The organism is Pseudomonas sp. 05N431, from assembly GCF_056397005.1.
In genome coordinates this window covers 1-114037 of the sequence record NZ_JBFTMN010000018.1, presented here as the reverse complement: position 1 = coordinate 114037, position 114037 = coordinate 1, and the positions used below count along the sequence as shown (strand labels likewise).

87 protein-coding genes and 2 pseudogenes are annotated in these 114037 nt (G+C 59.4%); 55 read left to right on the top strand and 34 right to left on the bottom strand.

Features of this window, described 5'->3' with window-relative positions; translation table 11 throughout:
• Window positions 1-436: 436 nt before the first annotated feature.
• The 7 genes from AC1DIG_RS24655 to glnE form a co-directional block, all read right to left on the bottom strand.
• On the bottom strand, window positions 437-1876 hold the full coding sequence (locus tag AC1DIG_RS24655; protein ID WP_477769402.1) for a lipopolysaccharide kinase InaA family protein: 1440 nt from the start codon (window positions 1874-1876) through the stop codon (window positions 437-439).
• Window positions 1876-2628 carry a lipopolysaccharide kinase InaA family protein gene (locus AC1DIG_RS24650; protein WP_477769401.1) on the bottom strand — a complete coding sequence of 251 codons (753 nt, stop codon included), beginning with the start codon at window positions 2626-2628 and terminating at the stop codon, window positions 1876-1878. Before AC1DIG_RS24650 ends, AC1DIG_RS24655 begins: the two co-directional genes overlap by 1 nt.
• 103 nt (window positions 2629-2731) lie before the next feature.
• Window positions 2732-3538: a lipopolysaccharide core heptose(I) kinase RfaP gene (gene rfaP / locus AC1DIG_RS24645; protein WP_477769400.1), complete on the bottom strand. Its 807-nt coding sequence runs from the start codon at window positions 3536-3538 to the stop codon at window positions 2732-2734.
• Window positions 3538-4659, bottom strand: a complete 1122-nt coding sequence (locus AC1DIG_RS24640) for a glycosyltransferase family 4 protein (protein WP_477769399.1) — start codon at window positions 4657-4659, stop codon at window positions 3538-3540. The genes rfaP and AC1DIG_RS24640 overlap by 1 nt, the downstream gene beginning before the upstream one ends.
• The gene (waaC, locus tag AC1DIG_RS24635; RefSeq protein ID WP_477769398.1) at window positions 4659-5732 is read right to left on the bottom strand and encodes a lipopolysaccharide heptosyltransferase I; all 1074 of its coding nucleotides are present in this window, start codon (window positions 5730-5732) and stop codon (window positions 4659-4661) included. The genes AC1DIG_RS24640 and waaC overlap by 1 nt, the downstream gene beginning before the upstream one ends.
• A 1-nt stretch (window position 5733) precedes the next feature.
• Window positions 5734-6768 carry a lipopolysaccharide heptosyltransferase II gene (gene waaF, locus AC1DIG_RS24630; protein ID WP_477769397.1) on the bottom strand — a complete coding sequence of 345 codons (1035 nt, stop codon included), beginning with the start codon at window positions 6766-6768 and terminating at the stop codon, window positions 5734-5736.
• A gap of 173 nt (window positions 6769-6941) precedes the next feature.
• A complete protein-coding gene (gene glnE / locus AC1DIG_RS24625; protein WP_477769396.1) occupies window positions 6942-9881 on the bottom strand; it encodes a bifunctional [glutamate--ammonia ligase]-adenylyl-L-tyrosine phosphorylase/[glutamate--ammonia-ligase] adenylyltransferase in 2940 nt (979 codons plus the stop codon).
• A gap of 382 nt (window positions 9882-10263) precedes the next feature.
• Between glnE and aceE the strand changes: the two genes are divergently transcribed.
• From aceE to msrA, 5 genes are all read left to right on the top strand, one after another.
• Entirely contained in the window at window positions 10264-12909 is a 2646-nt protein-coding gene (gene aceE / locus AC1DIG_RS24620) for a pyruvate dehydrogenase (acetyl-transferring), homodimeric type (RefSeq protein WP_477769395.1), read from the top strand.
• A gap of 11 nt (window positions 12910-12920) precedes the next feature.
• Window positions 12921-14873 (top strand): dihydrolipoyllysine-residue acetyltransferase, encoded by a 1953-nt coding sequence (aceF, locus tag AC1DIG_RS24615; protein ID WP_477769394.1) that lies wholly within the window; start codon window positions 12921-12923, stop codon window positions 14871-14873.
• Between the two features lie 334 nt (window positions 14874-15207).
• Window positions 15208-16611, top strand: a complete 1404-nt coding sequence (locus tag AC1DIG_RS24610) for an alkaline phosphatase D family protein (protein WP_477769393.1) — start codon at window positions 15208-15210, stop codon at window positions 16609-16611.
• A 360-nt stretch (window positions 16612-16971) separates the two neighbouring features.
• On the top strand, window positions 16972-19665 hold the full coding sequence (locus AC1DIG_RS24605; protein WP_477769392.1) for a sensor domain-containing phosphodiesterase: 2694 nt from the start codon (window positions 16972-16974) through the stop codon (window positions 19663-19665).
• A 200-nt stretch (window positions 19666-19865) separates the two neighbouring features.
• The gene (gene msrA / locus AC1DIG_RS24600) at window positions 19866-20513 is read left to right on the top strand and encodes a peptide-methionine (S)-S-oxide reductase MsrA (protein WP_477769391.1); all 648 of its coding nucleotides are present in this window, start codon (window positions 19866-19868) and stop codon (window positions 20511-20513) included.
• A 142-nt stretch (window positions 20514-20655) separates the two neighbouring features.
• On the opposite strand, the gene AC1DIG_RS24595 is transcribed toward msrA, so the two are convergent.
• From AC1DIG_RS24595 to putP, 6 genes are all read right to left on the bottom strand, one after another.
• On the bottom strand, window positions 20656-21495 hold the full coding sequence (locus tag AC1DIG_RS24595) for a 23S rRNA (adenine(2030)-N(6))-methyltransferase RlmJ (RefSeq protein ID WP_123581938.1): 840 nt from the start codon (window positions 21493-21495) through the stop codon (window positions 20656-20658).
• Between the two features lie 246 nt (window positions 21496-21741).
• On the bottom strand, window positions 21742-22101 hold the full coding sequence (locus AC1DIG_RS24590) for a hypothetical protein (RefSeq protein ID WP_477769390.1): 360 nt from the start codon (window positions 22099-22101) through the stop codon (window positions 21742-21744).
• Window positions 22101-26888: an RHS repeat-associated core domain-containing protein gene (locus tag AC1DIG_RS24585; RefSeq protein ID WP_477769389.1), complete on the bottom strand. Its 4788-nt coding sequence runs from the start codon at window positions 26886-26888 to the stop codon at window positions 22101-22103. Before AC1DIG_RS24585 ends, AC1DIG_RS24590 begins: the two co-directional genes overlap by 1 nt.
• A complete protein-coding gene (locus AC1DIG_RS24580) occupies window positions 26888-27625 on the bottom strand; it encodes a DUF4123 domain-containing protein (protein WP_477769388.1) in 738 nt (245 codons plus the stop codon). Before AC1DIG_RS24580 ends, AC1DIG_RS24585 begins: the two co-directional genes overlap by 1 nt.
• Window positions 27615-29624 (bottom strand): type VI secretion system Vgr family protein, encoded by a 2010-nt coding sequence (locus AC1DIG_RS24575; protein ID WP_477769387.1) that lies wholly within the window; start codon window positions 29622-29624, stop codon window positions 27615-27617. The genes AC1DIG_RS24580 and AC1DIG_RS24575 overlap by 11 nt, the downstream gene beginning before the upstream one ends.
• Window positions 29625-30042: 418 nt before the next feature.
• Complete coding sequence (gene putP, locus AC1DIG_RS24570; protein ID WP_477769386.1) at window positions 30043-31527, bottom strand: sodium/proline symporter PutP; 1485 nt, start codon at window positions 31525-31527, stop codon at window positions 30043-30045.
• 460 nt (window positions 31528-31987) lie between these two features.
• On the opposite strand from putP, the gene putA reads away from it, so the two are divergent.
• The 3 genes from putA to AC1DIG_RS24555 all read left to right on the top strand — a co-directional run bounded on the left by putA (window position 31988) and on the right by AC1DIG_RS24555 (window position 38881).
• Window positions 31988-35941 (top strand): trifunctional transcriptional regulator/proline dehydrogenase/L-glutamate gamma-semialdehyde dehydrogenase, encoded by a 3954-nt coding sequence (gene putA / locus AC1DIG_RS24565; protein WP_477769385.1) that lies wholly within the window; start codon window positions 31988-31990, stop codon window positions 35939-35941.
• A gap of 254 nt (window positions 35942-36195) precedes the next feature.
• Window positions 36196-37998 carry an acyl-CoA dehydrogenase gene (locus tag AC1DIG_RS24560; protein WP_477769384.1) on the top strand — a complete coding sequence of 601 codons (1803 nt, stop codon included), beginning with the start codon at window positions 36196-36198 and terminating at the stop codon, window positions 37996-37998.
• Between the two features lie 160 nt (window positions 37999-38158).
• Complete coding sequence (locus tag AC1DIG_RS24555) at window positions 38159-38881, top strand: hypothetical protein (RefSeq protein ID WP_477769383.1); 723 nt, start codon at window positions 38159-38161, stop codon at window positions 38879-38881.
• Between the two features lie 53 nt (window positions 38882-38934).
• Here AC1DIG_RS24555 and AC1DIG_RS24550 read toward each other — a convergent pair whose 3' ends face one another.
• The 4 genes and pseudogenes from AC1DIG_RS24550 to AC1DIG_RS24535 all read right to left on the bottom strand — a co-directional run bounded on the left by AC1DIG_RS24550 (window position 38935) and on the right by AC1DIG_RS24535 (window position 41501).
• On the bottom strand, window positions 38935-39666 hold the full coding sequence (locus AC1DIG_RS24550) for a methyl-accepting chemotaxis protein (protein WP_437128449.1): 732 nt from the start codon (window positions 39664-39666) through the stop codon (window positions 38935-38937).
• A gap of 135 nt (window positions 39667-39801) precedes the next feature.
• Window positions 39802-40827: pseudogene (locus AC1DIG_RS24545) on the bottom strand (HAMP domain-containing protein); the annotation flags it as partial.
• 144 nt (window positions 40828-40971) lie between these two features.
• Window positions 40972-41274 (bottom strand): cell division protein ZapA, encoded by a 303-nt coding sequence (locus AC1DIG_RS24540; RefSeq protein WP_477769382.1) that lies wholly within the window; start codon window positions 41272-41274, stop codon window positions 40972-40974.
• Window positions 41271-41501 carry a hypothetical protein gene (locus AC1DIG_RS24535; protein ID WP_019691434.1) on the bottom strand — a complete coding sequence of 77 codons (231 nt, stop codon included), beginning with the start codon at window positions 41499-41501 and terminating at the stop codon, window positions 41271-41273. Before AC1DIG_RS24535 ends, AC1DIG_RS24540 begins: the two co-directional genes overlap by 4 nt.
• A 274-nt stretch (window positions 41502-41775) precedes the next feature.
• On the opposite strand from AC1DIG_RS24535, the pseudogene AC1DIG_RS24530 reads away from it, so the two are divergent.
• From AC1DIG_RS24530 to trxC, 18 genes and pseudogenes are all read left to right on the top strand, one after another.
• Window positions 41776-42498, top strand: a pseudogene (locus AC1DIG_RS24530) (MCP four helix bundle domain-containing protein); the annotation flags it as partial.
• A gap of 30 nt (window positions 42499-42528) precedes the next feature.
• Window positions 42529-43401 carry a methyl-accepting chemotaxis protein gene (locus AC1DIG_RS24525; RefSeq protein WP_477769406.1) on the top strand — a complete coding sequence of 291 codons (873 nt, stop codon included), beginning with the start codon at window positions 42529-42531 and terminating at the stop codon, window positions 43399-43401.
• A gap of 331 nt (window positions 43402-43732) precedes the next feature.
• Entirely contained in the window at window positions 43733-45475 is a 1743-nt protein-coding gene (locus AC1DIG_RS24520; protein WP_477769381.1) for a potassium/proton antiporter, read from the top strand.
• Window positions 45476-45509: 34 nt separating this feature from the next.
• The gene (gene mscK, locus AC1DIG_RS24515) at window positions 45510-48857 is read left to right on the top strand and encodes a mechanosensitive channel MscK (protein ID WP_477769380.1); all 3348 of its coding nucleotides are present in this window, start codon (window positions 45510-45512) and stop codon (window positions 48855-48857) included.
• Window positions 48858-48915: 58 nt separating this feature from the next.
• On the top strand, window positions 48916-50379 hold the full coding sequence (gene selO, locus AC1DIG_RS24510) for a protein adenylyltransferase SelO (protein ID WP_477769379.1): 1464 nt from the start codon (window positions 48916-48918) through the stop codon (window positions 50377-50379).
• Between the two features lie 351 nt (window positions 50380-50730).
• Window positions 50731-51249 carry an Hcp family type VI secretion system effector gene (locus AC1DIG_RS24505; RefSeq protein WP_477769378.1) on the top strand — a complete coding sequence of 173 codons (519 nt, stop codon included), beginning with the start codon at window positions 50731-50733 and terminating at the stop codon, window positions 51247-51249.
• Between the two features lie 352 nt (window positions 51250-51601).
• The gene (locus tag AC1DIG_RS24500) at window positions 51602-52120 is read left to right on the top strand and encodes an Hcp family type VI secretion system effector (RefSeq protein ID WP_123581954.1); all 519 of its coding nucleotides are present in this window, start codon (window positions 51602-51604) and stop codon (window positions 52118-52120) included.
• A 133-nt stretch (window positions 52121-52253) separates the two neighbouring features.
• Complete coding sequence (locus AC1DIG_RS24495; protein ID WP_477769377.1) at window positions 52254-54296, top strand: type VI secretion system Vgr family protein; 2043 nt, start codon at window positions 52254-52256, stop codon at window positions 54294-54296.
• A complete protein-coding gene (locus AC1DIG_RS24490) occupies window positions 54286-55023 on the top strand; it encodes a DUF4123 domain-containing protein (protein WP_477769376.1) in 738 nt (245 codons plus the stop codon). The genes AC1DIG_RS24495 and AC1DIG_RS24490 overlap by 11 nt, the downstream gene beginning before the upstream one ends.
• On the top strand, window positions 55023-59762 hold the full coding sequence (locus tag AC1DIG_RS24485) for an RHS repeat-associated core domain-containing protein (RefSeq protein ID WP_477769375.1): 4740 nt from the start codon (window positions 55023-55025) through the stop codon (window positions 59760-59762). The genes AC1DIG_RS24490 and AC1DIG_RS24485 overlap by 1 nt, the downstream gene beginning before the upstream one ends.
• Window positions 59731-59961, top strand: coding sequence for a hypothetical protein (locus tag AC1DIG_RS24480; protein ID WP_477769374.1), 231 nt, complete (start codon window positions 59731-59733; stop codon window positions 59959-59961). The genes AC1DIG_RS24485 and AC1DIG_RS24480 overlap by 32 nt, the downstream gene beginning before the upstream one ends.
• 161 nt (window positions 59962-60122) lie before the next feature.
• Entirely contained in the window at window positions 60123-60593 is a 471-nt protein-coding gene (locus AC1DIG_RS24475) for a hypothetical protein (protein WP_477769373.1), read from the top strand.
• Window positions 60594-60712: 119 nt separating this feature from the next.
• Window positions 60713-60934, top strand: coding sequence for a hypothetical protein (locus AC1DIG_RS24470; RefSeq protein WP_477769372.1), 222 nt, complete (start codon window positions 60713-60715; stop codon window positions 60932-60934).
• A gap of 567 nt (window positions 60935-61501) precedes the next feature.
• Window positions 61502-61828: a DUF6124 family protein gene (locus tag AC1DIG_RS24465; RefSeq protein ID WP_477769371.1), complete on the top strand. Its 327-nt coding sequence runs from the start codon at window positions 61502-61504 to the stop codon at window positions 61826-61828.
• Between the two features lie 34 nt (window positions 61829-61862).
• Window positions 61863-62135, top strand: coding sequence for a hypothetical protein (locus AC1DIG_RS24460; RefSeq protein ID WP_477769370.1), 273 nt, complete (start codon window positions 61863-61865; stop codon window positions 62133-62135).
• A gap of 335 nt (window positions 62136-62470) precedes the next feature.
• On the top strand, window positions 62471-62776 hold the full coding sequence (locus AC1DIG_RS24455; protein ID WP_477769369.1) for a helix-turn-helix transcriptional regulator: 306 nt from the start codon (window positions 62471-62473) through the stop codon (window positions 62774-62776).
• Complete coding sequence (locus tag AC1DIG_RS24450) at window positions 62776-63990, top strand: type II toxin-antitoxin system HipA family toxin (RefSeq protein ID WP_477769368.1); 1215 nt, start codon at window positions 62776-62778, stop codon at window positions 63988-63990. The genes AC1DIG_RS24455 and AC1DIG_RS24450 overlap by 1 nt, the downstream gene beginning before the upstream one ends.
• 82 nt (window positions 63991-64072) lie before the next feature.
• The gene (trxC, locus tag AC1DIG_RS24445; RefSeq protein WP_477769367.1) at window positions 64073-64507 is read left to right on the top strand and encodes a thioredoxin TrxC; all 435 of its coding nucleotides are present in this window, start codon (window positions 64073-64075) and stop codon (window positions 64505-64507) included.
• A gap of 143 nt (window positions 64508-64650) precedes the next feature.
• Here the strand turns inward: trxC and AC1DIG_RS24440 are convergent, their stop codons facing one another.
• Window positions 64651-65421 (bottom strand): ParA family protein, encoded by a 771-nt coding sequence (locus tag AC1DIG_RS24440; RefSeq protein WP_477769366.1) that lies wholly within the window; start codon window positions 65419-65421, stop codon window positions 64651-64653.
• 361 nt (window positions 65422-65782) lie between these two features.
• Between AC1DIG_RS24440 and AC1DIG_RS24435 the strand changes: the two genes are divergently transcribed.
• From AC1DIG_RS24435 to AC1DIG_RS24340, 20 genes are all read left to right on the top strand, one after another.
• Window positions 65783-66502, top strand: coding sequence for a beta-ketoacyl synthase chain length factor (locus tag AC1DIG_RS24435; RefSeq protein ID WP_477769365.1), 720 nt, complete (start codon window positions 65783-65785; stop codon window positions 66500-66502).
• Window positions 66478-67287 carry a lysophospholipid acyltransferase family protein gene (locus AC1DIG_RS24430; RefSeq protein WP_477769364.1) on the top strand — a complete coding sequence of 270 codons (810 nt, stop codon included), beginning with the start codon at window positions 66478-66480 and terminating at the stop codon, window positions 67285-67287. The genes AC1DIG_RS24435 and AC1DIG_RS24430 overlap by 25 nt, the downstream gene beginning before the upstream one ends.
• Window positions 67268-67528 (top strand): phosphopantetheine-binding protein, encoded by a 261-nt coding sequence (locus AC1DIG_RS24425; RefSeq protein WP_103317168.1) that lies wholly within the window; start codon window positions 67268-67270, stop codon window positions 67526-67528. The genes AC1DIG_RS24430 and AC1DIG_RS24425 overlap by 20 nt, the downstream gene beginning before the upstream one ends.
• A gap of 9 nt (window positions 67529-67537) precedes the next feature.
• Window positions 67538-67792, top strand: coding sequence for an acyl carrier protein (locus AC1DIG_RS24420; protein ID WP_054595266.1), 255 nt, complete (start codon window positions 67538-67540; stop codon window positions 67790-67792).
• On the top strand, window positions 67789-68334 hold the full coding sequence (locus AC1DIG_RS24415) for a COG4648 family protein (RefSeq protein ID WP_477769363.1): 546 nt from the start codon (window positions 67789-67791) through the stop codon (window positions 68332-68334). Before AC1DIG_RS24420 ends, AC1DIG_RS24415 begins: the two co-directional genes overlap by 4 nt.
• Window positions 68331-70010, top strand: a complete 1680-nt coding sequence (locus tag AC1DIG_RS24410; RefSeq protein WP_477769362.1) for an ApeI family dehydratase — start codon at window positions 68331-68333, stop codon at window positions 70008-70010. The genes AC1DIG_RS24415 and AC1DIG_RS24410 overlap by 4 nt, the downstream gene beginning before the upstream one ends.
• A gap of 149 nt (window positions 70011-70159) precedes the next feature.
• A complete protein-coding gene (locus tag AC1DIG_RS24405) occupies window positions 70160-70894 on the top strand; it encodes a glycosyltransferase family 2 protein (protein WP_477769361.1) in 735 nt (244 codons plus the stop codon).
• Window positions 70891-71838, top strand: a complete 948-nt coding sequence (locus tag AC1DIG_RS24400) for an LpxL/LpxP family acyltransferase (protein WP_477769360.1) — start codon at window positions 70891-70893, stop codon at window positions 71836-71838. Before AC1DIG_RS24405 ends, AC1DIG_RS24400 begins: the two co-directional genes overlap by 4 nt.
• The gene (locus AC1DIG_RS24395; RefSeq protein WP_103317160.1) at window positions 71819-73363 is read left to right on the top strand and encodes an HAL/PAL/TAL family ammonia-lyase; all 1545 of its coding nucleotides are present in this window, start codon (window positions 71819-71821) and stop codon (window positions 73361-73363) included. Before AC1DIG_RS24400 ends, AC1DIG_RS24395 begins: the two co-directional genes overlap by 20 nt.
• On the top strand, window positions 73356-73781 hold the full coding sequence (locus AC1DIG_RS24390; RefSeq protein WP_477769359.1) for an acyl-CoA thioesterase: 426 nt from the start codon (window positions 73356-73358) through the stop codon (window positions 73779-73781). The genes AC1DIG_RS24395 and AC1DIG_RS24390 overlap by 8 nt, the downstream gene beginning before the upstream one ends.
• 176 nt (window positions 73782-73957) lie before the next feature.
• Entirely contained in the window at window positions 73958-74527 is a 570-nt protein-coding gene (locus tag AC1DIG_RS24385; protein WP_477769405.1) for an outer membrane lipoprotein carrier protein LolA, read from the top strand.
• Window positions 74511-76850 (top strand): MMPL family transporter, encoded by a 2340-nt coding sequence (locus AC1DIG_RS24380; protein WP_477769358.1) that lies wholly within the window; start codon window positions 74511-74513, stop codon window positions 76848-76850. The genes AC1DIG_RS24385 and AC1DIG_RS24380 overlap by 17 nt, the downstream gene beginning before the upstream one ends.
• Entirely contained in the window at window positions 76847-78007 is a 1161-nt protein-coding gene (locus tag AC1DIG_RS24375; RefSeq protein ID WP_477769357.1) for a cation:proton antiporter, read from the top strand. Before AC1DIG_RS24380 ends, AC1DIG_RS24375 begins: the two co-directional genes overlap by 4 nt.
• Window positions 77994-79241, top strand: coding sequence for an NAD(P)/FAD-dependent oxidoreductase (locus AC1DIG_RS24370; protein ID WP_477769356.1), 1248 nt, complete (start codon window positions 77994-77996; stop codon window positions 79239-79241). The genes AC1DIG_RS24375 and AC1DIG_RS24370 overlap by 14 nt, the downstream gene beginning before the upstream one ends.
• Window positions 79238-79978, top strand: coding sequence for a class I SAM-dependent methyltransferase (locus AC1DIG_RS24365; protein WP_477769355.1), 741 nt, complete (start codon window positions 79238-79240; stop codon window positions 79976-79978). The genes AC1DIG_RS24370 and AC1DIG_RS24365 overlap by 4 nt, the downstream gene beginning before the upstream one ends.
• Complete coding sequence (locus tag AC1DIG_RS24360; protein ID WP_477769354.1) at window positions 79978-80463, top strand: hypothetical protein; 486 nt, start codon at window positions 79978-79980, stop codon at window positions 80461-80463. Before AC1DIG_RS24365 ends, AC1DIG_RS24360 begins: the two co-directional genes overlap by 1 nt.
• Complete coding sequence (locus AC1DIG_RS24355) at window positions 80460-81656, top strand: beta-ketoacyl-[acyl-carrier-protein] synthase family protein (protein WP_477769353.1); 1197 nt, start codon at window positions 80460-80462, stop codon at window positions 81654-81656. The genes AC1DIG_RS24360 and AC1DIG_RS24355 overlap by 4 nt, the downstream gene beginning before the upstream one ends.
• Window positions 81653-82132 carry a hotdog family protein gene (locus AC1DIG_RS24350; RefSeq protein ID WP_477769352.1) on the top strand — a complete coding sequence of 160 codons (480 nt, stop codon included), beginning with the start codon at window positions 81653-81655 and terminating at the stop codon, window positions 82130-82132. The genes AC1DIG_RS24355 and AC1DIG_RS24350 overlap by 4 nt, the downstream gene beginning before the upstream one ends.
• The gene (fabG, locus tag AC1DIG_RS24345; RefSeq protein WP_054595253.1) at window positions 82129-82857 is read left to right on the top strand and encodes a 3-oxoacyl-ACP reductase FabG; all 729 of its coding nucleotides are present in this window, start codon (window positions 82129-82131) and stop codon (window positions 82855-82857) included. Before AC1DIG_RS24350 ends, fabG begins: the two co-directional genes overlap by 4 nt.
• The gene (locus tag AC1DIG_RS24340) at window positions 82857-84083 is read left to right on the top strand and encodes a beta-ketoacyl-ACP synthase (RefSeq protein WP_477769351.1); all 1227 of its coding nucleotides are present in this window, start codon (window positions 82857-82859) and stop codon (window positions 84081-84083) included. The genes fabG and AC1DIG_RS24340 overlap by 1 nt, the downstream gene beginning before the upstream one ends.
• Window positions 84084-84192: 109 nt before the next feature.
• On the opposite strand, the gene AC1DIG_RS24335 is transcribed toward AC1DIG_RS24340, so the two are convergent.
• Window positions 84193-85116, bottom strand: coding sequence for a LysR family transcriptional regulator (locus tag AC1DIG_RS24335; protein WP_477769350.1), 924 nt, complete (start codon window positions 85114-85116; stop codon window positions 84193-84195).
• 131 nt (window positions 85117-85247) lie between these two features.
• Here AC1DIG_RS24335 and AC1DIG_RS24330 point away from each other — a divergent pair, with 131 nt between their 5' ends.
• The 7 genes from AC1DIG_RS24330 to queC all read left to right on the top strand — a co-directional run bounded on the left by AC1DIG_RS24330 (window position 85248) and on the right by queC (window position 90182).
• The gene (locus tag AC1DIG_RS24330; protein WP_477769349.1) at window positions 85248-86018 is read left to right on the top strand and encodes an iron-containing redox enzyme family protein; all 771 of its coding nucleotides are present in this window, start codon (window positions 85248-85250) and stop codon (window positions 86016-86018) included.
• Window positions 86018-86914: a DMT family transporter gene (locus AC1DIG_RS24325; protein WP_477769348.1), complete on the top strand. Its 897-nt coding sequence runs from the start codon at window positions 86018-86020 to the stop codon at window positions 86912-86914. Before AC1DIG_RS24330 ends, AC1DIG_RS24325 begins: the two co-directional genes overlap by 1 nt.
• A gap of 19 nt (window positions 86915-86933) precedes the next feature.
• Window positions 86934-87245: a (2Fe-2S) ferredoxin domain-containing protein gene (locus tag AC1DIG_RS24320; protein WP_477769347.1), complete on the top strand. Its 312-nt coding sequence runs from the start codon at window positions 86934-86936 to the stop codon at window positions 87243-87245.
• A 28-nt stretch (window positions 87246-87273) separates the two neighbouring features.
• Complete coding sequence (locus AC1DIG_RS24315; protein ID WP_477769346.1) at window positions 87274-87552, top strand: DUF6953 family protein; 279 nt, start codon at window positions 87274-87276, stop codon at window positions 87550-87552.
• A gap of 228 nt (window positions 87553-87780) precedes the next feature.
• Window positions 87781-89136, top strand: a complete 1356-nt coding sequence (locus AC1DIG_RS24310; RefSeq protein ID WP_477769345.1) for an S-type pyocin domain-containing protein — start codon at window positions 87781-87783, stop codon at window positions 89134-89136.
• Window positions 89133-89384, top strand: coding sequence for a bacteriocin immunity protein (locus tag AC1DIG_RS24305; RefSeq protein ID WP_477769344.1), 252 nt, complete (start codon window positions 89133-89135; stop codon window positions 89382-89384). Before AC1DIG_RS24310 ends, AC1DIG_RS24305 begins: the two co-directional genes overlap by 4 nt.
• A gap of 102 nt (window positions 89385-89486) precedes the next feature.
• Window positions 89487-90182, top strand: a complete 696-nt coding sequence (gene queC, locus AC1DIG_RS24300; protein WP_477769343.1) for a 7-cyano-7-deazaguanine synthase QueC — start codon at window positions 89487-89489, stop codon at window positions 90180-90182.
• A gap of 512 nt (window positions 90183-90694) precedes the next feature.
• Here queC and AC1DIG_RS24295 read toward each other — a convergent pair.
• Together AC1DIG_RS24295 and AC1DIG_RS24290 are read right to left on the bottom strand one after the other, a co-directional pair.
• The gene (locus AC1DIG_RS24295) at window positions 90695-91138 is read right to left on the bottom strand and encodes a DUF2846 domain-containing protein (RefSeq protein WP_477769342.1); all 444 of its coding nucleotides are present in this window, start codon (window positions 91136-91138) and stop codon (window positions 90695-90697) included.
• A 117-nt stretch (window positions 91139-91255) separates the two neighbouring features.
• Window positions 91256-92149, bottom strand: a complete 894-nt coding sequence (locus AC1DIG_RS24290) for a LysR family transcriptional regulator (protein WP_477769341.1) — start codon at window positions 92147-92149, stop codon at window positions 91256-91258.
• A 152-nt stretch (window positions 92150-92301) separates the two neighbouring features.
• Between AC1DIG_RS24290 and AC1DIG_RS24285 the strand changes: the two genes are divergently transcribed.
• Window positions 92302-93546 carry an MFS transporter gene (locus AC1DIG_RS24285; protein WP_477769404.1) on the top strand — a complete coding sequence of 415 codons (1245 nt, stop codon included), beginning with the start codon at window positions 92302-92304 and terminating at the stop codon, window positions 93544-93546.
• A gap of 11 nt (window positions 93547-93557) precedes the next feature.
• Here AC1DIG_RS24285 and AC1DIG_RS24280 read toward each other — a convergent pair whose 3' ends face one another.
• From AC1DIG_RS24280 to AC1DIG_RS24225, 12 genes are all read right to left on the bottom strand, one after another.
• Window positions 93558-94076, bottom strand: a complete 519-nt coding sequence (locus tag AC1DIG_RS24280; protein WP_477769340.1) for a cytochrome b — start codon at window positions 94074-94076, stop codon at window positions 93558-93560.
• Between the two features lie 365 nt (window positions 94077-94441).
• A complete protein-coding gene (gene hemE / locus AC1DIG_RS24275) occupies window positions 94442-95509 on the bottom strand; it encodes a uroporphyrinogen decarboxylase (protein WP_123423929.1) in 1068 nt (355 codons plus the stop codon).
• 287 nt (window positions 95510-95796) lie between these two features.
• Window positions 95797-97215 (bottom strand): FAD-dependent oxidoreductase, encoded by a 1419-nt coding sequence (locus AC1DIG_RS24270; protein ID WP_477769339.1) that lies wholly within the window; start codon window positions 97213-97215, stop codon window positions 95797-95799.
• Between the two features lie 33 nt (window positions 97216-97248).
• Window positions 97249-101694 (bottom strand): glutamate synthase large subunit, encoded by a 4446-nt coding sequence (gene gltB / locus AC1DIG_RS24265; RefSeq protein ID WP_477769338.1) that lies wholly within the window; start codon window positions 101692-101694, stop codon window positions 97249-97251.
• A 349-nt stretch (window positions 101695-102043) separates the two neighbouring features.
• Window positions 102044-103645 (bottom strand): AAA family ATPase, encoded by a 1602-nt coding sequence (locus tag AC1DIG_RS24260; RefSeq protein ID WP_477769337.1) that lies wholly within the window; start codon window positions 103643-103645, stop codon window positions 102044-102046.
• A gap of 10 nt (window positions 103646-103655) precedes the next feature.
• A complete protein-coding gene (gene aroB, locus AC1DIG_RS24255) occupies window positions 103656-104756 on the bottom strand; it encodes a 3-dehydroquinate synthase (protein ID WP_054595233.1) in 1101 nt (366 codons plus the stop codon).
• Between the two features lie 147 nt (window positions 104757-104903).
• Window positions 104904-105422 carry a shikimate kinase AroK gene (gene aroK / locus AC1DIG_RS24250; RefSeq protein WP_071552300.1) on the bottom strand — a complete coding sequence of 173 codons (519 nt, stop codon included), beginning with the start codon at window positions 105420-105422 and terminating at the stop codon, window positions 104904-104906.
• Between the two features lie 4 nt (window positions 105423-105426).
• Window positions 105427-107508 carry a type IV pilus secretin PilQ gene (locus AC1DIG_RS24245; protein WP_477769336.1) on the bottom strand — a complete coding sequence of 694 codons (2082 nt, stop codon included), beginning with the start codon at window positions 107506-107508 and terminating at the stop codon, window positions 105427-105429.
• 13 nt (window positions 107509-107521) lie between these two features.
• A complete protein-coding gene (locus AC1DIG_RS24240) occupies window positions 107522-108049 on the bottom strand; it encodes a pilus assembly protein PilP (RefSeq protein WP_477769335.1) in 528 nt (175 codons plus the stop codon).
• Window positions 108046-108669 carry a type 4a pilus biogenesis protein PilO gene (gene pilO, locus AC1DIG_RS24235; RefSeq protein WP_477769334.1) on the bottom strand — a complete coding sequence of 208 codons (624 nt, stop codon included), beginning with the start codon at window positions 108667-108669 and terminating at the stop codon, window positions 108046-108048. The genes AC1DIG_RS24240 and pilO overlap by 4 nt, the downstream gene beginning before the upstream one ends.
• Window positions 108666-109232 carry a PilN domain-containing protein gene (locus AC1DIG_RS24230; RefSeq protein WP_477769333.1) on the bottom strand — a complete coding sequence of 189 codons (567 nt, stop codon included), beginning with the start codon at window positions 109230-109232 and terminating at the stop codon, window positions 108666-108668. The genes pilO and AC1DIG_RS24230 overlap by 4 nt, the downstream gene beginning before the upstream one ends.
• Entirely contained in the window at window positions 109232-110296 is a 1065-nt protein-coding gene (locus AC1DIG_RS24225; protein WP_477769332.1) for a pilus assembly protein PilM, read from the bottom strand. The genes AC1DIG_RS24230 and AC1DIG_RS24225 overlap by 1 nt, the downstream gene beginning before the upstream one ends.
• 216 nt (window positions 110297-110512) lie before the next feature.
• Between AC1DIG_RS24225 and AC1DIG_RS24220 the strand changes: the two genes are divergently transcribed.
• On the top strand, window positions 110513-112951 hold the full coding sequence (locus AC1DIG_RS24220; protein WP_477769403.1) for a penicillin-binding protein 1A: 2439 nt from the start codon (window positions 110513-110515) through the stop codon (window positions 112949-112951).
• 72 nt (window positions 112952-113023) lie between these two features.
• Here the strand turns inward: AC1DIG_RS24220 and AC1DIG_RS24215 are convergent, their stop codons facing one another.
• Window positions 113024-113413 (bottom strand): DUF6124 family protein, encoded by a 390-nt coding sequence (locus AC1DIG_RS24215; protein WP_054593867.1) that lies wholly within the window; start codon window positions 113411-113413, stop codon window positions 113024-113026.
• Window positions 113414-114037: the final 624 nt, after the last annotated feature.

The following is a 114037-nucleotide window of genomic DNA, read 5'->3' as shown; positions in this document are numbered from 1 at the left end:
ATCAGGGGGTGGGCGCGCAGCGCCGTACGGCGCAGCCGGACACATCGAGAGGAGGTCGTCGCGAAGCAGACCGTAGGCGATGCCCCCTGATGAATGCCGGAACGAGGGGACGCCGAGCCTAGGCGAGGTGCCGTACGCTTGGGGCGAAGACCTTTGCTTCCTTTGGGGCGTTTGCCAAAGGGAGTCGCCGTCAGGGCGAAACCCTAAGTAGCCGTTACCGCAGAAATGGATATGTACACCGGCAAGAGATTGGTCGGCTGTCAGGCCGTCATCGCAGGCAAGCCAGCTCCCACAGGTTTGATGGGTGTACATCTGCGGGAGATTGGGCGGCTGTCAGGCCGTCATCGCAGGCAAGCCAGGTCCCACAGGTTTGATGGGTGTACATCTGCAGGAGATTGGGCGGCTGTCAGGCCGCCATTGCAAGCAAGCTCAGCGCCTACACTTCCTTGGGCAAACGCTGATCAATCACCTGATACAGCGCACTGCTCTCAGGCCAGTTACGCATAAACCGCGCCCGATCCCGCGCATACGCCGGAGCGAAGCTACTCAGCGAACCGTGCTGACACATCGAATCCAGATCGATCAACGACCAGCGATCCTTATCCCAAAACAGATTATGCCCCTTGAAATCCCCATGACTGATGCGCTCGCGAATCAACTCGGCAAACAAGTGATCCAGCGCCAGCAACTCAGTTTCAGGCGCATCACCACTCTCAACGAACGGCGCAAAGCGCTCAATGATGTCCGGCCCCGCCAAGTACTCGGTAATCAGATAAGCCCGACTGCGCAACCAGAGAAAACGCTTTTCCAACAGTGCCAGCGGTTTCGGGGTGGCAATGCCGAGGAACGCCAGGCGATGCCCCTCGCGCCACGAGTGCCAGGCGCGGCTCGGGCGCCAGAAGCGTTTGAGCCAATGGGCAACGCCCTTGATGTTGTAGCGCTTGACCAGCAGCGTGCGCCCCGCCACCTCGACCCTGCCAACACTCGCAGCGCCGCCGGTCTTGTACAGATGCCCCTGATCGAGCAACGCATCGGCCTGCGCCAATACCGGCAGCATGGCCGCTTCTTCTTCGCGACGAATCGCGCGCAAACCGAACGCTCCACGCTGCACACTGAACAACGTGCATTCGCGTCCGGCCTTGATCAGAAAGTCTTTCAAGCGCCAGCTGCGGACCTTGTCGACCTGCTTCTGCAAAGCTTCCAGTGGCAAGGCGTGCTCGCCGTTGCTCAACAGGTAATACACCAGCAACTCTTCGGTGAACGGCTCAAGCGACTTGGGCAGTTGAGCGAAAAACACCCCGAGGTTCTCCAGGACTTTCTGTCGGGACAGCGGCTGACCAGCCTGCTCGACACGAATACCCGCACCGTCGATCAAGTACAGCTGGCCGTCGTGGCGCAGCAGGTTGTCCAGGTGCAAGTCTTCCTGCCACAGGCCTTTGCTGTGCAATTGACCGATAGCGCCCAGCGCCTCGGCCAACACAGTGGCTTGCTCGTCCGCCAGCGCCGGCAGTGCTTCGACCTGCTTCCAGGCATCGCCGAGGCTTTCAGCACCTTCGAGGAAATCGAACAGCAGCCAACCGCCCTCGCCATCCTTCAGGCCATCGGCGAGCAGCCTCGGCGTGGTCAAGCCTTGCGCGGCGAGCAGACGGACGCCGTCCAGCTCACGCTGAAAATGCCGCGCCGCCTTGCTGCCCACCAACAGTTTGGCCAGCACCGGACGCCCGCGCCAAACAGCGGCGCCCACGTAACGCTGGCCCGGCAAAACCCGCAACACGTTGAGCAGTTGCAACTGCGCCGGACCTGCGGCATCCGCCAGCTCGATGCTCAATGGCAAGCCCGGCGTACGACCGACGCTTTTCAGTTCAGACAAACGCATCAACGCGTCTCCTTGTGGCTGCGTCGAGCGATCAGGCGCTGCACCCAACGCTCGACCTGCGGGCTATTCGCCGACTGATTCAGATAAGTTGCCAGCAACAGCCGCACCTCCTCGCAGGTCCAGACCGGCGCCCGGCGTATCAACGGCTCCAGATCCTTGATCCGGTCCCGCTGACCAAACAGCAGCGGCCGGGTTTTCTCCAGATCGATCAGTTGCGCCTGATAACCATCGCCAGCAGGACGTAAAAAAATGTGCTTGGGATAAAAACAGCCGTGCACTTGCCCCACATCGTGCAGTCGACGCGCAAGCAGCGCGCAGGCCTGCAGAATCCCCGCCTGCCGCGCATCACTGAGGCCCGGCCACTGTTCCAGCAGCGAATCCAGATCATTCCAGCCGTCCAGTGCACGCGTCAGCAGAATCGCCCGAACTTCACCCTCTACCTTGCGCTCACCAAAAAATACCGCCTGCAACGCTGGAACTCCCAACTGCTGGTAGCGGCTGATGTTACGAAACTCACGGGCAAAACTGGGCTCGCCAAATGGCCGGTACAAGGACCGCGTCAAGTAGTTGCTCTGACGTTTGAGGTAGTAGCCGTTACCGTCCAGATCCAGCCGAAAAACACTACTCCAGCCACCCTGGGACATGTTCGGTTCATCCACTGCGTCGAGTTGTTTGCCCCACAGGGCATCGAACCCGTCGAGGCCATGACGTTCCAGCAGTTCGCGGTCGTCAATGGCCAGAAAATCAGTCATTCGCATCCCTTGAAATTTTCACGCTCTGCCGGTTCTGGCGCGTGTCGAAGGCCTTGAGTCGAGACTCTTGGCGGTACAGCTGTTTCGGGCTCCGTCCCCACCATCAGAGCGCATCTCCATAGCGCTGCTTGCGTTCATAAAGCTTGTTGGCCTTGCCCTCGAGCCACGCCAGCAACGACGCCTCTTCGCGCAGAATCTGGCGCAAGGGTTGCTGGAAGTAACCTTTGAGGAAACGCAACTTGTCGCGACGCGTCAGGCCGATATCCAGCGCCGAGAAATACAACGCCGCCAGATCCTTGTTACGCCAGCGCCGGGTGATCGCCCGGCGGGTCTGGGCACGGTGCAGATCGATCACCGAAAGCTTGAAATCGTCGGCCGTCACCGGTTTATCGGTGTGCAGCAAAAAGTGGCAGATGTAGCAGTCACGGTGGTTGACCCCCGCGCGGTGCATCATGCCGGTCATGCGCGCCACTTCGGCAATCAGCGCACGCTTGAGTTTTGGCTCTGGCGGCTGCTTGACCCAATCGATGCTGAAGTCTTCCAGGCTGATGGTCGGCGCCAGTTCTTCGGTGACGATAAACGAGTGCTGGTCCGCCGGGTTACTGCCGCGCTCGCCGTAAGCGACGGCGGTCATGGTCGGCACGCCGACTTCCTGCAAACGCTGGATAGCCCGCCACTCCTGGCCGGCACCGAGTACCGGCAGTTTGGCAGTGAGCAGATTCTTGAAGATCTCGCCCCAGCCAATGCCCCGGTGAATTTTCACAAAGAAGCCGTTCCCGGCCACTTCGGTGCGCAGGGTCCGACGAGCTTCGAGCTCACGGTAAACCTCGCCCTTCAGGCCTTCGACTTCGGTGAACGCATCGCGCTCGGCCCAAAGGCTCTTGAACGGTTCGGCAAGAATCAACTTCATCAGTGTTGCTCCGCCAGAATCACATCCGCCGCGTGCTGCGGCATGCTGTAGAGATCGGCCGTGTCAGCGAAGGCCAGGCCATTACGGCTCCAGGCCGCACGCGCTGCGTCGTCGCTCAACATGGTCGTCAGGTACTGCGTGAGTTGCGCCTGTTCAAACGGTTCGTCCAGCACCAGGCCGCTGTCGGCCTCGGCAATGTAATGCGCATAACCGCACACCGCACTGACCAGCACCGGCAAGCCGGCCACCAGCGCTTCAAGCAATACCGTCCCGGTATTTTCGTTGTACGCCGGGTGGATCAACAGGTCGGCACCGAGCAGGAAACGCGGGATATCGCTGCGGCCCTTGAGAAACTGCACGTTATCGCCGAGCCCCAACGTGGCACTCTGTAGCTGGAATACTTTGGGGTCGTCCTGGCCAATTACAAATAGCCGGGTACGTTTACGCAGCTCCGATGGCAACGCGGCCAGCGCCTTGAGGCTGCGATCGACACCTTTGGTCTTGAACCCGGACCCGATCTGCACCAGCAACAAATCGTCGTCGCCCAGGGAGAATTCGCGACGGAACTCAGCGCGAATTTCAGCCGCATTGGCCGGCGCACGCCGGTCCAGGGCAATCCCCGGTGGCAGCAGATGGAAGCGCTCAAGCGGCGTGTCGTAATGCTTGATGAACAGCGGCTGCTGGACTTCGGAAATCATCAAGACTTCGGTTTTCGCATCCTTGGCGAACACCGCGCGCTCGTACTCGGCGAAGTGCCGGTAGCGGCCCCAGCGCCGGTAGAGGGCATTGCGCAGGGTCTGCGCCTTGTCCTCGAAACAACCATCCGCAGCGTAGTAGACGTCGAGCCCCGGCATTTTGTTGAAGCCGATCAGCCGGTCCACCGGACGCTTGGCCAGGTCGGCTTCCATCCAGGCAGTCAGCTTCTCGTTACGGCGATGATTGAAGATCGCCTTGACCGGCGCCACCAGCACTTCGAAACCCGGCGGCACATCGCCTTCCCAGATCAGCGTGTAGACACGGATCTGATGCCCGCGCTGCTGACATTCCAGGGCGATGCGCATGAAATCGCGCTGCAATCCGCCAAACGGGAAATATTTGTATAGGACAAAAGCCAATTGCATCAGCGCAGCTCCTCAGCCAGTAGCGGCGGCTGCAAAAGCGTGATTAAACGGCTCGCGACACGCTCGGGGTTCAGGCGAGTGAAGCACAATGGCCACTCGCGCTTGAGATCGAATCGACGCTGATCTTCAGCGGTCGGTTGGTAAGCACATTTCTTTTGCAAGCACGGCGCACACGGGAAGTCACTTGCCAGGTGCACCTGGCTTTTGCCATACGCACCGGTCAGACCCGGATTGGTCGGACCGAACAGTGACACCGTCGGCACGTCCAGCGCAGCGGCCAGATGACCGAGGCCCGTGTCGACTGCCACACAGGCTTGCGCACCGGCCAGCACTTTGGCGACGCCGGCCAGGTTCAATTTGGGCAGCACTTCGGCATTGCGCAGCCCCTTGGCGATGCGCTCGGCGCGGGCCTTTTCGGCCGGGTTGCCCCATGGAAGTTTCACCGCCATGCCAAGGTGGCCCATGCGTTCGGCCAACTCACGCCAGTAAGCTTCTGGCCAGTGCTTGGTGTCCCACGTCGTGCCGTGCAGGAACAACACGTAAGGATTCTTGCGCGGCAGCTCGACCAACCGCTCGACGTTCAGGCCATAGTCGCCCAACCCTTGCGGCAGGTCGTAACCCAGCGCCACGGCGAACAACTGACGCAGTCGTTCCACGGCGTGTTGCCCACGGGCTACCGCCAGACGTCGGGAATAAAACCGCGCGGCGATGGGCTCACGGGCAGAATTCTTGTCCAGCCCGGCTATCGGCGCGCGGACGTAGCGGGTCAGCCAGGCGCTTTTGAGCAGGCCCTGGGCATCGATCACCAGATCGTATTTGGTGGCACGAACGTTTTGCTTGAAGCGTTTCCACTCGCCGCTTTTGACGGTTTGCCAGAGGTTCTTGCGCCAGCGACGGATCGCCACCGGAATCACCTTGCCAACAGCCGGGTGCCAGGTCGGGATCTCGGCGAAGCCTTCTTCCACTACCCAGTCGAACTTGATGCCCGGGATCGCCCGTGCCGCGTCGGTCAACGCCGGCAACGCATGAATCACGTCGCCCAGCGAAGAAGTCTTGATCAACAGTACCCGCAACTTAACGAACCTCTACCGGAGCGCCTTGCAGGCGTTCTAACGCTTCGTTCACCGGTTGCGGCGTGAGCTGGCGCAAGCAGTTGTAATGACCGAAACGGCAGGTGCGATCGAAACACGGGCTGCACTCGATACCCAGGCGAACGATCTCGACCTTCTCGGCCAGCGGTGGAGTGAAGCCCGGCGACGTCGAGCCGTAGACTGCCACCAACGGACGGTTCAGCGCTGCCGCAACGTGCATCAGGCCGGAGTCGTTGGACACCACGGAATCGGCGCAGGACAGCAAGTCGATAGCCTCGGCCAGCGAAGTAGCGCCACTGAGGTTCACCGACTCTTCACGCAGGCCCGGAATCAGTCGCGAGCGAATGTCTTCGCCGACCGCGTGATCGTTCTTCGAACCGAACAACCAGACTTGCCAGCCTTCGCGGATTTTCGCTTCGGCGACCTTGGCATAGTGCTCCGACGGCCAGCGCTTGGACTCGCCGAACTCGGCACCCGGGCACAGCGCCAGCACCGGACGATCAAGGGCCAGATCGAACTTGGCCAGCGCGGCGTCGCGGCTGATCGGGTCGATTTGCAGGCTTGGGCGCGGATACGGCTTGGGCAACTCGGCACCCGGCTCATAGGCGAGCGCCATGAAGCGCTCGATCATCAGCGGGTAACGATCTTTATCGAGGGTGCGTACGTCGTTGAGCAGGCCGTAACGGAACTCGCCACGCCAACCGGTGCGTTTCGGGATGCCGGCAAAGAACGGCACCAGTGCCGACTTCAACGAGTTGGGCAGCAAAATCGCCTGGTCGTACTGGCCGGCCAGGGACTTGCCGATCCGACGCCGCGTTGCCAGCTCCAGCACGCCGTGACCGAGCGGAAAGCTCAAGGCCTGGCGCACTTCGGGCATCCGCTCAAGGATCGGCCGACTCCACTCGGGGGCCAGCACGTCGATTTCGCACTGAGGATGACGCTGTTTCAGACACTGAAAGAGTGTCTGCGCCATCACCATGTCACCGACCCAACTGGGCCCAACGATCAGAATTTTCATAGTTATCCACAAACGAATAAGGGAGGCATAAGCCTCCCCGCCTCGATAATTACTGTGGGAGCGAGCTTGCTCGCGATGGAGTCATCACATTCAACATTCATGTCGACTGTCATTCTGCAATCGCGAGCAAGCTCGCTCCCACATTAAGAGTTGTTTCGTCCATGCCTTCGAGTTCAGCTTAACCCCAGCTCGCGCCAGATCCGCAACACTTCTCGTCGCTCGGCCACAAACTGGTCCCCCGCAATCACCCCGGCCTCATTCTGCAGGGCCTGGCGATGAGCCGCCGAGCGGTAGGTTTTATAGGCCTCGCGCAGCAGGCTGGCGTCTTCGGCGGGCATCAACCCGACCTCCTCCAGACCTTCCAGGATGCGGATATTATCCGTATAGCGGAGCAGCGAAGGGTGCGTGTCAGACCACGCCAACGCGGCGTATTGCACCATAAATTCAATATCGACGATACCACCGGCGTCCTGCTTGAGGTCGAACGGCGCAGTGGCTTCGAAGGCATTGGGCGCGGTCCCGGCAGCGGTGCCCTTGCTCCCCAGGTTGTCGCGCATCTTGGCGCGCATCTCACTGACTTCCTGGCGCAGCTTGGGCAAATCGCGTGCACGGCCCAGAACTTTCGCCCGGACTTTCTCGAAGGCCTGGCCGACATCCTGACTGCCGACCAACACCCGCGCCCGCACCAGCGCCTGATGCTCCCAGGTCCAGGCTTCGTTTTCCTGATAACGCTCAAACGCCCCCAACGAACTGACCAACAGCCCTGACGCGCCGGAAGGGCGCAGGCGCATATCGACTTCGTACAGCTGGCCGGAGTTGGTCTGGGTGGTCAGCAAATGGATGATCCGCTGCCCCAGTCGGGTAAAGAATTGCGCGCCGTCGATCGGTTTCGCACCATCGGTTTCCGCTTGCGGATCACCATCGTGGATGAACACCAGGTCCAGGTCCGAACCATGCCCCAGCTCCAGACCGCCGACCTTGCCGTAACCGACAATGACGAAACCCGGATCGCACAAGGTGCCGTCGGAACGCTGCGGCGAGCCGTACTTGGCGACCGTCTGGCGCCAGGCCAGGGTCAGCACTTGCTCCAGAATGGCTTCGGCGAGCCAGGTCAGGTAGTCGCTGACTTTCATCAGCGGCAGGCTGCCGGCAATTTCCGAGGCCGCCACCCGCAGGCGGTGCGCCAGTTTGAAGTGCCGCAAGGCTTCCATCTGTTGCTCAAGATCATCCTCGGGAATCCGCGTCAGCCGCTCGCGCAATTCAGCCGCCAGCTCCGGCGCCAACGGCGGCTTGAACAGTCGCCCCTCGTTGAGCAGTTCGTCGAGCAGCAGCGGGAAGCGAGTGATCTGCTCGGCAATCCACGGGCTGGCCGCACACAAGGTCAACAGACGTCGCAGTGCGCCGGGATTTTCGGTGAGCAATACCAAATAAGCCGAGCGCCGCGCCACCGCTTCAACCAACGGCAACACACGCTCCAGCACCAGGTCCGGGCTGGCGTGCTCCACCGCTTGCGCCAGCAAACGCGGAATAAAGGCATCGAGCCGCTCGCGCCCCAGACGCTGCATCGCCCGCAACTGCGGACTGCTGCGCAGGCTGGCGAGCGTTTTCAGGGCCTTGGGCGCGTCGACAAAACCGCCCTCTTCCAACTGTCGGCAAGCGGCGTCTTCATCCTGGGCTTCTTCCCAGAGCGGCAGCCATTCACCGCCAACCACCACTTCGCTCTCCTCGCCTTCCTCTTCATCCGGGTCAGCGATCACTTGGCGGAAGTGCCAGTCGACCCGGCCGCGCCAATACATCAGTTGCTCATGGAACGCTGTCCAATTGGCAAAACCCATCATAAAGGCAATGCGCGCCTGATCCTGCTCGCCATGCGGGAGCATTTGCGTCTGTCGGTCGGCAATCGCCTGGATCGCGTGCTCGGTGTAGCGAAGGAATTCGTAGCCTTCGCGCAGCTCGGCGATCACGGCCGGCGGCAGGTAACCCTGCCCTTCCAGCGTACCGAGTACTTTTAATAGAGGGCGCTGCTGCAAACTCAGGTCGCGCCCCCCGTGAATCAGCTGGAAGGCCTGGGCGATAAATTCAACTTCGCGAATGCCGCCAGAGCCGAGCTTGATGTTGTCGGCCATGCCTTTACGCCGGACTTCCTGCTGAATCAGCTGCTTCATGGTGCGCAGTGCTTCGATGGCCGAGAAATCCAGGTATCGCCGGTAAACGAACGGTCGCAGCATGTCGAGCAATTGCGCGCCCGCCGCCTGATCACCGGCCACCACCCGCGCCTTGATCATCGCGTAACGCTCCCAGTCGCGCCCCTGGTCCTGGTAGTACTGCTCCAACGCGTTGAAGCTGAGCACCAGCGCGCCGGACGAACCGTACGGCCGCAAGCGCATGTCGACGCGGAATACAAAACCGTCGACGGTCATCGGGTCCAGCGCCTTGATCAACCGCTGGCCCAGACGAATGAAGAACTCCTGGTTGTCCAGCGCACGCTTAACGCCAACCGTTTCGCCACCTTCGGGGTAAGCGAAGATCAGATCGATGTCCGACGACAGGTTGAGCTCCACGGCGCCAAGCTTGCCCATCCCAAGGATGACCATCTGTTGCGGCTCGCCGCTGCGCCGTCCAGTGGGCGTACCGAATTGCTGGCAATGGCGCTGATACAACCATTGATAAGCCTGATCGATGCTCGCATCGGCCATGTCCGAGAGGTCTCGGCAGGTCTGGATCAAATCCGCCTGGCGGGTCAAGTCGCGCCAGATGATCCGCACTTGCTGACGGTTGCGCTGACGGCGCAATACGCGGCCCAACTCATCGTCGGTGGTGGCCACCTGCACAGCGGCGGCGATCTGAGCGCACATTTCACCGGTAGAGAAACTTCGGTCGAGTTCGCCGGACTGCACAAGCTCAAGCAACATCAAAGGGTCACGCAGGCTCTGTTCAATGACAAAATCGCTGGCCGCGGTCACTCGGGCAAACGCTGCCCAACGCTCTGGCGACCAGGTCGACAGGCCATGATCATCGTCAAACAGGGCAACAGCGGCACGGAACGACTGCTCGGCGCGGCTGACAAGCGGAAGAAGAATGGCCGGCAGTTCGGCAAGCGAAGGAAGGCTCATGGTCTATCCTTGATCGGCGTAGAAAGGGCTGTCTGTAGTGAATGCATGAAATGCACTACGCAAAGGACTGTCGAACAAAAGTTAGAAATAGCTGAAATTTCGGTTTTTTTGGCTGCCAGCATCAAACTTCCACCTATTTCGGTTAGCTAAAGACCAACAGTAACGATTATTCTCACAACGCAGCAGGAGGCCACACGCCCATCCTCTGTAGTTTTACTACTCGTATATACATTCGAAAGGCTGAAATGGCCGACGATTTGTAGTAAAACTACACGCCGCCGAATCAACCTCCGGCATTCCAAGAATTTATAACGTCTGCCCACAAGGCCAGTCGCTAACTCAGGCAACCGATTCTGGAAGCCTTTCCGCCCTGGAGCAAGCCATGCAAGACCTCGATCCCGTCGAAACCCAGGAATGGCTGGACGCCCTGGAATCGGTTCTCGACAAAGAAGGCGAAGACCGTGCTCACTATCTGATGACCCGTATGGGCGAACTCGCAACCCGCAGCGGTTCGCAATTGCCTTACGCCATCACCACGCCATACCGCAACACCATTCCCGTTACCCACGAAGCACGCATGCCTGGCGACCTGTTCATGGAACGCCGCATTCGCTCGCTGGTACGCTGGAACGCGATGGCCATGGTGATGCGTACGAACCTGAAAGATTCTGACCTGGGCGGTCACATCTCCAGCTTCGCCTCCAGCGCAACCCTGTATGACATCGGCTTCAACTATTTCTTCCAGGCCCCGACCGACGAACACGGCGGCGACCTGATCTACTTCCAGGGCCACACCTCGCCAGGCGTTTACGCCCGTGCATTCATGGAAGGCCGCATCACCGAAGACCAGATGAACAACTTCCGCCAGGAAGTCGATGGTCAGGGCCTGTCGTCCTACCCTCACCCATGGCTGATGCCTGACTTCTGGCAGTTCCCGACCGTATCCATGGGTCTGGGCCCGATCCAGGCGATCTACCAGGCACGCTTCATGAAGTACCTGGAACACCGTGGCTTCATCCAGCCAGGCAAACAGAAAGTCTGGTGCTTCCTGGGCGACGGCGAGTGCGACGAGCCAGAATCCCTGGGCGCGATCTCCCTGGCCGGCCGCGAGAAGCTGGACAACCTGATCTTCGTCATCAACTGCAACCTGCAGCGCCTCGACGGCCCGGTTCGCGGCAACGGCAAGATCATCCAGGAACTCGAAGGCGTGTTCCGCGGAGCTCAGTGGAACGTGACCAAAGTCATCTGGGGCCGTTTCTGGGACCCACTGCTGGCCAAGGACGTCGACGGCATCCTGCAACGCCGCATGGACGAAGTCATCGACGGCGAGTACCAGAACTACAAAGCCAAAGACGGCGCGTTCGTGCGTGAACACTTCTTCAACACGCCAGAACTCAAGGCGATGGTTGCCGATCTGTCCGACGACGAGATCTGGAAGCTCAACCGTGGCGGCCACGACCCGTACAAGGTCTACGCGGCGTACCACGAAGCGGTCAACCACAAAGAACAACCGACCGTCATCCTGGCCAAGACCATCAAGGGTTATGGCACCGGTGCCGGCGAAGCGAAAAACACTGCGCACAACACCAAGAAAGTCGATGTCGAGAGCCTGAAGTTGTTCCGTGACCGCTTCGACATTCCGGTCAAGGACGCAGAGCTGGAAAACCTGCCATTCTTCAAACCGGAAGAAGGCAGCGCCGAAGCCCGCTACCTGAGCGAGCGCCGTACCGCACTGGGCGGTTTCGTGCCTCAGCGTCGCGCCAAGAGCTTCAACATCCCGACCCCTCCTCTGGACACCCTCAAGGCGATCCTGGACGGCTCGGGCGACCGTGAAATTTCCACCACCATGGCCTTCGTGCGGATCCTCGCGCAACTGGTCAAGGACAAGGAAATCGGCCCGCGCATCGTACCGATCATCCCGGACGAAGCCCGCACCTTCGGTATGGAAGGCATGTTCCGTCAGTTGGGCATCTACTCCTCCGTCGGCCAGCTCTACGAGCCAGTCGATAAAGACCAGGTGATGTTCTACAAGGAAGACCAGAAGGGCCAGATCCTCGAAGAAGGCATCAACGAAGCGGGCGCCATGAGCTCCTTCATCGCCGCCGGTACTTCGTACTCCAGCCACAACCAGCCGATGCTGCCGTTCTACATCTTCTACTCGATGTTCGGCTTCCAGCGTATCGGCGACCTGGCCTGGGCCGCTGGCGACAGCCGTACCCGTGGCTTCCTGATCGGCGGCACCGCCGGCCGCACCACGCTGAACGGCGAAGGCCTGCAACACGAAGACGGTCACAGCCACATCCTGGCTGCCACCATCCCGAACTGCCGCACCTATGATCCAACCTACGGCTACGAGCTGGCGGTGATCATCCAGGACGGCATGAAGAAGATGACCGAAGAGCAGCAGGACGTTTTCTACTACATCACCGTGATGAACGAGTCCTACCAGCAGCCAGCCATGCCGGCCGGTGTGGAAGAAGGCATCATCAAGGGCATGTACCTGCTCGAAGAAGACACCCGCGAAGCGGCGCACCACGTTCAGCTGATGGGCTCCGGCACCATCCTGCGTGAAGTCCGTGAAGCGGCGAAGATTCTGCGTGAAGAGTTCAACGTCGGCGCTGACGTGTGGAGCGTTACCAGCTTCAACGAACTGCGTCGCGATGGCCTGGCCGTAGAGCGCACCAACCGTCTGCACCCTGGCCAGAAGCCTAAGCGCAGCTACGTTGAAGACTGCCTGATCGGCCGTAAAGGTCCGGTCATCGCATCGACCGACTACATGAAGCTGTTCGCCGAGCAGATCCGTCAGTGGGTTCCGTCCAAGGAATTCAAAGTGCTGGGCACCGACGGTTTCGGCCGTAGCGACAGCCGCAAGAAACTGCGTCATTTCTTCGAAGTCGACCGTCATTTCGTGGTGTTGGCAGCCCTTGAAGCACTGGCTGACCGTGGTGACATCGAACCTAAGGTGGTGGCTGAAGCCATCGTCAAGTTCGGTATCAACCCGGAAAAACGCAACCCACTGGACTGCTGAGGAGAGACTCTGTGAGCGAACTCATTCGCGTACCTGACATCGGCAGCGGTGAAGGTGAAGTAATTGAACTGTTTGTGAAGGTCGGCGACCGTATCGAAGCCGATCAGAGCATCCTGACGCTGGAATCGGACAAGGCGAGCATGGAAGTGCCTGCGCCTAAGGCCGGCATCATCAAGAGCCTGAAAGTGAAGCTGGGCGATCGCCTGAAAGAAGGCGACGAACTGCTGGAACTGGAAGTCGAAGGTGCCGCTGCTGCGGCCCCTGCCGCTGCGCCTGCTGCCAAAGCTGAAGCCAAACCGGCTGCCGCACCTGCACCGGCGGCGCCTGCTGCCGCGCCGGCTGCTGCCAGCATTCAGCAAGTGCACGTGCCAGACATCGGTTCGTCGGGAAAGGCCCAGATCATCGAGATCCAGGTCAAGGTCGGCGACACCGTCGAGGCTGATCAGTCGCTGATCACCCTGGAATCCGACAAGGCCAGCATGGAAATCCCTTCGCCCGCCGCTGGCGTGGTCAAGGCCATCAGCGTCAAGCTCAACGACGAAGTCGGCACGGGCGATCTGATTCTGGATCTGGAAGTGGCGGGCGCTGCGGCCCCTGCTGCTGCCGCTCCTGCCCAGGCTGCTGCGCCTGCTGCCGCTGCTCCGGCGCCAGCCGCTGCGGCTCCGGCTGCACCGGTTGCCGACAGCGTTCAGGACATCCACGTCCCGGACATCGGTTCGGCGGGCAAGGCCAAGATCATCGAAGTACTGGTCAAGGCTGGCGACACCGTTGCCGCCGACCAGTCGCTGATCACCCTGGAATCCGACAAGGCGAGCATGGAAATTCCATCGCCTGCCGCTGGCGTGGTGGAAAGCATTTCCATCAAGCTGGATGACGAAGTCGGTACCGGCGACCTGATCCTGAAATTGAAAGTCAAAGGCGCGGCACCTGCTGCAGCCCCGGCTCCGGCCGCTGCTGCTCCGAGCGCTCCTGCTGCGGCACCTGCCGCTCAGGCTGCAGCCGCGCCTGCAGTTGCCGCCCCGGCCGCTGCTCCAGCCAAGCCTGGCGCCAAGGTTCACGCAGGTCCTGCGGTGCGCCAACTGGCCCGTGAATTCGGCGTCGAGCTGAGCGCGGTCAGCCCAAGCGGCCCACACGGTCGCGTGCTGAAAGAAGACGTGCAGGTTTACGTCAAAGCCATGATGCAGAAGGCCAAGGAAGCACCGGCCGCTGGCGGCGCAACCGGCGGCGCGGGCATCCCGCCGATTCCGGTCGTGGACTTCAGCCGCTTCGGTGAAATCGAAGAAGTGCCGATGACCCGCCTGATGCAGGCTGGCGCTGCCAACCTGCACCGCAGCTGGCTGAACGTGCCTCACGTGACCCAGTTCGATTCGGCTGACATCACTGAGCTGGAAGCTTTCCGTGTCGCGCAGAAAGCCGTGGCCGAGAAGGCTGGCGTCAAGCTGACCGTACTGCCACTGCTGCTCAAGTCCTGCGCACACCTGCTCAAGGAACTGCCGGACTTCAACAGCTCGCTGGCACCAAGCGGCAAAGCGATCATCCGCAAGAAATACGTGAACATCGGCTTCGCCGTCGACACCCCTGAAGGCCTGCTGGTACCGGTCATCAAGAACGTCGACCAGAAGAGCCTGCTGCAACTGGCTGCCGAAGCCGCTTCCCTGGCTGAAAAAGCCCGGACCAAGAAGCTCTCGGCAGACGAGATGCAAGGTGCCTGCTTCACGATTTCCAGCCTCGGGCACATTGGCGGCACCGGCTTCACGCCGATCGTCAACGCGCCGGAAGTGGCGATCCTCGGTGTTTCCAAGGCAACCATCCAGCCAGTCTGGGACGGCAAAGCCTTCCAGCCGAAACTGATGCTGCCACTGTCGCTGTCCTACGATCACCGTGTGATCAACGGCGCCGCTGCTGCACGCTTCACCAAGCGTCTGAGCGACCTGCTGGGCGACATCCGCACCATTCTGCTGTAAGACCGGGCGGCCCTCCTTCACCGGAGGGCCACTCGCGCTCCACGTTTTCCGAGCGCCACGCTCGTACCTCAACCCCGCCAATTTGGCGGGGCTTTTTTTGCCCGAAAAACACCCGCCACTTCAGCATGCGTCAACGTTCGATCAAGAGTTGTATGTATTCCTACCACCGATAACAGTCGGGACTACTTTCGTGGCTTATTCAGACCACAGCCAAAGTCCACTTGCCTATCAATATTTATCGCCCAACGAACAATAGGATAGCGCCAACAAAGTGCACTAACCGTTTTCACAAAACACTATAACTTTCACCGCTACATTTCGAATGGACTCGAAAATGTTCAAACCTACTGTTGGCCCGATTATTGGCCACACAACAACTAACCATGCCCGTATTTTTTTACGCGGCGATGTAGAAAACAATGCCCCGGTCTTTGCGGGGATACGTTATCGCCGCGCCGCTGATACGCACTGGTCCAAAGGCCTGTTTGTTGCTCTAACAGCACTTCGCGACCTGTCCGACGTTATTGCGCTCAACAACCTCGAGGCCGATACCGCCTACGAGTACCAGGCGGGCTGGTTCAGCACCATGAGCCCGGTGCACACCGTGGAAACGGTGCAAGAGCTGCCACTGCAATGGCCGAAAGAGATCTACCGCTTTCGCACCGCATCGAGCGAAACCACGGCAGCACGTGGCTATATCGTTGGCTCATGCCGTTACCTGCGCATGACACTGGGTGTGCCATCAGCACCCGCCAAGGGCGACCGGATTTTTGCCGCCATCGGCGCCCTGGCTAAAACAGCATCGCCACCGATCAGCGCCTTGTTGATGACGGGTGACCAGATTTATGTGGATGACCTGAATGTTATCGCCCCCGACCGGGAGTACACGGATATTCTCGGCAAGTATCGAGCCGCCTTTTCCCAGCCACACATTCGGAAGTTAATGGCCTCACTTCCTACTTACATGATCCTCGACGACCACGAAATAGAAGACAACTGGCCCGCCAACGAAAGTGCAGATGACACGTTCCTCTATACCAACGCAATGGCCGCGTATGAGTTATATCAGGCCAGTCACAGCCCTGTTCACGAGTTACTGCCCAACGGGCAACCCAGCCGAGAACTGAAACATTACTGGTACCAGTTTTCCGAGGGAGATATCGAATGGTTCGTGACCGATAGTCGAACCCGGCGCAATCTCTCGGCCGACGATCGACGCATCCTCGATGCAGAGCAGGAGCAAGCACTGCTCAATTGGCTGATCCACAGCCCGGCACGGGTCAAGTTCGTGGTCACCAGCGTGATGTTCTACCCCGACCGCAAGCACCATGGCGACGATGCCTGGAAAGCTTTTCCCGAGCAGCGTCTGCGTCTGCTGGAAACCATCCGGACCCACAAGATCAAGAATGTCATCATCGTTTCCGGTGACGTTCATGGCTCCCTCACCAGCCGTCTGAGTCACAGCGAGGACCCGGATTTCGAGGTTCACACCATCGTCTCGTCGCCTCTGTGCAACAGCGCACTGCTGCCTTACGCCAAAGCCTCGACCTTCATACTCGACCAGCCACTGGTGCGAACCGCCGCGGGTGACTATCACCACCAGTTGACCAGCGAAGTGGTCAGCCAGGATAACTTTGCGCACCTGGTGGTCGACGCGCAGCACATACAGGTGACTTACCACGACGCGAATGGCAACGCCCTGCAATCGATAAACATCGCACTGCGCAGCACTCTGTAGAAGGCGTCCCCCTCGACGTAGCAACCTTGAAATACGACCGTAGCAGCTGCCGAGCCCGCGAGGCTGCGTTCGAGGACGAAGTCCTCGCAAATCCTGAGTATGCGGTTTGCCTGAAAGAACGCGTTGCATGATTTCACGACCGCTTCGCGGCCGAACGCAGCCTCGCGGGCTCGGCAGCTGCTACAAGAGCCCGCGCAAGCAACTTATTGCAGAAATGCGGTTGCCTGCCGATACAGTCTTATAGCACTTAGCCTTCATCCTTACTTGTCAGTCAGTGCAGCATGATGCAACCTTGCCGCAGGCAACAGTAAAGAGGGCGCGAGCCCGGCGCGATCAGCATTTTCGAAGCGAGTTTCTTCCATGAAAAGCCATCCCGATGCCGCCAGCCGTATGGTGGCCGAGGTAGTGACGCAGTTGCCTGTGCCCTCGCGGCTCGGCATGCTGCGTTTCGAACGGCTGAATGAACCAAGCTGGGCGCTGCTGTTCCTTGACCCAAATTGCGAACGCCAGTTCGGTTTGCCCGCTGTCGAGCTGTGCGCTCTGGTCGGCTCACCCTATGCGAGCCTGATGGAGCCTGAAGCGCGCTATCAGTTACACGATGCGATTCAGCAGCAATTGACCGTAAGTCCGCATTATCTGGTCCGCTACACGCTACACACCGCCCAAGGCTCCCTCAGCCTGCTCGAATTGGGCGAAGCCTACAAACAACACAATCGCCACCTGCTACGCGGCTATCTGCTGGTAGTCGACGGTTTGTTTACCGATGATCCGCTGCTACCGGCACTGGACCTGGAAACCCAGAACTCGCGCCTGCAGATTGCCCTGGAACTGAACCAGCGCGCCCAGCAGGAACAACTGCTGCACCTGGATCGCGCTCGCGCCCAGCAAGACCTGATCCTGCTGCTCGCCCGCCAGCGCTACAGCACCGGCAACTCCTTGCAAGAAGCCGCCGAACTGATCACCCGCAGCGCCTGCGACATCTACGAAATCGACTGCGCGAGCCTGTGGAACCTCGAAGGCCAGATGCTGGTGCCAATTTCCGCCTACCACCGTGCCTCTCAAGAGTACTGGTTACCGGAGGCGATCGACGCCAGCAACTTCCCCGATTATCTGGAAGCCTTGCACACCAGCCGCGCAATCGACGCTCACAATGCGATCCGTGACCCGCGTACCCGGGACATGGCCGAGAGCCTGCGCGCGCGCGACGTCAATGCCATGCTCGACGCCAGCATCCGTGTCGACGGTCAGGTAGTCGGCGTGCTGTGCCTGGAGCAAACCGGTATGACCCGCGCCTGGCAGTCGGACGAGATCGCCTTCGCCGGCGAGCTGGCCGACCAGTTCGCCCAGGTCATCAACAACCACAACCGCCGCACCGCCACCAGCGCCCTGCACCTGTTCCAGCGAGCGGTCGAGCAAAGTGCCAACGCCTTTTTGCTGGTCAATTGCGACGGGGTGGTCGAGTACGTCAACCCGAGCTTCACCGCGATCACCCAGTACAGCACCGAAGAAGTCCACGGCCATCGGCTGTCGGAACTACCGGCGCTGGAAAACCTCAGCGAACTGCTGTTCGACGCCCCCTCAAGCCTGGCCAAGAGCAACAGCTGGCAGGGCGAATTCAAGAGCCGACGCAAAAACCTCGAACCGTACTGGGGCCAGCTGTCGATCTCCAAGGTCTACGGCGACAACCGTGAACTGACCCACTACATCGGCATCTACGAAGACATCACCCAGACCAAGCTCGCCCAGCAACGTATCGAGCGCCTGGCCTACACCGACAACCTGACCAACCTGGGCAACCGTCCGGCGTTCATCCGCAACCTCGACGAGCGTTTCGCCCGCGACAGCGACAGCCCGATCTGCCTGCTGCTGGTGGACATCGACAACTTCAAGCGGATCAACGACAGCCTCGGCCACCAGACCGGCGACAAACTGCTGATCAGCCTGGCCCGGCGGCTGCGCAACAGCCTGAGCCCGAGCGGCAGCCTGGCGCGTTTCGCCAGTAACGAGTTCGCGGTACTGCTGGACGACACCCACCTTGGGGCCGGCCAACAGATCGCCAGCCAATTGTTGATGACGCTGGATAAGCCGATGTTCGTCGACAACCAATTGATCAGCGTCACCGGCTCCGTAGGCCTGGCCTGCGCGCCGCTGCACGGCCGCGATCCGCAGACCCTGATGCGCAACGCGGGGCTGGCGCTGCACAAGGCCAAGGCCAACGGCAAACATCAGGTCCAGGTGTTTACCGAAGCGCTGAACGCCGAGGCCAGCTACAAGCTGTTCGTGGAAAACAACCTGCGTCGCGCCCTGACCCAGAACGAGCTGGACGTGTTCTACCAGCCCAAGCTGTGCCTGCGCTCCGGGCGTTTGCTGGGGATGGAAGCGTTGCTGCGCTGGAACCATCCGGAAAAGGGCATGATCCGCCCGGATCAGTTCATCAGCGTCGCCGAAGAAACCGGCCTGATCATTCCTATCGGCAAATGGATCGCCCGTCAGGCGTGCCGCATGAGCAAAGAGCTGACCGCCGCCGGGCTGGGCAATTTGCAGGTAGCGATCAACCTGTCGCCCAAGCAGTTCTCTGACCCGGACCTTGTCTCGTCGATTGCCAACATCCTCAAGGAAGAGCAACTGCCCGCACGCTTGCTGGAACTGGAGCTGACCGAAGGCCTGCTGCTGGAAGCCACCGAAGATACGCACTTGCAGCTCGACCAACTCAAGCGCCTGGGCCTGACCCTGGCAATGGACGACTTCGGCACCGGCTACTCATCGCTCAGCTACCTGAAGAAATTCCCGATCGACATCATCAAGATCGATCGCAGCTTCATCCATGAAATCCCGGACAACCAGGACGACATGGAAATCACCTCGGCCGTGATCGCCATGGCCCACAACCTCAAGCTGAAAGTGGTCGCCGAAGGCATCGAAACCGCCGAACAGCTGGCATTCCTGCGCCGCCACCGTTGCGATGTCGGCCAGGGTTACCTGTTCGACCGGCCGATCCCGGGCGCCGAGCTGATCGAGAAGCTCAAACGCTACCCGCGCGGCCCAATCGCCTGACAACACACTGCAAAACCTGTGGGAGCGAGCCTGCTCGCGATAGCGGCTTTACATTCAACATCAATGGTCAATGTCACACCGCTATCGCGAGCAATCGAGCGTCGACCGGCTGCTCCCACATAGATTTCGCTTAACAGGCTGGCATTTGGCACACTGACACTCTGTGTATCTACATTCCAACCTGACTGAGAGGACTGATCATGGTTCTGCGCTCGGAAATTCTGGTGAACAAAAACGTGCTCCCAACTAAAGAACAAGCTCTGCCTGGCCGCGAAACTCCGATAAAAGTACCGGACGAACACTTCGTCAACGGTAATCCGCTGCTGGGCCCGTTCCCGGGCAACGTGGATTTCGCGATCTTCGGCCTGGGTTGCTTCTGGGGCGCAGAGCGTCGTTTCTGGCAACGTGAAGGCGTGTTCAGCACATCGGTGGGGTATGCCGGTGGTTTCACACCGAACCCGACGTACGAAGAAGTCTGCTCGGGCCTGACCGGCCACAGCGAAGTCGTGCTCGTGGTCTACGAGCCGGAAAAGGTCAGCTACGAACAATTGCTGGCGATGTTCTGGGAACTGCACAACCCGACGCAGGGTATGCGCCAGGGCAACGACATCGGCACTCAGTACCGCTCGGTGATCTACGCCACCAACCCAAGCCAGTTGGCAGCGGCCAAGGCCAGCAAGGAAGTATTCCAGGCTGAACTGACCAAGGCCGGCCTCGGCACCATCACCACCGAAATAGAAGAAGCCCCGACGTTCTACTACGCCGAGGCCTATCACCAGCAATACCTGGCAAAAAACCCTGAAGGGTATTGCGGGATTGGCGGTACGGGCGTGACCTGCCCGATTTGATGGGTGAACACAGTACCTGTTGATGATCGTTCCCACGCTCCGCGTGGGAATGCCTCAATGGACGCTCCGCGTCCGCCCTTGAAGGCGTGACGCAGAGCGTCACAGGCTGCACTCCCACGCAGAGCATGGGAGCGATCACCGGTCAGCTCTCGGCGATCAACCAATCCATCTGCCACCCACCCTGGGTCTGGCCGAGCTTCTTCGACAGCCACGGCAGCAACTCGCGCAACTCTTCCTCAAGCCCCCACGGCGGATTGGCAATCGCCAGCCCGGAACCGTTCAGGCTGTTCGGTGTATCCAGCGGATGCACCAGCAACTCCACGCGCAACAACTTCGGCGCACCGGTGCCCGCCAGGTCCTGGTAGAAACGACGCAGCATGCGCTGGTCCTTCACCGGGTACCAGATCGCCGCCACGGTTTGACGCATCCGTCCAATCGCTTCTTTCAACGACGCCGCACAACGCTGCATCTCGTCGAGCTTCTCGAACGGCGGATCAATCAGCATCAACCCACGCTTCTCCGGCACCGGCAACAGCGCCCGTGGCACGTGCCAGCCTTCGCCCAAGTGCACTTTGACCCGGCGATCGCCTTTCATGTTGTCCTTGAGCAGCAACCCGTCTTCCGGGTGTTTTTCATTGAGCAACACCCGGTCCTGCGGACGGGTCAAACGGCGCGCCAGTTCTGGCGAGCCCGGGTAGTAGCGCAACTCGCCATCCGGGTTCATCTCATGCAAGACCCGCATGTAATCGGCGGTCAGCGGCGGCAGATCCTGCTCGCCCCACAAGCGTGCGATGCCTTCCAGGTATTCACCGGTACGGCTCGCCTGATCGCCCTGCAGGTCATACAGACCAATGCCGGCGTGGGTGTCGAGATAGGCAAACGGCTGCTCCTTGCGCGACATCAAGGCGATGAGGCGGGTCAAGGTCAGGTGTTTGAACACATCGGCGTGATTGCCGGCGTGGAAGGCGTGACGATAATTCATGGCTGCTCCTGCGAAGGAGGCGAAGTTTACCTTGTACCGCGTCCAGCGTCAGGGGTTCGCAGCTGAGCGGGCGGACAAACCATGATCGTTTGATGATCGTTCCCACGCTCCGCGTGGGAATGCCTCAAGGGACGCTCCGCGTTCCAGCCGCAATGGTCGGTATCAAGCCTGGCGCCGATGTGACGCAGAGCGTCACGGGCTGCATTCCCACGCAGGAGCGTGGGAACGATCAATATTAACCAGCGGTTATTTTTCTTGTGTTGCTTCCGATTGATAACGCATCAAACACGCCAAGAGGACCCGCATGAACTGACGTTGATCCTTAACATCCTCATCAAAATAAGTATCAATCTTTGAAAATACCGCATCAAAATCATCGTTTATGCCTAAAAAATATACCAAAGTATCAATTAGCAACTGTCGTTCAGTCTCGCTATAAATAAGAAATTCTGGCCGCATTAAAATATCAAAAAGCTCAGCAAGCTCTTGCTCATCATTCACATCCTTCGAAACGATAATCTCCTCTCTCGCCACGTCACGTGTGTTTTCTATATCAAATACGAAAAGCAAACTACGTATATCCCAGATATTGTAGGCATCTTTCATTAATCAAAGTCCGTATAAGATGTTTTAGGACGACCCATTTGGTCCAATATAACTACCGCTCTTGTTTGCTCTCCATATTGCAAGCTTCCTCTTTTGAACCCTTCACCTACCTTTTTACCCATTTCAATAGGTCGTCGGGAAGCATTCAAATCACTCTGCCTAAAAATCAACTGCGCACGCTGTATCGCATTCAATTGATCACGATGACTGAGAAAGTGTGTCGCCGCCGAGGGAATGACAGCCTCGCCCCTTCGCCTTCCTTGCTCATACCTCTCTATTTCTCCTGTCGTGGGATTTTTCCCTGTTTGCACTCGCTCAAGCTGGGATTGCAGGGTCGTTTGTGCCCCATGTTTTTCTAAAAAATGCCCTCCAGGAGTCGCGCGCTCAATCTCGTCCAAACGTCGATAAGCATTCGCCTCCGCCAACTCATCAATCCTCGCCCGCCGCTCCTCACCCGTCAGCTTCGGCAGTAGCGGCTCGCCCTCATCAACCGCCACGCCCCCCACATCATCCGGTGCCTTACACCCCGGCTTGTTCGGTGGCGGACAATTTCCGCTCAGCCCCAGCGGGTCAATCCACCCCGTCGGATTCGGTGTGTACTGGTAGCCGTTCAGCCCGCCCGCCAATTTGATCGGGTCGGGTGTCAGGTAGCGGCCGATGTCCGGATTGTAGTAGCGATGGCGGTTGTAGTGCAGGCCGCTTTCAGCATCGAAATACTGCCCCTGAAAGCGCAGCGGCTGCTCGAGCTGTTCTTCACCGAAGTGCTTCAGGCTGGCGAGTTTTCCGTAGGCCTTGTAGGTCGCCGACCAGACAATTTCGCCGCTGTAGTCGGTGAGTTCCTGCGGGGTGCCGAGGTGGTCGAGCTGGTAGTAGAACGGGCAGGCTTTGCGTGGGCCTTTGCCGTCGAGCATGGCCAGGGGGCGGAAGCTTCCGGGTTCGTAGAGGTAGCTGCGGTAGTGTTCTTTGCTGCTTTCGGCGACGAGGTTGTCGCCTTGCCAGAAGAACTCGGTGGTGTGGCCGTCGACGGTTTTGGCGATGCGCCGACCGAAGGCGTCATAGCGGTAGCTGCTGGTTTTGCCATCCGCCAACGTGACGCCGATCAACCGGTGCTGGCAGTCGTAGCGGTATTCGGTGACGAGTTTTTGTGCGGTGCCGCGACGTTCGCGGATCAGGTTGCCAAAGGCGTCGTAGTCGTAATGACGGTCGCCTTGCAACAGCAGGCGGTTGCCTTTGATCGTCGCCAGGCCCGGGCGATCGTGCATTTGCAGGTTGCCGGCCGGGTCGTGTTCAAAGCTTTGCGCCGGTTCGCCGCGGGCATGGCGTACGCGGGTCAGGCGGTTCAGCGCATCGTAGTAATAGCTGCGCTGACCGTGACGGCTGTCAGCGATGGCGGCCAGGTTGCCGTTGACCGCATAGCTGTAGTGGCGCATGTACAGCGGTCGGTCTGACTGGTTGACCGCGTGCGCGTGCAACCGGCCCTGTTCGTCATAGTGATACTGGCTGAGCAGTTGGCCTTGCTGGCGTTGCTGCTCACGCCCCGCGGCAAAGACGTGCGTGGTCAGCCGCGTGCCGTTGAGGTCGATAGCGCTGAGCGCCCCGCCCTTGGCGTGGTGGTAATCGAGGGTGCTGTTGTCCGGCAGGCGCAGGCGATTGAGCTGGCCGCAAGCGTTATAGCCATAGCGCAAGGTGCCCCAACCCTGATGTTCGGTGATCAGCCGGTCCTGCCGGTCGTACTCGAACTCCAACGGGTGGTCATGGCCGTCATCGACGCTGACCAGTCGGCCAAGTCCGTCGTAGCGGTACTCGACGTTGACACCATCGGGCAGGGTCTTGACCAGCAGTCGTCCGGCAGAGTCCCGTTGATAGCTGGTAACCCGTTGCGAGCCGTCATCGCCGAATTCGGTTTTCTCCAGCAGATGGCCGTTGAGGTCGTAGGCATAGGCGGTGCGGCGGCCGTCGAAACCGGTTTCCTGTCGGATCAAGCCATTGGGCGTGTAGTCCAGCTGATATTTTTCGCCGGACTCGTTCTCGATTTCTGTCAGCAACAGCTGCGCGTTGTCGTAGCGATAACGCAGTTGCGTGCCGTCGGCATTGATTCGACGGCTGACCAAGTGCAGGTCGTCGGCGTATTCGTAGCGCGTGACGCGATCCAGCTCATCGCGTTCGGCGGTGATTTTTCCGTAGGCGTTGTAGCTGAAGGCGCGGCTGGCACCGGTGGGAAGCGTTGTCTGAATCAGTCGCCCGACGGCATCCCATTGGTAGCGGGTGACGGCACCGTGTTCGTCCTGCCGGGTAATCTGCCGACCCAAAGCATCGTAGGAAAACCGACGCTGGCCACCGTCAGGCAACGTTTCTTCGAGCAGTTGCCCCAAGCCGTTCCAGACGAACACATGCCGACTGGTGTCCGGATAACGGATCGACAGCAGCCGCCCCTGAGTGTCGTAGTGGTAATGCGTGACATGCCCGTCGGGATCGGTCGCCTCAGTGACGTCGCCCTGAGCATTGCGCTGATACCTCCACACGGCTTTACCGCGATACCGCGCATGCAGGAAACCGTCGCGGTATTCGTAGGCCGTCGGTTCGTCTTCCGGCGGAATCAGCGCGACAAGCCGTCCGACCTCGTCGTAACGGTATTCGGTGACGGCCCCCAGCGGATCCTGCTCGGCAATCAGCCGACCTTTGTCATCGTAGGCCTTGAGATGTTCGCCACCCTCCAGGTCAACCTTGCGCACCAGCCGCGCCCGATCGTCATGGACGTAAACCTCTTCGCTGCCATCGATATTCAGGACGGTGACACCGCCCTGGTCATCCCAGACGTACTGCGCGTCCATCTGCGAAAACGACGCCCAGTGCCGAATGCATCTGGCAGCCTTGCCGGACCTTTCCCACTCCCAGAAAAAGCTCGCACCACCGGCCAATTGCCGCTGCAAAATGACGTGCTGAGCGTCGTAGTCGTAGCGCTCGCTTTCGCCCGCGGCGTTGGTCGCCTCGATCAGTCGTTTGCGTTCGTCGTAGCGATAACTCACCAGCGTCTGCTCGGTGCGCCACGCCTCGTCGAGGCTCTGGGCCGGAACAAAGCACTGGTAGTCGACGGCGATCAAATGACTGCGGTCATAACGCAACAGCAAGGCGCGCCCCGCGCCGTTATCGAGGCGTTTGATGCGGTCCTGACGGTCGAGGGTAATGCGCAGGCGGTTGTCGTAAGCATCGCTGATGGTCGTCAGCCGGCCATTATGAAAGTGATAAAAACGCGCGTCGTCTCCGGCCTGGGCGAGGATCAGTTCCTCGGGCTCATCACCCAGATAAATCGCCGCCCGCGACAGGCTGTTATGGATCGCCGGACGCTCGACGTTTGGTAACGGGAATGCCGTATGACGGTTTTCGTGGTCGATCCAGATGACGTTGTCGCCGTCGATTTCCAGGCGATGCGCCAGCGAATGGCTCCAGCCAAAGCCCAATCCGCTATCGATCTCGGCGGCGCTGGTGCGATAGAGCCGGGTGAAGTCGAACGGCAGAATCCCGTCCAGCGAACCATCGACCAGGGTCAGCAGTTCTTCGCCAGTGACCATCGACACCGGGCATTTGTTGGTGGCGGTTTTATCTGCCGAATCGGCGCTGTCGCCGTTGGGGTTTTTCGCCTGCGTCGGGACGTCGACGTGAGGTTCGTGCTTTTTCAGCGTTGTGTTCTTACGGCCATTCCAACGCAGTTGCATCCGACCTTTTTTCAGACCCGCCACGACGCCTCGTGCGGCGATTTTTTTGTAGCGGTCGACGTAGTCCATAAAGCTGTCGATGATCTTGAAGATCGCAGTGACGAAGCGCAGGGCGGCGTCGACGATGTATTGGCCGTAGCGCATCAGTCGCACCGACAGATAGGCGATGCCCACCCCGAAAAAACTCAGCACGATGCCAATCAGCAGATCGATCACCAGCTCGACCACTGCCTTCGAAACTGCCTCTGCCGTGGTTCCGGCCATCTGGCTCGGCGGTAACGCTTCCAGCCACAGACTCGCAGTGCGCAACAACAAACACAGCGCCGCTTCGTCACTGGCCAGCAGCAGGGCCTTTTCCATCAGTTCCGGCGACTTTTGCGCCAGTTCGGCCAGGGCCGCACCGCTGCCACCGAGCCTTTCGGCAAACTTCGCTGGGTCCTTGAGGATGTCGCCAATCAGGCCAATGCTGTCCCAAACACCCTCGATAGCCGCCCAACTGCCGGCGAGTAAACCATTGCCCACCGCCAGCAGCGACGCTGAAGCAGACTGTTGCGACCACTGCGGCTTAAAGCCTTTCCACTCGTTGCGCAGCCAGATTTCCAGCTCATCGGTCAATCCGTCGTAAGCGTCAAAAAGCTCATCGACTTGCTCCGGCGTCACTTCGCTCTGGACATGAACGCGATAGAACTTCCCGGCGGTCCCCTTAAACGTCCCTTTGCCGTTTTCATCCAGCAGGACCGGTGTCTTTTCACCGCCCTCCACAGCAATCACATCAACCTGAATATTCCCCAAGGGAACGTCGTAGACCGATTCGAACTTGCTCTCGATCTGCAACAGGCCATCAGCCGGGCACTGCGCCACACTGGAGATGAAATCGTCATCGCCGCTGCTCACCGCAGTGGTCGTGCTGCCGAACTTGATCAGCCGCTCCATGCCCATCAGCGACGGCAGGTCTGCAGCGTGACTAGCCTTGTCCGCAGCTCTGATGAACCAGCGGTTGAGTTGTTCGCGGTAGAGGCTGAGTGTGTCTTTAAAGCTGTCGAGTTCCTGCTCGATACGTACGATTTGATCCATCAGTTCAGCTCCGCCATCAGGAACTCCACCAAGGCAGTTTTCGGTGCTTGAGGCAGGACAGGTGCTTCAAGAAAGATCGCAACCTTGTGCCGCAAAACGATTTCGGAAAACGCTTCGTACAGGTCCGGGCGGTCGTCGCTCAGCCACGTCATCAGGTTGTTGATTCGGGTGGCGGCAGACTGTGCCGCGAGTTGTTCCAATAGCGCGCCGGGAATCTCCCACCATGGAAAAACCCTCGATGTTTTCAGTACACCGCCACCGATTTCCAGGGCCCGGCCATTGATCAGGCAACGCCTGATCGGCGGCATCAGTTGAGCAACATCAACCTGTGCAGACTGAAGAATCGGCAGCAAGTAACGTCCGTCCCAGAAGCGGAAAAACACTGCGTTGCCGTTGGGTAACAGGGCTTGCGTAAGGCTGCGCAGATGGTCGACCAGAGCCTCTTGAGGAGCGGAAGACACCGCCAGCCAACCCCAGTCGCAAGATTCCGTGGTGGCGACCCATTCCAGAAACTCACTGCCCGCGGCGACGATGCCGACATAGGGCATCACGGGTCCCCACTCGGCGTAAACGGTGTCAGCCCAGATGGGGCTCGGTGCTTGCGCAGTGATCGAGCGTTGCCAGGCTTGAAGGGGCTCGGCAGAACTGGCATTGCCGAACACCGCAAACAGCTGCTCGGAAGGTTTCAGCGGATAGCGCTCCAGCCAGGCACGAGGTGACAAGGCATCAGGCTGCACAGACACCCTCCTTGCAGCGCTCGCATTCTTCGCAGAACGGCGCGTCGCTTTTCAGGCTCAGAATCTGTGCGGCACTCAGCAGCGCAGCTGGCGCTGCAGCAAGTTTCAATGGAGCGTCCGGCAACTTCGGCGCAGCGGCCATCGTCGCTATCGGCGCGCCACCCAGCTGAATCGGCACACTGCTGAAAATCCCGCCGGGGCCAATGTTGATCCACTGCCCGCCCGCCTGGATGGTCACGCTGGCACCACCGTCGATGACCACTTGCTGGCCGGCGCTGACATGGAATTGCTGACTGGCATTGAGCGCCTGACTGGTCACCCGAATGTGCCGGTCGCCGACCACCACCAGGTGATCGTCCAGCTTCACTTCGGTTTGGCGCTGACCGTGGGTGATGCGCTGTTCGTCAGCCTTCAGTTCATGACGATCGAGACCCGCGACCACCACACTTCGCTGGTTACCCACTTGCGTGTGCAAGTCGTGCAATACGTGCCGGGTCCAGTCGCGCTGGGCCCGCAGGTAGATCTCTTCGGCGCCCTTGCGGTCTTCGATGCGCAGCTCGTTGTAACCGCCACCACCGGGACTGCTCTGGCTGCGAAAAATGCTGCGGGTTTTATCCGCCGGCAGATCGAGCGGCACCGAATTGGCCCCATTCGGCAGACAGGCCAGCACCATGGGTTTGTCCGGGTCGGCATCGACAAACCCGACCAGCACTTCCATTCCCACCCGAGGGATCAGTGCACTGCCATAACCGTCATGAGCCCAGCCACTGGCAACTCGCAGCCAACAGCTGGAATGCTCGTTCAGTTGCCCCTCGCGGTCCCAGGCGAACTGCACCTTGACCCGTCCGAACTCGTCGCAATGGATTTCGCTGTCGGTCGGCCCAGTGACGACTGCGTTCTGGTAACCCGGTATTCGCTGCTTGTTGTCGGCCAATGGTGGGCGAAACGGTACGTCCCACGGCGTCGCCAGAAAGGTATTGCGATACCCCTGAAAATCACCGCTGTCAGCTGACTCTTCCAGCACTTGCGGCTGCCGGCCGTGGTGCTCGATTTCTGTCAGTAGCCACAGGTCATTCCATTCTGTGCGCGGGTGCTCGGCGATCGTCAGAAAATGGCCGGTGAGCAATGCCGATTGATCACTGCGACCTTCGGCCTGACGGAAATCCGCGCCATGGCGCTCCAGCGCCCGTTGCGCCAGGTGTTTGCCGTGGTCGCGATCGGTGAACTGACCGGGGTAGCGGTAATCCTCCAGCACCGAGCGCTGTTCGCTGTCGACAGTGCTTTGCAGCAACAGGCCGGGTTTGTGGAAGTCGTAGTCGCGACGGGTGACTGCGGTGGCGCGGGTTTCCAGGCGGACGTTGAAGCGCTTGATCGCAGGTTGATCGGCGGCCATTCCACTGCCTGGCAAATAAAGGGTCGGCTGCGCCAGCTTGGGGAAAAACGTCTGATCGTCACCGAACACCAACAGGTGACCGTTCGGGTTGTGCTGAAAGTGGTAATGAATGCCGATCTCGGCGCAGAGACGCTGAATAAACACCAGATCACTCTCGGCGTATTGCACGCAGTACTCGCGACGGGGGTATTTGCTATCGAGTCGAAAGTCGAACGCATCCCCCAGAATGCCGTGGTCCTTGAGTACCAGAGCGATGATCTCGGGAACGCTTTTATGCTGGAAGATTCGCTGGTTGATGCGTTGATCGAGATAGGCCAGCCGAGGCACAAGGCTGATCTCGTAGCGGGTCAGGCGATTGCTGGAGTCACCTTGGGCAACGCGATAGACCTGACCATGAATACCAGAGCCTTGCGCATTAAAACGGAGGAAGGCCTGACGATGCAGCAGCTTCTCGAGATCGAGGTCGGGGTGTTCACTGACCAGTTCCAGGTCAAAACGATAGGGTTGGCTGATGGCTTCCTTGCCCGTGAACTCAAGCACTTTGAGCTCATTCTGGACGCCGTCGAGGGTCAACGTGAAACGCGGTTGATGGGCAGACGTGAGCATCCGATGCCTCTGAAGCAGAATGAAGGCGGGCGATTCTGCATGAGCGACAAGGGGGGGTGACCGAGGGTCAGAAAAATCAGATTTGCCCTGATTTTTTAGAGAACTTTCCTTCAGATATCGGGATGAACTACTACAGACATTCCTGTCGGGCGGGCTGTATCGACGCCTTCTTGAGCCACAACACGATCCCTGTAGCAGCTGGCGCAGCCTGCGTTCGAGCGCGTAGCGGTCGTAAAACCATCCTCTACGGTTTACCTGAAGAAATGCGGTGAATGATTTTACGACTGCTGCGCAGTCGGACGCAGGCTGCGCCAGCTGCTACAGGGATCGCACGATGGCTTAAACCGGCGGACGAAAAAACGGCCCGCATCCATAAGGGTGCGGGCCGTTTTTTTCAGCGAAGGATTAGCTCATCCGATCACTTGTTCAGGTGGAAATCTTTTTCCGCCGCGGCAAAACGCTGCAGCATACCGGCCGACGGCTCACCCATTTTGCTGACCAGCACAATGGCGAGGCTGGCGAAGATAAAGCCCGGGATGATTTCGTACAGACCCAGCAGGTTGAAGTGTTTCCAGACGATCACGGTGAGTGCTCCGACCACGATACCGGCGAGTGCGCCGTTACGGGTCATGCCTTTCCACAGTACCGAGATCAGTACCACCGGACCGAACGCGGCACCGAAACCGGCCCAGGCGTAGCTGACCAGACCCAGCACACGGTTTTCCGGGTTGGCGGCCAATGCGATGGCGATCAGTGCAACGGCCAGAACCATCGCGCGACCAACCCAGACCAGTTCAACCTGGGAGGCGTTTTTACGCAGGAAGGATTTGTAGAAGTCTTCGGTCAGGGCACTCGAGCACACCAGCAACTGGCAGCTCAGGGTGCTCATCACGGCAGCCAGAATGGCCGACAGCAGCACGCCGGCGATCCATGGGTTGAAGAGGATCTTGGCCAGTTCGATGAACACGCGTTCGTGGTTTTCACTCACTGGCATCGCCACGGCCGGGTTCGCCGAGAAGTAAGCGATACCGAAAAAGCCCACGGCCACGGTGCCGCCCAGGCACAGGATCATCCAGGTCATGGAGATGCGACGGGCGTTGGCAATCGACTTGACCGAATCCGCCGCCATGAAACGCGCCAGGATGTGCGGCTGACCGAAGTAGCCCAGCCCCCAGCCCATCAGCGAAATGATGCCGATGAAGCTGGTGTTTTTCAGCATGTCGAAGTTGCCTGGATCTTGCGCTTCGATGGCCAGGAAGGTGGTGTCGATACCGCCGGTAGCCAGCAGCACGATGATCGGTGTCAGCAACAAAGCGAAGATCATCAGCGTGGCTTGAACGGTGTCAGTCCAGCTCACCGCCAGGAAACCACCGACAAAGGTGTAGGCAATCGTCGCCGCAGCGCCGGCCCACAATGCTGTTTCGTAGGACATGCCGAAAGTGCTTTCAAACAGACGGGCACCGGCCACGATGCCGGAGGCGCAATAAATGGTGAAGAACACCAGGATCACCACAGCAGAGATGATCCGCAGCAAGCCGCTCTTGTCTTCAAAACGGCTGGAGAAGTAATCCGGCAGCGTCAGCGCATCGCCGTTGTGTTCGGTCTGCACACGCAGACGGCCGGCCACGAACAGCCAGTTCAGGTAGGCACCGACGATCAGGCCGATGGCGATCCAGCTTTCCGACAGACCTGACATGTAGATGGCGCCCGGCAGGCCCATCAACAACCAGCCGCTCATGTCGGAGGCACCCGCGGAAAGCGCGGTCACGACGCTGCCCAGGCTACGGCCACCCAGAATGTAGTCAGAAAGGTTGTTGGTGGAGCGATAGGCCATGAAGCCGATCAGCACCATGGCTGCGATGTAGATCACGAACGTGATCAAGGTTGGATTGCTTGCACTCATTGAGTTACGCCCTGGCTTTGTTTTTATGTAGCGGCGGTCTGCTGAACCGCCGCCAAACAATTACGTTTGAGAGACGATCGGGTCATCCGCGCATTTATGACCGATGTTTCCCCAGGAAAGCCATCAGCCGATGAACCGCATCAATGGCGGTTGCACCTTGGTGCGCGAATGCTATTCAACAAAGCAAATAAGGTGCAACCAGTTTTTGGGAATAAGTTGCACCTGACACATAATTTCTTTTAAACACGGTTTTTTGCTCCTTTTCGGAGCAAGAACCTTTGCGAACTACTGCAAAAAGCACCAAGCAGGAACAGAAGCCGCGAACCGGAATTTATTTCCTGACAAGCTGCCGATTATTCCGACAAAAAAAGGGTTGCACCCGGTTGCACCTCTTTCAGCGCACGGCTAATCTTGCCGCCAGCTGATGCCACGCAGTCGTGGCAAACATGAGGATAAAAATATGGCTACCACCACCCTTGGGGTCAAACTCGATGACCCGACCCGCGAGCGCCTCAAAGCTGCCGCGACCTCGATTGATCGCACGCCGCATTGGCTGATCAAACAGGCGATTTTCAATTACCTGGAAAAACTCGAGGGTGGTGCAACCCTGACCGAGCTGAGCGGTTTGACCCGTTCAGAAGCCGATGACAGCGCTGACGTCCACGTCGATCACGCCCATCAGTGCTTCCTCGAATTCGCTGAAAGCATCCTCCCGCAATCGGTACTGCGCGCCTCGATCACTGCCGCCTACCGTCGTCCGGAGCCGGAAGTGGTGCCGATGCTGCTGGAGCAGGCTCGCCTGCCAGCCCCAATGGCCGAAGCCACGAACAAGCTCGCCGCCTCGATTGCCGAAAAATTGCGCAATCAGAAGAGCGCTGGCGGCCGTGCAGGCATTGTTCAAGGCCTCTTGCAGGAATTCTCCTTGTCGTCGCAAGAAGGCGTGGCGCTGATGTGCCTGGCCGAAGCGCTGCTGCGAATCCCGGACAAAGGCACTCGCGATGCACTGATCCGCGACAAGATCAGCACCGGCAACTGGCAGCCACACCTGGGCAATAGCCCGTCGCTGTTCGTCAACGCCGCCACTTGGGGTCTGTTGCTGACCGGCAAACTGGTCGCCACCCACAACGAAGCAGGCCTGACTTCGTCCCTGAGCCGGATCATCGGCAAAAGCGGCGAGCCGATGATCCGCAAGGGCGTCGACATGGCCATGCGCCTGATGGGCGAGCAGTTCGTTACCGGCGAAACCATCGCCGAAGCCCTGGCCAACGCCAGCAAGTTCGAAGCCAAAGGCTTCCGCTATTCCTACGACATGCTCGGCGAAGCCGCACTGACCGAACATGACGCCCAGAAATACCTCGCGTCCTACGAGCAAGCCATCCACTCGATCGGCAAGGCTTCCCACGGTCGTGGCATTTATGAAGGCCCGGGCATCTCGATCAAGCTCTCGGCCCTGCACCCGCGTTACAGCCGTGCCCAGTACGAGCGCGTGATGGACGAGCTGTACCCGCGCCTGCTGTCGCTGACCTTGCTGGCCAAGCAGTACGACATCGGCCTGAACATCGATGCCGAAGAAGCCGACCGCCTCGAGCTGTCGCTGGATCTGCTCGAACGCCTGTGCTTCGAGCCGCAACTGACCGGCTGGAACGGTATCGGTTTCGTGATCCAGGCCTACCAGAAACGTTGCCCGTACGTGATCGACTACGTGATCGACCTGGCTCGCCGCAGCCGTCATCGCCTGATGATCCGTCTGGTGAAAGGCGCGTACTGGGACAGCGAAATCAAGCGCGCCCAAGTCGAAGGCCTGGAAGGCTACCCGGTCTACACCCGCAAGGTGTACACCGACGTTTCCTACATCGCCTGTGCGCGCAAACTGCTCTCGGTGCCGGAAGTCATCTACCCGCAGTTCGCCACGCACAACGCCCACACCCTGTCGGCGATTTACCACATTGCCGGTCAGAACTATTACCCGGGCCAGTACGAGTTCCAGTGCCTGCACGGCATGGGCGAACCGCTGTACGAACAGGTTGTAGGCAAGGTTTCCGAAGGCAAGCTGAACCGTCCGTGCCGCGTGTACGCACCGGTCGGCACTCACGAAACATTGTTGGCGTACCTGGTACGTCGCCTGCTGGAAAACGGCGCGAACACTTCGTTCGTCAACCGTATCGCCGACCAGTCGATCTCGATTCAGGAGCTGGTAGCCGATCCGGTGAGCAGCATCGAGCAGATGGCAACGCTGGAAGGCGGCTTCGGTCTGCCGCACCCGCGTATTCCGCTGCCACGTGACCTGTACGGTAGCGAGCGTGCCAACTCCAGCGGCATCGACCTGGCCAACGAACATCGCCTGGCATCGCTGTCCTGCGCCCTGTTGGCTACCGCCCACAACCACTGGAAAGCCGCGCCGATGCTGGGCTGCGCCGCCAGCGCCGAAACACCGGCGCCGGTGTTGAACCCGTCAGACCTGCGTGACGTGGTCGGTCATGTGCAAGAGGCCACTGTCACCGACGTCGACAACGCTATCCAGTGCGCCCTGAACGCCGCACCGATCTGGCAGGCCACCCCGCCCGCCGAGCGCGCCGCGATCCTCGAACGTGCCGCTGATTTGATGGAAGGCGAGATTCAGCCACTGATGGGCCTGCTGGCTCGCGAAGCCGGCAAGACCTTCGCCAACGCCATCGCCGAAGTGCGTGAAGCCGTGGATTTCCTGCGTTACTACGCGGTGCAGGCGCGCAACGACTTCAGCAACGACGCCCACCGCCCATTGGGCCCTGTAGTGTGCATCAGTCCGTGGAACTTCCCACTGGCAATCTTCAGCGGTCAAGTCGCCGCCGCACTGGCCGCCGGCAACCCGGTCCTGGCCAAACCGGCTGAGCAAACACCGCTGGTGGCCGCTCAAGCCGTGCGCTTGCTGCTCGAAGCCGGGATTCCGGAAGGCGTGCTGCAACTGCTGCCGGGCCGTGGCGAAACCGTCGGCGCCCGTCTGGTTGGCGACGATCGGGTCAAAGGCGTGATGTTCACTGGCTCCACCGAAGTTGCACGCTTGCTGCAACGCAACGTCGCCGGTCGACTGGATGCCCAGGGCCGTCCGATTCCGCTGATCGCCGAAACCGGCGGCCAGAACGCGATGATCGTCGACTCCTCGGCACTGACCGAACAAGTGGTCATCGACGTAGTGTCCTCGGCTTTCGACAGCGCCGGCCAACGTTGCTCGGCCCTGCGCGTGCTGTGTTTGCAGGAAGATTCCGCCGACCGCGTAATCGAAATGCTCAAGGGCGCCATGGCTGAATGCCGCCTCGGCAACCCTGAGCGTCTGTCCGTGGACATCGGCCCAGTGATCGACGCCGAAGCCAAGGCCGGCATCGAGAAACACATCCAGGCCATGCGTGACAAAGGTCGCAATGTCTACCAGGTCGCCATCGCCGACATGGAAGAATGCAAGCGCGGCACGTTCGTCATGCCAACCCTGATCGAACTGGAAAGCTTCGACGAACTGCAGCGGGAGATCTTCGGCCCGGTGCTGCACGTGGTGCGCTACAAGCGCAAAGACATCGATCAACTGATCGGGCAGATCAACGCTTCCGGCTACGGTCTGACACTGGGCGTGCACACCCGTATCGACGAGACCATCGCCAAGGTGATCGACAACGTCAACGCCGGTAACGTCTACGTCAACCGCAACATCGTCGGTGCTGTGGTCGGCGTGCAGCCGTTCGGTGGCGAAGGCCTGTCGGGCACTGGCCCGAAAGCCGGTGGTCCGCTGTACCTGTACCGCTTGCTGTCGACGCGTCCTACCGATGCGATCGAACAGTCCTTCGCTCGCGGCGATGCCATCGCGGCACCGGACGTTCGTCTGCGTGACGCCATGAGCAAACCGCTGACCGCCCTGAAAACCTGGGCCGACAGCCACAAGCTGACTGATCTGAGCGCGTTGTGCGCGCAGTTCGCAGCGCAATCGCAAAGCGGCATCACCCGTACGCTGAACGGCCCGACGGGCGAGCGCAACAGCTACGCCATCCTGCCGCGCGAACACGTGCTGTGCCTGGCAGACGTTGAAAGCGATCTGCTGAGCCAATTGGCTGCAGTACTGGCCGTGGGTGGCTCGGCGGTGTGGCCGGAAGGTGAACTGAGCAAAGCGTTGTTGGCTCGCCTGCCAAAAGACGTGCAAACACGCATCAAGCTGGTCGTCGACTGGAACAAGGACGAAGTGGTATTTGATGCGGTCCTGCATCACGGCCACTCCGACCAATTGCGTGCGGTCTGCCAGCAAGTGGCCAAGCGTGCCGGCGCGATCGTCGGGGTTCATGGTCTGTCACAGGGCGAAACCAACATTGCGTTGGAACGCTTGGTGATCGAGCGTGCATTGAGCGTCAACACCGCTGCTGCGGGGGGTAATGCCAGCTTGATGACGATCGGTTAAACCGAGATAAAACCAGGCGCCCGCAATGGACGCCTGGAATGCAAAACCTGTGGGAGCGGGCTTGCTCGCGATAGCGGTCTGTCAGTCACATCTTCCTTTAGATGTGTAGCCGCCATCGCGAGCAAGCTCGCTCCCACAATGTTTTGCGTCAGGCTTCTTGCTTGTTCTGCCCTTCTATCACCGCCATCAATCATCCTGTTCAGCCCGCCCTCCCCGCGCCTAGACTCGGTCCATTCCAATATAGGTAGGCCGCCATGTCCGAGACGTTGCTCAGTTCCCGCAATCTGGCTTTCGAGCTGTATGAAGTCCTCGATGCCGAGGGCCTGACCCAGCGCGAGCGTTTCGCCGAGCACAACCGCGAGACCTTCGACGCCGCCATCAGCACCGCACGCAGCCTTGCCGAGAAGTTATTTGCCCCGCACAACCGCAAGGGCGACGAGAACGAACCGCGCTACGAAGACGGCAAGGCGATCCTGATTCCGGAAGTGAAACCTGCGGTGGATGCGTTCCTGGAAGCGGGTTTTCTCAACGCCGCACGCAGTTTCGAGGCCGGCGGCATGCAGTTGCCGACCTTGCTCTCGCAAGCCTGCTTTGCGCACTTCCAGTCCGCCAACGCCGCGACGACGTCCTACCTGTTCTTGACCATGGGCGCGGCCAACCTGATCGAAAGCTTCGGCACCGACGAGCAGAAGCGGCGCTTCCTGCAACCGATGATCGACGGTCGCTTCTTCGGCACCATGGCCCTGACCGAACCTCATGCCGGCTCCTCGCTGTCGGACATCCGCACCCGCGCCGAACCTGCCGCCGATGGCACGTATCGACTCAAGGGCAACAAGATCTTCATCTCCGGTGGCGACCACCCGCTGTCGGAAAACATCGTGCACATGGTGCTGGCCAAACTGCCGGATGCACCTGCGGGCGTGAAAGGCATTTCGCTGTTTATCGTGCCTAAATTCCTGGTCAACGATGACGGCAGCCTGGGCAAGCGTAACGACGTGCTACTGGCCGGGCTGTTCCACAAGATGGGCTGGCGCGGCACCACTTCCACCGCACTGAACTTCGGCGATAACGGTGAGTGTGTTGGCTACCTGGTGGGCAAGCCGCACCAAGGCCTGAGCTACATGTTCCAGATGATGAACGAAGCGCGAATCGGCGTCGGCATGGGCGCGGTGATGCTCGGTTACGCCGGTTACCTGTACTCGCTGGAGTACGCCCGCGAACGCCCGCAAGGTCGCTTGCCGGACAGCAAGGACCCCAACACCGCGCCGGTGTCGATCATTCAGCACGCCGACGTCAAACGCATGCTGCTGACCCAAAAGGCTTACGTCGAAGGCGCCTTCGACCTCGGTTTGTATGCCGCGCGACTGTTCGACGACACCACCACTCTGGAGACCGAAGTCGAGCGCAAACAAGCCCATGAATTGCTCGACCTGCTGACGCCAATCGTCAAATCCTGGCCATCGGAGTTCTGCCTGAAGGCCAACGAACTGGCGATCCAGATCCTCGGCGGCCACGGCTACACCCGCGAATACCCGGTGGAGCAGTACTACCGCGACAACCGTCTGAACCCGATCCACGAAGGCACTCACGGCATTCAGTCGCTGGACCTGCTGGGGCGAAAACTGGCGCAAAACGGCGGCGCCGGGCTCAAGCAGTTGATTCGACTGATCGCCAATACCGCCGAACGCGCCCATGCGTACGAATCGTTAACGCCACTGCGTGAGCCACTGGAAAAACTGGTGGCGCGCCTGCAAACCGTGACCATCGGCCTGCTGACGGATCTGGGCCAAGGCAAGGTCAACAGCAGCCTGGCGAACTCCGCGCTGTATCTGAAAGTGTTTGGCCACACGGTGATCGGCTGGCGCTGGCTGGAACAGGCGATCCGCGCTGAAGAAGGGCTGGCCGAGGGCAATGCGGCGGATGTCGGCTTCTATAACGGCAAGCTGCAAGCGGCACGGTATTTTCTGACATGGGAAGTGCCGGTTTGTCATCACGAACTGGCGATTCTTGAGGCGCGGGATGATACGTGCCTGAAGATGCAGGATGAGTGGTTCTAAACCTGTGTGACTGAGCCACAAACCGCACACACCTGTCATATTTGACAGGTGTGTGCGGGAGGAACGCACGATAAACTGTTTTCGCCTGACATGTAGTTTGCAGTTTGCCCGGCAAGTACGGACACGAAGTCCAATTCTTCCCTCCAAATGAGCGAACACCATGAGCAACCATGTTCTCGAAAATAGGAGCATCAAACTTGCCGGCCTTGTGACGCACGCTTATTGCGTACGGGCGTCCATCTCGCCGACGCCAACACGAGCCGGCACTGTCTGGACGAACGAAGACTCCACAGAATCCACTGTCGTCAGCAAGAACCATCACCGGATCTCTGATGAAGAGTCGTTGATCAGCATCACAACATCCTCCGGCGTCATCGAGCCGAGCGCTCGAACGACAGCGCAGGAGATGCTTATAAGCATTTCTGCAGAAGACCGGTACGAGACGGTGAATCGTGTTGCTTACAAGGAATACGCTCGTTACAACTCCGACCTATTGAGGTCAGTGGTTTATGGTGGCGCAGGGTTGGATACAAAGGCGCTCATCGACCCTTACATATACCTATCTCAACAACAATTCGTTCTCTCGGCCAGAGTCAATGATGTAGTCAAAGACTCCCTTGCCGTGCGAATCACGGAAAAGAGATACACAAAACAAAGTAACAACGTCTACCACGCGACAGTGACAACGCCGAGCTCCAGCTACACAAGTAAAGAATCGTTTGGCAACGACGATATGTTTATGACATTGGCTGTTGGCGACGTCTATTTAGATGAAAAAGGAATGTGGACCGTAAAAGAAAAGCGGGTTTTCTACCTAGTATCCATTGGCGAAATCCGCTTCTACGGGAGGGAAATCCTTCTTGTGACCAACGCATCATTGTAAAATCTGGCAGACGCGCCTTGGTGGGCGCGTCTCATTTTCTGGAGTAATACGTTTCAACTTAGCCGAAACCCACCCATCTGCCGCGCCAAATCATCCGCCAACCGCTGCAACGTCTGGCAATCCTCACGACACGCCCTGACCTCACCCGCCGTGGCCCGTGCCAGATCGGAAATCCCCTGCACATTGCGGTTGATCTCTTCAGTCACCGCCGACTGCTCTTCAGTGGCCGTCGCCACTTGATGATTCATGTCGCTGATGCGCTCGACCTGTCCGGTAATCGCGGTTAACGACGCCCCGGTGCGCTGGCTCGACTCGACGCCGGTACCGGTTGCCGCTTGTCCTGAGTGCATCGACGACACGGCATTCTCCGCGCCCTGCTTGAGGCTGCCGATCATCTGCTGGATTTCATCGGTGGACGATTGCGTACGCCGCGCCAGTGTCCGCACTTCGTCCGCTACCACGGCAAAGCCCCGGCCCATGTCTCCGGCCCGCGCCGCTTCAATGGCCGCGTTCAACGCCAGCAAGTTGGTCTGCTCGGAGATCCCGCGAATCACCGCCAGCACCTGGTCGATGGACGCTACCTGAGTCGCCAACTCGCCGACGGCACTGGCGGCAATACCGATTTCATCGGACATGCTTTCGATATGCCGAATCGAACCGCCGACCACTTCACGCGCCTGCAAGGCTTCATCGCGGGCAGTTTGCGAGGCGACCGCCGCGTTGCCGGCGTTTTGCGCGATTTCCTGCACGGTGAGGCCCATCTCATGCACGGCGGTGGCGACCATGTCGGTCATTTCCTGCTGTCGTCCGGAACGCTCGGCGGTGTTTTCCACCACCCGCGCGACTTGCCCGACGGCAATGCGCAATCGTTCGCTGGTGGCCAGCACTTCGCCGATCATGCTGCGCTGATTCTCAAGGAAACGATTGAAACCCCGGGCCAGGTCACCCAGCTCATCGGCGCGACTGGAATCTAACCTGTGGGTCAAATCACCACCACCGCTACCAATCGCTACCAGTGCCGCTGTTACCTGCCGGATCGGCCGAACCAGTCCGCGAGCCAGCAGCACCACCAATAACAGGCACACCAGCGCAACGCCCAGACCGATGGCGCTGGTCAGCCACATCGCCTGTCGGGCCTCGGCGTAAATTTGCGATTGCGGCACTTCGGCCACCAGAGTCCAGCCCAGATCGCGCAATGGCAGGCTCAGGGCCAGGTAGTCTTCGCCGTCGCGCACAAACCCGCTGCTAGTCGGGCCTTGATGGCCCATCACCGCTTGCGCCGCCGAGTCGCCGATCTGTTCAGCCAGCTTGCGTTTGTTGCTGAGCCCGGCCTCGGGATGGACCTGGATCAACCCATCTGAACGCACCAGATAGACCTTCCCGCGCTCGCCGAAGCTGAAGTTGTGAATCAGTTCAGAGAGTTCCTTCATGCTCAGGCCCAGCCCGGCAACGCCCACGACTTTGCCGCCCTGCGAGACCTTCAGGTCGATGAACAAGGCCAACTCGCCGGTCGCTGTGTCTTTATCGATATTGAGAGTGCGCGGCTGGTTGCTGTCGAGGAAGGCGTAGAACCAGGCATCGCTCGGATTGGATCGGCTGAGGGTCCGATCAAGTCCTTTTTCGGTGTAGTAGTGGCCCGACTGCGTGCCTGCGATCAGCGCGGTAAAGGCTTTGTGCTCGGCGCGAATGCCTTCCAGGTAGCTGACGAAGCCGCTGGCCCGGTCGGCGTTTTCTCCTTCGACCAACCACTCGCGCACCATGCTGTTGCTGGCAATGTCCTTGGCCGCGGTGAGCGGCTGGACCAGAATCCGTTCGATGTCGTTGCGCATCGCTTCGATGCTCGACGGCAGCGCCTGCTCGACCAGATAGCGCTGGGCGAGGCGGTTGACCACCAGGGTATAAATGCCGACCACGATCAGAATACTGACCAGCAGGGCGGTGCCCATACTCAGGATCAACTGCCATTGAATACTGCGTCGCCAGAACTGCATGAAACACCCCCAAAGAGTAAGAGGCAAAACTACTGCAACAGCCATGCCGATTGTATACAACTAAATCGACAATCTACTCTTTGGTTGTGCGCAAGCTGATCAGGCCTGATTGATCGTCTTCGAAATCACTTCAACCGTGGCGCTGACTTGCTCTTGGTAACGGTCGAGTTCCTGCTGGTGACGTTTCTGCATGGCAAGCTGCTGCGAGCACAGGTTCATGGCCGTCAGCACCAGCAGTTTGTCCCCGATCAGGGTCGGGTATTTCTTTTTGGTCTCGGCCAGCACCGCTTTCAACATTAATGCGGCGTCCAGCAGGGTCTGCTCTTCCCCGGCCGGCGCCTTGATCGAATAGTCTTCCCCGAGAATCGAGACGACTTTTATCCCGTCGGCACCGTGTCTCATGCGTTCACAGGACCTGCGCTCACGCGCTCAACCAGCGCTTGAATGCGCGCGACAGTGGCGCCCTGCTTCTCTTCCTGTTCCATCAGGCTCAATTGCAGGCTTTCGTTTTCATCCTTGGCCTGGGCCAGTTCTGCGCTCAGGGTTGCGTTCGTGCCCAGCAGTTCCTGGTTCTGTTGTACCAGGTCGCTGACCAGTTGTTCCAATTGGCTTAGGGATGCTTCCAACATTTTGATTTTCCGAGCATTTTCAAAGGGCGCGTACGATAAAGAAAAGTCACCACTGGCGCCAGGGTTATTCAGGCGCAAAGCCTTGATTTGCCTGGCGGCGACCTTGCTTGCGAGTTTTAAAGACTGCGATTGTCCGCTCTGGTTCCTGACAGCTCGTCAGTAGGACCGATCTGCGGCAAAAGCGCACAGCGGCTCAAGACTTTAGTCGTATGACCGATAAGTCATACATACCTCGTCTCAGACTCGTGCCAATGCGCGCTTTACGGTGAACACCATGTCCCTTCGTAATATGAATATCGCCCCCAGGGCGTTCACAGGCTTCACCCTGATTGGCGCGCTGATGTTGATTCTGGGTGTGTTCGCCTTGAACCAGATGAGCAAGATTCGCGCTGCCGGTGAAGAGATCGTTCAGGGCAGCGTGCCGAGCATCAAGGCCCTGGACGAGTTCACCCAGCTCGCCTTGCGCCAGCGGGTGCTGTCTTATCGCTTGCTGACCAATCGCGAGCCGGATGTGCAGCAAAAGACCCTCGCGCTGTTCGATCAACGCAGCCAACAAACTCGCGCAGCCCAGTCCGATTACGAAAAAGTCATCAGCAGCCCGCAAGAGCGTGCGGCCTACGATGAGTACGTGCAGCTGCTGGGACAATACCGTCAGCTGGAAGACCGCATGAAGACCCTGTCGCGCAACAACCAGGTCGATGAATTGCGCACGCTGCTCAACACTGAGCTGCTGACCAACTCCGAGGCGATCAACAGCGTGCTCAACCGGCTGATGCAGATCAACAACGATCAAGCCACCGACTCCAACCAGAAAGCCGCCGACCAATACTCCTCCGCCTTCAATCTGGTGGTGACCCTGCTGGTGATTGCCACGGGTTTGACCCTGCTGTTTGCCTGGCTGCTGACCAACAGCATCACTCAGCCCATCGCCAAGGCACTGAGCGCCGCTGAAGAAATCGCCGAGGGTAATCTGACCCGGCCGATCATCGTCGACGGCAGCGACGAAGCTGGCCGCTTGTTGCAGGCCATGTTGAAGATGCAGGACAAACTGCGCGACACCCTTCAGCAAATCTCGGGTTCGGCGACTCAACTGGCCTCCGCCGCCGAAGAGTTGAACAGCGTCACCGACGAAAGCGCCCGTGGCCTGACTCAGCAGAACAACGAAATCGAGCAAGCCGCGACGGCGGTCAATGAAATGACCAGCGCCGTGGAAGAAGTTGCGCGCAACGCGGTGAGCACCTCCGAAGCCTCGAAAAACGCCACCACTTCTGCCGGTGACGGTCGTGACCTAGTGCAGGAAACCGTTAGCGCCATCGAACGCATGAGCGCTGATGTACAGAGCACTGCCACGCTGATTGGCGACCTGGCCAACGAGTCGCGCGACATCGGCAAGGTGCTGGACGTGATTCGCGGCCTGGCTGACCAGACCAACCTGCTGGCACTGAACGCCGCCATTGAAGCTGCGCGTGCCGGTGAAGCCGGTCGTGGTTTTGCGGTGGTGGCCGACGAAGTCCGCGCCCTGGCGCATCGCACGCAGCAATCGACCAGCGAAATCGAACGCATGATCGGCAGCATCCAGAGCGGCACCGAACACGCCGTTGATTCGATGCGCAACAGCACTGAACGCGCTGAGTCGACCCTGAACATCGCCCGTGGTGCCGGCCTGTCGCTGGACACCATCAACAGCGCCATCGTCGAAATCAACGAGCGCAACCTGGTAATCGCCAGTGCTGCCGAAGAACAGGCCCAAGTGGCCCGCGAAGTCGACCGCAACCTGGTGAACATCCGCGACCTGTCAGTGCAGTCGGCCACCGGCGCCAACCAGACCAGCGCCGCCAGCAATGAACTGTCGCGTTTGGCGCTGGACCTGAACAATATGGTTGGGCGGTTTAGCCTCTGATCTGAATGAGCGGCGATCTCAAGGACCACCCCTCACCCCAACCCTCTCCCCAACGGGGAGAGGGGGAAAGGGAGCCGATCTCCGTGCTTTTCAGAACCTGAGTTCGACTGGTAATTGCACGTTGCAGCAAGTCAATTGAACAACTCGGTCAGTCCCCTCGCCCCTCTGGGGAGAGGGTTAGGGTGAGGGGTCGATTTCAAGCCGAACATCAAACCTGAATCCCACCGTCAAAAGCTTTTTGACAGCATCACATTTCAACAGGTTAGAATCGCTGGCACGCAGACTGCATGGTCAGTTTGCGCCCGTCTTTAAGCTTTCCGGAGTACTGCCATTGAATGCGACGACCATCAACAGCCTGTTCTTGATCGGCGCGTTGCTGGTAGGTGCGAGCATTCTGGTGAGCTCACTTTCGTCCCGCCTCGGGATCCCGATTCTGGTGATCATCCTGGCCGTGGGCATGGCTGCCGGCGTCGACGGTGGCGGCATCATCTTCGATAACTACCCCACCGCTTATCTGGTCGGCAACCTCGCCCTGGCTGTCATCCTGCTCGACGGCGGGTTGCGCACCCGGGTCGCGAGTTTCCGCGTGGCGTTGTGGCCGGCGTTGTCGCTAGCCACGGTCGGGGTGCTGATCACTACCGGGCTGACCGGCATGGCCGCGGCCTGGCTATTCAACCTGAACCTGATCCAGGGTCTGCTGATCGGCGCCATCGTCGGCTCCACCGACGCCGCGGCGGTGTTCTCGCTGCTGGGTGGCAAAGGCCTCAACGAACGGGTGACCGCCAGCCTGGAAATCGAATCCGGCAGCAACGACCCGATGGCGGTGTTCCTCACCGTCACCTTGATCGACATGCTCGCCAGCGGCCAGACCGGCCTGCACTGGAGCCTGCTCACTCACCTGTTTCGTGAGTTCGGTATCGGCGCCATCGTCGGTCTGGGCGGTGGCTGGCTGATGCTGCAAATGGTCAATCGAATCCATTTGGCCGCCGGTCTGTACCCGATTCTGGTGATCGCTGGCGGTCTGGTGGTGTTCGCGCTGACCAACGCCTTGCACGGCAGTGGCTTCCTCGCGGTGTACCTGTGCGGCCTGGTGATCGGCAACCGCCCGGTGCGCAGCCGCCATGGGATTCTGCACATGCTCGACGGCATGGCCTGGCTGGCGCAGATCGGCATGTTCCTGGTGCTGGGGCTGTTGGTGACACCCCACGACTTGCTGCCCATTGCCCTGCCCGCTCTCGGTCTGGCGCTGTGGATGATTCTGTTTGCGCGGCCGCTCTCGGTGATGGTCGGCCTGCTGCCGTTCAAGGCCTTCCATGGGCGCGAAAAGGCCTTTATCTCCTGGGTTGGCCTGCGCGGCGCGGTCCCGATCATTCTGGCGGTGTTCCCGCTGATGGCCGGGCTGCCGAACGCCCAGCTGTACTTCAACCTCGCGTTCTTCATCGTGCTGGTATCGCTGCTGGTGCAAGGCACCAGCCTGCCGTGGGTCGCCAAACTGTTGAAGGTGACCGTCCCGCCAGAACCCGCGCCGATCTCCCGGGCCGCCCTTGAAGTGCACGTCACCAGTGAATGGGAGTTGTTCGTTTATCGTCTTGGCGCAGAGAAATGGTGCATCGGCGCCGCCCTTCGCGAACTGAAAATGCCCGAGGGCACACGTATCGCGGCACTGTTTCGCCGTCAGCAACTGCTCCATCCGTCGGGTAGTACGGTGCTCGAAGTCGGCGATTTGCTCTGCGTTATCGGCCATGAACACAACCTGCCGGCACTCGGAAAACTCTTCAGCCAGGCGCCGCAACGAGGTCTCGATTTGCGCTTCTTCGGCGACTTCGTTCTGGAAGGCGACGCCCAGCTGGGCGCGGTTTCAGCGCTATACGGGCTGCAACTCGAAGGGGTCGATCCGGACATGCCGCTGGGTCGTTTCATCACCCAGAAAGTCGGTGGTGCTCCGGTGGTCGGTGACCAGGTGGAATGGAACAACACCATTTGGACCGTCGCAGTCATGGATGGGAACAAGATCGCCAAAGTGGGCGTCAGATTTCCCGAAGGAAGTCGCCCGGGCCCCGGATTGTTCCTCTAAACTCCTTTTTTCGTTACGTTTTCGATCGGTCTCTATGCCAACCTTGCGCACATTTTTAGCTATTGCCCTGCTAGGGCTGAGTCTCTCCGTCGGCACCCTGCAAGCAGCCGAACCGCCGTCCGCCGAGTCAGTCCAGAAGAGTCTGGACAAGATCGCCGAGCGCAAGCTGCCCGAGGCCGATCAAAAAGCCCTGCAACTGGTGCTGCAACAGACGCTGACCCAACTGTCCAACCGGGACGATTATGAAAAGCGCCTGGACAACCTCAAGCAACAACTGAGCACGGCGCCCAAGCAGAACATCGAAAACCAGCGCGAGCTGGAGCGCCTCAAGGCCAGCAAAGCCGTACCGGTCGAGCAACGCTACGCCAACCTGTCGGTGCCACAACTCGAGCAGATGCTCACTGAACGCAGCACCCAGCAAAGCGATCTGCAAAAAGCCCTGGCCGATGCCAACAGCCTGATCATCACCGCCCAGACCCGCCCCGAGCGTGCCCAGGCCGAGATCAGTGCCAGCCAGACACGCATCCTGCAAATCAATGGCATCCTCAAACTGGGCAAAGACAACGGCAAAGCCCTGACGAACGAACAACGCGACACCCTCAACGCCGAGCTGGCAGCGTTGAATGCGCTGATCCCGCTGCGTCGTCAGGAACTGGCTGGCAACAGCCAACTGCAGGACCTGGGCAACAGCCAACACGACTTGCTGCTGGAAAAAACCGCACGGATGGAGCGGGAGATCCAGGACCTGCAAACCCTGATCAACCAGAAGCGCCTGGCCCAGTCTCAACAGACGGTGACCCAGCAATCGATCGAAGCGCAAAAGGCTGGCGGCAGCAATCTGCTGGCAACAGAAAGCGCTGCCAACCTGAAGCTCTCCGACTACCTGCTCAAAAGCACCGACCGTCTCAACGAACTGACCCAGCAGAACCTGCAGACCAAGCAGCAACTCGACAGCGTGACCCAAAGCGACGCCGCACTGGACGAGCAGATCAGCGTGCTCAAGGGCAGTCTGTTGCTGTCCAAGATTCTCTACAAACAAAAGCTGGCCTTGCCCCGCCTCAAGCTTGACCGGGACTTGGCCAACGACATCGCTGACATTCGCCTGTACCAGTTCGAGGTCAATCAACAACGCGAACTGATCAGCACGCCCGGCGCCTATGTGGATAACTTGCTGGCGAGCCAGCCACCCGATCAGGTCACCCCGCAACTGCGCAAAACCCTGCTGGATCTGGCCGTCACCCGCGCCGACCTGCTGGAGCGCCTGAGCCGCGAACTGAGTGCGCTGCTCAACGAATCCATCACCCTGCAACTGAACCAGAAACAACTGCTCACTACCGCTCAGAACCTGCGCGCGACCCTCGACGAACAGATGTTCTGGATTCCCAGCAACAAGCCGCTGGATTTCGAATGGATGCGCGGCGTGCCGGACCGACTGGAGAAACAGGTCGTCACTCTGCCGTGGGCTTCGAGCCTGAGCGAGCTGGCCGACGGGCTGACCCAGCGGCCGCTGCTGTTTCTGCCGCTGGTGCTGCTGATCGGTTTCCTGGTCTGGCGGCGCAAATACCTCTATGCACGACTGAACAAAGTGCATCAGGACATCGGTCATTTCAAACGCGACAGTCAATGGCACACACCGCAGGCGATCCTGATCAACGTGTTGCTGGCGATGCCGGTGTCGCTGGCGCTGGCGCTGTGCGGTTTCGCCTTGCAGATCGACGCCCGCGGGCAAAACGCCAACCTCGGCGCCGCCCTGTTGCAAATTGCCCAGGCGTGGCTGGTGTTCTACACCGCGTACCGGGTCTTGGCACCGGGTGGCGTGGCGGAACTGCACTTTCGCTGGGAAAGACCGCAGGTGGAGTTTCTCCGCGGCTGGATCCGTCGCCTGGGCCTGGTGGTGCTGGCACTGGTCGCCGTGGTGGCAGTGGCCGAATTACAACCGGCGGCCCTGACGGACGACGTAATCGGCATCGCCGTGGTGCTGACCTGCTACGCCTTGATGGCCTGGCTGCTCAGTCGCCTGCTGATCAACAGTCCGACCCATAACAGCGCCTCCCTGTTTCGCAAAGCTGTCGGCGTTCTATTCACTGTGTTGCCGATCGCCTTGTTTATCGCCGTGTGCTTTGGCTACTTCTACACCGCACTGAAACTCAGCGACCGGTTGATCAACACCCTGTACCTGCTGATGTTCTGGCTGATCATTGAAGCCACCTTCGTGCGCGGCCTGGCCGTCGCGGCGCGGCGCCTGGCCTACCAGCGCGCCCTGACCAAACGCCAGGCCGCCAAAGAAGCCGGCGACGGTGAAGCGGTCGTCGAAGAGCCGACACTGGACATCGAGAAAGTCAACGAACAGTCCCTGCGACTGATCCGCCTGGCCTTGCTCGGCGGCTTCATCGCTGCGTTGTATTGGGTCTGGAAAGACCTGATCTCGGTGTTCTCGTACCTCGACAACATCACATTGTACGAATACACCAGCGGCGTCGGTGCCAACATGAGCATGGTGCCGATCAGCATCGGCGACATGCTCGGGGCGTTGATCATCATCGGCATTACCGTAGCCCTGGCGCGGAACCTGCCGGGGTTGCTCGAGGTGCTGGTGCTGTCCAAGCTCGACCTGGCTCAGGGCAGTGCCTACGCCACGACCACCCTGCTGACCTATGTGATTGCCGGTGTGGGTTTCGTTTCCACTCTGTCGACCCTCGGCGTGAGCTGGGACAAACTGCAATGGCTGGTGGCCGCGCTCTCGGTCGGCCTGGGTTTCGGTATGCAGGAGATCTTCGCCAACTTCATCTCCGGGATCATGATCCTGTTCGAACGTCCGGTCCGGATCGGCGACACGATCACCATCGGCAACCTGTCGGGCACGGTGAGCAAAATCCGCATCCGCGCCACCACCATCACCGACTTCGACCGCAAGGACATCATTGTCCCGAACAAGACGTTCATCACCGGGCAACTGATCAACTGGTCGCTGACCGACACCGTGACCCGGGTCACCCTCAAGCTGGGCGTCGGCTACGATTCGGATCTTGAGCTGGTACGCACCCTGCTGCTCAGAGCAGCCATGGAAAACCCGCGCGTGCTGAAGGACCCTGCGCCCTCGGTGTACTTCCTGAACTTTGGTGAAAGCACCCTGGATCACGAGTTGCGTATTCATGTGCGCGACCTCGGCGACCGTAACCCGGCACTCGATGAAATCAACCGGTTCATCAACAGCGAGTTCAAGAAGCACGACATCAACATCGCTTTCCGTCAGGTGGATATCCACCTGAAAAACCTGACAGGCCAGGAACAGCTGTTGCTGACCAGCGATGAGGTCAAACCCGCCAAGTCTCCCAATACAGGCAAGACCCCACCCGAGCCGCCATCGGTACATCTCGACTGACTGGACGCCACGCGCCATTCCCCAGCAGAATGCTCGGACATTCTGCTGGAGATGGCCGTTGAAAGCCCTCGACGAACTGACCTTCGACAACCGCTTCGCCCGCCTGGGCGACGCGCTCTCAACTCATGTACTGCCTGAGCCCATCGGCGAACCACGACTGGTGGTTGCCAGCCCTGCGGCCATGGCCCTGCTTGACCTCGACCCGAGCGTTGCCGAAACGCCGGTGTTCGCCGAACTGTTCGGCGGTCACAAGCTGTGGGCCGAAGCCGAGCCGCGGGCGATGGTCTATTCCGGGCACCAGTTCGGTTCCTACAACCCGCAATTGGGCGATGGTCGCGGGCTGCTTCTGGGCGAGATCTACAACGAGGCCGGCGAGCACTGGGACTTGCACCTCAAGGGCGCCGGGCAAACGCCGTACTCGCGCATGGGCGATGGCCGAGCGGTGCTGCGTTCGTCGATTCGTGAGTTTCTGGCGTCTGAAGCGTTGCACGCACTGGGCATCCCGACCACCCGCGCACTGTGCGTGATCGGCTCGAACACCCCGGTCTGGCGCGAGAAACAGGAACGCGCGGCCATGGTCCTGCGCCTGGCAGCGAGCCATGTGCGTTTCGGGCATTTCGAATACTTCTACTACACCAAACGGCCTGAACAGCAGAAAGCCCTCGGCGAGCACGTATTGGCGATGCACTTCCCCGAGTGCCTGGAACAGCCGGAACCCTACCTGGCGATGTTCCGCGAAGTTGTCGAGCGCAACGCCGAGCTGATCGCCAAATGGCAGGCCTATGGCTTCTGCCACGGCGTGATGAACACCGACAACATGTCGATCCTCGGCGTCACGTTCGACTTCGGGCCGTTCGCCTTCCTTGACGACTTTGACGCCAACTTCATCTGCAACCATTCCGATGATCAGGGTCGCTACTCGTTCAGCAATCAAGTGCCGATCGGCCAATGGAACCTCAGCGCACTGGCCCAGGCCCTGACACCGTTCATCAGCGTCGAAGCCCTGCGCGAAACCCTCGGCCTGTACTTCCCGCTGTATCAGGCTCATTACCTGGACCTGATGCGCCGTCGCCTCGGCTTGACCACTGGCGAAGAAGACGACCAGCAACTGGTCGAAAATTTGCTGCAACTGATGCAGAACAGCAGCGTCGACTACAGCCTGTTTTTCCGCCGTTTGGGCGATCAAGCCGCCGAGCTTGCCGTCGCCCGCTTGCGCGACGACTTCGTCGACATCAAGGGTTTCGATGCCTGGGCCGAGCGCTACTGCGCACGCGTCGCCCGCGACGGCAACAACGATCAAGCACAGCGTCGCGCCCGCATGCACGCGGTCAATCCGCTCTACATCCTGCGCAATTACCTGGCGCAGAAAGCCATCGACGCAGCAGAAAGCGGTGACTATGCAGAGGTTCGCCGCCTGCACGCCGTACTGAGCAAACCGTTCGAAGAACAGCCTGGCATGGACAGCTACGCTGAGCGCCCGCCTGAGTGGGGCAAGCATCTGGAGATCAGCTGTTCGTCGTGAGGGCGGTTAAATGAAGGTTTTCACGACAGCTCTGAAGCCATGCACACTAAGCAGTCACATGGCCATGATGCGCAAGAACTTGCGCAGCATGCCTGTGGATAAACAGCTTTTGATCCGGCTTGCGGCCTCGCCTGTATGGCTTTCAAGGCACTGCGCAAGTTGTTGCGCTGTGGTGTGCAAGAAGTTGCGCAGGTTTCTTGACGAATCATCGATATTTGTTACAAACAAAACGTAACTTATTGATTTTTATAAGATAATTATTTCTGGCATGGACCTTGATAACCATCAGGTGTACATCGGGCGATTTTCCTCTCCCGGACACCTTTGATTGATCAGGCAAGGAAAGCGTTCATGCCAACACCCGCATATCTGTCACTAACCGGCACCAAGCAAGGTTTCATCACCGAGGGCAACTTCACTCAAGACTCGGTCGGCAACGTTTATCAGGAAGGTCATGAAGATCAGATCCTGGTTCAGGCGTTCAGTCACCAGGTCATCATCCCTCGCGACCCGCAATCCGGGCAGCCAACCGGTCAACGCGTTCACAAACCGATGATGATCACCAAAACCTTCGACAAGTGTTCGCCACTGCTTTTCGCAGCTCTGACCAGCGGTGAAAAGATGATCGAATGCAACCTCGAGTGGTACCGCACCTCAGCCGCAGGTACCCAGGAGCGTTATTTCACCATCACCCTCGAAGACGCCATCATCATCGAAATCCAGTCGCGTATGCCCAATTGCCAGGACCCTGGCAACGCGCACTTCACTCACCTGGAAGACGTGTACTTCAGCTACCGCAAAATCACCTGGGAGCACGTCGTCTCCAATACATCCGGCTCTGATGACTGGCGTGCTCCAGTCGCAGGCTAAGGTTTCGCAAGCGACTGATTGCATCAACCAGCCTTGCTGAGGGCTTCCAAAACTCGAGTGCGCAACTTCTTGCGCACTTACCTTCTAAAAAATACCACCCCATCCTGCTCCAGGCCACACCACACAAGGCCTGCAGCCAAGTGCGCAAGAAGTTGCGCAGCACTGTGCAACTTCTTGCGCACATCAGCGACTTTTCCTACAGAAAAACCGGACAAGCCCGACACCGATAACGCATATATCATTGATTTATATACGAAATGTACTACATGGCACGAAGCTTGATGTGTAAGGAGTACCCACCGGGCGATCTCGCCTCCCGGGCACCCTCATTTATTTAGCAAGGAGAGCATCCATGGCTACACCAGCGTATATGTCCATCACTGGCACCAAACAAGGCCTGATCACTGCCGGTGCATTCACCGCTGATTCGGTTGGCAACACCTACCAGGAAGGTCACGAAGACCAGGTCATGGTTCAGGGTTTCAACCACGAAGTGATCATCCCGCGTGACCCGCAGTCCGGCCAACCAACCGGCCAGCGCGTTCACAAGCCAGTAAAAATCACCAAGGTTTTCGACAAGTCCTCGCCACTGCTGCTGGCTGCCCTGACTTCCGGCGAGCGTCTGACTTCTATCGAAATCAAGTGGTACCGCACTTCGGCTGCCGGCACCCAAGAGCACTACTTCACCACCAAGCTTGAAGACGCGATCATCGTCGACATCAAAGACTACATGCACAACTGCCAAGACCCGGCGAACTCGCACTTCACTCACCTGGAAGACGTAGAGTTCACCTACCGCAAAATCACCTGGACCCACGAAGTATCCGGTACTTCGGGTTCCGATGACTGGCGTTCCCCGGTCGCTGGCTAAGTCTGGCCGACCGTTACAAAACATCGGCCAGCTCTGCTGGTCGATGTTGTTTGCGCCACCCAAGAATTCTTGCATTCGTTGATCACCCACTCAGGGTTTGATGGATGCTGCAGCACTGCACGAGGAACATCGGATGTTCGCGCCGGCCAACCAGACTCACTTCGCCCTGACCGTAGAAGGTCTGGCGAACGATCTTCAGGTACTTGCCCTCACCGGTCGAGAAGCCATCAGCCAACCGTTCGCGTTCGACGTCGAACTGGTCAGCGAAAACCCATCCCTGGACCTCGAAAGCCTGTTGCACAAACCGGCTTTTTTGCAGCTCGCGCAAAACGGCACGGGCATTCACGGGCAGATCTATCGCGTTGCCCAAGGCGATGCCGGCAAACGCCTGACCCGCTACTCGGTGACCCTGCGCCCGCAACTGTCTTACCTGGCGCACCGCATCAACCAACGCATCTTCCAGAACCTCAGCGTGCCGAAAATCATCGGCCTGGTCCTCGAAGAGCACGGCATCCAAAGCAATGCCTACGAATTCAAAGTCGGGGCGATTTATCCCGAGCGCGTGTATTGCGTTCAGTACGATGAATCGGACCTGCATTTCATCCAGCGCCTGTGCGAGGAAGAAGGTATCCACTACCACTTCCAGCACAGCGCCACCGCCCACAAGCTGGTGTTCGGCGATGACCAGACGGTGTTCCCGAAACTCGCGCCCGTGGCCTACCAGCAAGACTCCGGCATGGTCGCCAACGACCCGGTGATCAAGCGCTTCGACCTGCGCCTGGAAACCCGCACCAGCCGCACCACGCGCCGCGACTACGACTTCGAAAAGCCACGCATCACCCTCGAAAGCGAGGCCCGTGGCGACAGCAAACCGGACCTGGAAGATTACGACTACCCAGGGCGCTTCATCGACCGCGAACGCGGCAAGCACCTGGCCAAGCGCTCCCTTGAACGGCACCGCAGCGACTACCAACTGGCCGAAGGCAAAAGTGATCAGCCACTGCTGGTCAGCGGGCATTTCCTCGCCCTGAGTCAGCACCCCAAAGCCAAATGGAACGACCTCTGGCTGCTCACTGAAATCCTTCACGAAGGCAAGCAGCCGCAGGTGCTCGAAGAGTCGGTGACCAGCGACACCACCGCACTCAAGGACGACTTCCACCAGGGCTACCGCAACCGCTTTCAGGCCACGCCGTGGGACGTGCCCAACCGCCCGCCGCTGGTGCACCCGAAGCCGCGCATCCTTGGCAGCCAGAGCGCGGTGGTCACCGGCCCCAAAGGTGAAGAAATCCACTGCGACCAGTACGGGCGAGTGAAGGTGCAATTTCACTGGGACCGCGAAGGCCAGGCCGACGACAAGACCAGCTGCTGGCTGCGCGTCTCGTCCGCCTGGGCCGGCGCCCACTACGGCGGCATCGCCATCCCGCGCATCGGCATGGAAGTGCTCGTCACCTTCCTTGAAGGCGACCCCGACCAACCGTTGATCAGCGGCTGCCTGTACCACAAGGAAAACGTCGTCCCCTACGACCTGCCGGCGAACAAGACCCGTAGTACTTTCAAGAGCCTCAGCTCGCCCGGTGGCGGTGGCTACAACGAGCTGCGCATAGAAGACAAGAAAGGCCAGGAACAGATCTTCCTGCACGCCCAGCGCGACTGGGATGAAAACATCGAGCACGACCAGAAAATCCGCGTCGGCAACGAACGCCACGACACCGTCGAGGCCAACAGCTACAGCGAGTTCAAGGCCGAAGAGCACCACACCGTCTACGCCGACCGCAAAGTTGAAACCCGCGCCAACGACCACCTGACCGTGGGCGTGAACCAGCACATCAAAATCGGCACCGGCCAGTTCATCGAAGCCGGCCAGGAAATCCACCTCAGCAGTGGCCTGAAAGTCGTGCTCGAAGCCGGCAGCGAACTGACCCTCAAGGGCGGCGGCAGCTTCATCAAGATCGACGCCGGCGGCGTGACCCTCAGCGGCCCGGCGATCAACATGAACTCTGGCGGCAGTCCGGGAAGCGGGACCGGGGCCGCACCGTTGATGCCCGGCGTGCTCAAGCAGGCTGACGCTGACAAGGCTGGCGCCGTGCTGACCCCGGCGCAAATCAACACCCTCAAGCGCAACGCGCCGTTCTGTGAAGAGTGCGAAAAGTGCAAGGCAGGTGCCTGTGCCATCTGATCGCCTGACGCCCCGCAACTGGCTCGCCAGCCGTCCGCTGCAAACTGGCGAGCGCCTGTACCTGATCATCAGCAACGCCAGCGATGCAGCGCCGCTCAACGCCTTTTACCAGCAAGAAGCGACCACCGAACTGATCCCGATCTGGGGCGGCACACCCTACGCCGACTGGCAGCCGGTGATGCCCTACCTCGCCGAACTGAAACCTGGCTCGGCGTTCCTCGAATGGATTGCCGAAACCGACGCCGAAGACTGGGGTTGGCTGGCGGTTTCCAACAGTGCGCCGGACGTGGTGTTCGAACACTTGCGCAGCCTAACCCAAGTGCGCATGCCGGACGGGACTGAAGTGTTTTTCCGGTTTTGGGATGGGCGACATATCTATCCGATCCTTGAAGGTCTCGGCGCTGGGGCTGGTGAAATTCTTCCGGTGTTTGATCGCTACTTGATCAATGGTCAAAGCCTGGAAGTCGGTGTACGAGGTGTGCCGCCGGCCAAGGCGTGGCCGTGGTGGGAGGTGCCGCAGGCGTTGCTTGATCGCCTCGCGACCAAAGACCCGACGACCCTGATCGACAACCTGATGCAATGGCTGAGCGAGGAACGCCCAGACATCTGCGCCGCTTATCCCGAGAGCAACCTGAGGCACAAAGTCGCCCATTTCGTGCGCCGCCCTAATGCTCCGAAACCCCTTAATGAAGCACTGCTAAACCACCTGATTCTGGAGCAAGGCTGATGGATCGCGTTGCCTTTGTTGATGACCAACTGACCACCTTCAAGGACAGTCTGAAGCTTTATCGTGAACTGACCGAAAGCCATGTTGCTCAATGGTTGGATAAGGGCCCTCAGTTCTTCGATAAACCCGCCTTTTTCGGCATGAACCGATCCATCAAACTCGGTAATGCAAGCACGACCGTCAGCACGAACGATAGCGACTTTTCATCCACAGTTGCCGTGTGTCCAAAGGACGGCAGGTTACTGATCGAGAGCAAATTCGTATCGCTGTACGACATCCCGGTGGGCAACATCACCGTCGATGTCACGCCGCAGGGCGGAGGCGCTTCCACTCCTGTCACGCTGGATGAGCAAGGCAAAGGTGTCTACAAGGGAATACCCGGAAAAAAATACTACGTCCGCGTTCAGAGCCAGGTCACCAAGGCCCAAGTCACCGACTTATTTAACTCCTATGACGGCCTGACCCAGCAGTTGCAAACCTGGCTGGATGGCGAATGGAAAACCTATAAGCCACTGTGGCCCACCCAGACCCTGTCCACCACTTACCTTGCTTACCTTAATGGCATTGCCTCGGGTAGCTGGGACGCCGTCAAAGGCGCGTTTGATGGCATAAAACGCGTATTTGAGATACTGAAGGACCCTGCAAAATACGCAGGTGAGCTGGGTCAGAGTGCTACCGATCTGATCAAACTGGCCCAACAAACACCAGCGGCCATGGAAAAAGTCATGCTCCTGGCCAGTGACCAGGCGGCCCTTTTTCTGCTGCTGAAAACGGCGGCCATCTGGCTCCTGGAGCTACCACCGAGCGTGATTGCCGGCAAATTCTCCGAACAGATGTCCACCATTGTGGTATCGATCCTCATCGATATCGTGTTGGCCGTGGTACTGACATTTGCCGCCGAAGGGTCCGGCATTGCCTACCTGGGCGTTCGCCTGGTGAACTACGGCGCCAAAATTCTCGAAGCCGTCACCGGGTTCATCAAGGCCGTCTTCAAGATCCTGAAAGCCTTCATGGAGTCGATTGATAAATACAAGAAGGTCGCCACCCGCGCAGCCGCTGGGGTCTTTGAAAAAGGCAAAGTAAAAATTGGCTGGGATCGACAAGATCACGCAAAAATGCGCAAGCATGAGCACGTCGACGACCATTCCAAACAGTCAAAAAACCCCGACGAAAAAAGTGCCACCTGTGCCAAGAAGACCTGCACCAATGGCTGCCCGGTATCGATGGTCACCGGTGAAGAGCTGCTGACCCTGACCGATGGCCAACTCGACGGACTGTTGCCGTTCAGCTGGACGCGGCTCTACCGCACCAGCGCCGCGGAAATCGACTGCGGCCTCGGTTACGGCTGGAGTCACGCCTTGGCGCAACGCGTCGATATCGCGGGTGACGAAGTCGTCTGGACCGACCATGAAAATCGCGTCACGACGTTCCCGCTGCCGAGCGTGCAACGTCCGGCGATCACCAACAGTCTGTCGGAAGCAGCGATTTTCCTCGGTGACGATCCCTCCGAACTGATCCTCACCCAGGCCGGCGAACGCGCTCAGTTCTTCCACTTCCGCTACAACAGCAAGGGCGCGACGCTGATCGCCATCAGCGACGATTACGGCAATCGCCTGCACATCACCCGCGACATTCACGGGCGGATCAAACGGGTCGATAACGGAGCCGGTCGCGCCCTGCTCTTGCGTTACGACCGTAAGCACATTGTTGCTGTCGACTATCAGCAGTTCAGCCCGGCAGACAACCTGGAAGATGCCTGGAGCACGGTCCAGACACTGGTCACTTATAGCTACGACGCACAGTGGCGCCTGATCGAGGCGAAGAACGCCGCCGGTGAAGCCGAGCGCTACGCCTACAACGATCAGAATGTGATCCTCGAGCGGCAACTGGCTGGCGGCGCGAGTTTCTACTGGGAATGGGAAAAGGAAGGCAAGTCGGCACGCTGCATCCATCACTGGGCAAGCTTCTCGCAGATGGACGCGCATTACGTCTGGGATGACAAAGGCAGCGTTACCGTCACCAACGCGGACGGCAGCGAAGAGATCTACACCCATGACGATCAGGCGCGGCTGGTCAGCAAAGTCGACCCGGACGGTGCCGAACACCTCAAGGCCTATGACGACAAGGGTCGCTTGATCGCGGAAAAAGACCCGCTGGGAGCGGTGACAGAGTACCACTACAACGAAGCCGGCCGCATGACCGCCGTCGTTCCGCCAGAAGACGAACCGACCTCCTACGAGTACAGCAACGGTTTCGTCAGTGAAGTCCATCGTGGCAAGGCGACCTGGAAATACCAGCGCAACCACCAGGGCGACATTACTCAACAGATCGATCCAGACGGCAACGCAACTGCCTACAGCTACGACCGCCAGGGCCGCCTGCTGGAAATCCGTCACCCGGACGGAAGCCGTCACCAACTAGGCTGGAACAACCTCGGCCAATTGCTCGAAGAGCGCCTACCGGACGGCGGTCAGCGTAAATACCGTTACGACGCGCTGGGTCGGCAGATCACCCGTCAGGAAGAAAGCGGCGCCATCACCCAATATCAATGGGATGCCGCCAACCGCCTCGCGCAGATCACCCTGCCCGGCGGCGCAACCCGCGCTTTCAGCTACAACCCTTATGGCCGCGTCACCGCCGAACGCGATGAACTAGGCCGCGTCACCCGCTACGAATACGCCGATGGCCTGCACCTGGTCAGCCGTCGCATCAACCCGGACGGCAGCCAGCTGCGTTATCGCTACGACAACTCGCGACTGCTGCTCAGCGAGATCGAAAACGAACGTGGCGAGCACTACCACCTCGATTACTACCCGAATGGCCTGATCCAACAGGAAACCGGCTTCGACGGGCGTCGTACCGCTTACGAATACGACCTCAACGGCCAACTGCTGAAGAAAACCGAATTCGGCGACGACGGCAGTGAACTGGTCACCGAGTACCAGCGCGACGCCGCTGGCCGCTTGCTAGTGAAAACCCTGGCCGACGGTGAAGTCATTCACTACAGCTACGACGCCCTCGGCCGGTTGGTGAACGTCGACGACGGCCACTGGCCACTCGCCTACGAATACGACCTGCAAGACCGGCTGATCACCGAGCATCAGGGCTGGGGCACTTTGCGTTACGAGTACGACACGCTCGGCCAGTTGAGCCATTGCCGCCTCCCCGACGGCAGCAAGCTCGACTACCGCCACCAGGCCGGTGGCCGCCTGAGCAGCATCGACCTCAACGGAGCGCGACTGACCACCCACCAGTTCAGCGCCGGCCGCGAACAGCAGCGCCAACAAGGCCTGCTGCTCAGCCAATACCAGTACGACGAACAAGGCCGATTGCAGGCGCACACCGTCAACCAGCAGGAACGCAACCTGTTCCAGCGCCGCTACGCCTACGACGCCAACGGCAACCTCGCCGGCATCGATGACAGCCGCAAGGGCAATCGCAGCTACCACTACGACCCGCTAGACCGGCTGATCAACGTGCGCGGCAGCACTCCGGAAAGCTTCGCCCACGACCCGGCCGGTAACCTCTTGGGCCAAGGCGACCAGCCCGCTGCCAACCTAGCCAACGTCAAAGGCAATCGCCTGCTGATGCAGGGCGACCGCCATTACGACTACGACGCCTACGGCAACCTGACCCGCGAACGCCGCGGCGCCGGGCAAAAACTCGTCACCGAGTACCGCTACGACTGCCAGCACCGCCTGATCGGCGTCAGCCTGCCCGGCGGCAGTAACGCCACGTACCAATATGACGCCTTCGGCCGCCGTATCGCCAAGACCGTCGATGGCCACACCACCGAGTTCCTCTGGCAAGGCGAACGCCTGATCGCCGAAAGCGCCAACAACCGCTATCGCAGCTACATCTACGAACCCGGCACCTTCCGCCCAATGGCGATGCTCGACGGCGAAGGTCCGCTCAAGGCCGAGCCGTTCTACTACCAACTCGACCACCTCGGCACCCCGCAGGAACTCACCGACTACAGCGGCGAGATCATGTGGTCCGCCAAATACCGCGCCTACGGCAACCTGGCCACACTGGACGTCGCCGAAATCGACAACCCGCTACGCTTTCAGGGTCAGTATTTCGATGCGGAGACGGGCTTACACTACAACCGCCATCGCTACTACAATCCGGGCACTGGACGGTTTTTGACGCCGGATCCGATCAAGCTGGCGGGGGGGTTGAACAACTACCAGTACGTGCCTAACCCTACGGGCTGGGTGGATCCGTTGGGGTTGGAATGTGTGCCGGGACAATGCCCAGAAAGCGATGCTGCTAGTATTCGAGCCAGAGTTGAGTCAAACGTAGCTGAAAGTGCCAAAGCACGGGCATCTTCAAACTTTAATAATCCTAAAGATGGTCTATCTGCTCGTGAATGGCCTCCTTACCCAGGCACGGTTGGCCAAGTAGAAGCGGATTTCACCCTATTACCGGGAACTCAAATTGACCGATTTGGCTCACCAAGAGGCTCTTTCCTTTCCCCTACGGGGACCGGCTATTCAGAAAGGGCACTGAAGCCAGGCACACTGAGAGATGACTATTATGTATATGAAGTTCAAAAACCTTTGACAGTGAAAGCAGGGGAAGTCCTCCCTTGGTTTAGCGAATCAGGTGGAGGCATTCAGTACCGCTTAGACCCAATTGATAATATACGACGTTCTCCGGCAACCCTCACCCAGGGTAATGAGCCATATCTGAAGGAGTTGTTCCGTGGGAAATATCAAGACTACAAGCCTGAATGAGCTGGCCCAAGAATTAAAAGCCCTGGGAGTTCCAGAGAGTTATTACTCCATCGGGGTCAATCGAGATGAGCGAACCTGCATCATTTTTGATGGCATCAAATGGAGCGTGTATTATTCTGAACGAGGGCGAATGGAAGATCTCAAAGAATTCTCAAACTTCGAAGATGCACGAATTGAACTCTTAAAGCAAGTCACTTAAGAATTACAGCAAAAGATCAAAAGAACGGGGTCGGGTTTATTTTCTAGATGCTCAGTAAAAATAAATCCGCCCCTTTTCGCGCTGATCGGTTCGAAAAAAATCGAACACAGCTCTGACATGAGCAAGCTCCTCAGACAATTTTAATATTGGGGAAAGTTTCAATGATCAGCAACTTTGAAATTGCCTTAAGCAAAAATGAATTCCCCGAATATTTCAGGGGAACTGGAAAATATTTCACGAGAGACCCTGACTGGGGCACTCAGCTGCATATCATTAACTGGCAGGAACTATGCGGCTTTCTTAAAAACCAAGAAAATCCCGCCACCATACTTAAGTCCGCACTTAATAAATACTTGAACACCATAAAAGAAACAACAGAAGATGCCAGCGACCTTCTAGAAAATATAGGTTGCTATTATTACATGCGAAAAAAAGTCGCCGCTCTATCCGAGAATGGCTTTGACCTCGTTCGTGACATGACAGACAAAGAAAAACAGACAATATCAAAAGCAATTATATTTCTGCGCAACGAATTAACTAATGCGAACAACTCTCAGGACCTAGAGCTCTTTAACCGTCGAATGACCAAACTCGTCAATGACGGTGGCCCATCGAATATAGAGAGCCTTTGAAAACAAAGGGGCGGATTTATTTTCTAGGTACTCAGTAAAAATCCGTTTTTTTCATCTTATGAAAAACCATCAAAATCCGATGAAAAAGAAAGGGCACGCCCATTAGCTGAGAAGTAAAAGTGCTAACCGATCTACAGGCCCGCATATCACTCAAAGAGCTGATCGAAAAATACCTCAAGGGAAGAGATCCTGATTACGACCGTCTGATCGAAATCGTTCAGGATCCATCGCGGCAAGTCCCCATCAGAGGAGTGCTCGAGGATATTCGGCGATTCAACAAGGTGCAGTTCACGCAACAGGAGCTTGAACTGATCGATGACCTTTTATACGTGTACGGTTAGGAAAAGAAAGGGGAGGATTTTATTTCCTAGGCATTCAGTGCCTCCTTTTAGCTACTGCCCTTATCCACAAACATGGCATCCATCAACGACCAGAGTTTCGCTCCAATGATACAAGACAAACTATATGAGACAGTCAAACGCCATGGCTTTACCGTGGTGTCATTTACCGACCACCAACACTTCTTTTCTTCTTGGTCAATCACTGTAAGAAAAAATGAAAACAGCTACATAATTGAACACGAAGGAAGAGATAACTGGTTAATAATTTACTGCGAAAGGACGTCAAACAAACTCGAAGAGCTTGATAAGAAAATTTCTCATGCAATGACTGACGATGACAAAATTTATCAATGCGAAATATGGTTGTCAGCCATTACATAAACCGTCCTACTCCAAGTCCTAGGAAATTTCCCGCACGCTGTAGCGACTTAGGTGAACTTGTCCCAAATTGACCACGCAGATAGTCTTCACAAGTCGCCACAAAACCAGCGGCCAGTTTTGACAGACTGAACAGTATCAAGGCATGCAAATGCCGCTATGCGGCTCCAATGTTCAGGGAGCGTCACCATGAAAAAGATCACCCTCAAACCACCTAGCCTCACCGCCACCGATCCCCTCGACACCCAAAACCCAACCCAACGTCCCAGCCCCATCTTCACCGTTACCCCCAACATCGACACTGAAACCCTGCTAATCCACGCCAGCGAAACCCTGGCCTCGCTCAATGCGATGACCACCGACCTGGCCTTTGAGCTTGAAGGCGCGCACCGAAACGTGGCGCTGGGTATTCAGCAGATGATCGTGTTGGGCGAGCTGCTGGTGAACAGAGCACTGGAGAACCTCGACCTGCCCGATTCGGTGGGCAACCGGCTCAATCCGTCCGCCGTCCATTGACGGGCCGCGTTGTTTATCGAATGGAGTGTTCCCCATGTCTCGATACATGCCCATCACTGGCCTGGACTGCAACGTCCCTTCCCTGCTGATCGACACTGAAGCCCCGCTCGACGTGCTGCACGAAACAGCGGCCTTCAGCATCCGCAGCGCCACCCAACTGCTGGAGACCTTCGCCCTGCGCGACGACATCCAGGGTGACGCCAGCGTCCTGCATGAAGTTGCGCAGGCGCTGGTCATTTCGCTGCGCGACGGCTGCGACATGCTGGACGTCATCGGGCGACGCTTGCGGGCGCAGGTTTCGGGGTAATGAATATGGGCGACCTTGGGGTCGCCCATTTTTTGTGGTCTCCAAAGATAAGCGCATCGCAGGCAGCCACGAGGCGTCACTGGCAGCACTCACAGAGTAAGACCTCATAAATAAGAATCATCATACTGACTCTTATAATACTTAAGACTCTATATAGAGGCTCTTAACGACAAGCAAAAATCCCCGAAAGGAGCTCTTCTCTCCCATGGGTGCTGGACTTTGTCCCGCTACAAGCGACGACACACCGATCTGAGCATTCCTATCCTTCCTTGCGCATCATTAGGACCTTCTATACTGTTGCTTAACTAACTTAAAGACCACTTTGGCAAAGCCTAATGAGCACTTTTTTTCCACTCGACTGCGCTGAAAGCCTTATCAAAATAGGCCTCCAGGCCAAAAAACGACGCCAGGAACGCGGCCTTAGGCAGAAAGACCTCGCCAAACTGGTCGGCGTAGCAGCAGGCACACTAGGCAAAATCGAGGCTGGCGACCCCGTCGTTGAGCTGCGCACCTTCATGCTGGTGTTATGGCATCTGGGCCTTCTTTCAGAAGTATTCAACGACGAGCCAATCAGCAAAAAAGCCCCTGAACTGAAGAGTCAGCGAGTGCGTATCAAGCGCGTGACCGAAGAGAGTTTCTGATGAATACCCCTGCGGCATACATCTACATGGAGCACCCACTCACCGCCGAGACGGTTACTTTGGGACGGTTGAGCATGGGCCGCAGCGGAAGTGGTGAGTTCGTTTACTCGCCCGCCTACCTTGCGGAAAACGATTGGGTGCCAGATCCGATTCGTTATCCGCCGAGCGATCAGGTGTTTCGGGTAACGACCAACAACGGCATTCCGGGATTCATACGCGATTGCATGCCCGATTCATGGGGCGAACAGTTGCTCAAGTCTCTGCATGGTCAAGCCATGACGCCTATCGAGATGCTGCTCAGATCGCCTAACAACGACCGTTCCGGCAACCTGATGGCCGGAACTGCACGAACAGCTCCACCGGGTATTGGAGGTGAACCGATCCCGTCACTGCAAGGGCTCGGGGACTTCATCGATACCGCCGATATCATTCAAAGCCATCAGCTTATCGACCCTGACCGGCAGAAAATCCTGTTGGTCCGTCAGCGTTCTTCCCTTGGTGGTGCCCGACCCAAACGCACACTGCGCGATGGCAATACATGGGTACTGGCCAAGGCTCGGGATCGCTTCGATACCGTCGACATCCCGGCGATCGAACACGCGTGCATGACGTTTGCAGCGTCAAAAGGTATCCACACCGCGAGAACACGATTGATCACCGATGTACGTTCCACGTTGTTGGTGGACCGTTTTGATCGGGTTGAAGTCAACGGCCGCATGCACAGGGTCCCGATGCTCAGTGCACTGACGCTGCTGGATGCTGACTGGTCTTCGACTGATCACAGCCGCTGGCGCTATGCCGGTGTTGCCGATGAAATGCGCAGGCGCGGCGTACCTCTGGAAGATCTGGAGCAGTTCTACATTCAAATGTGCTTCCACGTTCTGGTTGGCAATGACGATGCACACGCCAAGAACCTGGCCATTATCTGGCGTGACGGTTCCTGGCGCCTTTCGCCGATGTATGACGTGGTCCCATCGCCACATGAGTCACCCGCCACGATGGCTATGGCACTGGGTAACGAAGGGACGCTGATCAGCCGGCAAAACATCCTCAGCCACCATGAACATTTCGGACTTGATCAACAGGGCGCCGAAACCATTCTTGATCGGGTACTGAGCTGGGAAAGCGAGTTACGAGAGCACTACACGGCACAACTCAGCGGTGTGGACTATGACGCGGCCATTGGCGCCATCAGCAGTGCCAGAGTGGTTTAGCGTAAGGGTGCCATTGAGCTTGATATCTGCGCCGCCAGCCTCCAACTACTAAAACTCTGCCTCGCCTCTACGGAGCTCTCCGATGTCCGACCCACTGCTCATCCCCTGCCCCCACTGCAACGGCCTTAACCGCATCCCCGCCGAGCGCCTGGGCGATCATCCCAAGTGCGGGCGCTGCAAAGCCGACGTTCTGCTGAACAAACCCTTTGAATTGAAGCAAGGCGATTACGCCAGTCAGATCAAGGGTGATCTGCCGTTGCTGGTGGATGTGTGGGCGGATTGGTGTGGGCCGTGCAAGTCGTTTGCGCCGGTGTTCGAGCAGGCGGCGGGGCAGTTGGCGGGCAAATGTCGGTTGGCCAAGCTGGACAGCGAGGCGAATCAGCAGTTGTCGGCGCAGTTGGGGATTCGCTCGATTCCGAGTTTGATTCTGTTCAAGAATGGTCGGGAAGTGGCGCGTCAGAGCGGGGCGTTTCCGTTGCCGCAGTTGATGAGCTGGTTGCGTAGTCAGGGAATCTGACGACGATCTCAAAGTCACCCTGAACTAAATGTGGGAGCGAGCTTGCTCGCGATGAGGGCGTGACATTGAAAGGAGATGTTGGCTGTCAGGCCGCTATCGCGAGCAAGCTCGCTCCCACATGGGTGCTGCGTTGTCTGTAAGGATCAGGTGTTTTCCAGCAGGTTGTGCAGTTCGACGAATTGTTGGGTCAGTTTGTGTCGGGGGTCGAGGTGGATCAGTGGCATGTTGGCCTGGTGGGATTCGCGCATGCGCACCGAGCTGCCCAGGTACACCGGTAGCACCGGCAGGCCTTCGGCGATCAGTTCGTCGAGCATCTGCTGCGGCAGGCTCGCGCGGGCCTGGAACTGGTTGACCACGATGCCTTCGACTTGCAGCTCTTCGTTGTGGTCTTCCTTCAACTCTTCGATTTCCGCCAGCAGGCCGTACAGCGCCTGACGGGAGAAGCTGTCGCAGTCGAAGGGAATCAGCACCCGATCGGCGGCAATCAACGCCGACACCGCGTAGAAGTTCAACGCTGGCGGGGTGTCGAGGTAGATCCGGTCGTAGTCTTCGGCCAGTTCGTCGAGCAGTTTGCGCAGTTTGTTGATCTTGTGTTTGGCCTCAAGCTTGGGCTGCAGGTCGGCAAGCTCCGCGGTGGCGGTGACCACGTGCAGGTTGTCGAACGGGGTTTCGTAGATATCGACCTGGTTCTTCTTCGAAAACGGCCCGGACGACAGGGTTTGCTTGAAGAAGTCGGCAATGCCCATAGGGATGTCGCTGCCGGTCAAACCCGTCAGGTACTGAGTGGAGTTGGCCTGGGCATCGAGATCCACCAGCAGGGTGCGATAGCCCTCACTGGCGCTGACCGCCGCCAGATTGCAGGCAATACTGGATTTGCCCACGCCACCTTTCTGATTGAACACCACGCGCCGCATGTCAAAACCTCCGTGTATCAAAGAATGACCGAGTGTAGTTGCCGACCCCGCAGCTTCGCTACCTCGTTGGCAGTCGGACTGCACAGTCAGCTGCAATCTCAGCAAAAAAAACCGACCGACTTCGCTCTTTGAGTGATGAATCAACTGACAGACACGTCTGTAAAAAACCGGATAATGGCAAAACGACAGCTTTTTCGCGGATAAACGGCATGGCACACCGAACAAAATGGGGCCAGTATTTGCTGAAAGCCCGCCGCACCGGGATAATGCGCGCCACTCGGCGGTAGCGTCATGCCGGGTCAGTCGCCGGTCAATCGACTCACCGCGTCATGGAAGCCCGCAGGGGCGGGATGAATTTTCAGTGATCAAATTCAATATCGCCCAATGGCGCGCTTGGGCCCCTGGGCTCGAAAGCGTGGACGATTGGCAAGCCTGGAGCCGACAACCGGTCGTGCTCGAGAACAGCGATGCCGCCCCCGACGTATCGTTTTTGCCGGCCATGCAACGTCGGCGACTCAGCCGTCTGGCGCGGATGGCCTTTAGTGTCGGCTGGCCGTTGGCCGAGGGTCACGAACAGCTACCGTTAGTCTTCATTTCTCGTCACGGCGAAACCCCACGCACCTTCGAGATTCTCAACGACCTGGCCGCCGATCAGCCGCTGTCGCCGACTCAGTTCAGCCTGTCGGTGCACAACGCCGTCATCGGCCTGTGGTCGATCATGCGTGGCGAAACCAGCGAAATGACCGCCCTCGCCGCAGCCGGCGATGGCCTTGAACACGGCATGCTAGAGACTGCGGCGCTGCTTGAAGAAGGCGCGCCGGCGGTACTGCTGGTGATCACTGAAGAGCAACCGCCGCAAGCCTACTCGAACTGGATCGACGATGTGCCGTTCCCGTACGCGGTCGGCCTGTTGATCACGCCCGGAAATCAGTGGCAGCTGTCTCTGAACAGCACCACGGATACGTTGTCCAAACCCCATTGGCCCCATGCGCTGAATCTGTTGAGTACGCTGCTCGGCCAGCAGACCACCTGCCAACATGCCTGGAAAAATCGTGTATGGACCTGGCAACGCAACCAGTAACCGATAAAAACCGCGACGCCTATTACTGGCGCCTGCTGGCCACTGCCTTGAGCTTCACCCTTTTCGGGTTGGGTGGGCTGTGCCTGCGACTGGTGATTCTCCCGGTGCTCGGCTGCCTGCCGGGCGATGCCCAGGCCCATCGGCAACGAACGCGGCATATTGTCAGCCGGATATTCCGCTCCTTTGTCCGGTTCATGGCCCGCACAGGCGTGCTGACCTACGACATCCAGGGTGCGGAAAACCTCGGCCGTCCGGGGCAGATGATCATCGCCAATCATCCCTCGTTGATCGATGTCGTGTTTCTGATCGGCCTGGTGCCCCATGCCAACTGCGTGGTCAAGAAAAGCCTCTGGGAAAATCCTTTCACACGTGGCCCGCTACGCCGCACCGGGTACATCAGCAACGACGGCAGCATGGACATGCTCGACGCTGCTGCCGACGCGCTGAAAAGCGACCAGACCCTGATCATCTTTCCCGAAGGCACGCGCACCCAACCCGGCCAGCCACCGGCCTTTCATCGGGGCGCCGCGGCAATCGCCCTGCGCGGTGCGAGAATCGTCACCCCGGTGGTTATCAAGGTCAACCCCACGACCCTGACCAAGGCCGAGCCTTGGTATCGGATCCCCAAACGTCGCGTGCACTTCAGTTTCCGTGTCGGGGCCGATATAGACCCACAGGCCTTCGCAGCGCTGGGCCCTGCACCTCAGGCCTCGCGCAAGCTCAACGACTATTTTCACCATTACTTTATTAAGGAGCTCGCCGAAGATGAGCGATCTGAAGCTTGAGATAAAACTGTTGATCATTGACGCCCTTGGCCTCGAAGACATCGGCGTGCAGGACATCGGCGACGAGCAGACGCTATTTGGCGAAGGCCTGGGCCTGGACTCGGTCGACGCGTTGGAGCTCGGCCTGGCGATCCAGAAAAAGTACGGCATCAAAATTGACGCCGAAGCCAATGACACCCGTGGTCACTTCACCAACGTGGCGAGCCTTGCGGCGTTCGTCACTGCAAAACAGGCAGCTTGAGACCGGACCATGCAAACTCGTGACGACATCTTCAACACCCTGCGTGATGCCCTGGTCGAACTCTTTGAGCTGGAACCCGAACGCGTGACCCTGGACGCCAACCTGTATCAGGACCTGGAAATCGACAGCATTGATGCCGTCGACCTGATCGATCACATCAAACGCCAGACCGGCAAGAAAATCGCCGCTGAAGAGTTCAAGTCGGTGCGTACCGTCGGCGACGTGGTCGAGGCGGTCTACCGTCTGGTTCAACCGGCCGCATGAGCCGACTGATCGGCCTCGGCCTGCTGCTGGCGGGCCTGCTGTACCCCTTTGCGGTGTATTTCGGCATGGAACATTTTGCCCCGTGGCAGTTCGGTCTGTTGCTGGGTGGATTGTGGCTGGCCCGCGCGCTGCTGGGCGAACGGCGCCCTGGCAGCGTCTGGATGGCGGTGGTCGCCATTGCGTTTTGCCTGCTGCTGGCGCTGTTCGACAGCCCTGTGTTGCTGCGCTGGTACCCGGTGTTGATGAGCGGTTTCATGCTGGCGCTGTTTGGCCTGAGCCTGAAGTTCGGGCAACCGATGATCGAGCGGCTGGCGCGTTTGCGCGAACCGAATCTGCCGGACAAGGCCATTGTTTATACCCGCCAGGTGACGATCGCCTGGAGTGTGTTTTTCCTCTGTAACGGTTTGCTCGCCGCCGCCCTGACCCTTTGGGCGCCGCTGAGTTGGTGGATGTTGTACACCGGCCTGATCTCCTACGGGTTAATGGGTTTGCTGTTTGCCATTGAATGGCTCATACGACAACGGGTACGAGGCCACCCATGAATTGGATAAAACTTGAGCAACTGTTGCTCAAGGCACTACCTGCGCGTGCCGTCACGACGGATCCCGCGCTCAATCACGCCGATCTGTGTGAACAGGCCCTGCGCCTCGCCGCCGGCCTGCAAGCGCAAGGTGTAACGCGCATCGCCGTGCACCTGGAAGACGCCGCGCAACTGGCCATCGCCCTGCTCGGCGCCTGGCGTGCCGGGGTCAGCGTGCTGCTGCCTGCCGATCTGCAACCCCAGACCCGTCTGCGCTGGTCGACGGCGGTCGATCTATGGCTGACCGATCTGGCGGACGACGCACACCTGACTGACTTCCAGCAGGCGCCGCTGGCTGCCGCCGAACTGGATCTCGATCACTGCCACCTGAGCCTGTGCACGTCCGGCTCCAGCGGCGAACCCAAGCGCATCGAAAAAACCCTGCGGCAACTGGCCAATGAAGTTCAGGCGCTGGAGCACTTGTGGGGCGCGGACCTGGGCAACGCCTGCATCATCGGCAGCGTCGGCACGCAGCACATCTATGGATTGCTGTTTCGGGTGCTGTGGCCGCTGTGCGCCGGGCGTCCGTTCGTACGCCGGCAACTGGCGTTCCCGGAAGACTTGCAGCGTACCAGCCGCGAACACCCGGCCTTCGCCTGGGTTGCCAGCCCGGCGCTGCTCAAGCGCATGGGCGACAACCTCGACTGGCCGGCCTTGAGCGCAGTCCGCCGAGTGTTTTCCTCCGGTGGCGCGTTGCCGGCCGAGGCTGCACAACGCTTGCACGCACGCCTGCAACAATGGCCGACAGAGATTCTCGGCAGCTCGGAAACCGGTGGCATTGCCTGGCGTCAGGGCGACGATCTCTGGCAGCCCTTTGCCGATGTGGTGCTGAGCCAGGACAGTGACGGAGCCCTGCTCATCGCCTCGCAGTACTTGCCGGTCGACCACGTTGAACACACCGCCGACGCCGCGCGCATCGCCGCCGACGGTCGTTTCGAACTGCTCGGACGGCTGGACCGGATCGTCAAGCTGGAAGAAAAACGTATCTCGCTGCCCATGCTGGAACAGGCGCTGATGGCCCACGACTGGGTCGCTGAAGCGCGCCTCGGCGTGGTTCAGGAAAACCGCGCCTCGCTGGGTGCCTTGCTGGTGCTGAGCGAACAAGGTCTGCATGCGTTGCGTAATCAGGGGCGGCGTACGCTGACCCAGGAACTGCGTCAGCACTTGAGCCAACATTGCGAAACCCTGGCCCTGCCGCGCCGCTGGCGGTTGCTGCGTCAACTGCCGCTGAACGCCCAGGGCAAACTACCGCAAGCCGAGGTAGAAGCCTTGCTGCTGGCGCCCCGCCCAAAGGCGCCGCACGTATTGGAACAGGTCGAAGCCGACGGCGAGTGGAGCCTGCAACTGGCGATACCGCCGGACCTCGCCTACTTCAGCGGCCACTTCCCGCAGACGCCCGTATTGCCGGGCGTGGTGCAAGTCGAGTGGGCGCTGAACCTGGGCCAACACTTGATGGAGCTGCCGGTAAAGTTTGCCGGCATGGAAGTGCTGAAGTTCCAGCAATTGGTGCGCCCCGGCGACGAAATCCAGCTGCACCTGCGCTTCGACCCACTGCGCAGCAAATTGTATTTCACCTATCGCAATGAGACGGCTACCTGCTCCAGTGGACGAATTTTGCTGGAGGTTGCGCATGTTTAATCCTGGTGAGTGCTTTGCACTCGATCGCGAGCAAGCTCGCTCCCACACTAGAGTTGTGCCGGATATAACATGGGAGGCTGACCACGATTCAATGTGGGAGCGAGCTTGCTCGCGATGCAGGCACCCAGGCCCTTCAGGTGTACGCCAATATGCATAACCCCTGCGCCGTGATCCCGGTCTACAACCACGAAGCCGCCGTCACCAACGTGGTCGACGCGCTGCTCGCCAACCATCTGCCATGCATTCTGGTGGATGACGCCAGCAGTCCGGCCTGCGCGGCGGTGCTTGAGCAACTGGCCCAGCGCGACCAGGTTTTCCTGATCAAACTCGCCGTCAACCAGGGCAAGGGCGGCGCGGTCATGAGCGGGTTTCGCGAAGCCTCGCGCCTGGGCTTCAGCCACGCCTTGCAGGTGGACGCCGATGGTCAGCACGACCTCAGTGACGTTCGGACCTTCATCGAACAGTCACGCGTCCAACCCGACGCGCTGATCTGCGGCTACCCGCTGTACGACGCCAGTGTGCCGAAGGGGCGTTTGTACGCCCGCTACCTGACGCACGTCATGGTCTGGATCAACACCCTTTCGTTGCAGATTCGCGACTCCATGTGCGGTTTTCGCCTCTACCCGTTGCCGCCGACACTGGCGCTGATCAATTCGGTGAAGATCGGCAATCGCATGGACTTTGACACTGACATCATCGTGCGCCTGGCCTGGCGCAATCTGCCGATGCACTGGCTGCACACCAAGGTTCACTACCCCCAGGATGGCGTCTCGCATTTTCGGCTGTTTCGCGACAACGTGCTGATTACGAGCATGCACACCCGCCTGTTCTTCGGCATGCTGTTACGGGCGCCGGTCATTCTTTGGCGACGGTGGCGAACATGAGCATCAATGCAGACAACGAGCACTGGGCCGATCACAAGGAACGCGGCAGTTTCTGGTTGATGAAATTCACCGCATTTTGCGCAAAAGTGCTCGGGCGTCGGCTGTTGAGCCCGCTGCTGTACGGCATCGTCCTGTATTTTTTCCTGTTCGGTCGCAGCGCCCGCCACAGCGCCTGGCAATACCAGCAGCGCCTCGCCGACTGGAGCGGCCGCACCGAGTTGCGCCCGTCTCATTGGCGGGTGTTTGGCCAGTTCATGGCCTTCGCCGACTCCATGCTCGACAAGCTCGACGTGTGGAACGGCAAGTTGAGCATCGAACAGATCGAAATCATCGACCCGGCGCTGTTGCGCAATCAATTGCGCGGCACACGCGGGCAGATGCTGGTGGGCGCTCACCTGGGCAACCTCGAAGTCTGCCGGGCCCTTGCCGAACTCGGTGAGAGGGTCACCATGAACGTGCTGGTGCACACCAAACACGCCGAGCGTTTCAATCGCCTGCTGGGCGAAGCGGGCGCGACCAATCTGCGGCTGATCCAGGTCAGCGAACTGGACCCGGTGATCATGCTGCAACTGAGCCAGCGCCTGGAGCGCGGCGAGTGGCTGGCGATTGCCGGCGACCGCGTGCCGCTGCACGGCGGGCGCAGCGTGACGGTGGACTTCCTCGGTCATTCGGCCGCGTTCCCCCAAGGTCCGTGGCTGCTGGCCGGCCTGTTGAAGTGCCCGGTGAATTTTCTGATGTGCCTGAAGAAACCAACGGGCGACTATCGACTGATCATCGAGCCCTTCACCGACGCGGTGGTGTGGAAGCGCAGCGACCGCGAGCAAGTGATTCACCAATGGGCTACGCGCTACGCCGAACGCCTCGGCCAGTGCTGCCTTGAGGCGCCCCAACAATGGTTCAACTTTTACCCATTCTGGAAGACCGATGACGACGCATCTGCTTGAGCCGGTAACCTTCGGCGAACTCCCTTTGCGCATCGAAGACGTGCTGGCCCTGGCCAACCGTCAGGCGCCCGTGCAACTGCAAAACGACAGCGAATACCGTGAACGCATCGCCAAGGGCGCGCGGTTTCTCGATTCGTTGCTGGACAAGGAAGGCGTGATCTACGGCGTGACCACCGGTTACGGCGATTCCTGCGTGGTCGCGGTGCCGCTGCATCATGTCGAAGCGCTGCCGCGTCATCTGTACACCTTCCACGGTTGCGGCCTGGGCAAACTGCTCGACGCCCAGGCCACCCGTGCGGTGCTTGCGGCGCGATTGCAGTCGCTGTGCCACGGCGTGTCCGGGGTGCGTATCGAGCTGCTGGAACGCCTGCACGCCTTCCTCGAACACGACATTCTGCCGCTGATCCCGGAAGAGGGCTCGGTGGGCGCCAGCGGTGACCTGACGCCGCTGTCGTACGTGGCCGCCACTTTGTCCGGCGAGCGCGAAGTGCTGTTCAAGGGCGAGCGCCGACAGGCTGCCGACGTCCATCGCGAACTCGGCTGGGAGCCGCTGGTGCTGCGACCCAAGGAAGCGCTGGCGCTGATGAACGGCACGGCGGTAATGACCGGCCTCGCCTGCCTCGCCTTCGCCCGTGCCGACTACCTGCTGCAACTGGCCACGCGTATCACTGCGCTGAACGTGGTCGCCCTGCAAGGTAACCCGGAGCACTTCGACGAGCGCCTGTTCGCCACCAAGCCTCACCCGGGCCAGATGCAGGTGGCCGCGTGGTTGCGCAAGGATCTGGCGATCGACGCCCCGACTGCGCCGCTGCATCGCCTGCAAGACCGCTATTCGCTGCGCTGCGCGCCGCATGTGCTCGGTGTGTTGGCCGACAGCCTGAACTGGCTGCGTTCGTTCATCGAGATCGAACTCAACAGCGCCAACGACAACCCGATCATCGACGCCGAAGCCGAACGCGTGCTGCACGGCGGGCACTTCTACGGCGGGCACATCGCCTTCGCCATGGACAGCCTGAAAAACCTCGTCGCCAACGTTGCCGACCTGCTCGACCGTCAGCTCGCGCTGCTGGTGGATGAACGCTACAACCACGGTTTGCCGAGCAACCTGTCGGGCGCCAGCGCCGAGCGCGCGATGCTCAACCACGGCTTTAAAGCGGTGCAGATCGGCACCAGCGCCTGGACCGCCGAAGCGTTGAAAAACACCATGCCGGCCAGCGTGTTCTCACGCTCCACCGAATGCCACAACCAGGACAAAGTGAGCATGGGCACCATCGCTGCCCGCGACGCGATCCGTGTGCTGGAGCTGACCGAACAGGTTGCCGCCGCGACCCTGTTGGCGGCCAATCAAGGTGTCTGGTTGCGCAGCCAGGCAGAAGACGCCCGGCCATTGCCGCCGGCGCTGGCGGCGATGCACGCAGAGCTCGCCAAGGATTTTGCGCCGGTCATTGAAGACCGCGCCCTGGAAGGTGAATTGCGCCTGTGTCTACAACGCATCGCCGAACAACACTGGAGGCTGCATGCGTAGCAAGGGAGTGCTTCACGCCGATACGCAAATCCTTGTGCCGTTCTTCGACGTCGATTCGATGAACGTGGTCTGGCACGGCCATTACGTGAAGTACCTGGAAGTCGCCCGCTGCGCCCTGCTCGACCAGCTCGGCCACAACTACACCGCCATGCAGGCATCCGGCTACGCGTGGCCGGTGATCGACCTGCAACTGCGTTATGTGCGCGGCGCGGTGTTCGGCCAGACGCTCAACGTCCGCGCCAGCCTGGTGGAATGGGAAAACCGCCTGAAGATCAGCTACCTGATCAGCGACCTCGCCACCGGTGAACGCCTGACCCGCGCAAGCTCCGTACAGGTCGCCGTGCACGTCGCCAGCCGCGAGATGCAACTGGCGTCGCCGAAGGTGTTTACCGATGCGGTCGAGAGGATGTTGCCATGAAGTTCTGGATGCTGACGCGACGCCTTCGTAGCAGCTGCCGCCAGGCTGCGTTCGGCCGCGAAGCGGTCGTAAAACCTGAAACCGCGATCTTGCGGGAAAACCGGGTAGCCCGGATTACGACCGCTACGCGGCCGAACGCAGGCTTCGCCAGCTGCTACGCGATTGTCGCGAGCCTCATGTTGCTCGGCTTTTCATCGCTGGCTAACGCCTTCGACCTGCAACAGCTGAGCGATCAACTGGCCAAACCCAGCGTGATCCACGGCAGTTTCATTCAGGAAAAACACCTGCGGGCCCTGCCGCAACCGCTGACCAGCAAGGGCTCGTTCGTGCTGGCCAAGGATCACGGTTTGCTGTGGTTGCTCAAGACGCCGCTGCAACAGGATTACCGGATCAGCACCAAGGGCATCGCGCGGCGTGACAGCAGTGGCTGGCAAATGCTGCCGGGCAAAAGCGCCGGCGCCGAGCAGAACCGCATCTTCCTCGCGGTACTGCAAGGTGACAGCAGCGGGCTGCAGCGGGATTTCGAGTTGTCGCTGAGCGGCGAAGCGCAGCACTGGAAGCTCACGCTGACCCCGCGTTCGATGCTGCTCAAGCAAGTGTTCAATCAGATCAACATCGACGGCGGCGAACTGGTGCAACGCATCGAGTTGCTGGAGACCCAGGGTGACAGAACCGTTTTGCGCATGCAGGACACCACCAGCGCCAACCCATTGAGCGATGCGGAGCAACATGACTTTGCCGAGTGAACGGATGCTTCCACGGCTATTTCTGACCCTGCTGGTGGCAGTGCTCGCACTCGCCGGCTGGCAATGGCACGACGGCGCACCGCTGTCAGCCAACCTGATGGATCTGGTACCGGGCACCGCGCCGGATGCGCTGGAGCTCAAGGCCGAACAGCGCATGCAGGAACCGCTGAACCGCGAAATGCTGGTACTGGTCGGCCACGCCGATCGCCAGCAAGCCATCGCCATGACGCAGAAACTCGGCGAACAGTGGCTGGCCAGTGGACTGTTCGAGAAAGTCCAATGGAACCTGCAAGCCGACTTGCCCGCGTTGCGCACGCAGCTATTGCAAGGTCGGTTGGCGATGCTCTCGGCCGCCGATCGGCAACAACTGATCGAGCAACCGCAAGCCTTCATCCAGCAGCGCGTGCAAGCGCTGTTCGACCCCTTTACCGGTTTCAGCCTGGTGCCGAGCCAGGATGACTGGCTGGGCCTGACCGGGCGCATTCAAAACAGCCAGCCGCAGCATGGCTCAGTGCAACTGGACATTGGCAGCGGCACATTGGTCGCCGATGCCGACGGCAAAAGCTGGGTCATGCTGCGAGCCCGCACCAGCGGCAACGCGTTCGACATGCAGCTGCCGCTGAAGGTCGCCGAGCTGCTCAAGCACAGCCGCGAAGAAGCCGCGCAGGCCGATGTGCAACTACTCGCCGCCAGTGGCCTGCTGTACGCCGCCAACGGTCAACAGCAAGCGACCCGCGAAATTACCTGGGTCGGCGGTGGTGCCACCGCCGGCATCCTGTTGCTGCTGTTGCTGGCATTCCGCAGATTCCGCGTGCTGCTGGCCTTCATCCCCGTGCTGGTCGGCATGCTGTTTGGTTCGGTGGCCTGCGTCGCACTGTTTGGCCATATGCACGTGATGACCCTGGTGCTCGGGTCGAGTCTGATCGGCGTTGCGGTCGACTATCCGTTGCATTACCTGTCCAAGAGCTGGAGCCTGAAACCCTGGCACAGCTGGCCTGCACTGCGCGTGACCTTGCCGGGGCTGACCCTGAGCCTGGCCACCAGTTGCATCGGTTATCTGGCACTTGCCTGGACACCGTTCCCGGCGCTGACCCAGATTGCCGTGTTCTCTGCCGCCGGTCTGCTCGGCGCCTACCTGTCGGCGGTTTGCCTGTTGCCAGCGCTGCTCAAGGGTACGGACCTGCGACCCGCGCAGTGGCCGCTGCGGGTGGCCGAGTTTTTGGTGAACGTGCGTGCAGCGCTGCTCAAACGCGTGCGCAGTTCGGTCCTGCTGGTGTTGGTCCTGGCCTTTTGTGCGGGAGGCCTGTGGCACCTGACCACAAAAAACGACATCCGTCAGTGGGTCAGCGCGCCGCCGCAATTGATGAACGAAGCGCAGACCATTGCGCGGATCACCGGCTATCAACCCACCAGCCAGTTCTTCCTGGTGCGCGCGGCCAGCCAGCAGCAACTGCTCGAGCGCCAGAAAGCTCTCAGCGACCGCCTGGATCAGTTGGTCAATCTGGACAAGCTCAAAGGCTACCTGGCGCTGAGCCAACTGGTCAGCCTGCCTTCCGAGCAGCAACAGGTTCGCGAAGCGCTGAATAAACTCCCGGCATTCTGGCAACCGTTGCTCGACCTCGGCATCCCGGCCAGCGCACTGCAAGCCGAGCTGACGCAGTTGCAGGCCTTGCCGGTCGAAGACATCGACGCAGCGCTGGTCGGGCCCTTGGCCGAGCCATGGCGCCCGCTATGGCTGGGTGCCTCGGGTGACGGCGTGGCGGCGATGGTCAGCCTGCAAGGCTTGAACGATACCGCGCTGCTGCGGGTGCAAGCGCTGGACTTGCCGGGTGTGCAGTTGGTGGATCGTCTGGACGACCTGAACAAGGTCTTCGCCGCCACCCAAATCAGCGCGGCTGAACTGAAACTGATGTCCTGCGCATTGATCGTGTTGCTGCTGATTCTGCCCTTCGGTTTTGGCGGCGCCCTGCGGCTCGTCGCGCTGCCATTACTGGCGGCCTTGTGCAGCCTGGCCAGCCTCGGTTGGCTGGGGCAGCCGCTGACGCTGTTCAGTGTCTTCGGGCTGCTGCTGGTGACGGCAATCAGTGTCGATTACGCGATCCTCATGCGCGAGCAGATCGGCGGTGCTGCCGTAAGCTTGCTGGGCACGCTGCTGGCGGCAGCGACCACGTGGCTGTCGTTTGGTCTGCTGGCGATTTCCAACACCCCGGCGGTGAGCAACTTCGGTCTTTCGGTGAGCCTCGGGCTGGCCTTCAGTTTCATCCTCGCGCCGTGGGCCAAACCTTCGGCGCACGCCGCGCCGGTTACGGAGCCGGCAGCATGATGATCGCGCTGTTCTGGCTGCTGGCCCTGGCGTTGTTCGCGGTGGCGACTCGCGTCGGGCGTCGTTTCGGTTTGATTCCGATTGTCAGCCAGTTGTTGCTGGCGACCTTCGGCCTGCCGCTGTTGATGTATTTCTGGATTGAACCGTACTGGCAGTTGAGCGGTGTCGAGCTGGTCTCGCCAGAGTGGCTGAAAAACCTCTACAGCCTGAGTTTCGCGCTGTTGCTGGGGCATATCCTCAGCGATGTGATCGACCTGAAACTGGATCGCCAGAGCCTGAAAATCGCCCTGCCGAGTTTCGGCATTCCGTTCATCTGTGGTCTGGCGACAGCCATTTGGCTGCTGCCGGATCAACCATGGTTGAGTTCGCTGGCAGTCGGTCTGTTGTTCGCGATCACGGCGATCCCGGTGCTGTATCTGTACCTGCGGCACATCAACTATCCACCCGCCGCAACCCGCCGACTGGTGCAAACCGCAATCCTCATCGACCTGACCTGCTGGAGCCTGTTCGCGTTCGCCCAAGGCAGCCTGCACCTGAGCAGCCTGTTGCTGCCGCTGGCCGGCGCCTGCCTGCCGTTGCTGCTGCGTGTGCTCGGGTTGCGTCAGCCGCTGCTACACAGCCTGGGCTTCTTCGCGCTGCTGGTGGTGGCGGAGCACTTCAAACTCAATGCGCTGATTTTCGGCATCGGTTATCTGTTGTGCATGGCTGCCCTCAAACTACCGCTGGTGCTACCGTTATCGGCAGCCTGGATGAGTCGCTTGCAGAACGGCATCGCAATCCCGCTGATCCTGACCTTCGGCATTGTGCAGATCAACGTGCACAGCGCCATGGACAGCCTCGGCTGGATGCAGCTCGGCGCGCTGCTGGTGTTTCCTATCGCCAGCAAACTGCTGGGTAACTGGCTCGGCCTCGGTTGGGCCGGAACATCGTTTGTCGGCGCCAACCGCTGGCGCGAAAGTCTGCTGTTGAACATTCGCGGCTTGAGCGAGATCGTCTTTCTCAATCTGCTGCTGCAACAACAGCTGATCAGTCCCGCGCTGTATTTCGCGCTGATGCTGATGGGTTTGATCGCAACACTGCTGCCGGCACTCGCCGGCGTGCACCGAATCCCCTCACCGCTCGCCGCCCCGGCCAGGAGCTCCAGTGCCAACAGTTGATACGGAACGTCGCCAGGTCATCGTTATCGGTGCCGGCCCATCGGGCGCCATCGCCGCCGCGCTGCTCAAGCGTAACGGCCATGACGTGCTGATCATTGAACGTCAGCACTTTCCGCGGTTTTCCATCGGCGAAAGCCTGCTCTCGCACTGCCTGGACTTCGTCGAAGAAGCCGGCATGCTCGAAGCGGTACAAGCCGCCGGTTTTCAGCTGAAAAACGGTGCGGCATTCGCCTGGGGCGAGCGCTACAGCACGTTCGATTTCGGTGACACCTTCAGCAACGGCAAGCCGACCACCTTTCAGGTCCAGCGCGCTGATTTCGACAAGCTGCTAGCCGATCAGGCAGCGCTGCAAGGCGTGGAAATCCGTTACGGTGAGACGATCATCAGTGCCAACTTCGAACTGGCAAAACCCCAGCTCAGTGCTCGTCGTGAAGATGGCAGCGAATACCGTCTGGAAGCCAACTTCGTGCTCGATGCCAGCGGCTACGGCCGCGTCTTGCCGCGCCTGCTCGACCTTGAAGCACCGTCGAACTTCCCGCTGCGCCAGGCCGTGTTCACCCACGTCGAAGACCACATCGAAGGCCCGCACTTCGACCGTGAAAAGATCCTCATCACCACCCACCCGATCCACCGCGACATCTGGTTCTGGACCATCCCGTTCAGCCAGGGTCGCTGCTCGGTGGGCGTGGTTGCTGCGGCCGAACACTTCAATGGTCGCGGCGACGATCTCGACGAATGCCTGCGTGGCTTCATCGCCGAAACCCCGAGCTTGGCCAAGGTGCTGAAAAACGCCCATTGGGACACGCCCGCGCGGACCATCGGCGGCTACTCGGCCAACGTCAAAACCTTGCACGGCCCAGGCTTCGCCTTGCTCGGCAACGCCGCAGAATTCCTCGATCCGGTGTTTTCCTCCGGCGTGACCATCGCAATGCGTTCGGCGAGCATGGCCGCCAGCGTTCTGCATCGACAGCTGCAAGGCGAAAGTGTGGACTGGCAACGCGAGTTTGCCGTGCCACTGAAGCGTGGTGTCGATACCTTCCGCTGCTACGTCGAAGGCTGGTACGCCGGGACCTTCCAGGATGTGATCTACCACCCTGGCAGCGCTCCGGAGATCCGTCGGATGATCAGCGCGATCCTCGCCGGTTACGCCTGGGACGAACGCAATCCGTTCGTCAGCGAGCCCAAGCGCCGGTTGCGCATGCTCTCGGAGATTTGTGCGAGTGATGCAACGTGAGTGACACCGAACAACAGTACCTCAGCGACAGTTACGTTGAAGAAACCCGCTTCGGGTTCTGGTTCCTGCGCAGCTTCACCTGGCAGCACCACGTGCTGCGGGTGGCCATCAACGACCTGCGCAGCTTGTTCAGCGAAGCGCTGCCGAGCCATCCGGTGCTACTGGACGCCGGTTGCGGTCAGGGCAAGTCGTTCCAGTACCTGCATCAGGTGTTTGCTCCGCAACGACTGATCGGCCTCGACGCCGACCCGCACAGCCTGATGCTCAGCGGCGAAGAGGCGCAGCGCCAGAACATCGACGTCGAACTGATCGGCAGCGATTGCGCGACCCTCAAGCTGCCGGACGCCAGCGTCGATTTGCTGTTCTGCCACCAGACCTTTCACCATCTGGTGGAACAGGAAAAGGCCCTCGCCGAGTTCTATCGGGTGCTCAGGCCGGGCGGCTATCTGATGTTTGCCGAGTCCACCGAAGCCTACATCGACACCTGGGTGATTCGCTGGTTGTTCCGCCACCCGATGCACGTGCAAAAGAGCGCCGACGGCTATTTGCAGATGATTCGCCAGCAGGGTTTTGAATTCGGCCTGCAAAACGTGTCCTACCCTTATCTATGGTGGAGTCGCGCGAAGGACTTCGGCCTGCTCGAACGCTTTGGATTGCGCCGCCCAAAACCGCTTGGCCAACGGGAAGAAACCCTGGTCAACGTGGTTGCCCGTAAACCGCTCGAAGGTAGCCGCTAATGATTCGCCTCCTGCTCGTGTGCTGTGCCCTGCTGCTGAGTGCTTGCGCCAGCCAGCCGCCGCTGCCCGAGCGCAACCCGACACTGGCCTTGCCGCTGCAATTGCATGTCGAGCGACAACGGGCCGATCAGCGCCAGGACTGGTTACTGGTAATCCAGCACGAAGGTGCCGGTATTCGCTGGTCGCTGATGGACCCTTTGGGCATTCCTGTGGCTCGCCAGCGCCTGGTCGACAACCAGTGGCAGGCCGACGGCTTGCTGCCGCCCAACCCGGAAGCGCGCCAGTTGTTTGCGGCGTTGTTGTTCGCCCTGACACCGGAGGCCGAGTTGCTCAATAATTATCCTGCTGCCCGGCGTCATGCCGCTTTACGCTCGCTGACACCGCATTGGCAGGTGCTGTATCGAACCCCGTCGGACTTCGTGCTGACGCTGCCCGAACAGCTGAACTATCACGTTACCCCGCTGACCGCCGAGACCGCACCATGACGGCCTACCTGAACGCCCTCGGGCTGATCTGCAGCCTGGGCCGCAACAAACACGAAGTGGCCCGCAAGCTGTTTGCCGGCGACTGCTCGGGGATCCGTGTCGAGGCCGGCTGGGTGCCAGAGCGTTCGCTGCCGGTGGCGGCGGTACACGGTGAGTTGCCCGCGATCCCGGCGGCGCTGAACCAGCACAACACCCGCAACAATCAGTTGCTGCTGGACGCCGCGCTGCAAATCCGCGAAGACATCGAACTGGCCATTCAAACCTATGGCCGTGGACGCATCGGCATCGTCCTGGGCACCAGCACCTCGGGCATCGACGAAGCCAGTCGCGGGATTGCCCAGTACATCCGCGACGGTCAGTTCCCGCCTGGCTACGACTACCAACAACAGGAACTTGGCGCCCCGGCGAATTTCCTCGCCGACTGGCTGCAACTGAGCGGTCCGGCCTACGTGATTTCCACGGCCTGCACCTCCAGCGCCCGCGCCTTGTTGAGTGCCCAGCGCTTGCTCGACCTTGGTGTGTGTGATGCCGTGCTGTGCGGCGGCGTCGACAGTCTGTGCAAACTGACCCTCAACGGTTTTTCGGCGCTGGATGCGGTGTCCGAGCAGCGCTGCAATCCGTTCTCGGTCAATCGCAACGGCATCAACATCGGCGAAGCGGCGGTACTTTTCTTGATGAGCAAACACCTCGGCAGCAGCCAACCGATTGCCCTGCTGGGCAGCGGTGCCAGCTCCGACGCGCACCATATTTCCGCCCCGGAACCCAGTGGGCGCGGTGCCCTGCAAGCGATGAACAAGGCCCTGCGCAGCGCCGGTTTAGCGCCTGAGCGGATCAACTACCTGAACCTGCACGGCACCGCCACCCAACACAACGACGCCATGGAAAGCCTGGCCGTCAACAGCCTGTTCCCGGCAGGCGTGCCCTGCTCGTCAACCAAACCCATGACCGGCCACACCCTCGGCGCGGCCGGGGCGCTGGAAGCGGCGTTCTGCTGGTTGAGCCTGAGCCGCGAAAACACCCGACACGCGCTGCCACCGCAGGTCTGGGACGGCCAGCCCGACCCGCAGCTGCCAGCGCTGAATTTTGTGACCGCCGCTGATCGCCTGGAACAACGCACTGCACGTTGCCTGATGAGTAACTCCTTTGCCTTTGGTGGCAACAACGTCAGCCTGATTATCGGAGACGCCCAATGATTGATTGGCCTCTCGCCGAACTGCTGCCCCACGCGGGCGACATGATCCTTATCGATCACGTGCTGTCGTTCGACGAAGAACAGATTCACACCCGCCTCACCGTCAAGCCCGGCGGCCTGTTCAACCAGCCCGACGGCAGCTTGCCGGCCTGGGTCGGCATCGAGCTGATGGCGCAAAGCGTGGCAGCGTACGCCGGCTGTCGCGCACGCGAGCGAGGCAATCCGGTTGAGCTTGGATTCCTGCTCGGCACGCGTAAATTTGAATGTAATGTGGAACACTTCCCGGTCGGCAGCGAACTGACGATCCACGCCCTGCGTTCGCTCGAAGACGACAACGGCATGGGCGTTTTCGAATGCCACCTGACGGCACCCGGCATTCATGCCACGGCCCGTCTGAATGTGTTCTGCCCACCTCAGTCGGCTCACTACCTACATGAATCCCACTCTTCTTCTAGCACTACTGGAGTCCAGTCTTGACTGAATCCGTACTGGTCACCGGTTCCAGCCGTGGTATCGGCCGCGCCATCGCACTACGCCTGGCCCAGGCCGGCTTTGATCTGGTGCTGCATTGCCGTAGCGGTCGCAGCGACGCCGAAGCCGTTCAGGCCGAAATCGAAGCATTGGGGCGCCGTGCGCGCATCCTGCAATTCGACGTATCGGATCGCGCCAGCTGCAAGGCACATCTCGAAGCCGACGTGGAAACCCACGGCGCCTATTACGGCGTGGTGCTCAACGCCGGCCTGACCCGCGACGGTGCCTTCCCGGCCCTGAGCGAGGACGACTGGGACGTGGTGATGCGCACCAACCTCGACGGTTTTTATAACGTGTTGCACCCGGTGATGATGCCGATGATTCGTCGTCGCGCCGCCGGGCGGATCGTGTGCATCACCTCGGTTTCCGGGTTGATCGGCAACCGTGGGCAGGTCAACTACAGCGCCTCCAAGGCCGGGTTGATCGGTGCCGCCAAGGCCCTGGCGATCGAACTGGGCAAACGCAAGATCACCGTCAACTGCGTTGCGCCAGGACTGATCGACACCGCGATGCTCGACGAAAACGTCCCCGTGGAAGAACTGCTGAAAATGATTCCCGCACAACGCATGGGCACCCCTGAAGAGGTGGCCGGTGCGGTGAATTTCCTGATGTCCGCCGAAGCAGGCTATATCACCCGGCAGGTGCTGGCCGTCAACGGAGGCCTGTGCTGATGAAACGTGTCGTCGTCACCGGCATGGCCGGCATCACCTCGTTGGGCAGCGACTGGGAGACCATTCGCGCTAACTTCAAGGCCAATCGCAGTGGCATCCGCCGCATGGACGAGTGGGATCGTTTCATCGAACTGAACACGCGCCTGGCCGGTCCCATCGATGACTTCACCGTCCCGAGCCACTGGACCCGCAAGCAGTTGCGCAGCATGGGCCGGGTTTCCCGGCTGGCGGTCGGCGCGGCAGAACGGGCACTGGCCGATGCCGGACTGCTCGGTGACGAGTCGATCAAGGACGGCCGCATGGGCGTGTCCTGCGGCTCATCCACCGGCAGCACCGAGGAGATAAAAGCCTTCGGCAAGATGCTGCTCAATTCGGTGGCTGAAGGCCTGAACGCCAACTCCTACGTGCGGATGATGCCGCACACCACGGCGGCCAATATCAGTATTTTCTTTGGCCTCACCGGGCGCTTGATCCCGACCTCCAGCGCCTGCACCAGTGGCAGCCAGGGCATCGGTTATGCCTACGAGGCGATCAAGTTCGGCCGCCTGCCGCTGATGCTCGCCGGCGGCGCCGAAGAGCTGTGCCCGACCGAAGCCATGGTGTTTGACGCGCTCTACGCCACCAGCCTGAAAAACGACGCCCCGAAAACCAGCCCCCGGCCTTACGACAGTGCGCGCGATGGCCTGGTGATCGGCGAAGGCGGCGGCATGCTGGTGCTCGAAGAACTCGAACACGCGCTGGCCCGCGGTGCGCACATTTACGCCGAAATCGTTGGTTTTGGCAGCAACGCCGACGGCCAGCACGCCACCCGTCCCGAGCAGACCACCATGCGTCGAGCCATGGAGCTGGCACTCGAAGACGCAGGCCTGGAACCCTCGGCCATCGGCTACGTGAACGGCCACGGCACCGCCACCGAGCAGGGTGACATCGCAGAAACCCTGGCCACCAACAGCCTGTTCGGCAGCCACATGCCGATCAGCTCGCAGAAGAGCTTTCTCGGTCACACCCTGGGTGCCTGCGGTGCACTGGAGTCCTGGTTCAGCATCGAAATGATGAACAGCGACGAGTACGCGCACACTTTCAACCTCGACGACATCGATCCACGCTGCGGCGAACTGGACTACCTGCGCGGCGAGTTCCGCCAGATGAGCTGCCAGTATGTGATGAACAACAACTTCGCTTTTGGCGGGGTTAATACGTCGCTCATCTTTCGGCGCTGGTCGTAACTTAAAACTTCAAGGTCAAGAAACCCCCGATACCAAGACCTATAAATGTCACGCCGAGGCGAACATGGACGGGACTGCGTTGAGGGGGATATGACGAAGGCTCAGTCATTCAAGACGCGGGTTTTGCAGGAGGCTGCGTCGTATCGATGCCCCCTTCCAACGCCGTTGGGCCCGCGAACTCTGTCTGCAGTAGTGCCAAAAACGCTTCCCGAGCTGGGTGTCGACCTGCGTTTTCATGCCAGTAAAACAGGTTGTCGATACTCGTCAGGTCCGGGAATTCATATCCTTGCCAACCCGCACTGTGACGGTATTGCTCATAGATCCCGCGAGGAACCAGCGAAACGCCGGCACCGGCACTGACACAGCCAACGATGGTGCCATAGCTTGCAATGCTGACGATCGGCAACACCTGATCATGGCGCAACAGCCACTGCTCCAGTGCCAACCGGTACGGACAGCCCGGGGGCCACATGAAAATTTCCTTACCTTGCAAATCCGCCGCCTTGCGTAAAGGCCCATGGGACGCGGATGCGATGAGAACCAAATCTTCACGGTAGATCACTGCACGCTTGAGACCGGGACGTTCAATGTTCACCGCCACGATCACCCCATCAAGCCGGTGATGCTGAGTATCGTCCAGCAGTTGAGCCCAGGTGCCGGTGCTCAACTCCAGCGACACCTGCGGGTACAGCGCATGGTACTTGGCCAATAACCGGGGCAATCGTCCCGTAGCACTCGACTCGATGGCACCAATGCGCAGGGGACCGCCAGGCGTATTGGTGGGCGCTACCGCGCGCCGGGCTTCATCAGCCAAACCCAGGATTTTCGTCGCGTACTCGAGAAATACCTCCCCGGCAGGAGTGATCCGCAACCCTCGACCGTCGCGGAAAAACAGCGCTGTGCCGAGCTCACGCTCCAGGGACTTGAGACGTGCGGTGATATTGGACGGCACGCAGTGCAGCAACTCGGCGGCGCGCGCGATGCTGCCGACGTCGTGAACCGTCTTGAACATGCGCAGTTGGGACAATTCCATAGCTCACCCAGAGTGAATGCATTGATCAGTTTAAGTCACTTGTTGTGAGGCCGCGTGTTTTTGATACTTCAACCGGCGCACATTGCAGGGACGCTATCGCGCCTTCATTTCCCCGATGAACAGGAGTTCTTATGGAGTTATCTCAGCGCAAAATCCAGTGCCTCGCCGAAAGTGCGTTCACCCATAAAGCCTTGAATAACACGTTCTACCAACGATGGATGGGAGGCACACTCCCCCTCGCCGACGTTGAGGTGTTTGCTCGAAACTACCTGGCCCGTACGACGCAGACTTCTCGCATGGTTGCCCTGTCGTTTGTGGGCACGGACGACTTGTACGCCCAGGTCGAAATCGTCAAAAACCTGTACTCCGAGATGGGTTACGGTAACCCGGAAAAGGCCCACCTCGCCCTGCTGGAAAATTATCTGATCGACCTTCTCAGCCGTCTTGCTGATCGGCCATACAGCATGGACGAACTCATGGCTTTGCCTGTGCTGGAAAGTACCCGCGCGTTTAGTCGCGAACAATTGAGTCTTTACACCGACGGTGGCCACAACAACAATCCGCGCCATGTGCTCGGCACATTGTTGGCTCAGGAGTGGCTGGCCTATTCGATGCTCACCCGCTTGTACGAAGGAGCGCGCAACTATAAGCACCTGTATGCCAATAACGACGACTTTCATGAACACTGCGAGTATTTCTACATCCACATCGGGGATGCGGAAAAAGAACACAAAATCCAGGCCGTGAAAGCCGCCACCCATGAATGCACCACCGACCAGCACATAGAGGAAGTCCGCGCTTCGTTCAACCGCTTCCTGGACATCACTGAGCAATACTGGAACGGAATAGCTCACGCCATGCCCAGCGCGCAAAGTCGAGTTGCGCCCAAGATGACGATTTGATGAATACAAGGCCTAGCGTAAAAGTCGCTTTGGCGGCGATCTTTGTCATTCTTTGCTGGGCCTATTCCCCCATTGGAATCCACATCGGACTAAAGGCTTACGAGCCCGGTCATCTCGCACTGCTGCGATTCCTCATCGCCTCAACGTTCATGGCCGGGGTCGCATCGGTGATGCGTATTTCCCTGCCTCGCCTTAAAGACCTGCCGCTGCTGGCAGTTCTGGGTTTTTTTGCTGTCAGCCTGCATCACATAGCCCTCAACTACGGACAACGAGGTGTTAGCGCTGGGGCCGCCAGCGTACTGGCACAATCCACGCCGCTGTTCAGCACGTTATTGGCGCATTTCGCGTTCAAGGATCGGGTCAACGGCTGGCAATGGATCTGTGTACTGTGCGGCCTACTCGGCGCCGCTGTGGTAGTCACTGGGGACCGTGGTTTTGGTGAGCTTGACGCGCATGGGCTGCTGATCCTGCTGGCGGCGCTTTCATGGAGTCTGTATTTCGCCTTGCAGAAACACCATTCACATCGTTACGACGGGCTGACGATGGTGTGTTACACCATCTGGTCGGGCACGGTACTGCTGCTTGTATACGTCCCAGGGTTGTGGGGCGAAGCGCAAAATGCCTCAACTTCGGTCAACCTGGCGGTGCTCGTTTTGGGCATTTTCCCCAGCGCCCTTGCGTACCTCGCCTGGGCATACGTACTGGCGCACAGCAATGTGAGCCGCGCTTCCATTTCGCTTTACCTGATACCGCCCACAGCCATGTTGATGGCCTCACTGGTTCTGAGTGAACGCCCTTCGGCCATGGTCATCGTCGGAACGGTCATTGTGCTGATGAGCGTACTTGCCCTCAATCTGGAACCATCGAAAGTCGCGGTTCCTGCCGACAACGTTTGAACAGCGGTCGTGACCACCTATGAATGACACACAAAATCCGATCTTGGCCTACGAACACCATGTACTGATTTGCACCAACTTGCGCCCTGATGGTCACCGTAGTTGCTCGGGCTCAGGCGCTCATGAACTGCTCAGTGCAGCAAAACGCAAGCTCGCCAAAATGGGTGAGCCAGGAGCATCGCGCGCCAACGCATCGGGCTGCCTGGGCCGCTGCGACCACGGTCCGGTCATGGTGATTTACCCAGCTAACCTGTGGTTCTCGTGCAAGACGCCGCAACAGGTTGAACGCATTCTCGATCAACACCTCTTCCGTCCCGATCAGCAATTGTGACCCAAGGGCCCTAGCAGGAATCCGCGTCATGACTTGGACAGATGAGGACATGCGCATCGCACAATGGATGCTGGCCGAATACCGTAAACAAGACTATCTGCCGCAAGCTGTCGCCGCACGGGAGATCCGTCTGATGTTCGGCGAAGCTCATGTGTACCAAAATCGCCACGGCAACTGGGCCGTGAACAAGCCGATTCTCGAAGCGTTTAAAGCACTGACTGCTGAGTACGTGGTATGGAGCCGAAGCTTTCAACTATGGAGGCCAAGAACCGCACAAGATCCGACCGACATACGCGTGAGCCGCTGACAAGCTATCCCGACAAGCGCCACATCAAGATCAAAAGATCGCAGTCTGCGACAGTTCCTACAAAAGTCGGTGTAGGAGCTGTCGCAGGCTGCGATCTTTTCATTTCCCCCTGCAAAGAAATGACACAAACGGAAAACGGAGCACTGCATTTCGGAAACGTCCCACAGCCACAGCTTGAGCGTCCCGGTAGGGTCAATGTCCCGCAGCTAAGGACGAACAAGGACACCCATGGCTCGCAACAAGGACATTCCCCAAGTCTGGAAACATGGCACTGGTGGTGGAGGTAGTGGAAACGGAGTCCGCTACCTGCGAGACATGACCCAGTCCGAGATCGCTGAGCGTGACGCCAGGCAAAAGTCTTACGACGACATGCTTGCCAGGCAACAGACCTCTGAGAACAGTCTCGCCAGACAATCCGAAAAGCACAAACGACCCAATACCAAAGGCTGTGTATTCGCCAAAAGCTGCAACCTCCCGGACGGCGTCATCAACCACAACAACCCGTCGGGGTTTGTCCCCCTCGAGAAACTGGCTAACTACGGCGTGTGGGCGGTGCTTGGCACCGGCGCAGCGATCACCGCCGAAGGGATGCCCCTGAAACTGGTCGGTGGTTCGGCAACCGGTGGCGCCATTGCCCAACGACTCGGTGGCTCTCTCGCACTCACCCTACTGACAGACTCAGCAGTTGTAGCAGCAGGCGCGGCGGTTGGCACCGTTGCGCTACTGATGCCGAACACCAGCCTTTCGCCCGACAGCGCCTTCTACAAAAACGAACAGTACGCAACGCTGGATACCGGGCGAACCCGTGTCCGCGTCAACGTGAAGACATTGCCGGATGGTTCCGTCAGCGCTTACGGCTTCTACACCGGCGGGAAGAAAGACTGGGAGTTTGTCCCGGTCATCAAAGCTATTCAGGACGGCGAAAAGTTTGTTGCCGACATTGGCAACGGGATCGGCCTGACCTGGACCCCAGCGGCGAATCCCGATGATGTACCCGGCATTCCCGCACTGGAAGGCGCCCCGCAAATACCGACGGTGTGGGTGTATCCGCCCAACGAGCAATCCGACAAAGTATTGGTGAACCCGCAGCATCCGCCTGAGTATCAGGATGCAATTATCTGGTTTCCTGCGGATGCGGGGCTTGCGCCGATTTATATCGTGCTCAATGCCCGGTATGAGCCCGGAGGCGTTACGGGGGTGGGTGAGGATGTGTCGGGGATTTGGCTTGCTGGGGCTGGCACTGGATTAGGTGCGCCCATTCCAACGCGGATTGCTGATCAGTTAAGGGGGAAGAGTTTCAGCAGCTTTGACGCTTTCAGAGCCGCGTTTTGGACTGCCATAGGGAATGATCCCGAGCTACGTAGTCAGTTCAAAGCCAGCAACCAAAGCTTCTTGCTAAGCGGTAACTCACCGTTTGCGCCACGGACCGAACGTAACGGAGGAAACGGAAGAAACGCCCGCTACGAATTGCATCACATTGAGCATATCCAGCATGGCGTCGCTGTTTTCGATGTTGATAACCTTTCTGTAATTACGCCCAAACGACACGTTGAAATCCACAAGGAAGATCGGCAAAAACCATGAAAAACAAATTCAGTGACTACACGGAACGCGAATTCGTGGCTTTGCTTCAGAGCATCATCAGCCACGATGGAACGGAGAAGGAAGTGGATGCGCTCGTGTTCCATTTTGAAAAATTGAGTGAGCACCCAGCTGGATCAGACCTGATTTTCTATCCCGAAGACGGTGCTGATGAATCAGCTGAAGGGATAACACAGACGGTGAAAAAATGGCGTGCTGCTCAAGGTCTGCCGGGGTTCAAAAACGCGTGACCCAAGAGGGCAACGAATGTGGGAGTAAGGTGGAGGCGGTGGATGGACCTCGGCCTTTTGTTTCAAACGTTGCGTTTATTATATTAATCAAGGAACGAAAATATGAACGACAAAGCAGTTATCGTTTTTAGCGGTGGGCAAGACTCAACAACCTGCCTGATCCATGCACTAACTATTTACGATGAAATACACTGCATTACGTTTGATTATGGCCAGCGCCATCATGCGGAAATTGAAGTAGCGCAACGGCTCTCAAAAAAGCTTGGCGTGACGGTGCACAAAGTGCTGGACGTTTCATTGCTGAATGAACTGGCCATCAGCAGCTTAACCCGGGACAACATTCCAGTCCCAAGTACAGACAGTTCCGGGGACGGCCTGCCAAGCACGTTCGTACCCGGCAGGAATATTCTGTTTTTAACCTTGGCGTCTATTTATGCGTATCAAGTGGGCGCTCAAACTGTAATTACAGGTGTTTGTGAAACTGATTTTTCTGGCTACCCAGATTGTCGAGATGAGTTTGTCAAGGCTTTGAATAACGCCATCGAATTGGGCATGGACTATAAGTTGCACATTGAAACGCCGCTTATGTGGTTAAACAAGGCGGAAACCTGGGCCCTTGCCGACCACCACAACCAACTGGACTTGATTCGTCACCACACACTGTCTTGCTATAACGGAATACAAGGAAGTGGCTGCGCCGACTGTGACGCCTGTAATCTTCGTGCAAAAGGATTGAATGAGTTCCTGAAGAATAAAACAGGGATCATGAACAGCCTAAAAGACAAGCTAGAGCTATAAAAGACAACGTACTGCGGGAAAAATGGGTTATCAACAGCGAACCCTCTGCTCCTGTTTTATACAGTTTGAGTTCCAGCCAGAAGCTGGCGCGGGTGTTGGTGACATCATTGCGCGATGGCTGCGATTGCTGGATGTCGTCGGGCAACGATTACAGGCGCAGATTTCGACGTAAAAAAAACAGGCGATCCCAGTGGGATCGCCTGTTTTTTATACGACAAAGGGCGCCTTTCGGCGCCCTTTCACAAACAGGTCGGCTTGTCATCGCCCTGTACCTGCCTGGCTCTGCGATTGCTGGTTGCCCAGGATCCTCAGAGTCTCACAAACCCCTTTCGGGAACGTGGGCAGTATTGCCCGGAATCAGGTAAGCGGCAACCGCCGGCAAATCGCCAACTGCACCAGACTCACAACCATCAGAGCCCAAGAGCGCTGCGTACGGCCGTTTTGATTGCCCTCAACTCCTCGTCTGAAAGTTGTGAGATTTCGTAAACACTTTTCCCGGAGCGACAGCTACCTTACTGAGCTTGAATCAACTTGCTTTCGCTGACACCGGCACGACCGGTTTTGTCGTCGACAACTTGCAGGTTGTTGCGGGCCTTGATGAAGCCTACTTTCACTTCCTGCCAGACAAAATAGTTCTTGCCCGGTTCCGCCGTGAGTTTCAATTCGGAATCGTTTTCTGCCGAAGAAACCAACGTCTGCTGACCCGCCGGGACAGTGAGCATCAGGTAAGACTTGGCGACGGTCTGCCCTACTGGCTTGCCGTTGAGCGCGACGGGCATTTTCACGCCGGCACCCATGCTTTCGTTGCGATAAACGTAGATGTTGGCTTTATCGGGGCTGACCTGAAACGTCTTGGCTTGAGCGTCCTGGTTCTCGTCAGCCATTTTTACCGAAGCACAGCCAGCGGTAAGAGCGGTCATTGTCAGCAAAGCGGCAAAGGTGAACTGCTTGAACATCGTGTATCTCCATTTTTTAATGAGCCCAACAAACCGTTATCGGCAGCACTTGATAAAAGGCAATAGGCCATCATCAAAAAACGGAAGTCACTGCATCAGCACTTATGCCCTCTCCCGCTAAGGTGCAGTCTTACGCGTCAGCAACTCGACAAACGCCTTAGCCATCGGCGACTTCTGGTCCTTGCGCTGCACCAGCCACACCGCCGACATCGCCAGCGGGTCGAGCAAGGGCCGATAGACCACGCCGTCGATGCGCATTCGCTGATAAGACGCTGGCAACACCGACACCCCGAGCCCTGCCGCCACTAGGCCGATGATGGTCATGGCCTCGCCGGCTTCCTGGGTGAAGTGCGGGCTGAACCCGGCGTCGCGTGCCAGGCTCAGCAGTTGTGCGTATAGACCGCTGCCATAGCTGCGTGGGAAGAACACGAAAGGCTCGTGGGCCAACGCCGACAGAAACAGCCCTTCCTCGCTGCCGACCACCAGCGGGTCCTTGGAGCTGAGCACCGCCACCAACGGCTCACGCGTCAGCTCGACCACCTCCAACGAATCCGGCAGCGGCAAGGGTCGCATGATTCCGACCTGAATCGACTCATCCACCAGCGCCTCGGCGACCTGGGTGCTGCTCATCTCCCGCAGGTTCAGATGCACGGCCGGGAAGCGCTGGCGAAACGAGAAGATCGCCTGTGGGATCGTCGAGTTGAACGGCGCCGATGAGGTGAAGCCGATCTTCAGTTCCCCCAGCTCACCGAGTTGGGCGCGACGGGCGACGTCGGCGGCCTTGTCGACCTGGGCCAGCACCAGCCGAGCCTCTTCTAGGAACAATCGACCGGCCTCACTGAGCTCGACCCGACGATTGGTACGCTCGAATAGACGTGCGCCGACTTCCTGTTCCAGCACCTGAATCTGCTGGCTCAGGGGCGGTTGGGAGATGCCCAGCACCTGTGCGGCGCGGCCGAAGTGCAGTTCTTCGGCAACGGCGATGAAGTAGCGCAGATGGCGTAATTCCATGAAAACTCCATTAGGTCGTTAAACCTATCAAACAGGTCGAACAATATATTGGATAGAAACATTAGCCAGCTATATGATTTTTCCATTGCCTGCCTGGCCGTGCTCTCCCGAGGTCCCCCGTGAAATCTGCTGTCGCCCCGCTCGCCCATGAATTGCCGCCTACCGCGCTGGACAATGTGGTCGCCCAACGCAATGACGTGTACATCGAAAAAGGCACGCCGATGTTCATGCGTACGGTGCTGGCGCTGTTCTCCGGCGGTTTCGCGACCTTCGCCCTGCTCTACTGCGTGCAGCCGATGATGCCGCTGTTCTCCCGTGAGTTTTCGATCAACGCGGCGCAGAGCAGCCTGATCCTGTCGGTGGCCACCGGGATGCTCGCCATTGGCTTGCTGATCACCGGCCCGGTTTCCGACCGCATCGGCCGGAAACCGGTGATGGTTGCGGCGCTGTTCGCGGCAGCGTTGTGCACCATGGCCAGTGCGATGATGCCGAGCTGGCAGGGTGTGCTGGTGATGCGTGCACTGGTCGGGCTGTCCCTCAGCGGGCTGGCAGCGGTGGCCATGACTTACCTGAGCGAAGAGATTCATCCACAACACATCGGCCTGGCGATGGGGCTGTACATCGGCGGCAACGCGATTGGCGGGATGTGCGGCCGGCTGATCGTCGGCGTGTTGATTGACTTCGTTAACTGGCACACCGCGATGCTGATCATCGGTGGACTGGCGCTGATTGCCGCGACAGTGTTCTGGAAAATCCTCCCCGAGTCGCGCAACTTCCGCTCCCGCTCGATGCACCCGCGCAGCTTGCTCGACGGCTTCACCATGCACTTTCGCGACGCCGGGCTGCCGTGGTTGTTCCTCGAAGCCTTCGTGCTGATGGGCGCGTTCGTCACGTTGTTCAACTACATCGGCTATCGCCTGCTGGCCGAGCCGTATCACATGGATCAGGCCTTCGTTGGCTTGCTCTCGGTGGTTTACCTGTCGGGCATCTACAGCTCGGCGAAAATCGGCGCATTGGCCGACAAGCTTGGCCGGCGCAAAGTCCTGTGGGCAACCATCGTGCTGATGCTCGCAGGCCTTGCGCTGACCCTGTTCACGCCGTTGCCGCTGGTGATCATCGGCATGTTGATCTTCACCTTCGGCTTCTTCGCCGCGCACTCCGTGGCCAGCAGCTGGATCGGCCGCCGCGCGACCAAAGCCAAGGGCCAGGCCTCGTCGCTTTATCTGTTCAGCTACTACGCCGGGTCAAGTATCGCCGGCACGGCGGGCGGGGTGTTCTGGCACCTGGGCGGCTGGAACGGCATAGGCCTGTTCATCGGCGGGTTGCTGGTGATTGCGCTGCTGGTGGCGTTGAAACTGGCCCGATTGCCGTTGCTGCCAAACAATCAACCGGCTTGAAGCTTCGGGATTCAGCGTCGAAAAGACATGAGTTTCAGCACTCGACGCCCCGATGCTTCGTGCTTGATAACCGCCGCGACATGCAACGCAACCAGAAGTGCGAGCAGTAAACACGCAACGATATGTATCTTAAAAAACAGCACAATCAAATAAGCATTCGTCAGCGGCTGTGGAATCAACAAAATATCAAACACATTGATTGCCCGGTCCATCATCAGAAACCCCGTCACCATGACAACACCTGTCACCAGATAAATCAGTCGATGCATGAACAATACAAACAACTCGACGGGCGAATATCGCTGTGTATCTTCATGACGACTATGGCGCCAATGAAGAAATACCCGCAGAGCGAAAAACGGTAAAAATACCGTCGTCAGCGACACATTGACAAACGCCACCCACTCTTTGACTGTCAATGAAACATCAAACAGAGAAACATAGAAACCGCTACCCAACGCCCAAACAATTATAACCGCAGATAGCCAATGTAAAGCCTTCTGCCAAGCAGAATATGATGAGTTCCTCATTTCAATTTAACTGCCCTGCGAGGATCAGGGCTCATGGCGCAAAGGTGCCAGTTACTTGCTGATGGCCTAACCCTATTTTCAATCATATTATTAGCTCCAGAGTACCCATAAATTAAAGTCAGCCCCGACACTTGATAAGTCAAATGGCCGAGAAGGCACTCTACAGAGTCGAACAAGCACTCGATGCAGGAAGATTCCCCCGCCGAGGAGGGAAATCTCAGCAGAAAGACTAATCAGACATTACAAGCAATACGAACTTGCAAAAGATGGAATAACTTCTTACACAACTCTGTAAGAACAAAATGAATAAAAAAGCCCGCCTGACGTAGAGGCCAGACGGGCTTTGGCAGCTATCCAGAAAAGGATTACTGGTGGTATTGCGCGGACAGCTCATGCACTGCGCGCAGGAAAGCGCCAGCGTGCTCCGGGTCGACTTCCGGGGTGATGCCATGGCCGAGGTTGAACACGTGACCGCTGCCTTTGCCGTAGCTGGCGAGGATGCGGCCGACTTCAGCGCGAATGGCCTCAGGTTTGGCATAGAGCACGGTCGGGTCCATGTTGCCTTGCAGCGCAACTTTGCTGCCGACGCGCTGGCGGGCTTCGCCGATGTCGCAGGTCCAGTCCAGACCCAGGGCATCTGCACCGGCGTCGGCGATGCTTTCCAGCCACAGGCCGCCGTTTTTGGTGAACAGGATGACCGGCACTTTGCGGCCCTCGTGTTCACGGATCAGGCCGCTGACGATTTTGCGCATGTAGGCCAGGGAGAACTCCTGGTACGCCGCTGCCGAGAGGTTGCCGCCCCAGGTGTCGAAGATCTGCACCGCTTGCGCGCCGGCCATGATCTGGCCGTTGAGGTAGGAGGTGACCGACTGCGCGAGTTTATCCAGCAGCAGGTGCATGGCTTGCGGGTTGTCGTAGAGCATGGCCTTGGTCTTGCGGAAGTCTTTCGACGAGCCGCCTTCGACCATGTAGGTGGCCAGGGTCCATGGGCTACCGGAGAAGCCGATCAGCGGCACGCGGCCGTTCAGTTCGCGGCGAATGGTGCTGACCGCGTCCATGACGTAGCCGAGGTCTTTGTGTGGATCAGGAATCGGCAAGGCTTCGACGTCGGCCAGGGTGCTGACGACTTTCTTGAAGCGCGGACCTTCGCCGGTTTCGAAGTACAGGCCTTGGCCCATGGCATCGGGAATGGTCAGGATGTCGGAGAAGAGGATCGCCGCATCCAGCTGTGGATAACGGTCGAGCGGCTGCATCGTGACTTCGCAAGCGAACTCCGGGTTCATGCACAGGCTCATGAAATCACCGGCCTTGGCACGGCTGGCGCGGTATTCAGGCAGGTAGCGACCGGCCTGACGCATCATCCACACAGGGGTGACGTCTACGGGTTGCTTGAGCAGGGCGCGAAGGAAACGGTCGTTCTTCAGGGCAGTCATGTCGGCATCCGGAAAAAAAGTGCGGGCATTTTCTCAGAGCGCGACACAAAAGGCACGGCAAGCGCCGCACCTTTTGTCTATCGGGTCAATTTGTCGCGGTGGAATGCGGTCTTTTGCAACACCGCGAAACAACTGTGGGAGCGAGCTTGCTCGCGATGAGGGCCTCACATTCAACATCTCTGTCGACTGATCTGCCGCCATCGCGAGCAATCGAGCGTCGACCGGCTGCTCCCACATTTGATCCCATTTCAAATCAAGGGCCTATGTGCCCTCAATTCAAGTTGCGGTCAGACGCCCAGGTAATCCAGGATCCCTTCCGCCGCATTACGGCCTTCGAAGATCGCCGTCACCACCAGGTCAGAACCACGCACCATGTCGCCACCGGCAAAGATTTTCGGGTTGCTGGTCTGGTGCTTGTACTGGCCTTGTTCCGGGGCCACAACGCGGCCCTGGCTGTCGGTCTGGATGCTGAACTGCTCGAACCACGGCGCCGGGCTTGGACGGAAACCGAAGGCGATGACCACGGCGTCGGCCGGGATGATTTCCTCGGAACCCGGAATCGGCTCGGGGCTGCGACGGCCACGGGCGTCCGGCTCGCCGAGACGGGTCTCGACCACCTTCACGCCTTCGACCTTGTCTTCACCGACGATGGCGATTGGCTGACGGTTGTAGAGGAACTTCACGCCTTCTTCCTTGGCGTTCTTCACCTCTTTGCGCGAGCCCGGCATGTTCGCTTCGTCACGGCGATAGGCACAGGTCACCGACTTGGCGCCCTGGCGAATCGAGGTGCGGTTGCAGTCCATCGCCGTGTCGCCGCCACCCAGTACCACGACCTTCTTGCCTTTCATGTCGACGAAATCTTCCGGCGACTTTTCAAAGCCCAGGTTGCGGTTGACGTTGGCAATCAGGAAATCCAGCGCGTCATAGACGCCCGGCAGGTCCTCACCGGCAAAGCCGCCCTTCATGTAGGTGTAGGTGCCCATGCCCATGAACACGGCATCGTATTCTTCGAGCAGTTGCTCGATGCTCACGTCCTTGCCGATTTCAGTGTTCAGGCGGAACTCGATGCCCATGCCGGTGAAGACTTCGCGGCGATTGCTCAGCACGGTCTTTTCCAGCTTGAACTCGGGGATGCCGAAGGTCAGCAGACCGCCGATTTCCGGGTTCTTGTCGAACACCACCGGGGTCACGCCGCCGCGCACCAGCACGTCGGCACAGCCCAGGCCGGCAGGGCCTGCGCCGATCACCGCGACACGCTTGCCGGTTGGCTTGACCTTGGACATGTCCGGGCGCCAGCCCATGGCGAATGCAGTGTCGGTGATGTACTTCTCGACCGAACCGATGGTCACCGCACCAAAGCCGTCGTTAAGGGTGCACGCACCCTCGCACAGACGGTCCTGCGGGCACACGCGGCCGCAGACTTCCGGCAGGGTGTTGGTCTGGTGCGACAGTTCGGCGGCGGCGAGGATGTTGCCCTCGGCCACCAGCTTCAGCCAGTTGGGAATGAAGTTGTGCACCGGGCACTTCCATTCGCAATACGGGTTACCGCAACCCAGGCAGCGGTGGGCCTGGTCGGCCGACTGCTGGGGTTTGAAGGGTTCGTAGATCTCCACAAACTCTTTCTTGCGTTGACGCAACAGTTTCTTCTTCGGATCCTTGCGCCCGACCTCGATGAACTGGAAGTCATTATTCAGACGTTCAGCCATTGTTAAAACCTCATCAAACTCTTCAGGCGCATATCACTGCGGGTTGGCACGGGTGCTGGAAAGCAACGATTTCAAGCTGGCAGCCTTAGGCTTGACCAACCAGAACCGACGCAAGTAGTCATCGAGGTTTTCAGCGAGGTTACGACCCCACTCGCTGTCGGTTTCCTCGACGTATTCGTTCAGCACGCGTTGCAGGTGGCTGCGATAGGCTTCCATCGCCTCACCGCTGATCCGCTGGATTTCAACCAGTTCGTGGTTGACCCGGTCAACGAAGCTGTTGTCCTGGTCGAGCACGTAGGCGAAACCACCGGTCATGCCTGAGCCGAAGTTGTAACCGGTCTTGCCCAGTACGCAGACGAAACCACCGGTCATGTACTCGCAGCAGTGATCGCCAGTGCCTTCCACCACGGTGTGAGCACCGGAGTTACGCACCGCGAAACGCTCGCCCGCAGTACCAGCGGCGAACAGCTTGCCGCCGGTGGCGCCATACAGGCAGGTGTTGCCGATAATGGCGCTGTCCTGAGTCTTGTAGACGCTGCCTTTTGGCGGAACGATGACCAGTTTGCCGCCGGTCATGCCTTTGCCGACATAGTCGTTGGCATCGCCTTCGAGGTACATGTTCAGGCCGCCAGCGTTCCATACACCAAAGCTCTGACCGGCCGTCCCTTTGAAGCGGAAGGTGATCGGCGCGTTGGCCATGCCCTGGTTACCGTGTTTGCGCGCGATTTCACCGGAAATCCGCGCACCGATCGAACGGTCGCAGTTGCAGATATCCAGAGCGAAGTCGGCGCCGCTCAGGTCGTTGATCGCCGAAGTGGCCATCTCGACCATCTTCTCGGCCAGCAGGCCTTTGTCGAACGGCGGGTTGCGGTCGACCTGGCAGAACTGTGGCTTGTCCGCCGGGATGTGATCGCTGCCCAGCAGCGGGGTCAGGTCCAGGTGGTTTTGCTTGGCGGTCTGACCTTCGAGGATTTCCAGCAGATCGGTACGACCGATCAGTTCCTCGAGGGAACGTACGCCTAGCTTCGCCAGCCACTCACGGGTTTCTTCAGCGACGTAGGTGAAGAAATTCACCACCATGTCGACCGTACCGATGTAGTGGTCCTTGCGCAGTTTTTCGTTCTGAGTCGCCACGCCGGTGGCGCAGTTGTTCAGGTGGCAGATGCGCAGGTATTTGCAGCCCAGGGCGATCATTGGCGCGGTGCCGAAACCGAAGCTTTCAGCGCCGAGGATCGCCGCCTTGATCACGTCGAGGCCGGTTTTCAGACCACCGTCGGTCTGTACCCGGACTTTACCGCGCAGGTCATTGCCGCGCAGGGTCTGGTGGGTTTCGGCCAGGCCGAGCTCCCACGGTGCGCCCGCGTATTTGATCGAGGTCAGCGGCGATGCGCCGGTGCCACCGTCGTAACCGGAAATGGTGATCAGGTCGGCATAGGCCTTGGCCACGCCAGCGGCGATGGTGCCAACGCCGGCTTCTGCTACCAGTTTCACCGAGACCAGGGCCTTCGGGTTGACTTGTTTCAGGTCGAAAATCAGTTGCGACAAGTCTTCGATCGAATAGATGTCGTGGTGCGGCGGTGGCGAAATCAGCGTCACGCCCGGCACTGCATAGCGCAGCTTGGCGATCAGGCCGTTGACCTTGCCGCCAGGCAGTTGACCACCTTCGCCGGGCTTGGCGCCCTGCGCGACCTTGATCTGCAGCACTTCAGCGTTGACCAGGTATTCCGGGGTTACACCGAAACGGCCAGTAGCCACTTGCTTGATTTTCGAGCTCTTGATGGTGCCGTAACGCGCCGGGTCTTCGCCGCCTTCGCCGGAGTTGGAACGCGCACCCAGGCGGTTCATGGCTTCGGCCAAGGCTTCGTGAGCTTCCGGCGACAATGCGCCAAGCGAGATGCCGGCGGAGTCGAAGCGCTTGAGCACCGATTCCAGTGGTTCGATCTCGCTGATGTCCAGCGGTGTCCCAAGGGTTTTGACCTTGAACAGGTCGCGAATCATCGACACCGGACGGTTGTCCACCAGCGCCGTGTATTCCTTGAACTTGCTGTAGTCACCCTGCTGCACAGCGGCTTGCAGGGTGTTGACCACGTCCGGGTTGTACGCGTGATATTCGCCACCGTGGACGAACTTCAGCAAACCGCCCTGCTGGATTGGCTTGCGCGGGCTCCAGGCTTCGGCAGCCAAGGCCTTCTGCTCGGCTTCGATGTCGACGAAACGCGCACCTTTGATACGGCTCGGCACACCACGGAAGCTCAGGTCGCAGACTTCCTCGGACAGACCGATCGCTTCGAACAGTTGTGCTCCGCGATAGGAGGTGATGGTCGAGATACCCATCTTCGAGAGGATCTTGAGCAGGCCTTTGGTGATGCCTTTGCGGTAGTTCTTGAACACCTCATAGAGGTCGCCCAGCACTTCACCGGTGCGGATCAGGTCGCCCAGCACTTCGTACGCCAGGAACGGATAAACCGCCGAGGCGCCGAAGCCGATCAGCACCGCGAAGTGATGCGGATCGCGTGCAGTGGCGGTCTCGACCAGGATGTTGCTGTCGCAACGCAGGCCTTTTTCGGTCAGGCGGTGGTGCACCGCGCCAGTGGCCAACGAAGCGTGAACCGGCAGTTTGCCTGGGGCAATGTGACGGTCGCTCAGCACGATCTGGGTACACCCGGAACGCACGGCTTCTTCAGCCTGGTCGGCGATGTTGCGCACTGCGGCTTCAAGGCCCAGTGCCTCGTCGTAGTTGAGGTCGATGACCTGACGTTCGAAGCCAGGGCGATCGAGGTTCATCAGCGAGCGCCACTTGGCCGGGGAAACGACCGGCGAGCTGAGGATCACGCGCGAGGCGTGCTCCGGCGACTCCTGGAAGATGTTGCGCTCGGCACCGAGGCAGACTTCCAGCGACATGACGATGGCTTCACGCAGCGGGTCGATCGGCGGGTTGGTGACCTGCGCGAACTGCTGGCGGAAGTAGTCGTACGGCGTGCGCACACGCTGGGACAGCACGGCCATTGGCGTGTCGTCGCCCATCGAGCCAACGGCTTCGTAGCCTTGTTCGCCAAGCGGACGCAGCACCTGATCACGTTCTTCGAACGTGACCTGATACATCTTCATGTATTGCTTGAGCTGGTCAATGTCATAGAACGCCGAACCGTGGTCGTTGTCTTCCATGGTCGCCTGGATACGCAGGGCGTTCTTGCGCAGCCATTGCTTGTATGGATGACGGGACTTCAAACGGTTGTCGATGGCATCGGTGTCGAGGATCTGACCGGTTTCGGTGTCCACGGCAAAGATCTGACCCGGGCCAACGCGGCCCTTGGCGATCACGTCTTCAGGCTGGTAGTTCCAGACACCGATTTCCGAGGCCAGGGTGATGAAACCGTTTTTGGTGGTGACCCAACGCGCCGGGCGCAGACCGTTACGGTCAAGCAGGCACACCGCGTAACGACCGTCGGTCATTACCACGCCGGCCGGGCCGTCCCACGGTTCCATGTGCATCGAGTTGTATTCGTAGAACGCGCGCAGGTCGGCGTCCATGGTCTCGACGTTCTGCCACGCTGGCGGAATGATCATCCGCACGCCACGGAACAGGTCGATACCGCCGGTGACCATCAGCTCCAGCATGTTGTCCATGCTCGAGGAGTCGGAACCCACGCGGTTGACCAGCGGGCCGAGTTCGTCCAGATCCATCAGATCGTTGGTGAACTTGGTGCGACGCGCCTGGGCCCAGTTACGGTTACCGGTGATGGTGTTGATTTCACCGTTGTGCGCCAGGAAGCGGAACGGTTGAGCCAACGGCCATTTCGGCAGGGTGTTGGTGGAGAAGCGCTGGTGGAACACGCAGATTGCGGTTTGCAGGCGCTGGTCGCTGAGGTCCGGATAGAAGGCGGTCAGGTCCGCCGGCATCATCAGGCCTTTGTAAATGATGGTCTTGTGGGAAAAGCTGCAGACGTAGTGGTCGAGGTCGGCGGCGTTGGCCACGGACGAGCGACGACGGGAAGTGAACAGCTTGACGGCCATGTCCTGATCGCTCAGGCCGGCACCGCCGATAAACACTTGTTCGATCTGCGGCAGGCGTTCGAGCGCCAGACGGCCGAGAACGCTGGTGTCGATCGGCACTTTACGCCAACCCACCAATTGCAGGCCGGCCGCCAGGATCTCGCGATTCATGTTCTCGCGAGCCGCTTCGGCTTTTACCGGGTCCTGGTTGAAAAACACCATGCCCACAGCGTATTGCTTGGGCAATTCAATACCAAACGTTTCCTGGGCGATCGCTCGCAGGAATACGTCGGGCTTTTGCATCAGCAGACCGCAACCGTCGCCGGTTTTGCCGTCAGCGTTGATCCCACCGCGGTGGGTCATGCAGGTCAGGGCCTCAATGGCCGTTTGCAACAGGGTATGACTGGGTTCGCCCTGCATATGGGCTATCAGGCCGAAACCGCAGTTATCCTTGAACTCATCTGGTTGGTACAGACCTGCTTTCATAGACACTTTCTCACCAGGCTGCCTCTTATCGAGACAAATTTCTTTTCAATTCAGCCAGTTACCTTCCACGCCGAACGTACGCCAGCTTTGCGGGGGCAAAAGGGAGGTCATTGTACACACCGACACAGAGGCTCACAAATTTGACGACGAAATGTCGCAAATCTATGTCGCATTTGCGAAAGGTTTAAAGCGATATGCTGTGCTAGTCAAAACATTTTTAATGTTGACCGCAACGACTCAAAGACTACTGTGACGCAGACACCACAAGGCACGCGGCTTTGACAGCCACATGCGCTTGCAGAAATTTTGAGGTGCCGGGAGAGGCGGCCTGGGTAAGGCCGCCGAATCTTCAGCGAGCTGTTGCCAGTTCCTGTTGGACGCTGGCGACAGAGCGAGGCCAAGGTTTACCAGCCTGAACCTTCGCTGGCAAGGCCTTGATGGCGGTAACAGCTGCATCGCGGTTGGCGAAGCTACCGTAAGTGATGACGTAAAGCGGCTTACCGTTGAGGACTTTCTTGAAATAGCGGTACTCGCCGCCCTGTTCCTTGACGAAACTTTGCGCCGAGGCTTCAGAGCTGGTGCCGAGGATTTGCACCACATAGTTGCCCGGCGCCTGACCTGCGTACCAGGTACCGCCGGTTGCGGCTTTGGCGACGCTGGCTGGCTTCTCGACCGGCTTCTCGACAGCTTTGGCGACCGGGGCAGGCTTGGCCACTGGGGCCGGTTTGGCCGCAGGAGCTGGTGCAGGAGCAGGCTTGGCGGTAGCGACCTGAGTCGGCGCCGGCTTGGCCGCAGGCGCTGGTGCAGGGGCTGGCGTCGGGCCGGCCGGAATACCGGCTGGCGGTGCAGTGGTGGTCACGGTAGGCGGTTTGGCGCTGGAGCCTTCAACGGGCACGCCGTCGTCGCCTTCAGTGATACCGCCCGCAGCTTCCGCCAACGGGCCCCGCATAACCGGCTGCGATTGTCCGACCAGCGGCAATGGCATCGGCTGGGTATTACCGGCGAACTCGACCGCCGGAGCACCGCCGTTCGGTTTCGGTGTGCCCAGTGGCAATTGCGCCTGCTCATTGGCGGGCGCGCCGGTGGCTGGTGCCTTGCTGCGACCTGGCATCAACCAGGCGGCGGCCACCGCGACCACGACTACGGCGGATATCGCCAATACGTGTTTCTTCGGCATGTTGAACCCCATACTTGGACGCTTGACCGCTGAGCGGCTAGCAATCATGGCTTCGATCATCGCATCGCGGGCGACCTGATTGATGTTTCCAGGCCATCCATCGGAGCTTTCGTGTATCTCAGAGATCTGATTCGCAGAGAAAAGTTCGATTCCCTGACCGGCGCCTTCGAGTCGCTGGGCCAGGTATTCGCGGGTTTCTTCTTCGGCGTAAGGCTGCAGTTCGATGACGTGGAAGCGCTCTTCCTCGGTACTCAGCTGTTCAAGTTCGGCGATCAGCGACGACTCACCGAACAGGAACACGTGCGGACGACCCTCCGGTGCACCCGCCGCCAACGCCAGCAGCGCTTCAAGGGCGGACTCGTCGAGTTGCTCGGCGTCATCGACCAGCAAGTAGACTTCCTGGCCGGTCAATGCGAGCTGTACCACCTGCTTGAGAATCGCGCCGACTTCAGCCTGGGCAACGTTCAGCGCCTGAGCCACCTGACGCAACACACCCGCCGCATCACCGGCGCCACGGGCGGAAACCACCACGCTCTGCACCGACTGCTTGTTGGTGCTGGCTACCAGCGCCTGACGCAACAGGGTCTTGCCACTGCCTTGCGGGCCGGTGACCACCAGTAACAACTGGCTGTAACGAGCCAGGTGATGCAGTTGCCCCAGCACGGGCTTGCGCTGGGCAGGGAAGAACTTGAAGCCAGGCACCCGTGGAGCGAAAGGGTCGTGACTCAACTGGTAATGGCCGAGGAACGCCTCGTCGGCATGCAAACTAGTCATCGGGATCTTATTAACCTTTAAGCTGAGCCAGGGCGCGGTAATCCGCTCCCAGCGTGGCCTGTAAAACCTCTTTCGGATAATCGTCGGTCACTACGGCTTCGCCCATGCGGCGCAACAACACCAGTCGCAAACGACCGTCGATTACTTTCTTGTCAATTGCCATGTGTTCGAGAAAATCGGCTTCGGTCATCACTGAAGGCGGGATGACCGGCAACCCGGCCCGCTGGAACAGGCGAATGCCGCGATCACGCTCCTGGTCGCTGATCCAGCCCAGACGCGAAGACATTTCCAGGGCCATTACAGTACCAGCAGCCACCGCTTCACCATGTAACCAGACACCATAGCCCATGTGGGTTTCGATGGCGTGGCCGAAGGTATGGCCAAGGTTGAGCGTCGCGCGTACACCAGACTCACGCTCGTCGGCACCGACCACAGCAGCCTTGGCTGCGCAGGAGCGTTCGATAGCGTAGGTCAGGGCCGTTTGATCCAGAGCCCGCAAGCGATCGACGTTGTCTTCGAGCCAGGTCAGGAACGGCTCGTCGCAGATCAACCCGTACTTGATGACTTCCGCAAGGCCCGCAGACAGCTCGCGAGCCGGCAAGGTATTGAGCGTGGCGGTATCGATCAACACGACGTTCGGCTGATAGAAGGCGCCAATCATGTTTTTGCCCAGCGGGTGGTTGATGCCGGTCTTGCCGCCCACCGAAGAGTCGACTTGCGACAGCAAGGTGGTCGGAACCTGAATGAAATCGACACCACGCTGGTAACAGGCGGCGGCAAAACCGGCCATGTCGCCAATCACACCGCCGCCCAAGGCGATCACGGTGGTGCGGCGGTCATGGCGAGCGGTGAGCAGGCCGTCAAAGATGGTTTGCAGGGTTTCCCAGTTCTTGAAGGCTTCACCGTCGGGCAGAACCACCGAAATAACCGAAAACTGTGCAAGGCTGCGGGTCAGACGCTCTAGATACAGCGGCGCAACGGTCTCGTTGGAGATGATCGCGACTTGCCGCCCGGCGATATGCGGCGCCAGCAGTTCGGGCTGATCCAGCAACCCCTCGCCAATATGGATCGGGTAGCTACGCTCGCCTAAATCGACCTTAAGTGTCTGCATGTGTCCCCACAGTGAAGTTGGAATCAGGCGTCCTGCCTTACATTATCGACTGACAGCATCTGCTCGTGTGACGCTGCCTGTTCGTCATGCGCCACACCTTCGAGCGGTCATGACCGGAGCCGAGGATAGCGCATTTCGTTCTGCGCATTAACGGGGAGGCAGCTGCTGCAAGCGTTCCAGGATGTCCAGGACCACCATCCGCGGCGGCCGCTCATCGGTTTCCACCACCAGGTCGGCGATTTCCCGATACAGCGGATCGCGCAATGCCAGCAGATCCCGGAGGGTTTTTGCCGGATCGGCGGTGCGCAACAACGGACGATTGCGATCGCGCGCGGTGCGCCCGACCTGCTGCTCGACGGACGCGTGCAGATACACCACGCGCCCGCCAGCGTGCAGCGCGCGACGATTGGCTTCGCGCATCACTGCGCCACCGCCCGTCGCCAGCACCACGCCATCGAGCGTGCACAGCTCGGCGATCATCGCCTGCTCGCGGTCGCGAAAGCCGGGTTCGCCTTCTTTGTCGAAGATCCACGGGATATTGGCGCCCGTGCGCAATTCAATTTCCTTATCGGAATCCTTGAACGGCAGGCGCAGCTCTTTGGCCAACAAGCGACCGATGGTGCTTTTTCCAGCACCCATCGGCCCAACAAGAATCAAATTTCGCACAGAATCAATGACTCACAGCAATCGCCTGGTTATTCATGATACGCGGAGTGAGAAATACCAGCAGCTCGGATTTTTTCTCCGACACCACGTCACGCCGGAAAAGGCGGCCAAGATACGGCACATCACCGAGAAATGGCACCTTATCTACAACCTTGCTCTGAGTATTTGAGAAAACCCCGCCAATGACGATGGTTTCTCCATCATTGACCAGTACTTTGGCATTGACCTCGTTCTTCTTGATCGGCGGCACATCCTGCACTTTGTTCAGGTAGTCCGGCTCATCCTTGGTGACCTTGACCTCCATGATGATGCGGTTATCCGGGGTGATCTGCGGCGTTACCTCCAGAGACAGCGAGGCCTCCTTGAACGCCACTGATGTCGCGCCGCTGGAGCTGGCTTCCTGATAGGGAATTTCCGTGCCCTTGAGGATCTTCGCGGTTTCCTTGTCGGAGGTGACCACTTTGGGTTGAGAGACGATTTCCCCGTTACCGGTCTTCTCCATGGCCGTCAGCTCAAGGTCCAGCAACACGTTATCGGTGATGAAGGCGATACCGATCCCCGACGTATTCCCCGCCGCGCCCATGTCGACGAACGGTGAGTTGGTGCTGGTGCTGCCCGGTGTACCAATGGTCGATGAGGCGTTGGCCCCGTTGCTGACCCCGGAGGCATTCCAGTTCCCCTTATTGCGGACCGAACCGCCCCAACGCACGCCGAGGCTTTTGTCGTAGTCGACGTTGGCTTCGACGATCCGCGCTTCGATCATCACCTGACGCACCGGAATATCCAGCTGAGCGACGATTCGCCGCAGCTCATCCAGACGATCCTGGGTCTGGTAGGCGATGATATTGTTGGTTCGCTCGTCGACAGTGATCGAACCACGCTCGTCGACTTTCGACTCGGCGCTGGTCACCGACTGAAACAGCTTGGCGATATCCGCCGCCTTGGCGTAGTTGACCTGCAACAGTTCACGACGCAGTGGCGCCAGCTCGGCGATCTGTTTGCGCGACTCCAGCTCCTGGCGCTCGCGGGCAGCAATCTCGTCTGCCGGCGCGACCAGCAAGACGTTGCCGATCTTGCGCTTGTCCAACCCTTTGGTCTTGAGCACCAGATCCAGTGCCTGATCCCACGGCACGTTTTGCAGGCGCAAGGTAATACCGCCCTGCACCGTGTCGCTGGCCACCAGATTGAGGTTGGTGAAATCGGCGATCAGTTGCAGCACTGAGCGCACATCGATGTCCTGAAAGTTCAACGACAGCTTCTCGCCGCTGTAGGCGAAACGATCTGCGTTGCGCTTCTGCAGATCGTCGACGGTCATCGGGCGGACACTGACCGTCAGCTTGTTGTCGGTCTGGTAGGTCGAATAGTCGTATGTGCCACCGGGTTCGATGCTGATGCTCGCTTTATCGGAGGATGCACTGGCATTGACGAACTGCACCGGCGTGGCGAAATCCTTGACGTCCAGACGAACCCGCAACCGTTCGGGCAACTGGGTTTTGGCGAAGGTGAGGATGATCTTGCCGTCACGCTCCTGGATGTCCGGGCTGATACCGGGGTCTGACAAATCAATGACGACGTTGCCTTCACCCTGCTCACCGCGTTGAAAGTCCACGCCGCGAATGGCCTTGCTCACGGGAGCATATGTCTTGGCTGCCACTGGCATGGCGCTCGCCACTCGCGGTGCCGCGGGCCGGGGTTTCTGAGCGGCGGCGGCCTGCCCAACCACCACGAACAGCGTATTACCCTCGACTCGCGTGCTGTAAGGCGTCAACTGCGTCAGGTTGATGATCAAACGGGTGCGATCCTTGGCCTCGACCACCGTCGCACTGCGAGCGTTGCCACCTCCCAGATCCCGCGTCTTGCTCGCCAGTTGGCTGCTCACACCCGGTAGGTCGAGAGCGATGCGCGCCGGCTGATCGGTGGTATAGCCGTGAGGCGCGGGCGGCGGCCCGTCGAAAGCCAGTTTCAACTCGACGCGATCACCCGGCAGCGCGGCGACATCCAGCGCCGTGAGATTGGCTGCCTGCACCATCGGAGAAAGCAGCGCCATCCATAGCGAAAAACCGAGGGTTGAGAAGATCCTGTTCATGATACGAGTTCCACTATGAATGCTCTTTCAAAGGAATAGTCCGCGGTCGCTCCAGCCAGGCACCTTCACCATCGGGGACGATTTCGACCACATCGACTTGCGAGTCACTGATGGCCACGATCCGGCCATCGTTGCGCCCCAGGTAGTCACCGACCTTCAGCCGATGCACCCCACCGGCACCGCGCAGCAGCGCAAAGGCGCCGGACGCATTGGAAATAGTGCCGACCATTTCAAACTGCTCGATGTTGAAACCTTCAAGGTATTGCTTGGCCCGGCTCGGATCGGGCTTGACGTTGCGCGCCCCCGGTTTTCGACCTGCCAGGTCGACCCTGACCTGCGGTGAAAACGGACTGCGCAACGACGCAGCGCTGTAAGTGAATGTCTCGTAGGACCTGAACGTCGGCACCGGCTCGATCTTGCCGGGCGGGTGCAGGCGCACCTCGTTCATGTAGGCGTCCAGATCGCTGAAGTCGTTACCGTTGCCACAACCGGCAAGCCCTCCCAGCAGCACAGCCAGCGAAAACCATCGGACCGCGTTCATTTCTGCAGCCCCTTGTCGTTGTAGCGGTAAGTCTTGGCCAGGATGTTCATGCGCAGTTTCGCGCCGCTGCCCGGAACAACCGGCTCGACGTTGAAATCGTGCAGGGTGACGATCCGCGGGAGGTTGGCGACGCCACTGACGAAGGTCGCCAGGTCATGGTAGGCGCCAGTGACAGTGATCTGGATCGGTAACTCGATGTAGAACTGCTGGGTGACTTCCGGCAGCAGCTTGATCTCCTCAAACTCCAGCCCGCTGCCCAATCCGGTGCGCGTGATGTCTTCCAGCAGACCGGGCACCTCGGTATCGCCGGGCAACTGCCGCAACAGCACGCCGAAGGAGGTTTCCATTGCTTTCATCTGCTCGATGTAACGCTCCAGATTGGCCGCCATGTGCGCCTTGCTCGCGAACTGCTCCTTGAGGGTGGCTTCCCCGCCGCGGACCTGCTCAAGCTGATCTTCAAGATCCTTGAGGTAAAAGCTGTAACCCAGCGCCAGCACCAGCACGATCAGCAGCCCGCCCGCCAGGCCTTTGATCGCCGCGGGCCAGGAGCCTATGTTGTTCAGGTCCAGGTCGTTGATATCGACCTTGCGCAACCCCTCGAACCATTGGGACGGACTCATTTCGCGTCCTCCGCTGCGGCCGGTTGAGACTGACGAACGGTCAACTGAAACACGTTGGCCTGATCCAGGGCGCCGGCCGTGGTCGCTTTAACCTCGGTCAGGTTCGGCGATTTGAACCGGTCGGAGGCATCGAGGTTGCGCAACAACTCCGAGACACGATTGTTCGACTCTGCCGCCCCGCTGATGGACAGCGTTTTATCGACCAGTTTGACGTCGGTGAAATACACCCCGTCCGGCAGTGTGCGCGCCAGTTGATCGAAGATCCGTGCGCTGACCGACCGATTGCCTTGCAAGTCCTGGATGATCCGCATCCGCTCCACGAGTTGCTGGCGACGGGCTTTCAGATCACTGATCTGCTTGATCCGGTCATCCAGCACGGCGATCTGTTTGCCGACGTAATCGTTGCGAGCGACCTGTCGATCAATCGCACTGCTGATGGCCTGGTCACCCAGCAAAATCACCCCGACCGCCGCTGCCAGCGCGCCGGCCAACCCCAACAGGAAGCGCTTGCGACGCTCCTCACGCAGCTCTTCGCGCCAAGGGAGAAGATTGATCCGCGCCATCAGTCGAAACTCCTCAGCGCCAGGCCGCAGGCAATCATCAGCGCCGGCGCATCACTGGCCAGGGCACTGGCGTTGACCTTGCTGCTCAATGTCATGTCCGCAAACGGATTGGCCACGTGTGTCGGCGTGCCCAGGCGCTGCTCGATCAGCCGCTCCAGCCCGGCGACAGAGGCCGTACCACCGGCCAGCAGGATGTAGTCGACTGCGTTGTACTGGCCCGAGGCGAAAAAGAACTGCAACGATCGCGAGACCTGCTGCACCAGCGCCTCGCGGAACGGTTGCAGGACTTCGCTGACATAGTCCTCAGGCAGACCACCCTGTTTTTTTGCAAATCCGGCCTGTTCGACGGTCATCCCATAGCGACGCTGGATTTCCTCCGTCAACTGGCGGCCGCCGAACAACTGCTCGCGGGTGTAGATGATTCGGCCGCTGGACAACACGCTCAAGGTGGTCATGGTGGCGCCGATGTCGACCACGGCCACCGTCGAACGCTCGGTCACACCGGTCAGCTGTGCCGTCAGCAAGCCGAATGAACGCTCCAGCGCATACGCCTCGACATCGACGACCCGCGCGGTCAGGCCGGCAAGGGCCAACGCGGCTTCGCGAACTTCGACGTTTTCCTTGCGACAGGCCGCCAGCAATACGTCGACCCGCTCGGGATTACGCCGGGAGGCGCCCTGCACTTCAAAATCGATGGCGACTTCTTCGAGGGGATAGGGAATGTATTGGTCAGCTTCAATCTTCAGCTGATTTTCCATGTCATCAGGGGAAAGCCCGGCGTCCATTTCGATGATCTTGGTGATGACCGCCGATCCGGCAACCGCCACCGCGACACTCTTGACGCTGGTTTTGGCCTTGAGTAACACCCGGGATAACGCCTGCCCGACACCTTCGAGTTCGGCGATATTTTTCTCGACCACGGCGTTGGTCGGCAGCGGCTCTACCGCGTAGGCTTCGACCCGGTATCGATTGCCTGCACGGCTTAGCTCGAGAAGCTTCACCGAGGTGGAGCTGATATCGATCCCCAAAAGCGTGCGGCTTTTTTTATTGAAGAGTCCCAGCACTTGCAATTCCCTATGACTATCCGTGAGTTACGGACTCTTTATGATTCATTGCGTTCAATAGCTGCGTCTTGACAGAGGCGCCAAATGCGCTTTTGGCGGAAAAATGCTTATAATGGCCAGCGTTTTTTCCGCTTTCTCAAGCGCGGGTCGACCCTTGCTTACCTTGAATGCCCTGACGCCTAATTCATTCTTTACCCTGGATGTCCAAAAGCCTTGATTCGTCTGCTGAAATTTTTCGGGTGGTCCATCGTCGCCGTTTTCTGCGGACTGCTCCTCGGTCTGAGCGGCGCTTTTCTTTACCTTAGTCCGGGATTGCCATCCGTGGAGGCGCTGAGAAGCATTCAGTTGCAGATTCCTTTGCGGGTCTACAGCAGCGACGGCAAATTGATCGCCGAGTTTGGCGAAATGCGCCGCACGCCGATCCGCTTCGCCGACATCCCACCGAATTTCATCAATGCGTTACTCAGTGCCGAAGACGACAACTTCGCCAATCACTATGGCGTCGACCCCAGCAGCCTGATGCGTGCCGCGTCCCAACTGGTCAAGAGCGGACACATTCAATCCGGCGGCAGCACCATCACCATGCAGGTGGCGAAGAACTTCTTCCTCACCAGCGAGCGCAGCTTCTCGCGCAAGACCACGGAAATCCTCCTGGCCCTGCAAATCGAGCGCCAGCTGACCAAGGACGAGATCCTTGAGCTCTACGTGAACAAGATCTATCTGGGCAACCGCGCCTACGGCATCGAGGCGGCGGCGCAGGTGTATTACGGCAAGTCGATCCGCGACGTCAGCCTGGCGCAGATGGCGATGATCGCCGGCCTGCCGAAAGCCCCTTCGCGCTTCAACCCGCTGGCCAACCCTGCACGCAGCAAAGAACGTCGCGACTGGATCCTGGGGCGCATGTACAAGCTCGGGAAAATTGACGAAGCGGCGTATCAGGCCGCGATCAACGAGCCGCTGAACGCCAGCTATCACGTGCCGACGCCGGAAGTGAACGCGCCGTACATCGCCGAAATGGCCCGGGCCGAAATGGTCGGTCGTTATGGCAGCGATGCCTACACCGAAGGTTTCCGCGTCACCACCACCGTGCCGAGCAACCTCCAGGAAATGGCCAACACCGCCGTCCATGAAGGCTTGATCACCTACGACCAGCGTCACGGCTATCGCGGCCCTGAATCCCGCCTGCCGGGCAAGACGCCTGCTGCCTGGGCCACGGAACTGACCAAACAGCGCACCATCAGCGGCCTGGAACCGGCCATCGTCACCCTGATCGAGAAAAACGGCGTGCAGGTCCTGACCCGCAACGGCGAAGAACATGTCAGTTGGGACAGCATGAAATGGGCGCGCCCGTTCCTGAACACCAACAGCATGGGCCCGGCACCGAAGCAGCCATCGGACGTCGCCCAGGTCGGCGACCTGATTCGCGTACAGCGCCAAGCGGACAACGCCCTGAAGTTCAGCCAGATTCCGGTCGCCCAAAGCGCACTGGTTTCGCTGGACCCGCAAAACGGCGCCATCCGCGCCTTGGTCGGCGGCTTCGCGTTCGAGCAGAGCAACTACAACCGCGCCATGCAGGCCAAGCGCCAGCCGGGCTCGAGCTTCAAGCCATTCGTCTACAGCGCTGCGCTGGATAACGGCTACACCCCGGCAACCCTGGTGAACGACGCACCGATCGTGTTCGTCGACGAGTACCTGGACAAGGTCTGGCGTCCGAAGAACGACACCAACACCTTCCTCGGCCCGATCCGTATGCGTGAAGCGCTCTACAAGTCGCGCAACCTGGTGTCGATCCGCCTGCTCCAGGCGCTGGGCGTCGATCGCACCATCGACTACATCAGCAAGTTCGGCTTCAACAAGCAGGACCTGCCACGCAACCTGTCGCTGGCCCTGGGCACCGCAACGCTGACGCCAATGGAAATCGCCACCGGCTGGAGCACCTTTGCCAACGGCGGCTACAAGATCACCCCGTACATCATCGACAAGATCGAAAGCCGCAACGGTGACACGCTGTTCGTCGCCAACCCGCCAAGCGTGCCGAAGGGCGATATCGCCAGCAACGGGATTGCAGCACCGGTGAACAACACCTTTACGGTCAACCCGACGCCAGGCGAAGCCCCGGCAGCGCAAACCACCGTACAAGCACCGGCCGTCGCGGAACGGATCATCGACGGGCGCACCACCTTCATCCTCAACAGCATGCTTGAAGACGTGATCAAGCTCGGTACCGGGCGTCGCGCCCTGTCCATGGGCCGCAGCGACATCGCGGGCAAGACCGGGACCACCAACGAATCCAAGGACGCCTGGTTCTCGGGCTACAACGCCGATTACGTGACCACGGTCTGGACCGGTTTCGACCAACCGGAAAGCCTTGGCAAGCGCGAGTTCGGCGGCACCGTGGCGCTGCCGATCTGGATGAACTACATGAGCGCCGCGCTCAAAGGCAAACCACCGCATACCCAGGCCGAGCCAGAAGGCATCCTCAGCCTGCGGGTTGACCCGGTCAGCGGCCGTGCGGCGACCCCAAGCACGCCTGGTGCTTACTTCGAGCTGTTCAAGTCCGAAGACACGCCACCATCGGTCAACGAACTGGGCAACGGCAATGCGCCAGGCAGCCCGCTGCCAGCAGACGAAGCGGCGCCGATCGACCTATTCTGATCACGCAACCCCAGCAAAAAGCCCCGCTCTTCGGTTGAAGGCGGGGCTTTTTAGTTTCAGGACTTCGCGCTTCTATTCTTTGACGTAAAACTGGTCCGACTCCGACGGGTTGTAGTCATCCAGCGCCTTATCCACCAACAACAGAGCGCCATCGACCATTCGGCAAATCGCCAAGGCCACGCTGCGTCGCGAACCCTCGATCTCGAATGCCAGGTCGGCGGCCATGACCTTGACTGAGGCCAGGTCTTCCGAGGCATTGGCCAACAGACTTTCGAGGCCCACGTCGGGTGAAACGCTGAACAAGCGGTCTGAGCGCAAGTCGCTGAAGCGCAGTTTGGCCAGGGTGGGTTTCAAGTAGTGATCGAGGGCGCGGTGGGCGGCGTCGTGGAGCTTTTTTGAATCGAGGGATTCGTAGGGGGAGACGTCGTCGTGTTCGGGGGGATTGGGAGTTTCTTTGATCATGATGGAGCTCCTACGGTAGTGGGAGCCACGACTTGCCGGTCTCACTCGGCGAAGAGGTGGCAGCTGTGAACGGGGTGAGAATACCGGTCGTAGGCACCCGGCCAGACCTAAGTCTGCCCGCACACAGCCGCCATAATGCATGGCGCAAACGAAAAACGTCGGCGACGATTATGGTAGAGCCAGCGCTTCGCGCCTACAGAATTTCCTGGGTTCTCACACCCTGTCGCTGAATTGTCAGCGATGATCAAAGGCTAGAGGCCGTGCTTCCGAGGGACAACCTTAAAGACATGTCGGAGATTTCTATGTTGCCCGTGATGCTGTCGCCAAGTTCAACTCGACTCCTACAGGTATTACACAAGTCCCAATCACCTGATCGTTCCCACGCTCTGCGTCAGCTCGTGAATCGGAACGCGGAGCGTCCCTGGCAGCATTCCCACGCAGAGCATGGGAACGATCTCAAACCCCACACGCTCCAACCACTCAGGCCGGCCGGCAGGCCGCCGTGCTGTTGCTGTTGATCTTGATCCACCCGCCCCTATCGGGAGGCCGAGTGGAGGTGTTCATCAGGGGGTGGGCGCGCAGCGCCGTACGGCGCAGCCGGACACATCGAGAGGAGGTCGTCGC

Bases quoted from the DNA above. Each gene is read 5' to 3' on its own strand.
- AC1DIG_RS24310 (WP_477769345.1), top strand. From the start codon at position 87,781: ATGGCTCGCAACAAGGACATTCCCCAAGTCTGGAAACATGGCACTGGT.
- AC1DIG_RS24395 (WP_103317160.1), top strand. From the start codon at position 71,819: ATGACGACGCATCTGCTTGAGCCGGTAACCTTCGGCGAACTCCCTTTG.
- AC1DIG_RS24340 (WP_477769351.1), top strand. From the start codon at position 82,857: ATGAAACGTGTCGTCGTCACCGGCATGGCCGGCATCACCTCGTTGGGC.
- AC1DIG_RS24575 (WP_477769387.1), bottom strand. From the start codon at position 29,624: ATGCTCACGTCTGCCCATCAACCGCGTTTCACGTTGACCCTCGACGGC.
- AC1DIG_RS24385 (WP_477769405.1), top strand. From the start codon at position 73,958: ATGTTGCTCGGCTTTTCATCGCTGGCTAACGCCTTCGACCTGCAACAG.
- AC1DIG_RS24610 (WP_477769393.1), top strand. From the start codon at position 15,208: ATGTTCAAACCTACTGTTGGCCCGATTATTGGCCACACAACAACTAAC.
- putA (WP_477769385.1), top strand. From the start codon at position 31,988: ATGGCTACCACCACCCTTGGGGTCAAACTCGATGACCCGACCCGCGAG.
- AC1DIG_RS24400 (WP_477769360.1), top strand. From the start codon at position 70,891: ATGAGCATCAATGCAGACAACGAGCACTGGGCCGATCACAAGGAACGC.
- AC1DIG_RS24390 (WP_477769359.1), top strand. From the start codon at position 73,356: ATGCGTAGCAAGGGAGTGCTTCACGCCGATACGCAAATCCTTGTGCCG.
- rfaP (WP_477769400.1), bottom strand. From the start codon at position 3,538: ATGAAGTTGATTCTTGCCGAACCGTTCAAGAGCCTTTGGGCCGAGCGC.
- AC1DIG_RS24540 (WP_477769382.1), bottom strand. From the start codon at position 41,274: ATGAGACACGGTGCCGACGGGATAAAAGTCGTCTCGATTCTCGGGGAA.
- AC1DIG_RS24375 (WP_477769357.1), top strand. From the start codon at position 76,847: ATGATGATCGCGCTGTTCTGGCTGCTGGCCCTGGCGTTGTTCGCGGTG.
- AC1DIG_RS24290 (WP_477769341.1), bottom strand. From the start codon at position 92,149: ATGGAATTACGCCATCTGCGCTACTTCATCGCCGTTGCCGAAGAACTG.
- AC1DIG_RS24505 (WP_477769378.1), top strand. From the start codon at position 50,731: ATGCCAACACCCGCATATCTGTCACTAACCGGCACCAAGCAAGGTTTC.
- AC1DIG_RS24525 (WP_477769406.1), top strand. From the start codon at position 42,529: ATGTTGAAGATGCAGGACAAACTGCGCGACACCCTTCAGCAAATCTCG.
- AC1DIG_RS24415 (WP_477769363.1), top strand. From the start codon at position 67,789: ATGAGCCGACTGATCGGCCTCGGCCTGCTGCTGGCGGGCCTGCTGTAC.
- AC1DIG_RS24605 (WP_477769392.1), top strand. From the start codon at position 16,972: ATGAAAAGCCATCCCGATGCCGCCAGCCGTATGGTGGCCGAGGTAGTG.
- AC1DIG_RS24280 (WP_477769340.1), bottom strand. From the start codon at position 94,076: ATGAGGAACTCATCATATTCTGCTTGGCAGAAGGCTTTACATTGGCTA.
- AC1DIG_RS24335 (WP_477769350.1), bottom strand. From the start codon at position 85,116: ATGGAATTGTCCCAACTGCGCATGTTCAAGACGGTTCACGACGTCGGC.
- AC1DIG_RS24355 (WP_477769353.1), top strand. From the start codon at position 80,460: ATGACGGCCTACCTGAACGCCCTCGGGCTGATCTGCAGCCTGGGCCGC.
- AC1DIG_RS24270 (WP_477769339.1), bottom strand. From the start codon at position 97,215: ATGGCTGAACGTCTGAATAATGACTTCCAGTTCATCGAGGTCGGGCGC.
- AC1DIG_RS24260 (WP_477769337.1), bottom strand. From the start codon at position 103,645: ATGACTAGTTTGCATGCCGACGAGGCGTTCCTCGGCCATTACCAGTTG.
- AC1DIG_RS24650 (WP_477769401.1), bottom strand. From the start codon at position 2,628: ATGACTGATTTTCTGGCCATTGACGACCGCGAACTGCTGGAACGTCAT.
- trxC (WP_477769367.1), top strand. From the start codon at position 64,073: ATGTCCGACCCACTGCTCATCCCCTGCCCCCACTGCAACGGCCTTAAC.
- AC1DIG_RS24590 (WP_477769390.1), bottom strand. From the start codon at position 22,101: ATGAAAGATGCCTACAATATCTGGGATATACGTAGTTTGCTTTTCGTA.
- AC1DIG_RS24380 (WP_477769358.1), top strand. From the start codon at position 74,511: ATGACTTTGCCGAGTGAACGGATGCTTCCACGGCTATTTCTGACCCTG.
- waaF (WP_477769397.1), bottom strand. From the start codon at position 6,768: ATGAAAATTCTGATCGTTGGGCCCAGTTGGGTCGGTGACATGGTGATG.
- AC1DIG_RS24325 (WP_477769348.1), top strand. From the start codon at position 86,018: ATGAATACAAGGCCTAGCGTAAAAGTCGCTTTGGCGGCGATCTTTGTC.
- AC1DIG_RS24425 (WP_103317168.1), top strand. From the start codon at position 67,268: ATGAGCGATCTGAAGCTTGAGATAAAACTGTTGATCATTGACGCCCTT.
- pilO (WP_477769334.1), bottom strand. From the start codon at position 108,669: ATGAGTCCGTCCCAATGGTTCGAGGGGTTGCGCAAGGTCGATATCAAC.
- AC1DIG_RS24450 (WP_477769368.1), top strand. From the start codon at position 62,776: ATGAATACCCCTGCGGCATACATCTACATGGAGCACCCACTCACCGCC.
- AC1DIG_RS24500 (WP_123581954.1), top strand. From the start codon at position 51,602: ATGGCTACACCAGCGTATATGTCCATCACTGGCACCAAACAAGGCCTG.
- mscK (WP_477769380.1), top strand. From the start codon at position 45,510: ATGCCAACCTTGCGCACATTTTTAGCTATTGCCCTGCTAGGGCTGAGT.
- AC1DIG_RS24350 (WP_477769352.1), top strand. From the start codon at position 81,653: ATGATTGATTGGCCTCTCGCCGAACTGCTGCCCCACGCGGGCGACATG.
- AC1DIG_RS24410 (WP_477769362.1), top strand. From the start codon at position 68,331: ATGAATTGGATAAAACTTGAGCAACTGTTGCTCAAGGCACTACCTGCG.
- AC1DIG_RS24305 (WP_477769344.1), top strand. From the start codon at position 89,133: ATGAAAAACAAATTCAGTGACTACACGGAACGCGAATTCGTGGCTTTG.
- AC1DIG_RS24550 (WP_437128449.1), bottom strand. From the start codon at position 39,666: ATGGTCGCCACCGCCGTGCATGAGATGGGCCTCACCGTGCAGGAAATC.
- AC1DIG_RS24315 (WP_477769346.1), top strand. From the start codon at position 87,274: ATGACTTGGACAGATGAGGACATGCGCATCGCACAATGGATGCTGGCC.
- AC1DIG_RS24555 (WP_477769383.1), top strand. From the start codon at position 38,159: ATGAGCAACCATGTTCTCGAAAATAGGAGCATCAAACTTGCCGGCCTT.
- AC1DIG_RS24320 (WP_477769347.1), top strand. From the start codon at position 86,934: ATGAATGACACACAAAATCCGATCTTGGCCTACGAACACCATGTACTG.
- AC1DIG_RS24535 (WP_019691434.1), bottom strand. From the start codon at position 41,501: ATGTTGGAAGCATCCCTAAGCCAATTGGAACAACTGGTCAGCGACCTG.
- AC1DIG_RS24560 (WP_477769384.1), top strand. From the start codon at position 36,196: ATGTCCGAGACGTTGCTCAGTTCCCGCAATCTGGCTTTCGAGCTGTAT.
- AC1DIG_RS24595 (WP_123581938.1), bottom strand. From the start codon at position 21,495: ATGAATTATCGTCACGCCTTCCACGCCGGCAATCACGCCGATGTGTTC.
- AC1DIG_RS24485 (WP_477769375.1), top strand. From the start codon at position 55,023: ATGGATCGCGTTGCCTTTGTTGATGACCAACTGACCACCTTCAAGGAC.
- AC1DIG_RS24245 (WP_477769336.1), bottom strand. From the start codon at position 107,508: ATGAACAGGATCTTCTCAACCCTCGGTTTTTCGCTATGGATGGCGCTG.
- AC1DIG_RS24330 (WP_477769349.1), top strand. From the start codon at position 85,248: ATGGAGTTATCTCAGCGCAAAATCCAGTGCCTCGCCGAAAGTGCGTTC.
- aroB (WP_054595233.1), bottom strand. From the start codon at position 104,756: ATGCAGACACTTAAGGTCGATTTAGGCGAGCGTAGCTACCCGATCCAT.
- AC1DIG_RS24295 (WP_477769342.1), bottom strand. From the start codon at position 91,138: ATGTTCAAGCAGTTCACCTTTGCCGCTTTGCTGACAATGACCGCTCTT.
- aceE (WP_477769395.1), top strand. From the start codon at position 10,264: ATGCAAGACCTCGATCCCGTCGAAACCCAGGAATGGCTGGACGCCCTG.
- AC1DIG_RS24475 (WP_477769373.1), top strand. From the start codon at position 60,123: ATGATCAGCAACTTTGAAATTGCCTTAAGCAAAAATGAATTCCCCGAA.
- AC1DIG_RS24495 (WP_477769377.1), top strand. From the start codon at position 52,254: ATGTTCGCGCCGGCCAACCAGACTCACTTCGCCCTGACCGTAGAAGGT.
- AC1DIG_RS24215 (WP_054593867.1), bottom strand. From the start codon at position 113,413: ATGATCAAAGAAACTCCCAATCCCCCCGAACACGACGACGTCTCCCCC.
- AC1DIG_RS24420 (WP_054595266.1), top strand. From the start codon at position 67,538: ATGCAAACTCGTGACGACATCTTCAACACCCTGCGTGATGCCCTGGTC.
- AC1DIG_RS24640 (WP_477769399.1), bottom strand. From the start codon at position 4,659: ATGCAATTGGCTTTTGTCCTATACAAATATTTCCCGTTTGGCGGATTG.
- msrA (WP_477769391.1), top strand. From the start codon at position 19,866: ATGGTTCTGCGCTCGGAAATTCTGGTGAACAAAAACGTGCTCCCAACT.
- AC1DIG_RS24585 (WP_477769389.1), bottom strand. From the start codon at position 26,888: ATGGATCAAATCGTACGTATCGAGCAGGAACTCGACAGCTTTAAAGAC.
- AC1DIG_RS24655 (WP_477769402.1), bottom strand. From the start codon at position 1,876: ATGCGTTTGTCTGAACTGAAAAGCGTCGGTCGTACGCCGGGCTTGCCA.
- glnE (WP_477769396.1), bottom strand. From the start codon at position 9,881: ATGAGCCTTCCTTCGCTTGCCGAACTGCCGGCCATTCTTCTTCCGCTT.
- AC1DIG_RS24360 (WP_477769354.1), top strand. From the start codon at position 79,978: ATGATTCGCCTCCTGCTCGTGTGCTGTGCCCTGCTGCTGAGTGCTTGC.
- AC1DIG_RS24440 (WP_477769366.1), bottom strand. From the start codon at position 65,421: ATGCGGCGCGTGGTGTTCAATCAGAAAGGTGGCGTGGGCAAATCCAGT.
- queC (WP_477769343.1), top strand. From the start codon at position 89,487: ATGAACGACAAAGCAGTTATCGTTTTTAGCGGTGGGCAAGACTCAACA.
- AC1DIG_RS24240 (WP_477769335.1), bottom strand. From the start codon at position 108,049: ATGAACGCGGTCCGATGGTTTTCGCTGGCTGTGCTGCTGGGAGGGCTT.
- AC1DIG_RS24430 (WP_477769364.1), top strand. From the start codon at position 66,478: ATGGACCTGGCAACGCAACCAGTAACCGATAAAAACCGCGACGCCTAT.
- gltB (WP_477769338.1), bottom strand. From the start codon at position 101,694: ATGAAAGCAGGTCTGTACCAACCAGATGAGTTCAAGGATAACTGCGGT.
- AC1DIG_RS24460 (WP_477769370.1), top strand. From the start codon at position 61,863: ATGTCTCGATACATGCCCATCACTGGCCTGGACTGCAACGTCCCTTCC.
- putP (WP_477769386.1), bottom strand. From the start codon at position 31,527: ATGAGTGCAAGCAATCCAACCTTGATCACGTTCGTGATCTACATCGCA.
- AC1DIG_RS24455 (WP_477769369.1), top strand. From the start codon at position 62,471: ATGAGCACTTTTTTTCCACTCGACTGCGCTGAAAGCCTTATCAAAATA.
- AC1DIG_RS24230 (WP_477769333.1), bottom strand. From the start codon at position 109,232: ATGGCGCGGATCAATCTTCTCCCTTGGCGCGAAGAGCTGCGTGAGGAG.
- AC1DIG_RS24405 (WP_477769361.1), top strand. From the start codon at position 70,160: ATGCATAACCCCTGCGCCGTGATCCCGGTCTACAACCACGAAGCCGCC.
- AC1DIG_RS24465 (WP_477769371.1), top strand. From the start codon at position 61,502: ATGAAAAAGATCACCCTCAAACCACCTAGCCTCACCGCCACCGATCCC.
- hemE (WP_123423929.1), bottom strand. From the start codon at position 95,509: ATGACTGCCCTGAAGAACGACCGTTTCCTTCGCGCCCTGCTCAAGCAA.